At 69.8% G+C, this 115,343-nt stretch carries 95 protein-coding genes (1 of these 95 cut by a window edge); 44 read left to right on the forward strand and 51 right to left on the reverse strand.

Annotated elements, in window-relative coordinates; genetic code table 11:
- The 4 genes in view from DBV35_RS07545 to DBV35_RS07560 are tightly spaced (at most 41 nt apart) and all read right to left on the reverse strand, a layout consistent with a single transcriptional unit that may run on beyond the window.
- Window positions 1-237 carry the beginning of an ABC transporter permease gene (locus DBV35_RS07545; RefSeq protein ID WP_108659559.1) on the reverse strand. Its footprint begins 621 nt before the window's first position, so 237 of the gene's 858 nt are visible here — the first part of the coding sequence; its start codon is at window positions 235-237; its stop codon lies off the left edge, out of view.
- Window positions 234-1,352, reverse strand: a complete 1,119-nt coding sequence (locus DBV35_RS07550) for an ABC transporter ATP-binding protein (protein ID WP_108659560.1) — start codon at window positions 1,350-1,352, stop codon at window positions 234-236. Before DBV35_RS07550 ends, DBV35_RS07545 begins: the two co-directional genes overlap by 4 nt.
- A gap of 2 nt (window positions 1,353-1,354) precedes the next feature.
- Entirely contained in the window at window positions 1,355-2,422 is a 1,068-nt protein-coding gene (locus DBV35_RS07555; RefSeq protein ID WP_157961622.1) for an ABC transporter substrate-binding protein, read from the reverse strand.
- A gap of 41 nt (window positions 2,423-2,463) precedes the next feature.
- Window positions 2,464-3,567, reverse strand: coding sequence for a mandelate racemase/muconate lactonizing enzyme family protein (locus tag DBV35_RS07560; RefSeq protein WP_108659562.1), 1,104 nt, complete (start codon window positions 3,565-3,567; stop codon window positions 2,464-2,466).
- A gap of 355 nt (window positions 3,568-3,922) precedes the next feature.
- Here DBV35_RS07560 and DBV35_RS07565 point away from each other — a divergent pair, with 355 nt between their 5' ends.
- The 5 genes from DBV35_RS07565 to hpxZ all read left to right on the forward strand — a co-directional run bounded on the left by DBV35_RS07565 (window position 3,923) and on the right by hpxZ (window position 8,186).
- Window positions 3,923-4,549, forward strand: a complete 627-nt coding sequence (locus DBV35_RS07565; RefSeq protein ID WP_108659563.1) for a MarR family winged helix-turn-helix transcriptional regulator — start codon at window positions 3,923-3,925, stop codon at window positions 4,547-4,549.
- 141 nt (window positions 4,550-4,690) lie between these two features.
- Window positions 4,691-5,719: an amidohydrolase family protein gene (locus tag DBV35_RS07570; protein ID WP_108659564.1), complete on the forward strand. Its 1,029-nt coding sequence runs from the start codon at window positions 4,691-4,693 to the stop codon at window positions 5,717-5,719.
- An 11-nt stretch (window positions 5,720-5,730) separates the two neighbouring features.
- The gene (locus tag DBV35_RS07575; RefSeq protein WP_108659565.1) at window positions 5,731-6,900 is read left to right on the forward strand and encodes an FAD-dependent monooxygenase; all 1,170 of its coding nucleotides are present in this window, start codon (window positions 5,731-5,733) and stop codon (window positions 6,898-6,900) included.
- A gap of 72 nt (window positions 6,901-6,972) precedes the next feature.
- Window positions 6,973-7,788 (forward strand): MBL fold metallo-hydrolase, encoded by an 816-nt coding sequence (locus tag DBV35_RS07580; protein ID WP_108659566.1) that lies wholly within the window; start codon window positions 6,973-6,975, stop codon window positions 7,786-7,788.
- Window positions 7,788-8,186 (forward strand): oxalurate catabolism protein HpxZ, encoded by a 399-nt coding sequence (gene hpxZ, locus DBV35_RS07585; RefSeq protein WP_108659567.1) that lies wholly within the window; start codon window positions 7,788-7,790, stop codon window positions 8,184-8,186. Before DBV35_RS07580 ends, hpxZ begins: the two co-directional genes overlap by 1 nt.
- On the opposite strand, the gene DBV35_RS07590 is transcribed toward hpxZ, so the two are convergent.
- Together DBV35_RS07590 and DBV35_RS07595 are read right to left on the reverse strand one after the other, a co-directional pair.
- A complete protein-coding gene (locus DBV35_RS07590; protein ID WP_108659568.1) occupies window positions 8,177-8,833 on the reverse strand; it encodes a sulfite oxidase-like oxidoreductase in 657 nt (218 codons plus the stop codon). The genes hpxZ and DBV35_RS07590 overlap by 10 nt on opposite strands.
- 18 nt (window positions 8,834-8,851) lie before the next feature.
- On the reverse strand, window positions 8,852-10,519 hold the full coding sequence (locus tag DBV35_RS07595) for an FAD-dependent oxidoreductase (RefSeq protein ID WP_108659569.1): 1,668 nt from the start codon (window positions 10,517-10,519) through the stop codon (window positions 8,852-8,854).
- A gap of 346 nt (window positions 10,520-10,865) precedes the next feature.
- On the opposite strand from DBV35_RS07595, the gene DBV35_RS07600 reads away from it, so the two are divergent.
- Window positions 10,866-11,666, forward strand: a complete 801-nt coding sequence (locus tag DBV35_RS07600; RefSeq protein WP_211099939.1) for an LbetaH domain-containing protein — start codon at window positions 10,866-10,868, stop codon at window positions 11,664-11,666.
- Here DBV35_RS07600 and DBV35_RS07605 read toward each other — a convergent pair.
- The 6 genes from DBV35_RS07605 to DBV35_RS07630 all read right to left on the reverse strand — a co-directional run bounded on the left by DBV35_RS07605 (window position 11,623) and on the right by DBV35_RS07630 (window position 19,987).
- Complete coding sequence (locus DBV35_RS07605; RefSeq protein ID WP_108659570.1) at window positions 11,623-12,873, reverse strand: YbfB/YjiJ family MFS transporter; 1,251 nt, start codon at window positions 12,871-12,873, stop codon at window positions 11,623-11,625. The two genes, DBV35_RS07600 and DBV35_RS07605, sit on opposite strands and share 44 nt — an antisense overlap.
- Window positions 12,874-13,107: 234 nt before the next feature.
- The gene (locus tag DBV35_RS07610) at window positions 13,108-13,938 is read right to left on the reverse strand and encodes an NAD-dependent epimerase/dehydratase family protein (protein WP_108659571.1); all 831 of its coding nucleotides are present in this window, start codon (window positions 13,936-13,938) and stop codon (window positions 13,108-13,110) included.
- Between the two features lie 34 nt (window positions 13,939-13,972).
- Window positions 13,973-15,196, reverse strand: a complete 1,224-nt coding sequence (locus tag DBV35_RS07615) for an NAD(P)/FAD-dependent oxidoreductase (protein ID WP_108659572.1) — start codon at window positions 15,194-15,196, stop codon at window positions 13,973-13,975.
- Window positions 15,196-16,920: a hydantoinase B/oxoprolinase family protein gene (locus tag DBV35_RS07620; RefSeq protein WP_205648501.1), complete on the reverse strand. Its 1,725-nt coding sequence runs from the start codon at window positions 16,918-16,920 to the stop codon at window positions 15,196-15,198. The genes DBV35_RS07615 and DBV35_RS07620 overlap by 1 nt, the downstream gene beginning before the upstream one ends.
- Window position 16,921: 1 nt before the next feature.
- Window positions 16,922-19,003, reverse strand: coding sequence for a hydantoinase/oxoprolinase family protein (locus tag DBV35_RS07625; protein WP_108659573.1), 2,082 nt, complete (start codon window positions 19,001-19,003; stop codon window positions 16,922-16,924).
- A gap of 75 nt (window positions 19,004-19,078) precedes the next feature.
- A complete protein-coding gene (locus DBV35_RS07630; protein ID WP_108659574.1) occupies window positions 19,079-19,987 on the reverse strand; it encodes a LysR family transcriptional regulator in 909 nt (302 codons plus the stop codon).
- Window positions 19,988-20,196: 209 nt separating this feature from the next.
- Here DBV35_RS07630 and DBV35_RS07635 point away from each other — a divergent pair, with 209 nt between their 5' ends.
- Both DBV35_RS07635 and DBV35_RS07640 read left to right on the forward strand, forming a co-directional pair.
- Complete coding sequence (locus DBV35_RS07635) at window positions 20,197-21,960, forward strand: methionine synthase family protein (protein WP_108659575.1); 1,764 nt, start codon at window positions 20,197-20,199, stop codon at window positions 21,958-21,960.
- Window positions 21,957-22,736 (forward strand): pyrroline-5-carboxylate reductase family protein, encoded by a 780-nt coding sequence (locus DBV35_RS07640; protein ID WP_108659576.1) that lies wholly within the window; start codon window positions 21,957-21,959, stop codon window positions 22,734-22,736. Before DBV35_RS07635 ends, DBV35_RS07640 begins: the two co-directional genes overlap by 4 nt.
- A gap of 6 nt (window positions 22,737-22,742) precedes the next feature.
- Here DBV35_RS07640 and DBV35_RS07645 read toward each other — a convergent pair whose 3' ends face one another.
- Together DBV35_RS07645 and DBV35_RS07650 are read right to left on the reverse strand one after the other, a co-directional pair.
- Entirely contained in the window at window positions 22,743-23,822 is a 1,080-nt protein-coding gene (locus DBV35_RS07645; RefSeq protein WP_108659577.1) for a LacI family DNA-binding transcriptional regulator, read from the reverse strand.
- Complete coding sequence (locus DBV35_RS07650) at window positions 23,819-24,694, reverse strand: DMT family transporter (protein ID WP_157961623.1); 876 nt, start codon at window positions 24,692-24,694, stop codon at window positions 23,819-23,821. The genes DBV35_RS07645 and DBV35_RS07650 overlap by 4 nt, the downstream gene beginning before the upstream one ends.
- 170 nt (window positions 24,695-24,864) lie before the next feature.
- Here DBV35_RS07650 and DBV35_RS07655 point away from each other — a divergent pair, with 170 nt between their 5' ends.
- Genes DBV35_RS07655 through DBV35_RS07685 form a run of 7 tightly spaced genes read left to right on the forward strand, consistent with a single transcriptional unit; the run spans window position 24,865 to window position 33,130 of the window.
- Entirely contained in the window at window positions 24,865-25,740 is an 876-nt protein-coding gene (locus tag DBV35_RS07655; protein WP_157961624.1) for an isocitrate lyase/PEP mutase family protein, read from the forward strand.
- Between the two features lie 4 nt (window positions 25,741-25,744).
- Window positions 25,745-26,737, forward strand: a complete 993-nt coding sequence (locus DBV35_RS07660; protein WP_157961625.1) for a TRAP transporter substrate-binding protein — start codon at window positions 25,745-25,747, stop codon at window positions 26,735-26,737.
- Window positions 26,738-26,763: 26 nt separating this feature from the next.
- Window positions 26,764-27,267, forward strand: a complete 504-nt coding sequence (locus DBV35_RS07665) for a TRAP transporter small permease (RefSeq protein WP_108659581.1) — start codon at window positions 26,764-26,766, stop codon at window positions 27,265-27,267.
- Window positions 27,264-28,541, forward strand: coding sequence for a TRAP transporter large permease (locus DBV35_RS07670; protein ID WP_108659582.1), 1,278 nt, complete (start codon window positions 27,264-27,266; stop codon window positions 28,539-28,541). Before DBV35_RS07665 ends, DBV35_RS07670 begins: the two co-directional genes overlap by 4 nt.
- 32 nt (window positions 28,542-28,573) lie before the next feature.
- Complete coding sequence (locus tag DBV35_RS07675; protein WP_170134888.1) at window positions 28,574-30,691, forward strand: hydantoinase/oxoprolinase family protein; 2,118 nt, start codon at window positions 28,574-28,576, stop codon at window positions 30,689-30,691.
- A 14-nt stretch (window positions 30,692-30,705) separates the two neighbouring features.
- Window positions 30,706-32,433, forward strand: a complete 1,728-nt coding sequence (locus tag DBV35_RS07680; RefSeq protein WP_108659584.1) for a hydantoinase B/oxoprolinase family protein — start codon at window positions 30,706-30,708, stop codon at window positions 32,431-32,433.
- A gap of 19 nt (window positions 32,434-32,452) precedes the next feature.
- Complete coding sequence (locus DBV35_RS07685) at window positions 32,453-33,130, forward strand: RraA family protein (protein WP_108659585.1); 678 nt, start codon at window positions 32,453-32,455, stop codon at window positions 33,128-33,130.
- 33 nt (window positions 33,131-33,163) lie between these two features.
- Here the strand turns inward: DBV35_RS07685 and DBV35_RS07690 are convergent, their stop codons facing one another.
- Window positions 33,164-34,144: a bifunctional helix-turn-helix transcriptional regulator/GNAT family N-acetyltransferase gene (locus DBV35_RS07690; protein ID WP_108659586.1), complete on the reverse strand. Its 981-nt coding sequence runs from the start codon at window positions 34,142-34,144 to the stop codon at window positions 33,164-33,166.
- A 151-nt stretch (window positions 34,145-34,295) separates the two neighbouring features.
- Window positions 34,296-35,891 carry an AMP-binding protein gene (locus tag DBV35_RS07695; protein WP_108660613.1) on the reverse strand — a complete coding sequence of 532 codons (1,596 nt, stop codon included), beginning with the start codon at window positions 35,889-35,891 and terminating at the stop codon, window positions 34,296-34,298.
- Window positions 35,892-36,068: 177 nt separating this feature from the next.
- On the opposite strand from DBV35_RS07695, the gene DBV35_RS07700 reads away from it, so the two are divergent.
- The 3 genes from DBV35_RS07700 to DBV35_RS07710 all read left to right on the forward strand — a co-directional run bounded on the left by DBV35_RS07700 (window position 36,069) and on the right by DBV35_RS07710 (window position 39,308).
- Window positions 36,069-36,851 (forward strand): enoyl-CoA hydratase/isomerase family protein, encoded by a 783-nt coding sequence (locus tag DBV35_RS07700; RefSeq protein WP_108659587.1) that lies wholly within the window; start codon window positions 36,069-36,071, stop codon window positions 36,849-36,851.
- 96 nt (window positions 36,852-36,947) lie between these two features.
- Window positions 36,948-38,435, forward strand: a complete 1,488-nt coding sequence (locus tag DBV35_RS07705; RefSeq protein ID WP_108659588.1) for an AMP-binding protein — start codon at window positions 36,948-36,950, stop codon at window positions 38,433-38,435.
- Between the two features lie 48 nt (window positions 38,436-38,483).
- On the forward strand, window positions 38,484-39,308 hold the full coding sequence (locus DBV35_RS07710; protein WP_108659589.1) for an IclR family transcriptional regulator: 825 nt from the start codon (window positions 38,484-38,486) through the stop codon (window positions 39,306-39,308).
- A gap of 15 nt (window positions 39,309-39,323) precedes the next feature.
- Here the strand turns inward: DBV35_RS07710 and DBV35_RS07715 are convergent, their stop codons facing one another.
- From DBV35_RS07715 to DBV35_RS07790, 16 genes are all read right to left on the reverse strand, one after another.
- Window positions 39,324-40,121 carry an IclR family transcriptional regulator gene (locus tag DBV35_RS07715; protein ID WP_108659590.1) on the reverse strand — a complete coding sequence of 266 codons (798 nt, stop codon included), beginning with the start codon at window positions 40,119-40,121 and terminating at the stop codon, window positions 39,324-39,326.
- Window positions 40,118-41,062 carry a serine hydrolase gene (locus DBV35_RS07720; RefSeq protein WP_108659591.1) on the reverse strand — a complete coding sequence of 315 codons (945 nt, stop codon included), beginning with the start codon at window positions 41,060-41,062 and terminating at the stop codon, window positions 40,118-40,120. The genes DBV35_RS07715 and DBV35_RS07720 overlap by 4 nt, the downstream gene beginning before the upstream one ends.
- Entirely contained in the window at window positions 41,052-41,951 is a 900-nt protein-coding gene (locus tag DBV35_RS07725) for a serine hydrolase (protein WP_157961626.1), read from the reverse strand. Before DBV35_RS07725 ends, DBV35_RS07720 begins: the two co-directional genes overlap by 11 nt.
- Before the next feature lie 5 nt (window positions 41,952-41,956).
- Window positions 41,957-43,327: an MmgE/PrpD family protein gene (locus DBV35_RS07730; RefSeq protein WP_157961627.1), complete on the reverse strand. Its 1,371-nt coding sequence runs from the start codon at window positions 43,325-43,327 to the stop codon at window positions 41,957-41,959.
- Window positions 43,324-44,373, reverse strand: a complete 1,050-nt coding sequence (locus DBV35_RS07735; RefSeq protein WP_108659593.1) for an ABC transporter ATP-binding protein — start codon at window positions 44,371-44,373, stop codon at window positions 43,324-43,326. The genes DBV35_RS07730 and DBV35_RS07735 overlap by 4 nt, the downstream gene beginning before the upstream one ends.
- Window positions 44,370-45,362 carry an ABC transporter ATP-binding protein gene (locus DBV35_RS07740; RefSeq protein WP_108659594.1) on the reverse strand — a complete coding sequence of 331 codons (993 nt, stop codon included), beginning with the start codon at window positions 45,360-45,362 and terminating at the stop codon, window positions 44,370-44,372. The genes DBV35_RS07735 and DBV35_RS07740 overlap by 4 nt, the downstream gene beginning before the upstream one ends.
- Window positions 45,359-46,276, reverse strand: a complete 918-nt coding sequence (locus tag DBV35_RS07745; protein WP_425428448.1) for an ABC transporter permease — start codon at window positions 46,274-46,276, stop codon at window positions 45,359-45,361. Before DBV35_RS07745 ends, DBV35_RS07740 begins: the two co-directional genes overlap by 4 nt.
- A 7-nt stretch (window positions 46,277-46,283) precedes the next feature.
- Entirely contained in the window at window positions 46,284-47,258 is a 975-nt protein-coding gene (locus tag DBV35_RS07750; protein ID WP_108659595.1) for an ABC transporter permease, read from the reverse strand.
- 128 nt (window positions 47,259-47,386) lie between these two features.
- Window positions 47,387-48,970 (reverse strand): ABC transporter substrate-binding protein, encoded by a 1,584-nt coding sequence (locus tag DBV35_RS07755; protein WP_108659596.1) that lies wholly within the window; start codon window positions 48,968-48,970, stop codon window positions 47,387-47,389.
- A 327-nt stretch (window positions 48,971-49,297) separates the two neighbouring features.
- On the reverse strand, window positions 49,298-51,199 hold the full coding sequence (locus tag DBV35_RS07760) for a 3-hydroxybutyrate oligomer hydrolase family protein (protein WP_157961628.1): 1,902 nt from the start codon (window positions 51,197-51,199) through the stop codon (window positions 49,298-49,300).
- A 117-nt stretch (window positions 51,200-51,316) separates the two neighbouring features.
- Complete coding sequence (locus DBV35_RS07765) at window positions 51,317-52,267, reverse strand: hypothetical protein (protein ID WP_108659598.1); 951 nt, start codon at window positions 52,265-52,267, stop codon at window positions 51,317-51,319.
- Window positions 52,264-53,538 carry an NAD(P)/FAD-dependent oxidoreductase gene (locus DBV35_RS07770; RefSeq protein WP_108659599.1) on the reverse strand — a complete coding sequence of 425 codons (1,275 nt, stop codon included), beginning with the start codon at window positions 53,536-53,538 and terminating at the stop codon, window positions 52,264-52,266. The genes DBV35_RS07765 and DBV35_RS07770 overlap by 4 nt, the downstream gene beginning before the upstream one ends.
- 17 nt (window positions 53,539-53,555) lie before the next feature.
- Window positions 53,556-54,722, reverse strand: a complete 1,167-nt coding sequence (locus tag DBV35_RS07775) for an NAD(P)/FAD-dependent oxidoreductase (RefSeq protein WP_108659600.1) — start codon at window positions 54,720-54,722, stop codon at window positions 53,556-53,558.
- Complete coding sequence (locus DBV35_RS07780; RefSeq protein ID WP_108659601.1) at window positions 54,719-56,089, reverse strand: FAD/NAD(P)-dependent oxidoreductase; 1,371 nt, start codon at window positions 56,087-56,089, stop codon at window positions 54,719-54,721. Before DBV35_RS07780 ends, DBV35_RS07775 begins: the two co-directional genes overlap by 4 nt.
- Window positions 56,086-56,382 carry a 2Fe-2S iron-sulfur cluster-binding protein gene (locus DBV35_RS07785; RefSeq protein WP_205648502.1) on the reverse strand — a complete coding sequence of 99 codons (297 nt, stop codon included), beginning with the start codon at window positions 56,380-56,382 and terminating at the stop codon, window positions 56,086-56,088. The genes DBV35_RS07780 and DBV35_RS07785 overlap by 4 nt, the downstream gene beginning before the upstream one ends.
- A gap of 130 nt (window positions 56,383-56,512) precedes the next feature.
- The gene (locus DBV35_RS07790; RefSeq protein WP_108659603.1) at window positions 56,513-57,316 is read right to left on the reverse strand and encodes an IclR family transcriptional regulator; all 804 of its coding nucleotides are present in this window, start codon (window positions 57,314-57,316) and stop codon (window positions 56,513-56,515) included.
- A gap of 97 nt (window positions 57,317-57,413) precedes the next feature.
- Between DBV35_RS07790 and DBV35_RS07795 the strand changes: the two genes are divergently transcribed.
- Genes DBV35_RS07795 through DBV35_RS07820 form a run of 6 tightly spaced genes read left to right on the forward strand, consistent with a single transcriptional unit; the run spans window position 57,414 to window position 64,842 of the window.
- Window positions 57,414-58,199, forward strand: coding sequence for an enoyl-CoA hydratase/isomerase family protein (locus DBV35_RS07795; RefSeq protein ID WP_108659604.1), 786 nt, complete (start codon window positions 57,414-57,416; stop codon window positions 58,197-58,199).
- Window positions 58,200-58,237: 38 nt separating this feature from the next.
- Complete coding sequence (locus DBV35_RS07800) at window positions 58,238-59,299, forward strand: ABC transporter substrate-binding protein (RefSeq protein ID WP_108659605.1); 1,062 nt, start codon at window positions 58,238-58,240, stop codon at window positions 59,297-59,299.
- A gap of 42 nt (window positions 59,300-59,341) precedes the next feature.
- The gene (locus DBV35_RS07805; protein WP_108659606.1) at window positions 59,342-60,427 is read left to right on the forward strand and encodes an ABC transporter ATP-binding protein; all 1,086 of its coding nucleotides are present in this window, start codon (window positions 59,342-59,344) and stop codon (window positions 60,425-60,427) included.
- The gene (locus DBV35_RS07810) at window positions 60,424-62,190 is read left to right on the forward strand and encodes an ABC transporter permease subunit (RefSeq protein WP_108659607.1); all 1,767 of its coding nucleotides are present in this window, start codon (window positions 60,424-60,426) and stop codon (window positions 62,188-62,190) included. The genes DBV35_RS07805 and DBV35_RS07810 overlap by 4 nt, the downstream gene beginning before the upstream one ends.
- Window positions 62,191-62,224: 34 nt before the next feature.
- Window positions 62,225-63,766 carry a class I adenylate-forming enzyme family protein gene (locus DBV35_RS07815; RefSeq protein ID WP_108659608.1) on the forward strand — a complete coding sequence of 514 codons (1,542 nt, stop codon included), beginning with the start codon at window positions 62,225-62,227 and terminating at the stop codon, window positions 63,764-63,766.
- A complete protein-coding gene (locus DBV35_RS07820; RefSeq protein ID WP_108659609.1) occupies window positions 63,763-64,842 on the forward strand; it encodes a hypothetical protein in 1,080 nt (359 codons plus the stop codon). The genes DBV35_RS07815 and DBV35_RS07820 overlap by 4 nt, the downstream gene beginning before the upstream one ends.
- Window positions 64,843-64,852: 10 nt before the next feature.
- Here the strand turns inward: DBV35_RS07820 and DBV35_RS07825 are convergent, their stop codons facing one another.
- On the reverse strand, window positions 64,853-65,755 hold the full coding sequence (locus tag DBV35_RS07825; protein ID WP_108659610.1) for a LysR family transcriptional regulator: 903 nt from the start codon (window positions 65,753-65,755) through the stop codon (window positions 64,853-64,855).
- 156 nt (window positions 65,756-65,911) lie between these two features.
- On the opposite strand from DBV35_RS07825, the gene hglS reads away from it, so the two are divergent.
- From hglS to DBV35_RS07840, 3 genes are all read left to right on the forward strand, one after another.
- Window positions 65,912-67,303: a 2-oxoadipate dioxygenase/decarboxylase HglS gene (gene hglS / locus DBV35_RS07830; RefSeq protein WP_108659611.1), complete on the forward strand. Its 1,392-nt coding sequence runs from the start codon at window positions 65,912-65,914 to the stop codon at window positions 67,301-67,303.
- A 99-nt stretch (window positions 67,304-67,402) separates the two neighbouring features.
- Window positions 67,403-68,887 carry an L-piperidine-6-carboxylate dehydrogenase gene (gene amaB / locus DBV35_RS07835; protein WP_108660616.1) on the forward strand — a complete coding sequence of 495 codons (1,485 nt, stop codon included), beginning with the start codon at window positions 67,403-67,405 and terminating at the stop codon, window positions 68,885-68,887.
- A gap of 3 nt (window positions 68,888-68,890) precedes the next feature.
- On the forward strand, window positions 68,891-70,123 hold the full coding sequence (locus DBV35_RS07840) for a pyridoxal phosphate-dependent aminotransferase (RefSeq protein ID WP_108659612.1): 1,233 nt from the start codon (window positions 68,891-68,893) through the stop codon (window positions 70,121-70,123).
- Window positions 70,124-70,135: 12 nt separating this feature from the next.
- Here the strand turns inward: DBV35_RS07840 and DBV35_RS07845 are convergent, their stop codons facing one another.
- The 8 genes from DBV35_RS07845 to DBV35_RS07880 all read right to left on the reverse strand — a co-directional run bounded on the left by DBV35_RS07845 (window position 70,136) and on the right by DBV35_RS07880 (window position 77,626).
- Window positions 70,136-71,410 (reverse strand): NAD(P)/FAD-dependent oxidoreductase, encoded by a 1,275-nt coding sequence (locus DBV35_RS07845; RefSeq protein WP_108659613.1) that lies wholly within the window; start codon window positions 71,408-71,410, stop codon window positions 70,136-70,138.
- A gap of 156 nt (window positions 71,411-71,566) precedes the next feature.
- Complete coding sequence (locus DBV35_RS07850) at window positions 71,567-72,217, reverse strand: RraA family protein (RefSeq protein WP_108659614.1); 651 nt, start codon at window positions 72,215-72,217, stop codon at window positions 71,567-71,569.
- 18 nt (window positions 72,218-72,235) lie between these two features.
- A complete protein-coding gene (locus DBV35_RS07855; protein ID WP_108659615.1) occupies window positions 72,236-73,255 on the reverse strand; it encodes a C-terminal binding protein in 1,020 nt (339 codons plus the stop codon).
- A gap of 30 nt (window positions 73,256-73,285) precedes the next feature.
- Window positions 73,286-74,038 carry an amino acid ABC transporter ATP-binding protein gene (locus DBV35_RS07860; RefSeq protein ID WP_108659616.1) on the reverse strand — a complete coding sequence of 251 codons (753 nt, stop codon included), beginning with the start codon at window positions 74,036-74,038 and terminating at the stop codon, window positions 73,286-73,288.
- Window positions 74,035-74,838 (reverse strand): amino acid ABC transporter permease, encoded by an 804-nt coding sequence (locus DBV35_RS07865; RefSeq protein ID WP_108659617.1) that lies wholly within the window; start codon window positions 74,836-74,838, stop codon window positions 74,035-74,037. The genes DBV35_RS07860 and DBV35_RS07865 overlap by 4 nt, the downstream gene beginning before the upstream one ends.
- Complete coding sequence (locus tag DBV35_RS07870) at window positions 74,835-75,551, reverse strand: amino acid ABC transporter permease (protein ID WP_108659618.1); 717 nt, start codon at window positions 75,549-75,551, stop codon at window positions 74,835-74,837. The genes DBV35_RS07865 and DBV35_RS07870 overlap by 4 nt, the downstream gene beginning before the upstream one ends.
- 10 nt (window positions 75,552-75,561) lie before the next feature.
- On the reverse strand, window positions 75,562-76,752 hold the full coding sequence (locus tag DBV35_RS07875) for an alpha-hydroxy acid oxidase (protein ID WP_108659619.1): 1,191 nt from the start codon (window positions 76,750-76,752) through the stop codon (window positions 75,562-75,564).
- 46 nt (window positions 76,753-76,798) lie between these two features.
- Complete coding sequence (locus DBV35_RS07880) at window positions 76,799-77,626, reverse strand: transporter substrate-binding domain-containing protein (protein ID WP_108660617.1); 828 nt, start codon at window positions 77,624-77,626, stop codon at window positions 76,799-76,801.
- Window positions 77,627-77,834: 208 nt separating this feature from the next.
- Here DBV35_RS07880 and DBV35_RS07885 point away from each other — a divergent pair, with 208 nt between their 5' ends.
- Entirely contained in the window at window positions 77,835-78,737 is a 903-nt protein-coding gene (locus DBV35_RS07885; protein ID WP_108659620.1) for a LysR substrate-binding domain-containing protein, read from the forward strand.
- Window positions 78,738-78,804: 67 nt separating this feature from the next.
- Here DBV35_RS07885 and DBV35_RS07890 read toward each other — a convergent pair whose 3' ends face one another.
- From DBV35_RS07890 to DBV35_RS07900, 3 genes are read right to left on the reverse strand one after another with little or no spacing between them, the layout of a single operon-like run.
- Window positions 78,805-80,001, reverse strand: a complete 1,197-nt coding sequence (locus tag DBV35_RS07890; RefSeq protein WP_108659621.1) for an FAD-dependent oxidoreductase — start codon at window positions 79,999-80,001, stop codon at window positions 78,805-78,807.
- Between the two features lie 10 nt (window positions 80,002-80,011).
- Entirely contained in the window at window positions 80,012-81,739 is a 1,728-nt protein-coding gene (locus tag DBV35_RS07895; protein ID WP_205648503.1) for a hydantoinase B/oxoprolinase family protein, read from the reverse strand.
- Complete coding sequence (locus DBV35_RS07900; RefSeq protein ID WP_205648504.1) at window positions 81,729-83,804, reverse strand: hydantoinase/oxoprolinase family protein; 2,076 nt, start codon at window positions 83,802-83,804, stop codon at window positions 81,729-81,731. The genes DBV35_RS07895 and DBV35_RS07900 overlap by 11 nt, the downstream gene beginning before the upstream one ends.
- Window positions 83,805-84,095: 291 nt before the next feature.
- On the opposite strand from DBV35_RS07900, the gene DBV35_RS07905 reads away from it, so the two are divergent.
- The 4 genes from DBV35_RS07905 to DBV35_RS07920 are packed head-to-tail and all read left to right on the forward strand — an operon-like array spanning window position 84,096 to window position 88,053.
- Complete coding sequence (locus DBV35_RS07905; protein WP_205648505.1) at window positions 84,096-84,857, forward strand: ABC transporter ATP-binding protein; 762 nt, start codon at window positions 84,096-84,098, stop codon at window positions 84,855-84,857.
- Window positions 84,850-85,677, forward strand: coding sequence for an ABC transporter permease (locus DBV35_RS07910; RefSeq protein ID WP_108659625.1), 828 nt, complete (start codon window positions 84,850-84,852; stop codon window positions 85,675-85,677). Before DBV35_RS07905 ends, DBV35_RS07910 begins: the two co-directional genes overlap by 8 nt.
- A 59-nt stretch (window positions 85,678-85,736) precedes the next feature.
- Window positions 85,737-86,936, forward strand: coding sequence for an FAD-dependent oxidoreductase (locus tag DBV35_RS07915; RefSeq protein ID WP_108659626.1), 1,200 nt, complete (start codon window positions 85,737-85,739; stop codon window positions 86,934-86,936).
- A 28-nt stretch (window positions 86,937-86,964) separates the two neighbouring features.
- Complete coding sequence (locus tag DBV35_RS07920; protein WP_108659627.1) at window positions 86,965-88,053, forward strand: ABC transporter substrate-binding protein; 1,089 nt, start codon at window positions 86,965-86,967, stop codon at window positions 88,051-88,053.
- Here the strand turns inward: DBV35_RS07920 and DBV35_RS07925 are convergent.
- Entirely contained in the window at window positions 88,029-89,018 is a 990-nt protein-coding gene (locus DBV35_RS07925) for a LysR family transcriptional regulator (protein ID WP_108659628.1), read from the reverse strand. The genes DBV35_RS07920 and DBV35_RS07925 overlap by 25 nt on opposite strands.
- Window positions 89,019-89,305: 287 nt before the next feature.
- On the opposite strand from DBV35_RS07925, the gene DBV35_RS07930 reads away from it, so the two are divergent.
- Together DBV35_RS07930 and DBV35_RS07935 are read left to right on the forward strand one after the other, a co-directional pair.
- Entirely contained in the window at window positions 89,306-89,584 is a 279-nt protein-coding gene (locus DBV35_RS07930; protein ID WP_108659629.1) for a hypothetical protein, read from the forward strand.
- A gap of 116 nt (window positions 89,585-89,700) precedes the next feature.
- Window positions 89,701-91,719, forward strand: coding sequence for an oxidoreductase (locus DBV35_RS07935; protein ID WP_108659630.1), 2,019 nt, complete (start codon window positions 89,701-89,703; stop codon window positions 91,717-91,719).
- Window positions 91,720-91,873: 154 nt separating this feature from the next.
- Here DBV35_RS07935 and DBV35_RS07940 read toward each other — a convergent pair whose 3' ends face one another.
- Together DBV35_RS07940 and DBV35_RS07945 are read right to left on the reverse strand one after the other, a co-directional pair.
- A complete protein-coding gene (locus DBV35_RS07940) occupies window positions 91,874-92,416 on the reverse strand; it encodes a cytochrome b/b6 domain-containing protein (RefSeq protein WP_108659631.1) in 543 nt (180 codons plus the stop codon).
- A 1-nt stretch (window position 92,417) separates the two neighbouring features.
- The gene (locus tag DBV35_RS07945; protein ID WP_108659632.1) at window positions 92,418-92,687 is read right to left on the reverse strand and encodes a PepSY domain-containing protein; all 270 of its coding nucleotides are present in this window, start codon (window positions 92,685-92,687) and stop codon (window positions 92,418-92,420) included.
- 142 nt (window positions 92,688-92,829) lie between these two features.
- Here DBV35_RS07945 and DBV35_RS07950 point away from each other — a divergent pair, with 142 nt between their 5' ends.
- The 4 genes from DBV35_RS07950 to DBV35_RS07965 all read left to right on the forward strand — a co-directional run bounded on the left by DBV35_RS07950 (window position 92,830) and on the right by DBV35_RS07965 (window position 104,077).
- Window positions 92,830-93,489 carry a response regulator gene (locus DBV35_RS07950; protein WP_108659633.1) on the forward strand — a complete coding sequence of 220 codons (660 nt, stop codon included), beginning with the start codon at window positions 92,830-92,832 and terminating at the stop codon, window positions 93,487-93,489.
- A complete protein-coding gene (locus DBV35_RS07955; protein ID WP_108659634.1) occupies window positions 93,486-94,838 on the forward strand; it encodes an ATP-binding protein in 1,353 nt (450 codons plus the stop codon). Before DBV35_RS07950 ends, DBV35_RS07955 begins: the two co-directional genes overlap by 4 nt.
- Window positions 94,839-94,977: 139 nt before the next feature.
- On the forward strand, window positions 94,978-96,864 hold the full coding sequence (locus DBV35_RS07960) for a heavy metal translocating P-type ATPase (RefSeq protein ID WP_108659635.1): 1,887 nt from the start codon (window positions 94,978-94,980) through the stop codon (window positions 96,862-96,864).
- Window positions 96,865-97,141: 277 nt separating this feature from the next.
- Window positions 97,142-104,077 carry an autotransporter outer membrane beta-barrel domain-containing protein gene (locus tag DBV35_RS07965; protein ID WP_108659636.1) on the forward strand — a complete coding sequence of 2,312 codons (6,936 nt, stop codon included), beginning with the start codon at window positions 97,142-97,144 and terminating at the stop codon, window positions 104,075-104,077.
- Between the two features lie 50 nt (window positions 104,078-104,127).
- On the opposite strand, the gene DBV35_RS07970 is transcribed toward DBV35_RS07965, so the two are convergent.
- Window positions 104,128-105,249, reverse strand: coding sequence for an HPP family protein (locus DBV35_RS07970; RefSeq protein WP_211099941.1), 1,122 nt, complete (start codon window positions 105,247-105,249; stop codon window positions 104,128-104,130).
- Window positions 105,250-105,683: 434 nt separating this feature from the next.
- On the opposite strand from DBV35_RS07970, the gene DBV35_RS07975 reads away from it, so the two are divergent.
- The 4 genes from DBV35_RS07975 to DBV35_RS31020 all read left to right on the forward strand — a co-directional run bounded on the left by DBV35_RS07975 (window position 105,684) and on the right by DBV35_RS31020 (window position 107,123).
- Complete coding sequence (locus DBV35_RS07975; RefSeq protein WP_157961629.1) at window positions 105,684-105,905, forward strand: hypothetical protein; 222 nt, start codon at window positions 105,684-105,686, stop codon at window positions 105,903-105,905.
- A gap of 2 nt (window positions 105,906-105,907) precedes the next feature.
- Entirely contained in the window at window positions 105,908-106,699 is a 792-nt protein-coding gene (locus tag DBV35_RS07980; RefSeq protein ID WP_108659639.1) for a diguanylate cyclase domain-containing protein, read from the forward strand.
- Window positions 106,700-106,792: 93 nt separating this feature from the next.
- A complete protein-coding gene (locus tag DBV35_RS31015; RefSeq protein WP_245943871.1) occupies window positions 106,793-106,948 on the forward strand; it encodes a hypothetical protein in 156 nt (51 codons plus the stop codon).
- A 22-nt stretch (window positions 106,949-106,970) separates the two neighbouring features.
- Complete coding sequence (locus tag DBV35_RS31020) at window positions 106,971-107,123, forward strand: hypothetical protein (protein WP_245943872.1); 153 nt, start codon at window positions 106,971-106,973, stop codon at window positions 107,121-107,123.
- A gap of 482 nt (window positions 107,124-107,605) precedes the next feature.
- On the opposite strand, the gene DBV35_RS07990 is transcribed toward DBV35_RS31020, so the two are convergent.
- Genes DBV35_RS07990 through DBV35_RS08000 form a run of 3 tightly spaced genes read right to left on the reverse strand, consistent with a single transcriptional unit; the run spans window position 107,606 to window position 113,023 of the window.
- Window positions 107,606-110,683, reverse strand: coding sequence for an efflux RND transporter permease subunit (locus DBV35_RS07990; RefSeq protein WP_108659641.1), 3,078 nt, complete (start codon window positions 110,681-110,683; stop codon window positions 107,606-107,608).
- Window positions 110,680-111,873 (reverse strand): efflux RND transporter periplasmic adaptor subunit, encoded by a 1,194-nt coding sequence (locus tag DBV35_RS07995; protein ID WP_157961630.1) that lies wholly within the window; start codon window positions 111,871-111,873, stop codon window positions 110,680-110,682. The genes DBV35_RS07990 and DBV35_RS07995 overlap by 4 nt, the downstream gene beginning before the upstream one ends.
- Complete coding sequence (locus DBV35_RS08000) at window positions 111,863-113,023, reverse strand: DUF3313 domain-containing protein (protein ID WP_205648506.1); 1,161 nt, start codon at window positions 113,021-113,023, stop codon at window positions 111,863-111,865. The genes DBV35_RS07995 and DBV35_RS08000 overlap by 11 nt, the downstream gene beginning before the upstream one ends.
- 261 nt (window positions 113,024-113,284) lie before the next feature.
- Between DBV35_RS08000 and DBV35_RS08005 the strand changes: the two genes are divergently transcribed.
- Window positions 113,285-114,010, forward strand: a complete 726-nt coding sequence (locus tag DBV35_RS08005; RefSeq protein ID WP_108659644.1) for a response regulator — start codon at window positions 113,285-113,287, stop codon at window positions 114,008-114,010.
- The gene (locus DBV35_RS08010) at window positions 114,007-115,248 is read left to right on the forward strand and encodes an ATP-binding protein (RefSeq protein ID WP_108659645.1); all 1,242 of its coding nucleotides are present in this window, start codon (window positions 114,007-114,009) and stop codon (window positions 115,246-115,248) included. Before DBV35_RS08005 ends, DBV35_RS08010 begins: the two co-directional genes overlap by 4 nt.
- The last annotated feature ends 95 nt before the right edge of the window (window positions 115,249-115,343 follow it).

Here is a 115,343-nt window from a genome sequence, read left to right on the forward strand (position 1 = left end):
GATGAGGCACACCACCACCGCCGCGATCAGCGTGTTGGCGAAGACGCCGAGATAATAGGGATCGGTGAGGACGCGCACATAGTTCGCGAACGTGAAGTCGGGGACGAGGTTGCCGTAGGGATCGTCCGTGAAGACGCTGTTGCGCGCCGTCATCAGGATCGGGATCAGGAAGAAGGGGATGAGGAGGGCGCCGGCCGGGAGGAGCCAGAGCCACGGCGCGATCCGTCGGCGCATCATGGGCGCGCGGCCTCGCTCACCCGGCACCGGCCCGGATCGAAGCTGAGATAGATCTCGCTGCCGACATTGACCTCGACCGCGTCGGAGAAGGCGGGGCGCTCGATGACGACCTGCTGCGGTCCGAGTTCGGCAACGATCCGCTCCTGCGAGCCGAGGAAGGTCTGGAGCGAGACGCGGGCGGGGGTGTGGTGGTGCATCGCGGTGGGGTTCGCGGAGATCGCGATGTCCTCGGCGCGCACGTCGACGACGGCGTCGCGATAGTCGCCGCGCTCCAGCGCGTCGGCGGCGACGGTGAAGACGATGCCGGGCTCGGCGACGATGGTGGCCGTGTCGCCGGCGCGCGTGACCGCGCCCGCGAAGCGGTTTGCCGTGCCGAGGAAGCGCAGCACGTAGCTGTTCTCGGGCGCGCGATAGACCTCGCGCGGCGTGCCGATCTGCGAGATGCGCCCGCTCTCCATCACCGCGATCCGATCGGCGAGGGCGAACGCCTCGCGCTGGTCGTGGGTGACGAGGATGGTCGTCACCTCGAGGCGGCGCAGGAGCAGCGACATCTCGAGCTGCATCTCCTCGCGCAGATTGCGGTCGAGCGCGCTGAAGGCCTCGTCGAGAAGGAGCATGTCGGGCCGCACGGCGAGGGCGCGGGCGACGGCGACGCGCTGGCGCTGGCCGCCGCTGAGCTGCGCCGGATAGCGGTGCTGAAGGCCGGTCAGGTGCAGGAGGGCGAGCATCTCGTCGAGACGGGCCGCCATCTCCTCCTTCGCCATGCGGCGCGCGGTGAGGCCGTAGACGATGTTCTGCGCGACCGTCAGGTGCGGGAACATCGCGTAGTGCTGGAACACCATCGCGATGTTGCGCCGGTAGGGCGGCACGTTGTTGAGGAGCCCCCCGCGCAGGGTGATCGTGCCGAAATCCGGCGTCTCGAAGCCGGCGATGAGGTTGAGCAGCGTGGACTTGCCACAGCCGCTCGCACCGAGGAGCGCGAGGATTTCCCCGCGCTTGAGGGACAGGCTGCAGCGGTCCACGGCGAGGTGCCCTTGGAACGCCTTGCGGACATCGTCGAGAACGAGCTCGCTCGGCTCACCCGTTCCGACGGACACCTCCGGGGCCGCTGCCATTGTCAGCTCTGGACCTCGCGGGTGTAGCGGTCGAGCCAGGCGCGCTGCTTGGCGGCCGCCATCTCCTGGTCGAGGAACCACAGAAGGCTCGGATCGGTGGTGACGAGCGGGGCGACCTCCGGAGAGACCTCGACGTCGGCGCGCACGGGCGTCGCGAGAAGCTCCTCCGTCATCGCCTTCTGGACGGGGAGGGTCAGCGTGAAGTTGATGTATTCCTTCGCCGCGTCCGGATTCTTGCCGTTCGCGGGCATGCACAGATCATACGGTGCGGCGAGGACGCCCTCTTTCGGCGAGGCCTTCACGACGTTGGGGGTCGCGCGGCTGGTGTTGGCGATGCGGATGCCGAATTGCGGGCAGATGCCGATATCGCCGCGCTCGATCAGCATGTTGGGCTGGGCGCCGTCCTGATAGTAGGCGCGCACGTCCGGCTTCAGCGCGATGAGGCGCTTGAAGGCCTCGTCGATCGAGGCGTCGTCGACCGTGTCGCCGCTGATCGCGCGGGCGAGGCAGACGAGGAAGTTGAGGGCGCTCGCGCCGTTGACGGCGCTGGGGAGCATGATCTTGCCCTTCATGTCCTCGCGCCACAGGTCCAGCCAGGAGGTGACGGGATCGGTAATCTGGTTGGTGTCGACCATGAGGTCGAAGGTGTCGAGCATCGTCGCGGCGCCCCAGCCCTCGGCCGGGATCGCGCCCTCGACGAGGTTCGGCGCTTCGGAGAAGTCGGCGGCGGAGACGGGCGCGAGGAGGCCGGTCTTCAGCGCCCGCAGGCCCCAGGCGCGCGAGACCATCACGAGGTCGAAGGGCGGGTCGTCCTTCTGCGTCTGGATCTTGGCGAACGCGCTCGGCGAGATCTCGACCTCGTAGCTGACGTCGATGCCGGAGGCCTCCTTGAAGGGCGCGCCGACGATGGTGCCGAGGATCTCGTAGGGGCCGCCAAAATGGGTGACGACGATGCTCGACGTCTGCGCCCGCGCGGCGATGGAGCCGCCGGCGAGGTTGAATGCGGTGAGGCCGATGGCGGCCTTGCCGGCACCCTTGAGAAGGCCTCTGCGTCCGATCGTGTAGGTCATTGCACCCTCCATGATGTCTGGTCGCCGCCCGTCAGCGGGGCCTAGCGAATTGAAAGTTCTGCGAGTGTCGATCGGTCCACCTCGATCCCGAGGCCGGGGCCGGTGGGGACCGGAAGGCGTCCCTGCGCGTCGAGAAGGTCCGGATGGGACACCGGCTCGCGCGTCAGCCTGTCGTGCAGCGCCGTGCGGTGGAGGCTGCACTCCATGATCTCGAAGCCGGGGAGAGCGGCGGCGAGGTGGAGGGATGCGGCCGCCTTGATGGCGCCGCCCGAATGGTGCGGGGCGAAGGGAATCGCGTGGAGCGCGGCCGCGCCGATCGCGTCGCGGAAGCCGGAGATGCCGCAGGTGCGGCCAATATCGGGCTGGAGAAGGTCGACCGCGCCGGCGGCGAGGAGGCCGGCCGCACCCTTGGCGGTGAACTCGTTCTCGCCCGCTGCGATGGGGAGGAGGTCCTTGGCGCGCAGGCGCGCGAGGGCGGCATAGTCCGTCGGGTCGACTGGCTCCTCGAGCCAGAGATAGTCGAGATCGGCGAGCGCCTCGGCGAGGCGGAGCGCGTCGCGATAGGTGAAGGCGGCGTTCGGGTCGGCGCAGAGGCCGATCCCGTCGCCGACCGTCTCGCGCACCCGGCGTGACCGGGCGATGGCCGCCGTGACGGGGCCCTGGAGCTTCACCTTGAGGGCGCGGAAGCCGAGGGCGACGGCGGCCTCCGCCTGGGCCTCAGCCCCCGCATCGTCGACCCATGCGATGAAGGAGGCGTAGGCGGGGAGGGCGTTGCGGCCGTGGCCGGCGAGGAGATCGCGGATCGGGAGGCCCGCCGCCTGTCCGGCGAGGTCCCACAGCGCGATGTCGATCGCGGAGATGGCTTCGGCGATCACGCCGCCGACGGGGGTCGGGAAGGCGGTGCGCATCTTGGCGGCGAGGGTGGCGATGTTCGCCTCGTTCTCGCCGACGAGGCGCGGGGCGAAGACGTCCTCCACGACGGCGGCGGCGGCGCGCGCGGTCGTCGGCGACAGCGCCTCGCCGAAGCCCGAACGGCCGTCCCGCGTCGCCACTTCGACGACGAGGGTCGACACCGAGCCCTGCCGCCCCGAGCCTTTCGGCTGGGGGACGGCGAGTGGATAGGCGGTGACCGACGCAATCGGCATAGAGGTCCTCGACAGGCCGTCAGGTAACGCGGGAACCAGGTCGGTAAATTCGATATCCAATAGTTCGATATCGAACGGTTATGAAATTATGAGGGGGTCATGACCCTGTCAATTCGCCGGACGCGCCAAATTTCAGGCACACTGGAGGATGGGGCGCTGCAATATTGTGCGAGGCGACAAATCGATGATCATTCTGATTAATTCGCTAGCGTATCCGTCGCCTTCCGGATTGCTATCGGGCCGGGTTGGCGGGTAGAAAGAGGGTGGCGGTCGCGCCCGTCGCCGTGGATTGGCGGGGCCGCGATGGGTTGGTTGAGTGCCGATTCACTTCGGGATCGAACGATAAGAGGAAAAAATGATCAGTCGCGATCCGGAAGGTCGTGCCGCAGCGGCGGACGCCAAACCGCGCAAGGCCGGGCGCAAGCCCGCTGTGAAGCGGGCCGCGAAGGGGGAGGCGGCGGACATGCCGATCCCGCACGACGAGAACGCGATCGTCCAGCAATGGCAGCGGGAGCGGCCGGACATCGATCCCGGGCCGATGCGCCTCCTCGGTATCCTCGCGCGCGCCCACTCGATGACGACACCCTTCATCGACCGCCTGGTCGCCGAGCACGGGCTCACCCGGCGCTCCTTCGACGTGCTCTCGGCGCTGCGCCGCGCCGGCCCGCCGTTCAGCCTGACGCCCAAGCAGCTCGCCGATTCCCTTATGCTGAGCGGGGCGGGCATGACGAGCCGGCTCGACCGGCTGGAGGCGCAGAATCTCATCGCCCGGATGCCCGAGCCGACCGACAGGCGCAGCCTCAAGGTCCAGCTCACCCGCAAGGGCGTCACGCTGATCGACAAGATCATCCCCGACATCGTCGCCGCGCAGTGGCAGCTCGTCTCCGAGGTGGGGCTGGAGGAGACGGAGACGCTTGTCGATCTCCTGCGCCGTCTCACCAGGGCGCTGGAGGCGATGGAGGGGAAGGCGGCGGACAAATAGCCGGTTGACCGGCCCCCAGGGTGGGTCGTATCGTCATTTTAGTTCGATATCGAATTATCAGTGACCTTACTATTCCCACCGACCCATGTGGTGCTGAATGCGTTTGCGACCCGCTCGCCCCCTCCGTCAGGTCCGCTCGGCATGACGATGTCGCCCACGATCGATATCCACGCCCATCTCGTCGCCCCCGCGCTGATCGAGGAGCTCGCCCGCAACCCGGCCGCCTACGGTGTGCGCACCGAGCCGGGCGCCGACGGCCATCCCCGCCTCGGCTTCCTCGACCGGCCGCTCTATCCGCGCCCGCTTTTCCCGGCCCTCACCGACCTCACGCTGCGCCTGCCGCAGATGGAGGCGGACGGCATCGCCCTTCAGCTCATCTCCACCTGGACCGACATCGCCGGCGATGACCTCCCCGTGCGCGAGGGGGTGCGCTGGGCGCGCCTCCAGAACGACACGCTGATCGAGGCGGCCAGCGAATATCCGGGCCTCTTCGAGGCGATGGGCACGCTGCCGATGCAGCACGCCCCCTCCGCCATCGCCGAGCTCGAGCGTCTCGCTTCGGTCGGCGTGCGCTCGGTCCAGATCGGCACGCACGCGAACGGGGTCGAGCTCGACCACGAGTCGCTCGACCCGCTCTGGCGCCGCATCGCCGATCTCGGCATCTTCGTCATGCTCCACCCGCCGGCCCATCCCGTGGGGAGCGACCGGACGGGGGACTATTTCCTCAACAATCTCATCGGCTTCACCACCGACACGACGATCGCTGGGGCGCGCCTCATCTTCGGCGGGGTGATGTCGCGCTATCCGAGCCTCAAGGTCTGCCTCGTCCACGGCGGCGGCTTCCTGCCCTACCAGATCGGGCGGATGGATCGCGGCTTCGAAGCCCACCCCGCGTGCAGCGCGAAGCTTCACCGCAAGCCGTCCGACCTTCTGCGCGCCTTCTATTTCGACACGATCACCCACGACGCGGCCGCGCTCGACTATCTCATCGGCCGGGTCGGGGCCGACCGTCTCGTCTACGGCACCGACACGCCCTTCGAGATGCTCGACGCGCACGGGCTCGAGCGGATCGCCGCGAGCGCCGTCCTTTCCGAGAGCGACCGTCAGGCGATCCGCGCCGGCAACGCCGAGGCCGCCCTCGGCATCGCCGCCGACGCGCTCCAGTCCTGAGGAGAGGCTTCATGCGACGCGATATCGAGATCGCCATCATCGGCGCGGGCCTCGGCGGGATGACGGTCGCGGGCCTCCTGCAGCGGGCCGGATTCGCTGTCACGGTCTACGAGCAGGCCGACGCCTTCTCGCGGATCGGGGCGGGCATCCACCTCAGCAGCAACGTCACGAAGATCATGCGCCGCCTCGGGATCGAGGACCGGCTCGTCGAGATCGGCCTCCACCCCGACGCCTTCGTCAGCCGCAAGTGGGACACCGGGGAGGTGCTGTTCGAGCTGCCCTTCGACCCGGCGAGCGAGGCGCACTATGGCGGCCCCTATGTGAACGTCCATCGCGGCGACCTCCACGCCGTCCTCGAATCGGCGCTCGACCACGGGACGATCGCCTTCGGCCACCGCCTCGCCGCGCTTGAGAGCGACGGGGCGGGCGTGCGCCTCACCTTCGAGAACGGCCACACGGCGGAGGCGGACATCGCCATCGGAGCCGACGGGGTGCGCTCGCGCGTGCGCGAGGCGGTCGCGCGGACGGGCGGCCCGCGCTTCAGCGGCCACGTCGCCCATCGGGCGGTCTTCCCGGCGGCGCGCCTTGAGGGCCTGCCGATCCGCGCCTGCACCAAATGGTGGGGGCCCGACCGGCACATCCTCGTCTACTACATGACCCAGGCGCGCGAGGAGGTGTACGTCGTCTCCAGCGTGCCGGCGCCCGAGTGGCCGGAAGGGGCGAGCGTCCTCCCCGGCGACCGCGACGCCTTCATCGCCGATTTTGACGGCTTCCACCCGGAGCTGCGCCAGGTGGTCGCCGCCGCGCCCGACGTGACGCTATGGCCGGTCTTCGACCGCGATCCGCTCCCGCATTGGAGCAAGGGGCCGCTGATCCTCCTCGGCGACGCCTGTCATCCGCTGCTCCCCTACATGGCCTCCGGCGCCGCGATGGCGATCGAGGACGCGGCCGTCCTCGCGCGCTGCTTCGCCGAGATCGACGGGGAGGTCGCGGACGTCACCGCCTGGTACGAGGCGAACCGGATGCCGCGCGTCGGCAAGGTGCGCGAGATCTCGCTCGCCAACACCTGGCTGCGCGGGCCGACCGATCCGGACTGGCTCTTCCAGTACGACGCCTGCACCGTGCCGCTCGTCGCGCCCCAACCGGCGGGCGGGGCGGCGGACACCGTGCATCAGACCTGATATGGGCCGAATGAGGACCGCTCGATCGACGCGCACCGCGCCGAACATGCGCTAGGACGGGGAAATATTGCGATGCCAGCCTTTATCTGCACGACCTGCGGCACCCAGTACGCGCCGACGGAGACGCCGCCCGGCGAATGCATCATCTGCGAGGAGGAGCGCCAGTACCTCCAGCCGACCGGGCAGGCGTGGACGACGCTCGAGCGGCTGAACATCACCCACAAGGCGATCTTCCACCCCGAGTACGAATTCCTGTCGATCGGCAACGCGCCGGCCTTCGGCATCAACCAGCGCGCGCTCCTCGTGAGGACGCCCGAGGGCAACATCCTCTGGGACTGCATCAGCCTCATCAACCCGGCGATGGTGGAGATCATCAACGGGCTCGGCGGCATCCAGGCAATCGCGATCTCCCATCCGCACTACTACACGACCCTCGTCGAATGGAGCCGCGCCTTCGGCGACATTCCGGTCTATCTCCACGCCGCCGACGCCGAATGGGTGATGCGCCCGGACCATTGCATCACCCACTGGATGGGCGAGACGCACGAGATCCTGCCCGGCCTGACGCTGATCCGCGCCGGCGGCCACTATACGGGCGGCACGGTGCTCCACGTCGCCTCGGCGGCCGAGGGGCGCGGCGCGCTCCTCTCCGGCGACATCCTCCAGGTCGTCGCGGACCGGAAGCATCTCGGCTTCATGCGCAGCTATCCGAACTTCATCCCGCTCGGCGAGGCGGCGGTGCGGGCGATCGGCGAGCGCGTCGCGCCCTTCCGCTATGACGCGATCTACGGCGCGTTCTGGGAGCGTTCGATCCCGACCGGCGCCGAGGCGGCGGTAAAAGCCTCGATCGACCGGCACATCCACTGGCTGAACCAGGGCGCCGATTGATGAGCGCGCTCGACGATATCGACCGCGAGACGACCCGCGCCGCGGTGGAGGCCGCCTTCTACGCCTACGAGGCGGCGCTCGTCGCGAACGATCTCCCCGCGATCGACGCGCTGTTCTTCGACAGCCCCCGCACGATCCGCTACGGCGAGAAGGAGAACCTCTACGGCGCCCGCGCGATCGCCGCCTTCCGGGCGGCGCGCCCCTCCGCCCCGCGTCCGCGCACGCTCCTGAAGGTCGAGATCTCGACCTACGGGCCGGATTGCGGGATCGCCAATTGCGAGTATCGCAACGAGGGCGAGGCGCGGCTCGGGCGGCAGAGCCAGACCTGGGTGCGCGGACCGGAGGGCTGGCGCATCGTCTCGGCGCACGTCTCCTACATGAACCCGCCTCAGGAATAGCGCTCCTCGTTCCACGGGTCGCCGCGATTGTGGTAGCCGCGCTGCTCCCAGTAGCCCTCGGCATCGCGCGTGCGGAACTCGATCCGCTGGATCCACTTCGCGCTCTTCCAGAAATAGAGGTGCGGGATCACGAGGCGGGCCGGGCCGCCATGCTCCGGCGCGAGCGGCCGGCCCTCCCAGGCGTGCACGAGAAGGGAGCCCTCGCGCAGGAAATCGGTGAGCGTCACGTTGGTCGTGTAGCCGTCGTGCGCGTGGAAGAGGACGAAGTCCGCGTCCGCCTTCGGCCGCACGAGGTCGGCGATGTGGGCGGTCGCGATCCCGGTCCAACGATTGTCGTAGCGCGACCATGTGGTGACGCAGTGGATGTCGGAGACGTCCTCGGTCTGCGGCGCCTCGAGGAGGTCGGCCCAGCTCCACAGCACAGGGTTCTCGACCGCGCCGCCGATCTCGAGCCGCCAGCGCCCCGGCGCGATCTCCGGGGTGAGGCCGAGATCGAGCACCGGCCAGTTCTGGACGAGGTGCTGGCCGGGCGGCAGCCGCTCCGCTTCGGGCCGCGTGTGGCGGCCGGTCAGGAAGCGCCGCTCGTCGGCCCATTTCTGCTTCGTGCGGGTGAGCTTCGTCTCGGGGATCGGGTCGTCATCGGCCATCGGGAAACGGCTCCTCGGTCATGATGCGCGGGCGAGCGGTTCGGTCTCGGCAAGGCGCAGATGCTCGTGGATCGCGGCGACGACCTGCGCCCCTTCGCCGACCGCCGCCGAGATGCGCTTGATTGAGCCGGCGCGCACGTCGCCGATCGCGAAGACGCCGTCGCGGCTCGTCGCGAGCGCACGCAATCCCGTCTGGCCATTCTGGCCGGTCAGCACGAACCCTTTTGGGTCGAGGTGCACGTCCGCCCCTTCGAGCCAACCGGTGCGCGGCTCGGCGCCGATGAAGAGGAAGAGGTGGTGCGTGTCCGTCCCGCCATCGCCCGCGCCGTGCGTGCGCCAGCGCACCGCCGAGAGCACACCGTCGCTGCCGTCGACCGCGGTGATCTCGGTCCCGGTGAGGACATCGACATTGTCGAGCCCCTCGATCCGGTCGACGAGATAGCGCGACATGCTCGCCCCGAGGTCGGCGCCGCGGGCGATGAGGCGCACGCGCGCCGCCTTGCTCGCGAGATAGACGACGGCCTGTCCGGCGGAATTCCCCGCGCCGACGAGGACGACCTCCTGCGCCTGGCAGAGCTTCGCCTCCAGCGGGGAGGCCCAATAGTGGACGCCCGCCCCCTCGAACTCGCCGATCCGCGCGACGGAGAGGCGGCGATAGTCGACCCCGTTCGCGATGACGACGGTGCGCGCGCGCACCGCGCCCCCGCTCGCAAGGGTCAGGCGCTGGTGTGGGCCGACGCGGTCGAGGCCGACGACCTCCTCGGGGATCGCGAACTCGACGCCGAATTTCTGCGCCTGGTTGAAGGCGCGCGCGGTGAGGGCGAGGCCGCTGATCCCGGTCGGGAAGCCGAGATAATTCTCGATCCGCGCCGACGCGCCGGCCTGACCGCCGAAGGCGCGCCCGTCGAGAACGATCACCGCGAGGCCCTCCGAGCCCGCATAGACGGCGGCGGCGAGCCCGGCCGGCCCCGCCCCGATGATCGCGACGTCATAGACGCGGTCCGCGTCGACGGGGGAGACGAGGCCGATGCAGCGGGCGAGCTCGATCTCGGTCGGGTTGCGCAGGAGCTGGCCGCCCGGACAGAGCACGATCGGGAGTTCGCCGGGCTGGATGTCGAAGCGCGCGAGCATCGTCCCGGCGCAGCTGTCGGATACGGGGTCGAGCTGCTGGTGGGGGTGGCCGTTGCGGCGCAGGAATCCCGCAAGGCGCAGGACGTCGGCACTGTTCGGGTTGCCGACGATGATGGGACCGCCGAGCCCGGTCTCGATGAGGCTCACGCGGCGAAGGATCAGTGCGCGCATGATGCGCTCGCCGATCTCCGCCTCGGCGATCAGGAGCGCGCGCAGGCGGTCGGGCGGGATGACGATCGCGTCGGTCTCCTCCACGGCGCGGGCGTCGAAGAGGGCGGGGCGACCGCTGAGCTGGGCGAGCTCACCCATGAAGTTGCCCTTGCGGTGCGTGATGAGGGGCGCGCCGGAATGCTCGCCGCGCCGCGTCACCTCGACCCCTCCGTCGAGGATGAGGACGAGGCCGTGGCCGGGCTCGCCGGTGCGCACGATGATCTCGTCGGTCGCGAAATGGGCGGGGGTGCCGAAGCGGACGAGGCGCTCGGCCTCCTCCGGCTCCAGTGTCGGGAAACGCTGGGCGAAGCGGGTCTCGGAGGCGGGGTAGAGGGGCTCGGTCATGGCGGGTCTCCTCCGGTTCGGGTGGTGCTGGCGCGGCTCACCGGTGCGCGCCGCCCGGTTGCGCGTGGCGGGCGCGGGCGCGGCGGGGCGCCGGGACAGGGGTCGCGAAGGCGTCGGCAAGTCGATGGGCGAGGATGGGTGCCTTGCGGCGCGGGTTTGCCGAAAGATCGGGCGTTGCCGCCGTCAGCGCAATCCCACGATCCGCCGGCCGTGTAGAGATAGGCGCGGTTGGGGGCGCGGTCGATTGTCCGAGAGGACAGGGGGCGTGGTCCGCCGATTGCAATTAAAGGTTATAGACGCAATTAAAGGTTGATGTTAGGTTTCCGATCCAGCGGAGGGGTCGGTTATGGCGATGTCGACGGTCGAGGGAGATCCGGTGCATCTCGTGGTCTCGGGGGCGGCCCGGCCGCCGCTCGTGATGGACGTCGCGGCCAACAGGCGGGCGGTGAAGTGGTCCCGCCGGGCGCTCGCGGGGCGGGTCCTGTGGGCGCTCGCCGTCCCGCTCTTCCGCCTCTCGCCGCGTCTCATGTGGGGCTTCCGCCGTGGTCTTCTGCGCCTCTTCGGCGCGCGCATCGGGCCGGGGGTGCGGATCCTCCCGTCGGTGCGGGTGATGATCCCCTGGCATGTCGAGATCGGCGCGGAGGCGACGGTCGGGGCGAACGTGATGCTCTACGCGCTCGGCCCCATCCGCATCGGGCCGACGGCGACGATCAGCCAGGGCGCGCACCTTTGCGGCGGCACGCACGACCATCGTGATCCCACCTTCCCGCTGGTGAAGGCGCCCGTCACGGTCGGGAGCGGGGCCTGGATCTGCGCCGACGCCTATCTCGGCCCGGGCGTGCGGGTGGGGCCGATGGCAGTGGTCGGCGCGCGGGCCGTCGTCGTGCGCGACGTCGCGGCTCACACCGTGGTCGCAGGCAACCCCGCACGGCCGATCGGCGAGCGGCGGATGCATGATGCCGAGCGGGCCGATCCCGTGACGCACGCCGTCGCGGGGGAGTGCGGCGTGCCGGCCCATGAGGTGGTCGCAGGAAGCCCGGTCGGGCAAATCGGCGAGCGGTGGAGTCACGCGCCCGCCGGGGGTGTCGAACGCGTCCCCGTCTTCAGCGGCGACGGGCGGGACGGCCCGGCCACACCCATTCCATGAGGATGTAGAGGATCCCGCCGAGGACGAGGGCGCCCGCCGCGATCTCCAGCGACTGGTCGAACCCGGCCCGCTCGGTGGCGCTGAAGCGCTGGATCACCGTGACGAGGGGCGGCCCGACGATCTGCCCGATCCCGAAGAGGGCGGTGAGGAGACCCATATAGCGGGCCGCCTGGTGGGGGCGGAGGCGCCGCACCTCCTGCATCGCGAAATAGTTGATACCGAGGAAGGGAAGGCCGGTGAGGGCGCTGCCGATGATGAAGCCCGGCACCGTCGGCACCAGGACCGTCAGCCCGATGCCCGCCGCCTGGATGAAGTAGCACGCCGTCAGCGCGGTGCGCGGGTCCGACACCATGTGGACCCGCGTCGAGAGGATCGAGCCGATCGCGGCGCAGATGCCGAGGATCGGCCAGAAGAGGTCGACCCACAGGGTCGGCGGCAGCGAGGCGCGGGCGATCACCGGCAGGAAGGTCGCGGTGATGATGTAGCCGAACCCGGCAAGGCCGTAGGCGAAGGCGAAGAGGGTCATCTCGCCGGCATTGTCGCGCGCGGGGGCCGGGCCGGTTGCCGCCCGCGGGACGACGGGTTCCATCGCCGGCGCGCCGCGCAGGGTGCGCCAGATCATGGCGACGAGCCCCGCCCCCATGATCGCGAAGCAGAGCCACCCGTCGCGGGAGGTGAGGCCGAGGCCGATCATCACCCACGTCGCGACGCCGAGGAGGGCGATGCCGACGCCGACGCCCACGAACATCATCGCGCCGAGCGCGGCCTTCCCCTGCTCGGCGACGAGGGTGAGGCACCAGCGCGCCGTGTGCACGAAGGTGATGGCGCTGAAGATCCCGATGACGAAGCGCAGCACGATCCACGCCGTCTGGCTCGGGATCATCATGGCGAGGGTGAGGAGCACGGTCGCGATGAGGCCGCAGCGCACGAGCGTCACGCTCGACCACACCGCCGGCAGCGCCATGCACAGGAGCGCGCCGAGGAGATAGCCGCCATAATTGATGGCCGCGAGGGTGCCCGCGAAATCGAGGTCGAGCGCGCCTTCGCCGATCATCATCGGCATGATCGGTGTGAAGGCGAAGCGGCCGATGCCCATCGCGACTGCCATCGCGATGGAACTCGCGAAGACGATGGCGCCGGCCGACGGGATCGGCGTTGCAACGGCGCGGGCGCGGGCGGCGTCGGCGGGATGATCGATGGCGTTCACGCGGGACGGTCCGCGCGGCGGACGGCGCAGCGCATCGCGGCGCGCCGCGTCTGCGCGCCGGGGCCGGATCGGCCGGTCTTCGTCCTGTCCGCCATCCTCGCCTCCGGGTCTCGCTCGCGCGCCGGGAAGGCGCGCAAGGTCACACTTAGCGAAGTTGGCGTCCCGCTTGTAGGATGCCGCAAGGCAACCCAGCCATCCACCACGCGCCCGGCGCGGCGGGACGGGCGCCTGCGGTCAGCGCTTGCGGTCGTCGACGATGCCCATCGTCGCCGTCCCGCTCTCGCCGAGCGGGACCGAGGCGAACGGGCCGCCCTGGCAGAACTGACCGGCATCGGTCGGGTCGGCGGGCGGGGCGGCGGCGAGGATCTCGGCCGCGAACACCTCCGCATTGTCCTTCGGCTGGAAGCCGAGGAAATGGGCGGCCGTGTTGTCCACCGGGGCGCGGTCGTTGTTCGACACGCCGTAGACGATCGAGAAGCCGGTGACGGGGGTGTCGATCGCGCGCGTCACGAGGAGGACGAGGTCGTCATAGGAGAGCCAGGAGCCGAGCGCGCGCGCGTTCGTGACCTTCGCGCAGGAGAGGATCCGCATGCACACCGCCTCCACCTGCCGTTTCTCCCAATAGAGGCGGGCAAGGTCCTCCGCGAAGCACTTGGCGAGGCCATAGAAGGTGTCCGGCCGGTGCGGCACGTCGATGCCGATCCGCTCGTTCTTCGGATACATGCCGACGGCGTGGATCGAGCTCGCATAGACGACGCGGCGCACGCCGTGCCGGTAGGCGGCCTCCCAGATGTTGTAGCAGCCGATGATGTTGGGGCCGAGGATCGTCTCGAACGGGCGCTCATCGCCGATCGCGCCGAAATGGACCACCATGTCCGCCCCCTCCACGAGGGCGTGGATCGCGTCGGCGTCGGCGAGGTCGGCGCGCACATAGGTCTCGCCCGGATAGAGCGTGCCGATGTCCTCCACGATGTCGGAGGAGACGAGCGTGTCGGCGAGCTTGGCGAGCGGCTCGCGCAGGTAGGAGCCGAGGCGGCCGGCGGCGCCGGTGAGGACGAGTTTCATGCGATCTCCGGGACGGGTTGGACGGTGCGGTCGCTCATATCACCGCGTTCTCGATGAACGGCTCGCCGCGCGCGATCCGCCCGAAACTGAAGCAGGAGAGGTCGAGCGCGCGGAACTCGCCATAGGTGAGCATCTCGGCCATGCCCCGCCCCATCGCCGGCCCGTGCTGGAGGCCGTGGCCGGAGAAGCCGCACTGGAAGTGGAAGTTCGCGATCCGCGTGTGCGGGCCGACGATCGCGTTGTGGTCGAACGCGTTATACTCGTAGTGGCCGGCCCATTCGGAGACGACGCGGATCGATTCGAACTGGGGGATGCGGTCGGCGAGGATCGGCCACACGCGATCCTCCCACACGTCCGGATCCATCGTGAAATCGTCGGGGTCGACGGCGGGGTCGACGACCGGGGTGCAGCCGGCGAGATAGGCCTCGCCCGCCTCCTGGCGCATGTGAATGCCGGTCGGGTCGATGGTGAGGGGGAGCGCGCGGTCGAGCGGCCGCTCTGCGGTGAAGACCCAGCTATAACGCTTGCGCGGCTCCACCGGGACCGCGACGCCGACCATCGCGGCCGTCTTCGCCGCGCGGGTGCCGGAGGCGTTCACCACCTGCCCGCAGGCGACGACCGCGCCGGAGCGCAGTGTCACCGTCTCGACTCGGTCACCGGCCGCGTTGAGGCCGATCGCGACCACCTCGTCGCCGACATATTCGACACCGCGCCTGATCGCCGAGCGGCGGAACCCGTCGAACACCGCGGTGCCGTCAAAATAGCCCTCGTCGACGGTGTTGTGGCTGCCGAGGACGATGTCGTCGACCCGGTAGAAGGGGTAGGCGGCCTTGATCTCGTCCGCCGTCATGAGGCGGGTGTGCGCGCCGGCCTCGACCTGGATGCGGTGGTTGGCGCGCAGCGCGTCGGCGAAGGTCTCGGTCGCGGCGAGGTAAAGGTAGCCGAAGCAGTGGATCGAGAGCTCCGGGAAGAGGTCGCTCCCGCCCATCATCGCGCGGAAATTCTTCACCACCTCCGCGCCGAACTGCGAGCAGCGCACGTTGATGGCGTCGGAATATTGCTGGCGGATGCAGCTGTTGGAGAGGCTCGTCGCCGCCTTCTCGTAGGTCGGGTCGCGCTCCACCACGAGGACGGAGCCGGTGAAGTCCGGGTTCTCGGTGAGGAACCAAGCCGTCGCCGAGCCCTGCATCGCGCCGCCGACGATGACGACATCGTAGCTTGACCGGCTCGGCCGGTCGGAAAAGCCGGGGCGGGCCATCAGAAGATGTCTCCGCGCGCCGCCGCGTCCTGGATCGTCGCGATCTCGGAGTCGGCCATGCCGTAGGTGTCGCGCGCGGTCTCGGCGGAGATGTAGCCGAGCGCGAGGTCGCGCCGCACGAGCGCCGGATCGCGCGCCTTCGGGTCGCCCGAGCCGCCGCCGCCGGGGAAGGCCATCTCGACGCGGCGACCGTGCGGGACGAATTGCTTGCCCTTGCCGCGCAGCGGCGTGCCGTCATCGAGGCCGATGGTGGTGGGCGCGCCGTTGCCGCCGCCGCGCCGTCCGCGCGCGGGATGGTCGAGCCGGTCGAGCATCGCCGAGATGTCGAACTCCTGCCCCTCGCGCGCGCCGACCTCCATGTACTGGCCGAGGCCGCCGCGGAAGGCGCCGGCGCCGCCCGAATCCGGCCGCAGCTCCTTGCGCCAGATGATCACCGGGCCGGCCTGCTCGGTCGCCTCCACCGGCATGGTCATCACGCCGGAGGGGAAGGCGGTGGCGCTCATCCCGTCCTGCGCCATGCGCGCGCCGGAGCCGCCCGAATTGAAGGTCAGCACCTCGGCGCGGATCGCGTCGGGCGGGGCGGGGGCGTCGGTGCGCGGGCGCAGCGAGATCTGGAAGTTGCACAGGCACCCCGCGCCCTCCGCCGGCACCGTCTGCGGCAGGAGCTGGTCGAGCGCGCCAAAGATCGCGTCGGGGATCATGTGGCCGATGATGTGGCGCAACGCGACCGGGGCCGGGTGCTTGGCGTTGACGATCGTGTTCTCCGGGGCCGAGATCTCGAACGGGGCGAGGGAGGCCGCGTTGTTCGGGATTTCGGGCGCGATCACGCACTTCAGCGCGTAGCAGGAATAGGCCTTGGTGTAGACGAGGGGGACGTTGATGCCCTTCTTGTCGACACCCGACGTGCCGGTGAAGTCGCACGTGATGCGGTCGCCCTCGAAGCTCACCTTCACCACGATGTCGATCGGCCGGTCATAGCCGTCGATCTGCATCCGGCCGGTGGCGCTCCCGTGCGGCAGCGCCGCGATCCGCTCCAGGGTCGCGCGGCGGGAGTTCTCCAGGATGAAGGCCGAGATGTCCTCCAGATCCTCGAGCGCGAACTCCTTCAGCGTGTCGACGAGGCGGCGGTGGCCGATCTCGTTGCAGGTGGCGAGCGCGTAGATGTCGCCGACGAGCTGGTCCGGCTCGCGCACATTGCCGCGAATGATCTTGAGAAGCGTCCGGTCGACCTCGCCCCGCTCGGCGAACTTCATGATCGGGAGGTAGAGCCCTTCCTCGTAGACCGAGTTCGCGTCCGCGCCGAAGCCGCGCCCGCCGATATCGACGACGTGCGCTGTGCAGGCGAAGAAGCCGACGAGGCGGCCTTGATAGAAGGAGGGCGTGACGACGGTGATGTCGTGGAGGTGGCCGGTGCCTTCCCACGGGTCGTTGGTGATGTAGACGTCACCCTCGAACATCGCCTGGCGGCCGATGCGGCGGATGAAGTGGGCGACGGCGTCGGCCATCGCGTTGACGTGGCCGGGCGTGCCGGTGACGGCCTGGGCGAGCATGTCGCCGTGGACGTTGTAGATGCCGGCCGACAGGTCCCCCGCCTCGCGCACGGAGGGCGAGAAGGCGGTGCGCACCAGCGCCTGCGCCTGCTCCTCGACGACCGAGATGAGGCGGTTCCAGATCACCTGATTGGCGACCTTCGACACCTTGTTGGAAACCTTGGGTCCGTTCATCTCAGGCCTCCTTGGTGACGATGTCGATCGACCCGTCCGCGAGGGCGACGGCGCGCCGGCTGCCGGGGACGACGACGGTGGTTTCGTTCTCGGTGACGAGGGCGGGCCCGTCGACGAAGGTGCCGGGGGCAAAGGCGTCGCGCGCGCAGACCGCCGCTTCGCCGACGGCCCCGCGCGCCGCGTCGAAGAGGGCGCGGGTGCCGGCGGGTTCGGCCGGGCGGCTCGCGCTCACCGCGCGGCTCGGCTTCACGGTCTGGGACGGGGTCGCCGCGTTGACGGAGAAGACGGTGATCTCGGCCTCAAGCCCCTCGACGGAGCGGCCGAAGATCGTCTCATATTCGCGCTCGAAGAGGGCGAGGATGTGGGCCGCGTCCGGGGCCTTCGCGTCCTGCGGCGAAAGGGGGACCGGGATCTCCCAGCCCTGGCCGCGATAGCGCATATAGACCTTGTGCTCGGCAAGGATCGGCGCGTCCGCGTCGCACGAGCGGACGAAGGCGGTGGCCTCGGCGCCCATCTCGGCGAAGAGGGCGGCGACGGCTGCCGCGTCGAAGCGGGAGAGGCGCGTCAGCATCGTGCGGTTCGCCTCGAAGGCGAAGGGGGCGCGCAGGAACCCGATCGCCGAGCCGACGCCCGCCCCGATCGGGACGAGGCAGCGGTCGATACCGAGCTTCTCGCACAGTCGCGCCGCGTGGAGCGGGGCGGCGCCGCCGAAGGCGATCATCGTGTACTGGGAGAGGTCCTCGCCATTCTCCACCGCGTGGACGCGGGCGGCGTTCGCCATGTTCTCGTCCACCACCTCGGCGAGGCCGTAGGCGGCCTCCATCGTGTCCATGTCGAGGGGGCCGCCGAGCACGTCGGCGAGCGCGGCCTCGGACCGGTCGGGATGGAGGGCGATGGAGCCGCCGGCGAAATTGTCGGGGTCGAGCTTGCCGAGGACGAGGTCGGCGTCGGTGACGGCCGGGCGCGTGCCCCCGCGCCCATAGCAGGCCGGTCCCGGCTCCGACCCCGCGCTCTCCGGCCCGACGCGGATCTGGCGCATCACGTCCACATGGGCGAGCGAGCCGCCGCCCGCCCCGATCTCGACCATGTCGATGACGGGGATCGAGATCGGCATCCCCGACCCCTTCTTGAAGCGGTAGGAGCGGGCGACCTCGAAGACGCGGGCGGTCTTCGGCGTCTGGTTGCGGATGAGGCAGATCTTGGCCGTCGTCCCGCCCATGTCGAAGGAGAGGACCTTGTCGAGCCCGTGGCGCGCGGCGATGTTCGCGGCGAACACCGCGCCCCCGGCCGGGCCCGACTCCACGAGGCGGACCGGGAATTCCGCGGCCGTCTCCAGCGAGATGATGCCGCCGCCCGAATGCATCAGGAAGACCGGGCATGCGACGCCCTCGGCCGCGAAGCGGGCGCGCAGGCGGCCGAGATAGCTCGCCATCAGCGGCTTGATGTAGGCGTTCGCGATCGTCGTGTTGAAGCGCTCATACTCGCGCATCTGCGGCGAGACCTCGCTCGACAGCGACAGCGAGACGCCCGGCAGCGCCCGGCGCAGCACCGCCGCGATCGCCTTCTCGTGCGCGTCGTTGACGTAGGCGTGGAGGAGGCCGATCGCGACGCTCTCATAGGCGCCCGCCCTCAGCGTTTCTGCGAGCGCCTCAACCTCGTCCATGTCGAGCGGGGCGAGCACCGCGCCGGTCGCGTCGACGCGCTCGTCGACGACATAGCGGCGGTTGCGCGGCAGGAGCGGGGCGGGGAGCGTCAGGTCGAGATCGTACTGCTCGAAACGGCTCTCGGTCCGCATCTCGATGACGTCGCGGAAGCCCTTGGTCGTGACGAGCGCCGTCTTCGCGCCGCGCCGCTCAATCAGCGCGTTGGTCGCGAGCGTCGTGCCGTGGATGATCTGGCCGATGGCGGAGGGGGCGAGGCCGGCCTTGGCGCAGACCTGGTGCAGGCCCTCGACGATGGCGTCTTCGGGCGCGGCGTACGTCGTCAGCACCTTCGTCGAATGGGTGCCCGACGGCGTCTCCAGGACGACGTCCGTGAAGGTGCCCCCGATATCGACGCCCAGTCTATTCGCAGCCAACGCCATGAATCGCGCTCCAACCCTCGGAAATTGCCTGTTTAATGCCGGCCGGCCAACCGGGCGAATTGGGAAATTCCATCCTCATGATGGGTTTTCGTTATCCTCGATGCACTGTTGCGATAACGACAAGGCGATGCGTGCGGCCTCGGCGACGGTCGGCTCGGTGGTGTCGGAATTGTAGCGGGCCGCGAAGGTGAGCGCCTCGGGCGCCCAGCCATAGTCGAGCGCGACGAGGTGGCCGGCTTCGATCTCGCCCGCGACCATCGCCTGGGGCATGCAGGCGATGCCGAGCCCGTCCTTCGTCATCTGCAGGCAGGGGCTCATGTTCATCGACGGCATGATCCGCGCGTGGACGCCCGCGCCGTGGAAGTGGGCGGCGATCTCCTGGAAGGGCTTCGTGCCGCGCGCATGGGTGAGGATCGGGTGCGCTGCGATGTCGGCGGCGGTGAGGCTCCCGGCGGGCAGGCCGAGGCCGGGGGCCGCCGTCCACACCATCGGATAGCGGCCGAGATCCACCTCGCCGGAGGTCGCCGTGTCGAACGGGCCGGTCTGGATCGCAAGGTCGATCGAGCGGCTGCGCAGCATCGTGGTGAGCTTCGCCGAAAGGTCCACCGTCAGCTCCACGATGACGTTCGGGTAGCGCGTCTTCAGCGCCGTCAGGTAGGCGGCGAGCCAGGTGTGGACGATCATGTCGGTGACGCCGAGGCGGATCGTCCCCTCGAAGAGCGCGTTGTCGCCGACGGCGGCGAGGAAATCCTGCATCGCGGCGAGGACGCGTCGGGCGTGGGGCAGCAGTGCCTCGCCCCGCGCGGTGAGCCGCACCGAGCCCGCGTCCCGCTCCATCAGCGTGACGCCGAGCCGCTCCTCCAGCGCGGCGACGCGGCTCGAGATGTTCGGCTGCGTCGTGTTGAGCCGTTCGGCTGCGCGGCGGAAGCTCTGGAGCTCTGCCACGTGGACGAAGGCCGCGATCTGTTTCGGGTTGAGGGACAAGCTGGTCCGTTCCGGGTGAGGCGCCGGCGCGGAGCCGGCGGTCCAATCATGGAGACCGCGTCCCGGAGCGCAAGCGCTTGCGTGCCGCCGGCGGGGGCGCGGCGCACGCGATGATGTCGCGGCGCGGGCGCGCGAGTGGCGAGCCGGGATTGAAGGGGCCCCGCGCGATCCATAGGGATGGCAGGCGCGGGGCGCGATGGAGAGGGCCGATGCGGGTGATCGAGGGGACGGACATGGTGCGCCGCACGGTCCTGCCGGAGGCGATCGACGGGCGCGCGTGGCTCGCGGCCGGCCGGCGCTGCGCCGAGACCGTGCGCCTCGGCCCATCGCCATGGCTGAGCGCGGCGGGCGTCGCGTGCGAGCGCGACCTCAAGGAGGCGGCGCGCGCGGCGGGGCGCGTCACCTTCCACGCCCAGATCGGCTATCGCGGCCTCGACATCAGCGCCCGCGCCTGGGCCGAGATCCACGACCGCCTCGCCGAGCACGGCGCCGCGCCCGACCGCTACGGCATCTGCCTCGACTGGAGCATGGGCTATCCGGCCGCCGACCGCGCCGGCCGGCCGCGCGGCACCGGCCTCATCATGGACGATGCGGCCGATTTCCGCCGCCTGACGGGGATGGCGCCGGTCGCGCCCCATTTCGGCGACTTCGTGCTCGGGATGCCGGCCGCGTTGGAGAACACGGCCGCCGCGTTGCAGGCCGGGGCGACGGCGATCGGCAACATGGCCCAATATTTCACCTTCCGCCTGCCGCACTGGGCCGACGATGTCGCCACCACGCGGGCGACGGTGGAGGCGCTCGGCCTCATCGCCGGGCAGAGCGTGCCGATCCTCGTCCACTCCAATCTCGACGACGGGTACGCCGCCTGGTTCGAGAACATGGGCACCACGATCGGCTTCGCGATGATCGAGCGCTGGCTGGTGGAGGAGCTCGTCGGCACGCCGCTCGCCCACTGCTACGGCCACACCTTCACCGACCCGGTGAAGCGGATGGCCTTCCACTTCGCCCTTTCCGAGATCAATCCGACGCCGGGCTCCATGATCTACGGCAACACCACTCTTTACGGGGCAGTCCCCGCCGCAAACTGGGGCGCGCTCGCGAGCTACATGACCGTCGACGCGCTCTCCCTGATGCTGCGCCCGACGGGGCACGCGCTGACGCCGATTCCCGTCACCGAGGCGCAGCGCATCCCGGCGGTGGAGGAGATCGTGGAGGCCCATCTCGCCGCGCGCCGCGTAGTGGAGCGGGCGGCGGCGCTCCGCCCCCTGATCGACACCGGCCGGGTGGAGGCGATGGCGGCGGACATGCTCGCGACCGGCCGCGCCTTCCACGACCGCGTCCGCGAGGGGCTCGACGATCTCGGTTACGATCTCGGCGACCCGGCGGCGGTGATGCTGGCGCTGCGCCGGATCGGCCCGCTCGCCCTCGAAGCGCGCTTCGGCGGCCCGTCGGCGGGCGCGCCGGTGACGAGCCCCTTCGTCTCGGAGATCGACGCGCTCGCGTCGGACATCGTCGCGGGGGTGGCGGATGAGGACCGTCGCCTCCTCGCCGAGGCGGGCGGGCGCGTGGTGATCGCGACGACCGACGTCCATTTCTACGGCAAGCGCCTCCTCGGGATCGTCCTCGCCCGCCTTGGGATCGAGGCGATCGACGCGGGCGTCTCCGTCGATCCCGACGCGCTCGCCGACTTCGCGGTGGCGGCGGGGGGCGACGCCGCGATCGCGATCTCCACCTATAACGGCGTCGCGCTGAGCTTCGCCCGCGCCCTCAAGGGCGAACTTTCGCGCCGGGGCGTCGCGCCGCCGGTCTTCATCGGTGGGCGGCTCAACGAGATCATGGACGACACGCACTCGCCGCTGCCGGTGGCGGTCGACAACGAGATCCGCCAGCTCGGGATCACGCCCTGCGCGAGCGTCGAGGACCTCATCGGCGCGCTCGCGGCAAGGGCGCGCGCGGGGAGGGCGCCGGCATGACCGGCCCGCACGACGCGGACGGGCGGATCGGCATCCTCGGCGTCGGCCATCTCGCCGAGGCGCTGGTGCGCGGCTTCCTGCGCGGCGGGATCGCGGCGGACCGGCTCGTCCTCGCCCCGCGCGGCCACGGCCCGGCCCTGTCGCGCACGCTCGGTCTCCCGCTGGCGGCCGACAATGCGGCCCTCGTCGAGGAGTGCGGGACGATCATCCTCGCGGTCCGTCCCAAGGATGCGGTCGCGGCGGTCTCCGGCCTTCCCTGGGGGGAGGGGCAGCTTCTGATCTCGACCTGCGCCGGGGTGGCGATCGACGCGCTCGCCGAGGCGGCGGCCCCGGCCGGGATCTGCCGCGTGATGCCGCTGACGGCGGCGGCGTTCGGCGCGAGCCCCACCGTCCTCTATCCCGACCACCCGGACGCCCACGCGCTCCTCGCCCATGTCGGCCCGGTCATCCCCCTCGCGGCGGAGGCGGAGTTCGAGGTCGCGACGGTGAGCGCCGCCGCCTATGGCTGGCTCCAGGCGATCGCTGCCGGCTGGATCGACTGGCAGGCCGCGGCCGGGCTCGATCCCGCGACCGCCCGCCGCCTCGCCGCCGCGACGCTCGTCGCCGCCGGCCGCAACATCGAGGGCGAGACCGCGCCCGTCGACGCCCTCCTCGCCGCCCTCACGACCCCCGGCGGGATCACCGAGGCCGGCCTCCAGCGCCTTCAAGCGCACGAGATCGATGCGGCCTGGGTGGAGGCGTGCGAGGCGGTCCGCGCGAAGCTGAAGGGGGCCTGAGCCCCGTCAGTCCGTCACGGTGGAGCCGCCGACGACGAGGTCGACGGGCAGGACGATCTCCGTCTCCTCGAACCGGCCATGCTCCAGCCGGTAGAGGATCGCCTTCGCGGCGACCGCGCCCATCTCGTAGGCGTGGGAGGTGATGGTCGTCAGCAGCGGGTCCGCATACTGGCGGAACTCCATGTTGTTGAAGCCCGTCACCATCACGTCCTGCGGCACGCGCAGCCCTTGCGCCTTCATCAGCTTCACCGTCGCGATGCCCATGTGGTCGTTGAGCGACAGGAACGCGTCGGGGCACGGATTGTCGGCGAGGAAGGCGAGGAGGGCGGCTTGCGTGGAGGCGAAGCTCATGTCGCCGCAGGGGATGATCGCGCACGTCTTCTCCCCCGAATCGCGGCCGAGCCCCTCGCGGATCCCGATGAGGCGCTGCGAGGCGCCGGGCCGCATGATGCCGGGCGTGAGGACGGCGAAGCGCTTCGCGCCGAGGTCGCGAACATGCTGCGCAATGAGCTGGCCGCCTACGAGATCGTGCTGTCGGATCACGCAGACATTGGGCAGGTCGTTGCGCAGGCCCACCTCCTGGAAGGCGATGATCGGCTGGTCGAGCTTGGAGAGACGCTCGATCAGCTTGGCGCGGTAGCCGTCCGACCCTTCGAGGAAGACGCAGACCGCATCGGTGCGGCCGTGCTCGAAGACGAGCGAATCCTCGACATCGAGCGTCGGGGAGGCCTGGAGGAGCATCCCGTAATTGTAGTCGCCGAGCGTGGCGCTGAGGCCGCCCGCGATCTGCGCGATGAACGGCTCGCCGAGGAAGGTGCCCGACTGGTCGATGATGAGAAGGCCGACCGTCATCGCCCGCGAGCGGCGCAGGTTCCGCGCCCCGGCATGAGGGCGGTAGCCGACCTTGGCGATCGCCTCCTCGATCCGCTGGCGCGTGTCGGGCCGCAGGAGGTCGAAGCGGCCGTTCACGACATTGGAGACCGACATCACCGAGACGCCGGCCGCGATCGCGACCTTGCGCATGGTGGGACGCGGGGCGGGCGCGCGCGGCGCCTTCTTGCCGGATTTTGGCGGGGGCCGGGTCATGCGCGCACGCGCCTCAGATCCAGCACAGCCGGGACGACGATCGCGGACAGGACCACGCCTCCTCCGATGAGAACATGAATGGTGGGCACTTCGCCGACGAGGAGGAGGACCCAAATCGGCCCAAGTATCACATGGATCAGAGACAGCAACGCGAGCTCCGACGCTTTCAACTCTTTCGACCCAAGCGTAAAGGCGACGAGACCGAGACCGGTCTGGAAGATTCCGAGCGCGATGCACATGGCGAGGTCGTGCGCGGAGATCGCGAAATCGTCGAGCATGAACCCGGCGACGATGGCCGAGAGGATGCCCGCCACCGCGTTCGCGGGCAGCATGTCGCCCGACCGCCCCCCGCGCATGCACACGATGTAGCTCGCAAAGCAGCATGCCCCGACGATGGCGATGAGGTTGCCACGCAGGAAGGGGCCGGAGAAGTCTGCGCCGACCATGATGGCGATGCCGCACGCCGCCGCGATCGCACCGAGGAAGGTTGCACGGGACGGGGATTCGCGCAGCACGAGGAAGGCGAGGAAGGCCGCGATGAAGGGCACCGCGGCGAGGATGAGGAGCGTGTTCGCGACGTTGGTGTTGATGATGGAGAACACGAACGCGATGAAGGCCGCGGCGAGGAAGAGGCTCGCCGCGCTCCCATAGCGTCCGATCCCGACGATGCGCGACGCGAGCGAGCCGCCCCCGCCGAGCATCTGCATGGCGATGAGGAGGACGACGGTCTGCGTCAGCGAGCGGTAGAAGATGATCTGCCAGCCCGACGCGCCCTCGATGAGGCGGACGAGCACGCCGCCGAGGCTCCAGAACAGCCCGGCGATGAGAACGAGGACAAGGCTGCCGGAGCGGCCAACTTTACTTGGGCTCAAAGGGTAAAGCTCCACCACCGATTGTCCCTGTCGAATAACGAGGGAAGGGGAATTGACTTCACAACAGGAACCTGCATGGATTGTATCGTTAAAGTGACAAATGCCGACGCAGTTTGTAACGTTAAAGTTCGGCTAGAAAAAGGGCATTTATGCTGGGCAGATGCAAGCAAATGCGTCAGCTTCTGGACAGGGACGGTCTGCTCGTCGCCCCCGGCGCGTATGACGGCCTGTCGGCCCGGCTTGTCGAGCGCGCCGGCTTTCCCGCGATCTACCTCACCGGCGGCGGCATCGCCCGCAGCTTCGGCCGGCCCGACAATGGTGCCACCACCATCGCCGAGGTGGTCGACCGTGTCGCCTCCATCGCCGCCGTCACGACGCGCCCCCTCATCGCCGACCTCGACGCCGGTCATGGCGGCGTCGCGATGATCCGCCGGGCGGTGCCCGCGATGGCCGAGGCCGGCGCCGCCGCGATCCACCTCGAGGATCGCGAAGTCCCGCGCCGCTTCCGCAACGACGCCGACAACATCCTTTCCGCCGCCGAGATGACCGGCCGCATCCGCGCCGCGCTCGACAGCCGTCCGGACGGCGATTTCGTCGTCATCGCGCGCACCGACGTCGCGCCGCTTCTCGGCCTCGACGAGGCGATCGACCGGGCGAACCGCTACGCGGACGCCGGGGCCGATGTCATCTATGTCGAGCACATGAAGACGCTCTCGGAGATGGAGGCGGTCGCCCGCCGCGTCGCCGCGCCCAAGCTCGTCAGCCTCAACAAGGGGCTCGGCGACACGCCGCCCGCCGCCGATCTCGCCGCGATGGGCTTCAAGATCCTGACCCTGCCGGCGGACCTCCAACTCGCCGCCATCCACGCCATGCAATCCATCCTCGCGCATCTCGACGCGACCGGGACGACCGTCGGCTTCGATGCCATGGTCGCCTTCGGCGCGCGCGATGAGATCGTCGGCCTTCGCGAGGCGAGGGACATCGAAGGCCGTTACCTGCCCGACGGCCGTGAACCCACTCCGTCACTCCAACAACTGGGGGAATAATCCCGTGCGCATCTCAGCTTCTCTCGCCGGCGCTTTGATCGTCGGCCTCGCAGTCACCACGCAGGCGGACGCTCAGACCGTCCTGCGCTTCGGGCACCAGAACGGGCCCGACCACTCGCTCCACCTCTCGGCGCTGAAATTCGCCGAGCTCGTGGACGAGCGCACCAATGGCGAGGTCAAGGTCGAGGTCTACCCGTCCGCCCAGCTCGGCGGCCTCAACGACCTGTGGGCCGGCGTGAAGATCGGCACCATCGACATCGCGGGCTCCCTCCCGGCGACCGTCGCCGTCGACCTCGTCCCCTCCGTCTCGATCTTCGACGCGCCGTACATGTTCACCGGCGTCGACCATTTCGAGAAGGTGTGGACGGGTGAGATCGGCCAGGAGATCGCCGCCGAGCTCGCCGAGAAGGCCGGCGTGCGGCTCCTGTCGATGGAGACGTTCGGCTCGCGCCAGCTCACCGCCAACAAGCCGATCCTGAAGCCGGAAGACCTCGCGGGCATGAAGATCCGCGCCGTCACGCTGCCGACCTTCATCGCCACCATCGAGGCGATGGGCGGCACGCCGACCCCGATGGACTTCACCGAGGTCTATCAGGGCCTGATGTCCGGCGTGATCGACGGGCAGGAGAACCCGCCGGCCTCGATCTACACCGCGCGCTTCAACGAGGTGCAGTCCCACCTCATGATGACCAGCCACATCTTCGGCGTCGTCACCGTCATGATGAACGAGGGGGCCTTCTCGCGTCTCACGCCCGAACAGCAGGCGATCCTCATCGAGGCCGGCAAGGAAGCCGGCATCTATGGCAACGAGGTCGCGGGCAAGCAGCAGGAGGAGATGCTGGCGGCGCTCGAGGCGAGCGGCATGACGATCGTCGGTCCGGAAGACGGGCTCGATGTAGAGGCGTTCCGCACCCGCGTGCGTGAGAAGGCGCTGCCGAAGATCTCGGCCAACTGGCCCGAAGGCCTGATGGACCGCGTCCAGGCGCTCGCCGACTGATCGATCGCCCACAGGGGAGGGGGTTCATGATGGTCGTGGTCAATCTCATCGCGGCGGCGAGCCGCATCGCGGCGGGGCTCATCCTCGCCGCCATCGTCGCCGTCACGGCCGTGGCCATCTTCTACCGCTATTTCCTCGGCACGCCGATCATCGCGACGGAGGAGTTGAGCCGCGTGCTCCTCATCCTCCTCGCTTATTGCGGCGGCATCGCGCTGCCGCATCTGCGCGAGCACATGGCGGTGGAGTTCACCTACGACCTCCTCCCGCCGCGCGCGCAGCTCGTCCTCGATTTCATCCACTATGCGCTCGGCGCGGCCTTCCTCGGGATCCTCGCCTATAGCGGCTACCAGGTCACCGGCTCGATGGGCGGCATCCGCCTGCCGGCGCTGCAAATCCAGGTCTCCAACATCTTCACCATCGTGGCGGTGGCGTGCGCGCTCCATGCCCTCGTCTATGTGCGGGACCTCGTGGCCCTCATCGTGACGGCGTGGCGTGGCCGCACCCCCTCCGCGTCGCGGGGCGACGCATGAGCGTCTATCTCATCTGCCTTGTTATCCTGATCTTCCTGCTGATCCGCGTCCCGGTCTTCATCGCCATCGGATCAGGCTGCGCGATCTACTTCCTGACGAACAATTACAGCCTCGCCACCGTCGCCGCCCGCTTCTTCTATTCGATCGACATCTTCTCGCTGCTCGCGATCCCGCTCTTCGTGCTCGCCGGCAACCTGATGAACCGCAGCGGCGTGACGGAGCGCATCTTCCGCTTCTGCAACAGCCTCGTCGCCGCGATTCCGGGCGGGCTCGGCCACGTCAACGTGATGTGCAGCCTGATCTTCGCCGGGATGTCCGGCTCGGCGCTCGCCGATCTCGGCTCGCTCGGCCGCATCGAGGTGAAGGCGATGCGCGAGGCCGGCTACCCGCTCCCCTTCTCGATGGGGGTGACGCTCGCCTCGTCGAGCCTCGGCCCGGTGATCCCGCCGAGCATCGCGGCGATCGTCTACGCCATCAACGCGAAGGTCTCGGTCGCGGGCCTCTTCCTCGCCTCGATCGTGCCCGGCCTCTTTCTCGGCCTCATGATGATGCTGTTCGTGTCGATCTGCGCGATCCGCGGCAACTTCCCGCGGCACGAACTGCGCCCGCTGCGGCAGGTCTGGCGCGACTTCCTCTCGGCCCTTCCCGCGATGGTGACGCCCGCGCTCCTCATCGGCGGCATGACGGCTGGCATCTTCAGCCCGACCGAGGCCGCGGCCGTCGCCGTGCTCTATTCGCTCTTCCTCGGCCTCGTCGTCTATCGCGCGCTGCGCATCGGCGAGATCTGGCCGTGCCTCGTGGAATCCTCGCGCGAGGTCGCCTCGCTCCTCCTCGTGGTGGCGGTCGGCATCGTGTTCGGCTGGATCCTCACCGTCGAGCGCGTGCCGCAGGACATCGCCGCCTTCATGGTGAGCGTCTCGGGCGATGCGACGGTGCTCCTTCTCCTGGTGGTGGCGCTCGCGCTCGTCCTCGGGTGCTTCATGGAGGTGACGGTTCTCCTCCTCCTGCTGCCGCCCATCATCCTGCCGCCGCTTCTGGCGGCAGGCGTCGACCCGCTGCAGGTCGGCGTCGTCCTCATCATCACGGTTTCGATCGGGATGTTCACGCCGCCCTTCGGGGTGGGGCTCTTCGCGATGCAGCGCATCGCCGGCGCGCGCTACGCGGACGTCGTGATCGGCTTCCTGCCCTGGCTGGTGCCGCTCCTCCTCAGCGTCGTGATCCTGGTCCTCTTCCCCGGCATCGTCCTGTTCCTCCCGAGAGCGCTCGGCTTCTGAGCGCCTCGCGGACAAGCTTCATGGAGTTATCAATGGACATCCTCGCCTCACCATGTCGCGTCGGCGCCGACATTGGCGGGACCTTCACCGACCTCGTGCTCCTCGCCGAAGACGGCACGATCGTCCGCCGCAAGGTCGCCTCGACGACAGACGACTATTCGCGCGGGATCGTGGAGGGGCTCCGGGACGCGCTCGGCGAGACCGGCGGAGAGGCCAGCATCGTGAAGGAGGTCCTGCACGGCACGACCGTCGCGACCAACGCCATCCTCGAATATAAGGGCGCCCGCTGCGGCCTCATCGCGACGCGCGGCTTCCGCGATATCCTCGAGCTGCGTCGCCTGCGCATGCCCCAGCTCTACCGGCTCGACTGGAACAAGCCGGCTGAGCTGATCGAGCGGCAGATGCGCGCCGAGGTGACGGAGCGGATCGCGGCCGACGGCTCCGTCGTCACCCCGCTCGCACGCGAGGAGGTGCTCGCCGTCACCGCGAGCCTCCTGGAGCGGGGCGCCGAATCCATCGCCGTCGCCTTCATCAACTCCTATGCGAACCCCGCGCACGAGATCGAGGTCGGCAAGATCATCGCCGAGGCCTATCCGGACCTGCCGGTGTCGCTCTCCTCGGCGATCCTGCCGGAGATCCAGGAATATGAGCGCACGAGCACGGCGGCGGTGAACGCCTACGTGCAGCCGACCGTGCGGCGCTATCTCACCAATCTGCGCGCGAGCCTCAACGACGCGGGCGTCGTCTCGCCGCTCCTCATCATGCAGTCGAATGGCGGCCTGATCTCGAGCCGCGGCGCGGGCGCGATGCCGGTGCGCATCATCGAATCCGGCCCCGCGGCGGGGGTGATCGCCTCGCGAGAGATCGCGCGCCTCTGCGGCTACCAGAACCTCATCTGCTTCGACATGGGCGGCACCACCGCCAAGGCCTCGCTGCTGGAAGAGGGGCGGCTCCAGGAGTCCGGCGAATATGAAGTCGGCGGCGGCGTGTCGGTCGGCTCGCGGCTCAATCGCGGCGGCGGCTATGTCATCCGCGTGCCCTCGATCGACATCGCCGAGGTCGGCGCGGGCGGGGGCAGCCTCGTCAGCTTCGACGCGGCGGGCGGCCTCAAGGTCGGCCCCGAGAGCGCCGGCTCCTATCCGGGCCCGGTCTGCTACGGCAACGGCAACACCCAGCCAACCGTCACCGACGCCAACGTCACGCTCGGCTATGTGAGCCCGGGCGGCCTTGCGGGCGGGAGCCTCAAGATCGATGCCGACGCCTCGCGCGAGGCGATCGCCGCGCGGGTCGGCGCGGTGATCGGCGCCGAGCTCGGCGACGCGGCGCTCGGCGTCCACACGATCGCCAACGCCTCGATGATCCGCGCGCTGCGCTCCGTCACCATCGAGCGCGGGCGCGATCCGTCCGACTTCGCCATGTGCGCCTTCGGCGGCAACGGGCCGATCCACGGGCCGCACATCGCGCGTGAGCTCGGCATCAAGCAGGTCATCGTGCCGCCGTGCCCCGGCATCTTCAGCGCCTTCGGCCTGCTGCTTGCCGACGTCGAGCACCACTACATCAAGAGCGTGCGCCAGCCGCTCGAGGCGATGAACGCGGAGGCCTTCGCCGCCCGCTTCGCCGACATGGAGGAGCAGGCCCGCATCGGCGCCTCCGACCCCGAATATCCGCTCGGCGAATACAGCCTCCAGCGCAGCGTCGTCCTGCGCTTCGTCGGCCAGAGCTTCGGCTTCGCGGTCGACCTGCCGGAAGGGCCGATCACCGAGGCCGAGATCGCCCGCCTCCCGGCCCGCCACCTCCAGGAATATAGCCGCACCTACGGCTTCGAATCGCCGGGCGAGAAGCTCGAGGTGGAGAGTCTGAAGCTCGTCGCGCGCGGCGCCGCGGCCGCCTCCGACAAGTGGCTCACCGCCGCCGCCGGGACCGAGATCGACCACGCCGCCCCGCCGACCACCCGCATGGCCTATTTCGGCGGCAAGTGGGGATGGCGCGACACGCCGGTGATGACCCGCTCCGGCCTCACCGACGCCCCGCTCGCGGGCCCCGCCATCATCGAGGGCTACGATTCCACCGCGATCGTCCCGCCGGACTGCACGGCCGAGCTCGACCGCTTCGGCAACATCATCATCAACGTCGCCGTCCTCGACGCATGAGAAGCCAGAAACCCATGTCCGACCCCATCCAGATCGAAATTCTGAAGAACGCGCTGACGTCGGTCGCCGACGAGATGGCGCTCACCATCCTCAGAACCGCCCATTCCCCGATCATCAAGGACGGCGCCGACTTCTCGACGGCGCTGTGCGGGCCGACGGGCGAGCTCCTCATCCAGGGGCTCACCATCCCGCAGCATCTCGGCTCGATCCCGGACGCGCTGCTCGCGGTGCTGCGCCACTATCCCGAAGGGCTGAAGCCGGGCGACATCCTCATCCAGAACAACCCCTTCGACGGGGCGATGCACCTGCAGGACATCTTCGTCTTCAAGCCGGTCTTCCTGCCGTCGGACCAGACGAAGGTCATCGCCTTCGCCTGCGCGATCGCCCACCATACCGATGTCGGCGGGCGCGTGCCGGGCTCCAACGCCAGCGACTCGACCGAGATCTACCAGGAAGGCATCCGCTTTCCCGTCATCAAGCTCTATGACGCGGGCGTGCCGAACCAGGCGGTGCTCGACATCCTCGCCGCCAATGTGCGCGTGCCGGACATGGTTCTCGGGGACCTGCGCGCCACGCTCGCCGCCTGCCACTATGGCGAGCGCGAATATCTGAAGCTCGTCGAGCGCTACACGCCGGACGGCCTCGAGACGCTGCTGACGGACTATCTCGACTACACCGAGCGCCTCACGCGCGAGGAGATCCGCCAGCTTCCGCAGGGCACCTACGAGTTCGAGGACTACCTCGACAATGACGGCATCAGTGAGGACCGCATCACGCTGCGCGTCGCGCTGACGATCAAGGGCGACGAGGTCATCGCCGACTATACCGGCTCCTCGCCGCAGGTGCGGGGGGCCCTCAACGGCACCGAGTCCTTCACCAAGGCGAACACCTATCTGGCGCTGCGCTGCGTCTTCAAGGGTGACCTCCCGAACAATAGCGGCTTCTTCCGGCCGATCCGCGTGATCGCCCCGGCGGGCACCATCTTCAACGTGCGCCACCCCGGCGCGTGCGCGGCGCGCGGCCTCACCGGCTTCCGTCAGACCGACCTCGTCCTCGGCGCGCTCGCGAAGGCCGTGCCGGACCGCGTGATGGCGGCGCCGGAGGGGGGCAACACGTTCGTCTCCATCGGCGGCTACGACGCGGTCGAGGGCTCCTTCGTCCATTGCGACATGATATTCGGCGCCTGGGGCGGCTCGCGCTACCGCTCGCACGGCGACGCGATGCCGATCGTCCCGTCGAACTGCACCAACATCCCGATCGAGATCATCGAGGCGCAATATCCGCTGCGCTGCGAGCAATATGGCTATGTGCCCGACACGGGCGGGGCGGGGCGCTCGCGCGGCGGCCTCTCGATCGTGCGCGACCTCAAGCTCCTGCGCGGCGAGGCGATCCTCCAGGTCCGCTCCGACCGCAACACGATCCGCCCCTGGGGCCTCCTCGGCGGCGAGGAGGGGACGCCGTCGGCGAACTTCATCAATCCGGAGGTGAGCCCCGGCGGCCTGCCCTCCAAGATCACCACCCAGATCAAGGCCGGCGACGTCTACCGTCACCGGACCGGGGGCGGGGGCGGCTACGGCTCCCCGCTGGAGCGGCCGCTCGACGAGATCGAGATCGACCTGCGCAACGAGAAGCTGTCGCCCGCCTATGTGCGCGAGCACTACGCCGCCATCGTCGGCGCGGACGGGGTGACGATCGACAGGGCCGCCACCGAGGCGCTGCGCGCCCGCGAACAGGCCGCCTGAGAGACGAGAAGGATCGATCATGGCCAATGAAATCATCGTCCGCCGCACCCGCCCGCGCGTCTCCGACGAGACGCTCGCGAAGTTCGTAGGCGCGCGCACCGGCTTCGTCGTCGACGCGCGCGGCCGCTCCGGCGCGATGGACCCGCGCATCAAGGCGGTGACGAAGGCGGTCTCTTTCGCCGGGCGCGCCCTCACGGTCCGCGTGCGCCCGTGGGACAACCTCGCGGCCCATTTCGCGCTCGACCTCATCGAGCCCGGCGACGTCCTGATGATGGCCTCGGGCGGCTTCACCCAGGCCTCGGTGATCGGGGAGAAATATCTCGGGATGGCGCGCAACAAGGGCGCCGTCGCGATCGTGGTCGACGGGATGGCGCGCGACGTGCGCAACTACGATTCGATCGGCATCCCGGTCTTCGCCCTGGGCGTGACGCCGAACTCCTCCTTCAAGAACGGCCCCGGCGAGGTCGGCGTCCCGGTCTCGATGGGCGGCGTCCCGGTGATGAGCGGCGACATCATTGTCGGCGACGAGGACGGCGTGGTGGTGATCCCGGACTATCTCGTGGAATCGACCGCCGCCGCCCTCGAGGCCGTCCGCCAGAAGGAGGACGCGATGTTCGCCGCGATCTCCGCCGGCGGCCCCAAGCCCGCCGCGATGGCCCAGATCGCCGTGGACGCCCCGGTCCGCTACGTGGACTGAATAGCGCCCGCCCGGCGCGTGCGTTGAAACGATTTAAGTCCGCCGCTGAGAGGCGGCGGATTGCGGGCCCGCGGTGAGGCGCGCCCGCACGAAGCGCTGTTCGAGCACCTCGGTGCCCCATTGGTCGCCGGGGCGCTCCTCGACGCAGGTGAAGCCGTGTGCCTCGTAGAGGTGGCGGGCGGCAGCGAGGCCGTCGAAGGTCCAAAGGTGCGTCTCGTCGAAGCCTTCTGCGTCGGCGAGGGCGAGGGCGGTCGCAAGCAGCCGTCGCCCGAGCCCCGTGCCGCGGGCACTGTCGTCGACGATGAACCAGCGCAGATGCGCCGTCCCGGCGCCGAGATCCTCCCCGTCGATCGCGATCGAGCCGACCATCTCCCCGCCACGCCACGCGCTCCAGATCGCGTTGCGCGGATGGTCGAGCCGCTCGCAGAACCCCGCGAGCCCCCCGGCGACGACCGCCTCGAAGCGCCGGCCGAACCCCGATGCGCGCGCATAATAAAGCGCATGCATCTCCGTCACCCGCGCGATGAGCCCGGTCCGGTAGCCGTTCACGATCTCGATCTCGGCGTCGGGCGGGCCGCCATCCGCGGCGAGCGCCTCGGCATAGAGGCTGATGCCGTCGAGGACCGTGCCGGCGACACCGGGCGGCAGGCGGTCGAGCGCGCCCGTCACCTGCGCGCGGGCGAAGGCGTGGATCGCCGCGACGCGGCGCCGGCCGTCAGCCGTCAGCGCCAGCATCTTGATCCGTCCGTCCCCGGCGTCCGCGCTCTCGGCGACATCGCCCGAGACGACGAGCTTTCGCAGCATCCGGCTGACGCTCGACTTGTCGAGCCGCAGCCGCCCCGCAAGCGCCCGCGCCGTAAGCCCACCCCCCTCGATCTCGATCAGCGCATGGACGGCGGACGGGGACAGGTCCGTCCCCGCAAACCGCCCACCCATGAAACCAAGCTCACGCACGAGCCGCCGCGAGGCGGACCGGATCGCGTCGACCCCGTCGGGCGGGAGGGGAGTGGTCATGGGGTGGGGGTCCAGGTTGTTGTATGGTGCAACTATATCATGGGTCCCGCGCGGCGGTGCAATGCGGAGATAAAACCGGGTCGCAGGATGATTTCGGTGGGCCGGGCGTCGCCGGCGGGCGAGCGGCGATACCGCCCGCCCGGTGCGCGGCCTACCCCTTCGCGAGGCGGCCGATCTCGCGCTCGTAGTCGAAGCAGTCGTCGGTGGCGCGGGAGAGGCCGGCCTTGATGATGCGCTGGGTCGGGGTCTTGTCGAAGTCGGCGATCACGGCGAGGTAGCGGGGGACCTGGAAGTAGGGCAGATCCGCGCTGACGCGCTCGATCAGCGCCGCCGGGTCGATGGTGACGCCCTCGGCCGGCTTGACGAACATCTTGAGGTCGTCGTCCCCGAACGCGCTCTCGACGCCGATGAGCGCGCACTCCTCCACCTCGGGGAGCTGCTGGAAGACGCGCTCCACCTCCCAGGCGGAGATGTTCACCCCGCGCCGGCGCACGCTGTCCTTCAGGCGGCCCGCATAGGTGAGGTTCCCGGCCGCGTCGCGCCGCATCAGGTCGCCCGTTGAGAACCAGCCGTCCGTCACCATCTCCTCGACCGAGTTGGGGCGGCCGTCATAGCCGCGGAAGGCGAGGAGCGGGTGGAGCGGGTGCACGAGGAGCTCGCCGAGATCGGGCGGCTCGGGGGCGTCGTCGGAAACGGGGCGGAGGCGCGTCTCGTAGAAGGGAAGGGGCCGGCCGCACGAGCCGGTCGGCGTCGCGCCGTCGCTCACCGTCACGAAGGTGGTCATCTCGGAAAGGCCGTAGCCCTCCCGCATCGGGACGCCGGTGCGGGCGGTGAATTCCTCCGCGACCGCCTGCGAGCAGCCGCCTCCCCAGGCCATGCGCACCTTGTGGTCCCGCTCGGCCGGGCTCGGCGGGCGCGAGAGCACGATCGGCAGCACGCCGCCCAGATAGTGGATCAGCGTCACGCCATTCTCGCGCACGTCGGACCAGAAGCGGGACGCGCTGAACTGTGGGACCATCGCGAGCGTCAGCGGGCGCATTGCGGCCGCGATCAACACCGCGACGCCCGCGCCATGATAGAGCGGCTCCCAGTGGAGGAGCACGTCGCCGCGGTCGGCGTCCGTCAGAGCGAAGATGCCGAGGGGGCCTGCCCTCAGGCTGAGATCGGTCTTGAGGACGCCCTTCGGCTCGCCCGTGGTGCCCGAGCTCGGCGTGATCGCGATGATGTCGTCGGGCGCGACCTCGACCTCAGGCGCGCTGTCGGGCGCGGCGGCGAGGAGCGCGGCGAAGGGGCAGGCGGCGGTGCCGTCGCGCCAGACGATGTCGACCTCGGGGTGCTCGGCGAGCACCGGGGCGAGCGCCTCGCGATAGGCGATGTCGGCGATCAGTGCGCGCGGCGCGAAGCGGTCGAAGAGGAAAGCGAGCGCCGGTCCGCGCAGATTGACGTTCACAGGGATGCGCACCATCCCCGCCTTGGCGAGGCCGAAGATCGCGCCGACATGGTCGGGGTCGTTCGGCAGCATCAGCGCGACGCGCGTGCCGGGGCCGGCGTCGAGGCGCGCGGCGAGGCCGTTCGCGATCCGGTTCGAGTGGCGGTCCATCGCGTCGATCGTCCACGCGCGCCCGGCGAAGGTGCAGTAGACGTGCGCCGGATCGGTCTCGGCCCGATGGCGCCAGTGCCGCGCGATGGTGCGGGCGACGGACTGCGCGTCGAGGCCCGGAAGGTCCAGCTCGGCGGCGCGTTTCATCTCTGTCTGGGGCATATTCATACGCGATCGGCGATTGGCCGGGGCCGTCGAAACGGCGAGGCCGACGGGTCGCCGGCGAGTTGACACGGCTCTCTCCATATACAATTATCAAAATTGCATTGCAATTAATAATTCGGCCCAAGCCCTTGCGTGCCGGACCGGAACGGCAGTTCGACGATGACGCACATCCACATTTCCCACCCCTCGCCGCGGTGCGCGCAGGTGACGATCGCGCGCCCGGAACGGCGGAACGCGCTCGACGAGGCGGCCTGGCGCGATCTCGGCACGGCGTTCGAGACGCTGGGCGCCGATCCCGAGGTGCGTGCCATCGTGCTGGCGGGAACGGACGGCTCGTTCTGCGCGGGCGACGATATCCGCGCGTTCGCGGCGGTGCGGGACGATCCGCCGGCGCGGCTGCGCTATTGGAACACCATCATGCGCTGCTATGCGGCGGTCAGCGGGACCGGCAAGCCGGTGATCGCGGCGGTGGACGGGCCGTGCTTCGGCGGCGGCTGCACGATCGCGCTGCGCGCCGACTTCCGTATCGCCGGGGCGCGGGCGACGTTCGCGGTCCCGCCCGCCAAGCTCGGCCTCGTCTATCCGGCCGACAGCACCGCGCTCCTCGTCGACGCGGTGGGGACGGGGCTTGCGAAGTACATGCTCTATACCGGGGCGGTGGTCGCGGCCGGCCAGGCGATCGAGACCGGGCTCGCGATGCCTCCGGGTTCCTCCGGCGACCCGCTGGAACGGGCCCTCGCGCTCGCCGATGAATTGTCCCGCAGCGCGCCGATTTCCGTGCGCGCCGCGAAGCTCGCCTGCGACGGGATCGCGGCGGGCCGCCATGCCGAGATAGCCGAGGCCGTCGCCGCCCTGTCCGACCTTGCCGACAACAGCGAGGATTATCGCGAGGGCGTGCGCGCCTTCGTGGAGAAGCGCCCCCCGGTCTTCACCGGCGCCTGAGCCGACCGCCAGCGCCGCCGGGCGTCATCGCCCGGCCGGCATCGACGCGGCCCAGCCATCGGGCCGCCAGTTCCGTTGCAAGCGAGACCAACCGACATGCCGAACGTGTTCGACGCCCTGGCCGGAGCGGTGGAGGATCGGCAGCGCCCGTTCATCCTGCGCGACGACGCACCGGACATCACCTACGCCGCGATGCACGAGATCACGGCGCGGCAGGGCGGGACATTGCGTGCGGCCGGGGTCGGGGTCGGCGACGTCGTCGCGCTCCTGGTGGAGAAATCGGCCGAGGCGCTGATGCTCTATCTCGCGATCTCGCGGATCGGGGCGGTTGCGCTGCCGGTGCATGTGGGCCTTTCGCGCGCGGAGATCGACCTCATCCTGAGCGATGCCGCGCCGTCCCTCATCGTCTGCGATCCCGCCTTCGCTGAGGCGGTGGGCGGTATCGCGCCGGTGCTCACGCTCGATGCGAAGGCCGAGGGCACCTTCCGCGCGGCGTTCGACGGGGCCGAGCCCGTCCGCGACAGCGTCGACCTTCCGGCCGATGCCTGGAATGCGATCGTCTACACCTCGGGCACGACGGGGCGGCCCAAGGGGGCGATCATCGGGGTGGAGCAGGTCGTCTGGAACGTCACCGCGATCAGCACGACGTGGAAGATCGGCCCCGGCGACGTGCTCCTCCACCTCAACCTCATGGCCTACGGCATCTTCGCGACGATGCTGCCGGTCCTGGCGGCGGGCGGGGCCATCCGACTCGTGGCCGACTCCGCGATCGACACCATCCTCGCGAACCTGCCGCGCGTCACGATGATGGCGAGCGTGCCGACCGTCTATCACCGGCTCCTGCGCGAGGCGCGGTTCGACCGGGCGGCCTGCCGGTCGATGCGCCTCTTCATCACCGGCTCCGCGCCGATGCGCGAGGATCTCTTCAACGCCTTCCGCGAGCGGACGGGGCATGAGCTGCTCGACCGATACGGGATGACCGAGGCGCTGCTCATCAGCTCGAACCGGGTCGACGAGGCGCGCGCGCCCGGCAACAGCGGCTACGCGCTGCCCGACAGCCAGATCCGCATCCGCGACGGCGAGGGGCGGACGCTGCCGGCGACGGCCGTGGGCGGGATCGAGGTGCGCCAGCCCGCCCCGTTCATCGGCTATCTGAACCACCCCGAGAAGACGGCCGAGGCGTTCACCGAGGACGGCTGGCTGATCACCGGCGACTTCGGGCACCTCGACGAGCGGGGGCGGCTGACCGTCCTCGGGCGCGGGTTCGAGCTCATCATCACCGGGGGGCTCAACGTCTATCCGAAGGAGGTCGAGCTCGCGATCAACGCGATGCCCGGCGTCCTCGAAAGCGCCGTCATCGGCGTGCCCCATGCCGATTATGGCGAGGCCGTCGTCGCGGTGATCGAGCTCGACGGGCACGGCGCGGGCTTCTCGGCGGAGGCGGCGCGCAACTTGCTCCGCGCTTCGCTCGCTGGGTATAAGGTGCCCAAGCATTGGGAGATCGTGGAGCGACTTCCGCGCAACGCTCTCGGCAAGGTCAAGAAGCGCGAGCTCCAGGAGATGTTGCAGGCCCACTTCGCCTGAGCTCTGGCGGGCCGTCGCGGATGGCCGCGCCGCGCGAAAGGTGGGCACGTGGACCAGACGACGCTGGGCGGCAACGTCCGCAGTGAGCCGGAGCAGGACGATTCGGCCATCGATCCGCGCCTCTTCGTCGGGTCGGTGCAGAAGGCCATGCGCGTGCTGGAGGCGTTCGACCGCGACCATCGCACCATGTCGATCGCCGAGGTCGCGAGCCGCACCGGGCTCGGCCGCAGCGCGGCGCAGCGCTTCGTCTATACGCTCGAGAAGATCGGCTACCTCACCCGCACGCCGCAGACGCGCGAATACATGCTGTCCAATCGCGCCTTCCGCTTCGTCCAGTGCATCGTCGCGACCAACGTCGCCCTGTCCCGCTCGCTCCCGCTGCTCGCGCAGCTCGCCGAGTTCACCGGGGAGACGGTGAGCTGGGTCGAGCTCGACGGGGACGAGGTGGTGGTGATCCACGGCGTGCCGAGCCCGAACAGGACCGCGATCACGCTCCCCGTCGGCTCCCGCTTTCCGGCGCTGACCGCCTCCACCGGCCATCTCTTCCTGGCGGACCTGCCGCGCGAGAGGGTGCGGCGGATGTTCGACGCGGCGGCGCCGAAGACCCGTGCCCGGCTCGGCGGGATGGATTTCGACACCTACTACGCGCACGTCCTCGCGCGGCGGGAGGCCGGCTATTCGCTGACGGAGAAGGAGGTCGATGTCAGCTCGCTCTCCGTCTCCGTGCCGGTGCTCGATCTTCGGGGGCGCGTCACCGCCGGGATCAACGTCTCGGTTCTGAGGGAACGGACGCCCGTGGAGAAGATCCGCAGCGAGGTCCTGCCGCGCCTCACCGCGCTCGGCGAGACGGCGAGCAGCTTCGCGCTCGGCTGACCGGGGGCGTGCGGCTCAGCAGCGGATGAGCGCCGTCGCCTCCAGGAGCTGCCGCGCGAGGTCCTCCGCGCCAGGATCCGGATAGCGCGCCCGCAGCGCCGACACGTTGACCGCCCCAAGCGGCACCCCGCCGGGCCCGAGGATCGGGGCGGACAGCGACACGCTGAAAATGTCCTCGCTCTTCTCGGTCTGCGCGTAGCCGGCCGCGCGGATCCCCGCGAAATGGGCGACCATCTCATCACGCGTGCGCCAGCTCAGCCGCGCGAGGATGCGCGCATCGGCGCGGGCGTGGAGCGCCGTCGCCGTCTCCATCGGCAGGTGCGCGAGGATCGCCTGGCCGGAGGAGGACGGCAGCATCGGGAAGCGCTGGCCGACGCTGAGGGCGACGTGGGTGAAGTGGCGGCTCGGCAGCACCTTGAGGACGATGATCTCGTCGTCGCGGCGCTCGACCCAGGTGACGGTCTCCCCCGTCGCGGCGTTGAGGCATTCGAGCGCGGGCGCCACGCGGTCCGGCAGGCTGTCGCGGCCGAAGAGCTCGCCCGACAGATGGGCGAGCCTGGTGGAGACGCCATAGAGGCGGCCGGTGGCGTCCCGGTCGAGATAGCCGAGATGGTCGAGCGTGTAGACGAGCCGCTGCGCCGCGCTGCGTCCGAGCCCGGTGCGCTTCGCGATGTCGGCGATCGTCAGCCGCTCGCGGCTCCCGCCGAACGCCTCCAGCACGCGCATGACGCGGTCGACCGTGGAGACGAAGAGGCGCGGGTCTGGGCCGTCTTCCGCCGCGTCGTCGGGGAGGACGGGCTGGGGCGCGCTCATGGGCGGGGGGCCTCGGTGATGATGAAATAGTCGACCACCAGGCGTGCGACATCCGCGATCGCCCGGTTGCGCGTCGCCATGTCCCGCCGCGAGCCCATCACGAAGATGGCGAGCGCCAGCGTGCCGCGTCCGGCGGGGAGTTCCACGAAGCCGACATCCACCGCCGTCCCCGCACCGCTGCCGGTCTTCGTGGCGGTCGCGACGCCCTCGGGGAGGCGCGCGCCGATCCGGTCGCGCGTGCCGACCGTGCGCGTCATGGTGTCGGTGAGGACGGATGCGGCGGCCGGGCTCACGCCGTCGCGCGCGTGGAGGCGGCGCAGAAGCTCCAGCATCGCGCGGGGCTCGCACAGGTCCCGCTCGTCGTGGCGGAAGCGGGCGTCGGTCCGATTGCGCGCGTCGATCACCTCGTCCGGCATCTGGGCGAGATAGTCGACCATCGAGACGGTCGGCTCGGGCGGCGGGATGTCGTGCATGATGCACAGCGCCTCGCGCATCGTGAGGGTGCAGGCGAAATCGCCGATGCCCGCGCGCGCGACCCAGTCGGCGACCCCCGCCATCCCGCCCGCGACGCGGATGAGGACGTCGGTCGAGGTGTTGCAGCTGCGGGTGATCATGCCTTCGAGGTGATTGCGCACGGAGAGCGCGATACCGGGCGCGCGAAAAAGCTCGCCGAGCCCGCCCGGCCCCATCGGGTTCATCTCCGCGGGCCTCACCTCCACCAGCGTGTCGAGGGTGATCTCGCCCCGGTCGACGCGCTCGAGCACGCGGAGCGCGATCGGGAGCTTGATCGCGCTGCCGGGCGGAAAATGCCCCGCCTCGTTCATCAGGACGCGGCGGCCCGAGGCGAAGTGGAGGGCGGCGACGGCGAGGTCGCCGGCCGCGCCTTCGCCGAGACGGGCGAGTTCGGCAAGCAAGGACGGGAGGAACGGGTCAGCGGACATCGCGGCCGTCCCCGTCGCGCAGATGGTCCCAGCAGGCGCGTGAGAGTTCGGCGACCGCCCGGTTCGCCATCGCGTGCCCCGGCAGGCCGTCCGGCCTCTCCCAGGGGATGGCGCGGGTGAAGACGGCGAGGGTGTAGAGCGGCCGGCCGCCGTCGAAGACGATGCCGGCGTCCATCACGCCGTAGGTGCCGGTCCCGGTCTTGTTGGCGACGCGTGTGCCGGTGGGGAGGAGGCCGGGGATCCGCTCGCGCAGCCGCTGCCAGCCGAGGATGTCGATCGCGAGGCGGCAGAGCGCCGGGTCGAGGCCGATGCGCGCGGCCGCCGCCTCGCTGTCGCAGCCGTCGAGAAGCGCGGCGAGGAGGTGGACCTGGTCGGCGGCGGTGGTCTCGGCCACGAAGTCGAAGTCGGACCATTCGGGCATGTCGCGCGGCTGGACGATGCCGCGGATCGTGGTCCCCTCCATGCCGATCCGGCGTGCGTAGGCGTTGATCGCGTCGAGCCCGGTCGCCTCGCCGACGAGGCTCGTGCCCACATTGTCGCTGATGACGATCATGAGGACGATCGCATCACGCAGCGGCATCGTGAGGCCCGGCGTGAGGAAGGCGCAGAGGCCGGAGACGGGGCCCCCCTGGTGCTCGGCCGTCATCGTCATGGGCTGCATGAGGTCGAGCCGGCCCTCCTTCACGGCGGCGAGGGCGGCGGCCATGAAGAGGATCTTGCGCGTGCTTGCCGACGGGGTCGGCCGAGTCGCCTCACGCCCGATGCGGGCGCCGGTGGCGTTCTCCAGCATCTCGAAGCTGGTCTCGAAGGGCTGCGCGTCGCAGATCTCGGCGAGGCGGCGGGCGAGCGGGGCGAGGTCGTGCGGCCCCGTCTCGGCGGGTCGATCCATGGCGGTCATCGGGCTCGGGCGGTTTCGAAGAGGTGGCAGAGCGCGCCGGCAGGTTCGCTGCCGAGCGCCGCGACGGCGGCGAGGAGCGCGTCGGCGTCGGGGGTGGCGATCTGGGCGCGCACCTTGGCCGCGATGCCGGCATCGTCCGACGGGGCGCGGCGCTCGGTGGGCCGGGCGGCGGCGGCGTGGTGGACGGCGCCGTCGGCGGTGCGAAGGGTGAGGGCGGCGACGGACCCTCGCGCGCGGTCCTCGGCCGTGAGCGGCGACAGCGTGACCGTGTGGCGCAGGCGCCGGGCGGCGGGGTCGGCCGCCCATTCGGGGGCGAGCCAGGCCGGGCCGGGCGGCACGTCGAGGAGGACGACCGACAGGATGTGCGGCAGGCTGAACTGGCGCGCGACGAAGGTGCGCGGCGCGGGGTTCGCAAAGCGCGGCAGCCGCGTGTTGGCGGGGAGGCGGGCGTCGATGGACACCACGTCGGCGGCGGAGATGGGGTGGTCGGCGCGGATCGCGCCGAGGGCGTTGATCGCCCCGAACAGCATCCCGCAGCACGGCCACGCCTTGTAGAGGACGCGCGGCAGGAACCACTCAGTGCCGAGCCCCTCGCCGAGCCGCGCGGGGTCGCCCTCGGGCCGGCCGAGCATCGTGAAGAGGCCGCGGTCGCGGTCGAGGATGGCGGTGAGGCCGGTCGACCCCGAGGCGGCCATCAGCACGCCGGAGACGCCCGCGAGCGCGGCCCAGCCGGTGTCGCCATACTTGGTGTGGGGCAGGTCGATGGCGTCCGACCATTTGGCGCCGACGGGCACGGGTGTCGACCCGGCGGCGAGGGCGAACCCCTCGGCGGCGACCCGTTCGGGGAGGCGCAGGAGGTTCGCCGCGGCGCCCGCCGCCGCGAACACCACCGGCGCGGTGATGCCCCACACCGGGTCGAACATCTCCTCCCCGTCGACGAGGTGCATGTAGGGGCCGCTTGCGAGGGCGATGCGCGCGCCGGCCTCGAACCCGGCGACGATCGCGGCCAGAAGGTCCTCGCCGCTCGCGTTCACCGATGGCGCGAGCGCGAGGGCGGCCGCGACGGCGCCGCAGCCGAAATGGGCGCCGATGCAGCCATCATCATAGTCCATGACATCGCCGAGGCGGGCATAGAGGTAGGCGCGCGCGGCCGGTCCGTCGCCGAAGAGGGCGGCCGCGGCGGCGATGACGGGCCCAGCCTCGGTGGCGCGTGCAGCGACGATGCAGGCGGCCTGGTCGAGGAGGAGGCGGCGCGCCTCGGCGACGACGCCCGGCGGGATCGCATCGAAGCGCAGGGTCGCGATGTGGTCGATGAAGGCGGCCTCGGCCGGCGGCGGCTCGGTGAACCCGGTGGTGTGCACGTTCACGCGCCCATCCCGTCGTTCAGATGGCAGGCGCTGCGGTGGCCCGGCGCGATCTCCTTGAGGACCGGCACCTCGGTCCGGCACCGCTCGGTCGCGAACGGGCAGCGCGGGTGGAAGTGGCAGCCGGGCGGCGGGGCGAGCGGGCTCGGCAATTCGCCGGCGATGGTCTCGAACTCGCGCCGCTCGGTGTCGATCACAGGCACCTCGCGCAGGAGGCTCTGCGTGTAGGGGTGGTTGGCGCGCGAGAAGATCTCCTCGGTCGCGGCATCCTCCACCACGCGGCCGAGATACATGATCACCACGCGATCCGAGATGTGCCGCACGACGCCGAGATCGTGGCTGATGAAGAGGTAGGTGAGGCCGAGCGCCTCGTGGAGGTCCACGAAGAGGTTGATGACCTGCGCCTGGATGGAGACGTCGAGCGCGGCGATCGCCTCGTCGCAGACGAGGAGGTCCGGCCCGACCGCGAGCGCGCGGGCGATGCCGACGCGCTGGCGCTGGCCGCCGGAGAATTCGTGCGGCAGGCGGTCCTTCATCGCCGGGTCGAGGCCGACGCGCAGCATCTGCGCGTCGACATAGTCGTCGACCGATCCCTCGATAAGCCCGTGGAGGCGCGGCGCCTCGGCGATGATGTCGCGCACGGTGATGCGCGGGTTGAGGGAGGCCATCGGGTTCTGGAAGATCATCTGCACGGCGAGCTTGGCCTTCAGCCGCTCCGCCCCGCGCAGCGCCTGGCTGTCGCGCCCGTTCCACATCATCCGTCCGCGCGTCGGCGGCAGGAGGCCGGAGACGACGCGGCCGAGGGTGGACTTGCCGCAGCCCGATTCCCCGACGAGGCCGACGACCTCGCCCCGCCGGATCGACAGCGACACGTCGTTGACCGCCTGCACAGTCGGCTCCGGCCGCGCGAGGCCGACGCGATGCATCACGCGGGCGGTGATGTCGGGCTTCACGCCGAAGATGCGGGTGACGCCCTGCGCCTCCGCGATCGGCGGCGCGGCCTTGTCCGGCGCCGGGGCGAGGGCGTGGGCGGGACGGCCGGCGCTCATGGGGCGACCTCCAGCGCGGCCTTGGCGGCGATCGGATGGTGGCAGCGGAAGGCGCGATCGCCCTCGATGGTCGCGCCCGGGTCGGCCGCGCACGCCTCGTCCCGGCGCGCGCAGCGCGGGGAGAAGGCGCAGCCTTCGGGAAGGGCGAGCATGTTGGGCGGCGTGCCGGGGATCTGATGGAGGCGCGCGCCGCGGGCATTCTGGCTCGGCACCGAGTCGATCAGCCCGCGCGTGTAGGGGTGGCGCGGGTTGTGGACGACGTCGCGCACCGCGCCCGTCTCCACTATGCGGCCGGCGTACATGATCGCGATCCGGTCGGCGAGGCGCGAGACCACGGAGAGGTCGTGGCTGATCCAGATCATGGCGATATGGCGCTCGCGCATCAGCTTCTGGATCTGCCCGATGATCTGGGTCTGGATCGTGACGTCGAGCGCGGTGGTCGGCTCGTCCGCGATGATCAGCTCGGGGCTGTTGAGGAGGGCGATGGCGATCGCGACGCGCTGGCGCATTCCGCCTGAGAATTCGTGCGGATAGGCCCTCAGTCGCTCGTCCGGCGAGGGGATGCCGACGAGGCCGAGCATGTCGCGGGCGCGCGCCCTCGCCTCGGCCCGGCCGGTCTTGGCGTGGGCGTGGATCGCCTCGGTCATCTGCGTCTCGATGCGCAGGACCGGGTTCAGCGTCATCATCGGGTCCTGGTAGATCATCGCGATCCGCCGGCCCCGGATGTCGCGCATCTGCGCCTGGGTCAGCGTCGTCAGCTCGGTGCCCGCGAGATGGATCGAGCCCGCCTCGATCCGGCCGGGAAAAGGGAGCTGGTTCATGATCGAGAAGCCGAGCATCGATTTGCCGGACCCGCTCTCGCCGACGAGGCCCAGCGTCTGTCCGCGATGGACGTCGACCGAGACGTCGTTGACGGCGACGAGCCGCCCGTGCGCGGTCTCGAAGCTCGTCCTCAGCCGGTCGATCCTGAGGAGCGGGGCGCCGTTCACTTGGCGCCCTTGGGGTTCAGCACCTCGCGCAGGCGATCGCCGACGAGGTTGATGAGGACGACGGTGAGGACGAGCGCGACGCCCGGATAGAACGAGATCCAGTACTGGCCGGACAGCATGTACTGGTAGCCGTTGGCGATGAGGAGGCCGAGGCTCGGCTCCGTCACCGGCACGCCGAGGCCGAGGAAGGAGAGCGTCGCCTCAAGGCTGATCGCCCGCGCCACCTGCAGCGTCGCGATGACGATGAGCGCCGGCACGACGTTCGGCAGCATGTGGCGGAAGATGATGCGCCGGGTCGGCACCGCGAGGCACTCGGCCGCCTCCACATATTCCTTCTTCTTCTCCACGAGCGTCGCCCCCCGCGCCATGCGCGCGTAGGTCGCCCATTCGACGAGGATGATCGCGAGCACGACATTGAAGATCCCCTCGCCGAGGAAGGCGAGGATCATCAGCGCGACCAGGATCGTCGGGAACGAGAGCTGGAGGTCGACGAGGCGCATCACGAGACCCTCGATCCGCCCGCCTTTGTAGGCGACGAAGAGGCCGATCGAGCCGCCGATCGCGGCTGCCGCGAGCGCGGAGAGCACCCCGACGCCGAGCGAGATCTTCAGCCCGTAGATGATGGCCGAGAGCATGTCGCGGCCCTGATTGTCGGTGCCGAGATGGTAGATCATGCCGGTCGCCGACTCCGAGCCCGGCGGCAGCCGTCCGTCGAGGAAGTCGATGGAGGTGAGGTCGTAGGGGTTCTGCGGCGTGATCCAGGGCCCGGCGAGGGTGACGAGGACGAGGAGGGTGAGGCACGCGACGGAGATGCGCGCGGAGGTCTTGGCGAAGAATTGGCGGGCGAAGCGGGAGAGCCTCCGGCTGGAGGCGGGCCTGCGTACCGTGCGCACCGGATCGACGGTCATGCTCATCGCCGGGTCATCCTTGGCTGTTGATGCGGATCCGCGGGTCCAGCACCGTGTAAAGGAGGTCCACGATCAGGTTGACCGTGACGAACATGACGACGACGATCATGAGGTAGGCGACGATCACGGGCCGATCGAGCTTGTCGATGCTTTCGATGATCAGGCGTCCCATGCCGGGCCAGGAGAAGATCGTCTCCGTGACCACGGTGAAAGCGATGAGGGTCGCGAATTCGAGCCCGATCACCGTGACGAGCGTGATCATGATGTTGCGCAGGACGTGGACGAAGATGATCCGCCGCTCGCGCAGCCCCTTCGAGCGGGCGAACTGGACATATTCGAGCGGCAGAACCTCTTCGACGCCCGCGCGCGTGAGGCGCATGATGAACGTCGTCATGTAGATGCTGAGCGTCGCGACCGGCAGAGCGAGATGGGCGAGCCCGTCCGCGGTGAGGAACGACCACTCGATGCCGAAGACCTCCACCGTGTCGCCGCGCCCGGTCGCGGGGAACCAGCCGAGCTCCACCGAGAAGACCATGATGAGGAGGAGCCCGACCCAGAAGGAGGGGAGGGAGAAGCCGAGGATGCTCCCGCTCATCAGCGCCCGCGCGCCGAGGCTCTGCGGGCGAAGGCCGGCATAGAGGCCGAGCGGCACGCCGATCAGGATAGACACGATCATGGTGCAGAAGGCGAGCTCCAGCGTCGCCGGCATCCGCTTCAGGATCACGCTGATGGCGTTCTCGCCGTAGACGAAGCTCCGCCCGAAATCGCCGTTCAGGAGCCCGCCGAGGAAGTTGAAATATTGGATCGGCAGCGACCGATCGAGGCCGAAATCGCGCATGACGCGGAGGCGCTCTTCCTGGTTCGCCTCCTGGCTGACCAGGGTGGCGACCGGGTCGCCGATCACGTTGACGGCGAGGAAGATGATCACCGTCATCGCGAACAGGATGGCGACGGCCTGCACGATGCGGCGCGCGATCCACACGGTCATAGTGAGTGTCCTTTCATTGCGTCAGGCATCGACACCCCGCTCGCCGCGGGGGACGCCGGTGCGGGTGCCCGCCGTCCCCCTCAACGCTGCCGCTCGCGCCGGGCCGGGCCTCGGCCCGTGCGAGGGCTCTACTTCGCCGCGGGCTTCACCAGCCAGGCGAACGTCATCGCGTCCGGGCGCGGCGGATAGGTGAGGTCCGAGCGCATCGCCCACAGGTTCGTCAGGTGATAGAGCGGCAGGATGGCGTAGTCGTCCAGCGCCATGACCGTCGCTTCCTGGAGGAGCTTCTCGCGCGCAGCGCCGTCCATCGTCGCGATGGCTTCGTCGAGCTTGGCGTCGAAGGCGGGGTTCGAGTACTTGCCCCAGTTGTAGGTGCCGAGCGAATGCTCCGGGTCGGAGGTGCGCAGGAGCCCGGTGAGGCTGGTGCCGACCTCCATGGACGAGTTGCCCCAGCTGCCGAGATAGACCGGGATGAGCTGGCCGCCGGCCTCACGCGAATAGACGCTGGTCGGAACGCCGTTCACCGTGGTCTTGATCCCGATGCGGCTCCAGAGCTGGGCGATCGCCTGCGCGACCTCGACATTGTAGGGGACGCGGTCGTTGGCGGCCATCAGCGTCAGCGAGAAGCCGTCGCCGAAGCCGGCCTCCGCCATCAGCGCACGCGCCTTCTCCGGGTCGTATTCGGGGATCTTGTAGCCGGGCACGAAGGAGTAGATCCCCTCGGGCATCATCTGGCCGGTCACCGAGCCGGTGCCCTGCATGATGCGGTCGGCAAGGCCCTCGCGGTTGATGGCGAGCGACATCGCCTGACGCACGCGGATGTCGGTGAGGGGCGTCGGCTCGATCGGCGCGCCGTCCGGCCCGGTGACCTGGATGCCGGCCGGATCGATCGCCTGGATCGGGTTGATGAAGGCGAGGCGCAGCGCCGGGGCGGTGACGACGTTGACCTTCGGATCGTTCTTCAGCCGCTCGAGGTCGGTCGCCGCCGGCATCTCGACCACGTCGACATCGCCCGACAGGAGCGAGGTGGTGCGGGCCGCGACGTTCGAAAGGATGCGGAACTCGACCTCGGACCACGGCACCTCGCCGCCCCACCAATCGGTGTTCGCGGTCAGCTTAATCGATTCACCTGGGGTGAAGCTCACGAACTTGTAAGGACCGGTGCCGATCATGGCCTCGCCGGCATTGTACCTGTCCGGCCCCTTCCCCTCGTTCTCGGAGGGCACCATCGCGATGGCGGTGAAGGAGATCGGCAGGTTCGGGCTCGGCGCGGAGGTGGTGATCTTGACGGTGGTGTCGTCGACCGCGGTCACCTCAGAGACGGCGCTGATGAGGCTCGAGAAGCCGCCGACCGCGCCCGGCACGTTGTCGAGCCGGTTGAGGCTGTAGACGACGTCTTCCGCGCCGAAGGTCGAGCCGTCGTGGAAGGTCACGCCCTCACGCAGCTTCACCGTCCACTCGTTGTCGCCGACCGGCGTCCACGAGGTCGCGAGCCACGGCTCCACCGACCCGTCCGCGCCGAGGAAGGTCAGCGTGTCGAAGACGTGAAACGAGATCTCCTTGTTCGGGGTCGCATTGTAGAAGTGCGGGTCCATCGACGTCACGTCGGCCGACATGCCGATGGTGAGCTCTTCTGCGCTGGCGGGCAGCGCAACCAATAGCGCCGTCGCGGACATCGCAGACAGGAGAGAGTTCCGGCTCCACGGTCTCATGGTCTTTTCCTCGTTGGAACGACGCCCAGCCACGGAATTTTTAGGCCCGGGAAATCTGAGTGGCCAAGGATCGACTGATTGCTATTCAATTGCCGTAATTATTTTTCGACGTTCAGTTTCCCCTGTCAAGCGGCTCGCGACGAGTCTTCTTCGGCGTCGTGCATGGCCCGTGGTGCGTGCGAGCCCTGGCGTGCGGGCAGCCGATCGCGTCTCCCGCCGCGCGCTCCGGCGGCGGAAGATGGCCGCGCCTCGCGGCGCCGCCCTTTGCGGGATCACCGGAGCGGGGAGTTGGCGCTCCGGTGACGGATTTTCGGCCGCGCCGCCTCGCTATTGCGGGATCGTGAGGTGTCCGTTCTCCACGATGATGCGGTCGGCCGGGGCCGGGTCCATCGCGATCGGCGGCAGCACCGCCTCGCCGTTCTCGACGCGGGCGCGCACCACCTGGTGCGGCGGGAGCGGAGCGTCCTCGGTGAGGGTGTTCCACATCAGCTCCAGCGCGCGGATGTGGTAGAGGCCCCAGGGCACCATCGTCTCGCCGAATTTCAGGTACGGGTCCCCGTGCATGGCGTTCGGCAGGTCGATATAGCGAAGCCGGCTCGCCTCACCCTCCACGATGGAATTGAGGCCCACATAGGGGCGGGCGACCATGTCGGCGGGCAGCACCTCGTCGCCCGCGCCCTGGACGATGATGGTCGGCTTGCCGTGGAGGTCGCCGTCCATCAGGAGCCGCGCCACCGTGTTCACCACGCGCGGCGAGCGGGCGGCGTCGAGGAGGCACAGCGCGCCGTCGAGATTGTAGTCCGCGCGCCCGGTGCTCGCCGAGGTGGATCCCCGGCTCGAATGCGGGCCGGACGGGTCGGCATCGTTCAGGAGGTCGACGGCCTTGCGGTCGGGCTTGCCGGAGCGGGCGATGAAGCCGAGCTGCGCGGCGGTTTCCGGCGGGGTCGCGACGGACTTGCCCTCGCTGACGGCGCCGATCGAGTAGTTGCAAAGGTGCTCGGCGAGGGTGAAGCCGCCATATTGGGAGACGAGCCCGTAGGTGTAGAGCTCAAAGAGCGCGGTCGCGCCGAGGAAGGGCTCGATCGCGTCGGAGAAGCCGTATTCCGTGAGCTTCGCGAGTGCGTCGGCGGCCTGCGCCTCGGTCGTCTCGCCGGAGACGAGGCCCTTTTCGGCAAGGCCCGTGCAGCGGTCGGCGACGTTGGCGATCCAGCCGTGGGCCGGGTCGTCCGGCAGCGCGCCGAGGGCGCAGATCCGGTAGAGGTCGGCGACGGCGAAATAGTCCGCGAGGTTGCGCGCGGTGGCGCGTTTCGTCTCGCCGCCGGCGGTGATCGCGATCCGCTCGCTCGGGAAGGTCTGCGTCTGCGGGGCGCGCGCGACGACGCCGTCGATCAGCCCGTCAATGTCGCGCTCGGCCGCCTGGATCGCGCCCCCGCCGCCGCCCGAATGGCCCGTGGCGATCACCACCGTGTTGCCGGGATTGATCGGCGCGTCGTAGAGCCGGTCGAGGGTCTCGAAGCCGAAATGGAGCGCGTTGAGGAGCGCGTCGCCGGCATATTCCTCGTTGCTCCAGCCCGCGTTCGCCCACTTGTAGGCGACGCGATCGCCGAGGCCCGCCTCGCGCGCCGCCGCGATCTCGTCCGCGGCGAGGGTGAATTTCACCGGGGCGTTCCCCGCCGCGTCGACCGATGTCCCGTCGAGCGCGACGGCGCGGCCGGAGGCGAGGTCGAACGCGCCCGAGCCCGCGCCCTTGTCGGACCAGACGACCGCGCATCCGTGCATGAAGCCCCAGAAGCCGTGCCCATTCATCTCGACCAGCGGGTCCGAGGTGCCGGCGGTCGAAATGCCGACCATGCAGGGCGCTGCCGGGTCGAAACTGTCGGGCACCTGAAGGAGCGCGACCGACACGCCGGGGCCGGTACGCACCAGTGCGCGGAACTCGCGGCCCGCCGGCAGGACCGCGTCACGCTCCGCCTCCGTCGCGGGGTCGATGTTGGGGCCGTAGGTGCGCCCATAGCCGACCTCCGCCCGCCCGGAGGATTTCAGAAGCATCGTCTGAAGGTCCTCGGGGTCGGTGGGGTCGAGGTCGGCGTCGGCCGCGAGGCCCGCGATGCCGAGCCCGTTGGTAACGAGGTCGTCGGCCTGGCGCTCCAGAACGGGTCCGACGAAGATGTCGAGCGGATCGGCGAGCGCCGGGCCGGTCGCGATCGGCAGGATTGCCAGAAGTCGCAAGTGTTTCACCAAGTTGCCTTTCATGCTGCCGATCGGGGAGGAGGGTCGGCCCGGCGCGCGGAGGCGGCGCGGGGCGGATGGGCAAGGCGGAGGACGCGGCGTCGGCCGCGCCGGGGCTCAGGCGGGGTCGGCGAGATGGATGCCGGCGCCCTCTGCCGCGGCGCGCTCGCGCACGAGGCTCGCGCCGGCAAGGTCGCCGACGCCGTGGCCGCGGAAGACGAACATGCGGCGTTCGCCGGGCCGGGCGGCCGGGACGCCGTCGGTCACGATCGCGCCGAGATCGGCCGTGACCGTCCACGGGGGCGGGACGATCGGGTGCGCCGCCTCCTGCGCGAGATCGTCCGTGTAGAAGGCGTCGATCGCGCCGAGCGTCGCGGGGATGAAGGCCCGCCCGAGATCGGCTGCGGCGACGAACGCGCCCGCCGGCAGCGCCTCGGCCGACAGGAAGGGCGGCACGCCGGAGGGGACGGTGGTGACGAGGAGCGAGGAGGCCGCCACCACCTCGTCCGGGTCCGCCGTCACCGCGATGTCGACGCCGTGCGTCTCGCGCGCCCATGCCGCGAACGCATCGCGGCTCCCGCCGCGGCTCGTCGCGAGGATGCGCGTCACGTTCGGGAAGAGGGGGAGGAAGGCGGCGAGGTGGTGGCGCGCCTGGAGGCCGCAGCCGACGAAGCCGAGCGTGTGGGGCGCGGTGCGGTCGGCGAGGCGATCGGCCGCCGCCGCCGACATCGCCGCGGTCCGAAGCCCCGTCAGCACGTTGCCGGCCATCAGCGCGAGGGGGCGGCCGCTCGTGAAGTCGTTGACGACGAGGACGGCGTGGATCCCCGCGCCGGTCGATCCCGGCGGGGCGGGCGTCACGCCGACCCATTTGACGACGGCGATCCCGAGCGCCTCCGAGGCCGCGCACATCGACTGGAAGCGGTGCGTCGGCGTGATCTCGAGCGAGGTCTTCGGCTCCGCCACCACCGCGCCCGCGTGCCAGAGGCGGAAGGCCTCGGCCACCGTGCGGCGCATGTCGGCCGGGTCGATCGCGAGGCGCGCGATGGCGGCGTCGTCGAGGTGGATCATCGCGATCTCCTGGGGCCGAAACGGGCGAGGCTGTAGGGGGCGAGATCGTGGTTCGGCGGGCGGTCGCCGAGGAGGCCGGCCACGATCCGCGCGGTGCCGGGCGCGAGGCTGAGCCCGCTGTGCCCGTGGCCGAACGCGTAGAGGACGTCGCCGGAGCGGGTGGAGCGGTCGATGATCGGCAGGCCGTCCGGGGTGGAGGGGCGGTGCCCCATCCAGCGGTCGAGCCGGTCGGGGTCCGGGCGGCGCGGGATCGCGGGGTAGGCGCGGTGGAGATTGTCGAGGAGCACGTCGACCCGCCGCCAGTCGGGCGGGGCGGCGACGCTCGCGAGCTCCACCTGCCCGGCGACGCGAAGGCCCTCCGCGGTCGGCGTCAGTGCCATCTTGCCGTCGCCCGGCATCACCGGATGGCGCGGCATGTATTCCGGATCGCGCACGACGACGTGGTAGCCCCGCTCGCTTTCGAGCGGCACGCGGTCGCCGGCCGCGCGGGCGAGCGCCTTCGAGGCGATGCCGCTCGCGACCACGGCCCGGTCGGCCGCGACGTCGCCGGCGTCGGTCTTCACGGCGGCGAGGCGGTCCCCCTCGAACACGAAGCCTGTGGCGGTCGCCTCGACCCGGCGCGCGCCCCGCGCCTCGGCGAGGTCGCAGAAACGCGCGACGACCGTCCCCGGCTCGCCCGTATAGAGGCCGCCCGGGATGTGGGCGCCGAAGCGGTAGTCGGGGCCGAGCCCCGGCTCGTGCGCGCTGAGCGCCGCGCCGGTGAGCGTCTCGTGCGGGTAGCCATACTCCGCCCGCATCCGCCAGGAGAGAGCGTCGCCACGATAGTCCGCCTCGTCGCGATAGACGTAGGTGTGGCCGACATCGAGGAGGATGTCGCCGACGCCCGCGGGGCCCACCAAGGCCCGGTAGCGGTCGGCCGCGCCGGCGATGAGGACGTGCCGCGCGGCGGCGATGCGGGCGATGCGTTCCTCGGTCGCGCCGGAGGCGACGAACGCGAAGAGCCAGGGGGCGAGGCGCGGCAGGTGACGCCAGCGCACCGTCAGCGCGCCGCGCCGGTCGGCGAGCATGCCGGGAAGCTTCTTCCAGAGCCCCGGCGTCGCGACCGGCAGGAGGCTCGCCTCCAGCACCCAGCCGCCATTGCCGTAGCTCGCCGCCTGCCGCCCGCCCGGCGCGCCGGGGTCGATCAGGACGACGTCGAACCCGGCATCCAGGCATTCCAGCGCGGTCCAGGCGCCGATGATACCGGCGCCGATCACGGCGACTGTGGGCATTCTCTCTCCAGCTTCTGTCAGCCGCCGACCGCCTCGGCGTCGAACTCGCGGCGGAATTTCTCGCTGATCACCCGCTCACCCGCGAAGCGGCCGATCGAGAAGGCGGCGAGCGGCGTCGCCGTGGCGCCGTCGATGACGAGGTCCGCGATGCATGCCGCGACGCCCGGCGCGATCTGGAAGCCGTGGCCGCAGAAGCCGAAGGCGTGGATCAGGCCCGGCTGCGTGAGACTCTCGCCGATGACGGGGATCATGTCGGGGATGTAGGCCTCGATGCCGGACCACACGCGGATGATCTGGGCGTCGGAGAGGATCGGGATGCACCCGGCGAGGGCGGCCATGGTGGCAAGGGTCTTCCACGGCGGCACGGGCGCGCGGTTGGCGACAGGGTCGGCCTGGGTGCGCGGATAACCGGCGACGACCACGTTGCCGCGCGGGATCTGCCGCGCGATCACCGAGCCGTCGATCCGCTGCACGGTCGGGCGGATCGTGTAGGGGAGCGGCTCGGTGACAAACTGTGGCGGCCCGGCGGGGAGGACGGGGACGCTCTCCCCGAAGCGCTCGGCGAAGGCGACGCTCCAGGCCCCGGCTGCGTTGACGACATGGCCGGCGCTCAATGTGCCGGTGTCGAGCCGCACCTCGAAGCCGTCCCCCGCCGGATCGATCGCGCGGACCTCGGTGCGCTCCATCACGGTGACGCCGGCGGCGCGGGCGGCGCGCGCGACGGCGGGCGTCGCGAGGCGCGGGTTGGCGTTGGCGTCGCGCGCCGAATGGCTCGCGACGCGGATCTCGCGCGAGAGCCACGGGAAGCGGGTGAAGAGGGCGTCGCCTTCCAGGATCTCGACCGCGAGACCGTTCTCGCGGGAGATGTCGGCATAGTGGTGGAGGCCCTCGGCCTCCTCCTGCGTGACGGCGCAATAGAGGTGGCCGGAGCGGTCGTACTCGCAGCCCTCGCCGATCAGTTCGTTGAAGCGCTCCCACATCTCCTGCGCGCGCATCGAGAGCGGGTATTGGGCGGGGTAGCGGCCCTGGAGGCGCAGGCTGCCGAAATTCACCCCGCTCGACTGGGCGCCGACGACGCCCTTCTCGATGAGCGCGACGCGGCGCGAGCGGCGGGTGAGCTCCAGCGCGGTCCATGCGCCGATAAGGCCGCCGCCGACGACCACGACGTCGAACGTCCCGCTCACGCGGCGATGTCCGCGCGCGGCGCGGGTGTCGCGGCGCTGAGCGGGATCGGTTTCACCGGCGCCTGGCCGCGCAGCCGCCCGACCGCCGCGATCGGGCACCCGGCGTGAGCCGCGACGACCTCCGCGAAGGCAGGGCCGCAGACGCGGCCCTGGCAGCGCCCCATCCCCGTGCGGGTGATCGCCTTGACGCGGTTGAGGTCGAGCGGGCCGAGCTCGGCGGACATCGCCTCCCGCACCGCGCCGACGGTGACGTTCTCGCAGCGGCAGAGGACCGTGTCGCCGTCGAGCGCGGCGGCCTCGGCCACCGGCCAGGCGAAGGCGCGGCCGAGGCTCTTCTGGAAGCGGCGCAGGCGCGCGACGCGGCGGCGGAGCGGCGCGGCCGCCTCGCCCGTTTCCGTGCCGCGATCGGCGAGGAGGGCGAGAGCGGCGAGCCGGCCGCTCGCCTCCGCCGCGTCCGCGCCGCCGATCGCCGCGCCGTCGCCGGCGAGGTAGAGGCCCGGTCCCGCGCGCCCGTCTTGATCGGTGACGGGGAGGTGGAGGCGCGTCGCCGGGTCGAACGCCAGGTTCGCGCCGAGGAGTTCGGCGAGCTGCGTCTCGGGCTTCAGCCCGTAGCCGAGCGCCACGGCGTCGCATTCGATCCGCTGGACCCGGCCGCCACGCGCGATCTCGATCGCCTCGACATGGCCCGTCCCCGCGACTCGGACGGGCCGGACGCCGAAGGCGAGCGGGACGCCGCGGCGGGAGAGGGCGGAGAGATATTTGAGCCCGCGCCATGTGGTGCGCGGCGAGGCGGCGAACATCCCCGGCCCGGCGGCGAGCTTTGCGGCAAAGGGGGTCGTGTCGAAGATGCCGGCGATCTCTGCCCCGGCCTCGGCATATTGGAGGGCGGCGAGGGTGAGGAGGGGGGAGGAGCCCACGAAGGCGACGCGCCGGCCGATGAGGCACCCCTCTCCCTTCAGCGCGACCTGCGCGCCGCCGAGCGTGTAGACGCCGGGGAGCGTCCAGCCCGGAAGCGGCATCACGCGGTCCATGGCCCCGGTCGCGAGGATGATCGCCTCGGCGTCGAGCGCCACCGCGCGTCCTGCCGACAGGAGATGGAGGCGGCGGCCGTCGGCGGCCCAGACGAGGGTCTCGGGGCGGTAGTCGATCGCCGGGGCGAGGGCGGCGAAATCGGCGTGGAGGCGGGCATAGGCCGCCGCTTCCGTGCCCATGAGGGCGGCGGGGTCGAGGCCCGGCATGATCTCGCGGTGGCCCTGCCCGCCGGGGCGGCGGCTCTCGTCGAGAAGGACCGGGCGCACGCCATGCGCGGCGAGGGTCTCGGCCGCGCGGATCCCGGCGGGGCCGGCCCCGACGACGACGACGCTCATGCCTCGTCCTCTGCGAAGGGGCGGGGAACGGCGAGGGGCGCGTGGCCGTGGAGGGAGGCGGGCGTGCGGCGCACCATGAGCCCGTCGCGCACGAGGGTTGTGCAGGCGCGAAGGCGCGCCCCGTCCTCGGTCGAGACCATGCAGTCGTGGCAGGCGCCCATCAGGCAGAAGCCGGCGCGCGGGGCGCCCCCGAATTCGAGGCGGCGCAGGTCGGGTGCGACGGTCAGCATCGCCGCGAGCAGGCTGTCGCCCTCGCGCGCCTCAACCGGCGACCCGTCGACGGTGATGGTCACGGTCCGCCCAGGGCGCGACGCCACCCGAACAAACTGAGCCAATCCCCGCTCCATGTTTATTGCAATGCAATATTCCTTATTGAAGCGTGCGCTTCTGTCGTCCCGCTGTCAATCGCCTCCGGTGGCGCGATCAGGTCCGCGAGATGGCGCGGGCGGCGTCGAGCAGCATCGTCGCGAACTTCGGGACGATCTGGTCGGGTCGGTATCGCGAGTAGGAGACGGCGATGTTGATCGCCCCTTCCGGCCGCCTCTTCTCGTCGAGGATGGGGACCGCGATCGAGGCGTCGCCGCGGTAAAGCTCCTCGAAGGAGGTCGCGTAGCCTTGCTGGGCGGAGAGGCGGATCTTGTCGATCAGCGCGTCGCGATCGACCGTCGTGTAGGGCGTGTGGGCGACGATGTCGCTGCGGTCGAGGATGTCGACCGCCTCATCCTCCGGCAGGCGCGAAAGCATCGCGATCCCGGGGGCGGAGCAATAGGCCGGCATTCGCGAGCCGACGATCACGTCCGTGCTCAGCACGTTGCGGCTGACGAGGCGGGCGAGGAAGAGGACGTTGGCCCCCTCGAGCATCGTCAGGTTGACGGTTTCTTCCGTCTCCTTGCTGATGTGCATGAGGTAGGGCATCGCCGTTGCCACAATACGTTCCCCGGACAGGAAGTTGTAGCCGAGGCGCATGGCCTTGGAGGTCAGCTTGAAGCGCTTGGTCTTGCCGTCCTTCACGAGGTAGCCGAGGCGCGTCAGCGTGTGGGTGAAGCGCTGGGCGGCGCTCACATCGAGCCCCGTCGCGACCGCCACCTCAGAGAGGCTCATCACCGAATGGGTCCCCTCGAACGCCTCGAGGACGCGGAACGCCTTTTCGACGGACTGCACCGCGAGCGGGTCGCGGGCCGGCGCGCCGCCATCCTTCGCGCCCTTCGTAGATCCCTTGCCCGCCATCTGACCCCTCTGCCGAAAAAACCGGATTGACACGACCTGACGATCGCGTGACCATTTAATAACAACTATCGCATTGCAATAAAAGGCGAGTGACGCAATGGCCGAGTTCATCCTCAAAGAAATCGTCGGCCCGGTCGGGATCATCACCCTCAACCGGCCCGAGGTGCTGAACGCGTGGAACGCGCCGATGCGCACGGACCTCGTCGCGACCCTCCAGGCGATGGACGCCGACGACGCGATCCGCGCCATCGTCCTCACCGGTGCCGGCGACCGCGCATTCGGCGCCGGGCAGGACCTCAACGAGACGAAGACGTTCGACGCCGACCGCGCCGAGGCGTGGATGGCGGAGTGGGACGCGCTCTATTCCACGATTCGCGGCCTCTCGAAGCCGATCGTCGCCGCCCTCAACGGCGTCGCGGCCGGCTCGGCCTTCCAGGTCGCGCTCCTGTGCGACCTGCGCGTCGGCCACGAGGGCACGACCATGGGCCAGCCCGAGCTGAAGTCGGGCATCGCCTCGGTCACCGGCCCCTGGATCATGCGCGAGCATATCGGCCTTGCCCGCACCATCGACCTCACCCTCACCGGGCGGATGATGGACGCACAGGAGTGCATGGCGGTCGGTGTCCTCAGCCGTCTCGTCCCCAAGGACAAGCTGATGGAGGAGACGATCGCGCTCGCGAACGAGCTCGCCAAGATGCCGCCGAACGCAATGCGCCTCACCCGCCAGCGCTTCCGCGAGGTCACCGAGCCGCTCTTCCGCGACACGCTCGCGGCCGGCGTGCGCATCCAGCGCGAAGCCTACGCCACCGGCGAGCCGGGGCGGATGATGGAACAGTTCCTCGCCGAGCGCGCCGCCCGCAAGGCCGCACGCGGGGCGGCGTAACAGAAGAAACCGGACGACCGAACCAGGAAGGAGTGACAATGCAGAAGTTCGCACCTCATCGCCGCCGCGTCCTGCAGCTGACGGCTGGCGCTGCCGCCGTCGGCCTAGCTTCGCCGGCCCTCATCGGCCGCGCGCGCGCCGCCGGCTCGATCACCGTCGCCGATCCCGGCGGCCCGTTCCGTGAAGCCTTCTCGACGGCCTTCTATCGCCCGTTCGAAGAGGCGACGGGGAACACGGTCATCAACGTCGCGCGCGACGCGGAGCCGACCGCCCAGTTCAAGGCTATCGTCGAGACCGGCAGCTACACCTGGGACGTGTGCACGCTGACCATCTCCGCGCGCGACATCCTCGCCGCGCAGGACCTCCTCGATCCGATCGGCTTCAGCCACGACGACGTGCCGGATCTGATGCCGGAGGCCATCAACGAATTCTGGATGGGCACGGACGTCTACTCCACCATCAAGGCCTTCCGCACCGACATCCTCGACAAGGGGCCCTCCACCTGGGCCGAGTTCTGGGACGTCGAGGCGTTCCCGGGCGTGCGCTCGCTGCGTCAGAACCCGATCGACACGCTCGAGCAGGCGCTGATGGCCGACGGCGTCGCCCCGGCCGACCTCTACCCGCTCGACGTCGACCGCGCCTTCGCGAGCCTCGACAAGATCAAGAAGCACATCGCCGTGTGGTGGTCGTCGGGCGCGCAGTCGACGCAGCTCATCCAGAGCGGTGAAGTCGACATGATCCCCGGCTGGAACGCGCGCCTCCAGGCCGCGATCGACGGCGGCGCCCCGGTGGCGCTCGACTGGACCGAGGGCCTCTACAGCATCGAGGGCTGGGGCCTGCCGAAGGGTGGCCCGCGCGCCGATCTCGCCCGCGAGTTCGTCCGCTTCTGCTCCGATCCGGAACGTCAGGCCGCCTATACGAGCGTCCTCTCCTACGGCCCGACCAACCTCAAGGCCTATGAACACATCGACGCGGAGCGGGCGAAGATCCTCCCGACCTCGCCGAACAACCTGTCGAAGATGGTGATCGCCAACTCCGACTGGTGGGCCGAGAACCGGGCCGAGGTGTCCGAGCGCTTCAACACCTGGCTCCTGTCCTGATCCGGATCGCCTGACCAGACTCGCTCAGAAGGACAGCATGACATGACGGAACTCGTCCCCCCGGCTTCGGGCGGAGCCGCGAAGCTCGTGACGCAAGGCCTGGAGATGCGCTTCGGCCTCCTCGTCGCGCTCGAGCCGACCGACATCACCGTGGCCGTCGGCGAGTTCCTGACGCTGCTCGGCCCGTCGGGCTCGGGCAAGTCGACGCTGTTGCAACTCGTCTGCGGGCTCCTGGAGCCCGCGGGCGGCACCGTCCTCATCGACGGTAAGGACCAGACCGGCGTCCCGGTCTATCAGCGCGATATCGGCCTCGTTTTCCAGCACTACGCCCTCTTCCCGCACCTCACGGTGGGCGAGAATGTCGCCTTTCCGCTGAAGATGCGCGGCATCGCGGGGGCCGAGGCGAAGGCCAAGGTGAAGGCGGCGCTCGAGATGGTCCATCTCGGCCATCTCGGGCACCGCTTCCCGCGCGAACTCTCCGGCGGACAGCAGCAGCGCGTCGCGCTCGCCCGCTGCTTCGTCTACGAGCCGTCCATCATCCTGATGGACGAGCCGCTCGGCGCGCTCGACAAGAAGCTGCGCGACGAGATGCAGATCGAGATCAAGCGCCTCCATCGCGAGACGGGGGCGACGATCATCTACGTCACGCACGATCAGGAAGAGGCGCTCGCCATGTCCGACCGGATCTGCGTGATGAACCACGCGAAGGTCGAGCAGATCGGCACGCCCCACGAGATCTACAGCCGGCCGCGGACCGAGTTCGCCGCGAACTTCATCGGCCTCTCCAACATCTTCCGCGGCGAGCGCAGCGACGGCCGCCTCGTCACCCCGCACGGCGCGTTCACGGTGCCGGCGGACGCGCCCGGCACCGGCGCCGCGATCGTCGTGCGCCCGGAGCAGCTCACCCTCGGCGAGGCGTGCGAGAATCGCGTGTGCGGCACCGTGCGCGAGGTCGTCTATGCCGGCTCGGAGACGCGGATCATCACGCGGCTCGACGCCGGCGGCGCGGCAGGGGGCGAGGGGGCGGACGAGTTCATCCTGCGCCTTCTGCCCGGCAGCCCCATCCCGACGCTCGGCGAGCGGATCTCGGCCTCCTGGAATCCCGACATCGCGACGATGGTGCCATGAGCGTGACCGCGCTCGACGACACCGAGGCCGGCGCGCCCCGCCCGCGCTGGCGCTTCGCGAGGCCCTCGGCGCTCTGGCTCGTGCTGCCGGGCGTCCTCTTCCTCGTCTACTTCTTCGCCTGGCCGGTCGCGCGCCTGCTCCTCCTCAGCCTGACCGACCAGACCGGCGCGTTCAGCCTGGAAAATTACGAGCGCATCGCGCAGACCGACCTCTATGTGCGCGTCCTCGGGATCACCTTCCGCATCGCGCTGATGACGGCCGCCGTCTCGCTCCTCGTCGGCTATCCGGTCGCCTACTGGCTGAACCGGCAGCCATCGATCTGGCGCGGCAAGCTCCTCATGTTCGTCATGGTGCCGTTCTGGACGAGCTATCTCGTCAAGACGTTCGCCTGGATGATCCTTCTCGGGCGCACCGGCGTCATCAACGACATCCTCACCGGCAGCGGCCTTGTCGAGCGGCCCGTCTCGCTCATGTACAACCAGCTCGGCATCATGATCGGCATGGTCCACGCGATGGTGCCGCTCGCCGTCATCACCATGCTGCCGATCATGGCGAACATCGACCGCCGCCTCGGCAACGCGGCGATGACGCTCGGCGCGACGCCGGCGCACGCCTTCTGGCTGATCTTCTTCCGCCTCTCGCTGCCGGGCGTCACGGCGGCGGGGCTGCTGGTCTTCATCTTCTCGCTCGGCTTCTTCATCGTGCCGGCCTTCCTCGGCGGCTCGCGCAACCAGATGCTCGCCCAGCTCGTCATCACCCAGATCCAGGAGCTCCTGAACTGGCAGTTCGCGGGCGCGCTCGCGACGCTGATGCTGGTCGCCGCGCTCGTCACCTGCTTCGTCTATGACCGCCTCTTCGGCATCTCCACCGTCACGGGCGGGTCTGGGCGGTCGGGCAGCGGCTGGAGCAGGGCGCTCGCGAACTGGGCCCTCTGCGGCGTCGCGGACGTGTGCGCGTTCATCGGCCGTGGCACGCGCGCGGTGGTCGGCGCCCGCGCCAGCGCCTATTCGCTCGCGAGCGTGTCCTGGTTCGTCATCGCCTTCCTCGTCGTGCCGACGCTCCTCATCTTCCCGCTCAGCTTCACGAGCTCGTCCTTCCTGTCCTTCCCGCCGCCGGGATGGTCGCTCCAATGGTACCAGACCTTCATCGAGTCGCCGCTCTGGACGACGGCGACGATCCGCTCCTTCGGCGTCGGCTTCGCGACCGCCATCGCGGCGACGGCGATCGGCGGGTTCGCCGCTCTCGGCCTCTTCCGGATGCGCTCGCGGTGGAGCCCGGCGCTCTTCGCCTTCTTCCTCGCGCCGATGATCGTGCCGCGCATCGTCATCGCGGTGGGCATCTTCTACCTCTATGCCCAGATCGGCCTCGTCGGGACGGACCTCGGCCTCGTCATCGGCCACACCGTGCTCGCGATCCCGTTCACCCTCATCGCGGTGTCGGCGATCCTGAAGACCTACGACACGCGGCTCGACCAGGCGGCGGCGACGCTCGGCGCGAACCCGTTGAAAACGCTCACCCACGTCACGATCCCGCTGATCAGCGGCGGCCTCGTGGCGGCCTTCCTCCTCGCCTTCATCACCTCGTTCGACGAGCTGACGATCGCCATCTTCGTCTCGGGCGGGATCAAGACCACGCTGCCGAAGCAGATGTGGGACGACATGCTCCTTCAGCTCAATCCGACGCTGGCGGCCGTTTCCGTCGTCGTCTTCGTGATCGTGACCGCACTCCTGCTCATCGCGGAGCGGTTCCGACGGACCGATTGATCCTCAGACGCCCAGAACCCGATAGAGATCCTCAATGACAACTCCGCCAGCGACCCTTGTATCGCGGCTTGCCGACCGGGCGGCCGAGGATCCGGGGCGCCTCTATGCGCGCTTCGACGGAACGCCCCTCACTGTCGGCGAACTCGACCGCGACTCGGCCGCCTTCGCGCAAGGCCTCGTCGATCGCGGCCTGAAGCGCGGCGAGCACGTCGCCGTCATGATGCGCAACTCGGTCGCCGCGCTGAAGGTGATCTTCGCCCTCGCGCGGGCCGGCTTCGTCTGGGTGCCGGTCAACGCGCAGCAGCGCGGAGAGGGCCTCTCCTACCTGTTGCAGCACCCGCGCCCGGTGCTCCTCGTCCATGACGCGGAGTTCGGCGACGTGATCGACGAGGCGGCCGCCCGCGTCGAGCGGATGCCGCCGCGCATCGTCCACGACCCCGCGGCGGGCGGCCTCTCGGCTATGTTCGCGGGCGACCGGCTCTATGCCGGGCCCGCCCCCGAAGCGTCCGACTGGTTCGCGATCATGTACACGTCGGGGACGACGGGGCGGCCGAAGGGGGTGATCGTCACCCACTCGATGCTGAACTATGCCGCCCGCGCCTCCGCGCTCGTCGCCGACATCAGGGACGGCGACGTCCTCTTCCTGTGGGAGCCGCTCTTCCATATCGGCGGCGCGCAGCTCCTGTCGTTGCCGCTGGAGTACGACATCGTGCTCGCGATGGTGCCACGCTTCTCGGCGAGCGGGTTCTGGGACCAGGTGCGCGCCGAGGGGGCGAGCCACATCCACTATCTCGGCGGGATCCTGCAGATCCTCCTCAAACAGCCCGAAACGGCGCGGGACCGCGACCATGGCGTTCGCGTCGCCTGGGGCGGCGGCTGCCCGGCGGCGACGGGCAAGGCCTTCACCGAGCGCTTCGGGATGCCGGTGCGCGAATGCTACGGCATGACCGAGGCCTCCAGCATGACGACGGTGGAGACCGACGGGACGCCCGGCTCGGTCGGCCGGGCGCTCCCCTGGCACGAGGTCGCGATCGTCGACCCCGAGGGCAAGCCCGTGCCGGAAGGCGAGCGCGGCGAGATCGTCGTGTTTCCGCGCATGCCGGGTGCATTGACGCCGGGCTATTATGACAACCCGGAGGCGACGGCGAAGGCGCTGCGCGACGGGCGTTTCTATACCGGCGATGGCGGCTCGTTCGATGCCGACGGGCGCCTCTATTTCCACGGCCGCCTCACCGACAGCGTGCGCTGCCGGGGCGAGAACGTCTCCGCCTTCGAGGTGGAGAATGTCGCCGCCCAGTATCCGGACGTCGAGGATTGCGCGATGATCGGCGTCGCGGCCGAAGTCGGCGAGCAGGACATCAAGCTCTTCGTCCAGCCGAAGGAGGGCCAGACGGTCAGCCCGCCGCTGCTCGTTCAATGGCTCGCCGCGCGCCTCGCCCCCTACCAGATTCCCCGCTACGTCGTCGTCGTCGACGGCTTCGAGCGGACCGCGAGCCAGCGCATCATGAAGCACCGCCTGTCGACCCGTCTCGACGATGGCTGGGATCGGCTCGCCCAAAGGGAGAAGAGCGCATGACGACCGACATCCTCTTGACCGGCACCGGCGGGTTCGCCGGCCGCATCGCCTTCGACATCGCGGCGACGGCGAAGGAGCCGGTGCATGTCACCGTCGCCGGGCGCAATCGTGACCGGCTGCGCTGGCTGGTGACGGCGGGGAACGGCCGCGCGGCCCTCTTCGGCACGCCCGCCCGCTTCGCCGCCTATGAGGCCGACCTTCTCGCCGACGGCGTGCCGGACGCGATGATCGCGGCGCTGGCGCCGAAGATCGTCGCCCAGGCCGCCTCGGTGCAGACCTCGCAGGTGATCGCGAGCCGGGAGAGCCGGTGGGCGCGCCTCGTCGCCGATGGCGGCCTTGCGATCACGGCGCCGAGCCAGGCGCTCCTGTCGATCCGCGTCGCCGAGGCGATCACCCGGTCCGGGCGCGCCATTTCCTTCTTCAATTGCGGCTTCCCCGATGTCGTCAACGGCCTGATCCGCGCGCTCGGGCACGGGATCGTCTCGGGCTTCGGTAACATCGCGATCCTGTCGAACGCCTTCGCGGGGCACGAGGGGATCGCGAGCGACCGGCTCAAGATGCTCGCCCACTATCAGAACCTCGCGACCTTCCGGCAGGCCCCGGCCGAACGCTCGGGGTCGACCCCGCGCGTCTTCGTCGACGGCGCCGAGGTGGCGGACGTCTACGCGCGCTATCGCGACGTCCAGCTGACGCGCGAGCCGGCGATCGAATTGTCCGGCGCGTCCGGCGTGCCGCTCCTCCTGGCGCTCGCGGCGGGGAAGGCCTGGACGGGGCACGTGCCGGGGCCGAACGGGCTGCCGGGCGGCTATCCGGTCCGGCTGGAGGGCGGGGCGCTCGTCCTCGACCTGCCGGACGGCGTGACCGAGGCCGAGGCCGTCGCCTTCAACGCCGCCTACGAGGCGAACGGGGGCATGGTGGTGGAGGGGGACGATGTCATCTTCACCGGCAAGACGCGCGAGGCGCTCGCCCGCTACGACGCCGCGATCTCGGGCGGTTTCGCGGTCGCCGACACGATGGCGGCGATCGACCGGTTCGAGGCGTTGCGCGCCTCGCTCAGCCGCGAGGCGGCGGCCTGAGCGCCGCGTTTCAGCCGGCGAGCGGGCGGAACGAGACTTCGCCGACCAGCCAGTCGCGGAAGTCCGCCGCGTCGCCCGCGCGCCCTTCCGGGACGATGATGTAGTAGGCCATGTCGGTGGAGTAGGGGATGTCGAGGGCGACCTTCAGCTCCCCCGACGCGAGCTCGCGCTCGATCAGATAGCGCGGGAGGAGGGCGCAGCCGAGCCCGCCGCGCACCGCCTCGATGATGAGGGCGAACTGGTCGAACCAGTGACCGGCGCCGATGGGGCCCGGCTCAAGCTCCAGCCGGGCGAACCAGTCGCTCCACAGCCACGGCCGTTCGCTGAGGTGGAGGCGCGGCACGTCGGCGAGCGCCTCCGGGCCGTCGATCGCCCGCTCGCGCAGCGCGCCGCCGACGACGGGCACGATGATCTCGCTGCACAGATAGGTCGCGGTGCCGCCCGGCCAGATCGGCTGGCCGAAATGGATCGCGACATCGCACTGCCGCTCGTCGAGATCGAACACCTCGCCGGAAGTGGTGAGGTCCACGCTGATATCGGGCCGCCGCGCGAGATAGGCGGGCAGGCGCGGCATCAGCCAGCGCGTCGCGAAGGTCGGCAGCGCGTTGACGGCGAGCACCGTCTCTCCCGCCGCACCCGCCGCCGCGTGCCGCATGGTGCTCTCGGCCATGCGCAGGAGCCGCTGCACCTCCGGCAGCAGCTCGCGCCCCGCGCGGTTCGGGACGACGCGGCCCGGCAGCCGCTCGAACAGATCCTTGCCGATCTGCTCCTCCAGCTCGCGCATCTGGCGGCTGACGGCGCTCTGCGTCATCGCGAGCTCCTCCGCCGCCTTGGTGAAGTTGCCGTGCCGCGCGGCGCATTCGAAGGTCATGAGGACGCGCATGTCCGGCAGGAGCCGCCGTCGCATGATCATTCCCGTCCCTTTCCCGTCCGCGCCGCTGCCGTCCCCGGCGCCGCCCCGCCCTCATGCGTATCCGGAATGGGGGCAGCCGAAACACGCGTTGGGCGGGGGCGCGCGCGGCCCTTAGCTTGGCCCGACCCAAAGGCCGATGCGAGGGAATTTCAAGCCGTGCCTGAGACGCTGCTGTCGCCGGACGAGATCCGCACGATGTTCTCCCGCGCGATGTCGCGCATGTATCGCGACGAGGTTCCGGCCTATGGCACGCTCGTCGACCTCGTGCGTGCGGTGAATGCGGGCGTCCTCGCCGAAGATCCTGTCGCGCGCGATCGCCTCGCGGCGGGCGGCGCGCTCGGCCGCATCTCGGAGGAGCGCCACGGCGCGATCCGTCTCGGCACGGCCGCGGAGCTCGCCACGATGCGCCGCCTCTTCGCGGTGATGGGCATGGCGCCGGTCGGCTATTACGACCTCAGCGCCGCCGGTGTGCCGGTGCACGCGACCGCCTTCCGCCCGCTCGGCGAGGCGGCGCTCGCGGCGAACCCGTTCCGCGTCTTCACCTCGCTGCTGCGGCTGGACCTCATCGCCGACCCGGATCTGCGGGACGAGGCGGAGTCGGTGCTGTCGCGCCGGACAATCTTCACCGACGCCTGCCTCGCGCTGATCGCGGCGGCCGAGACCCGCGGCGGCCTCGCGCCCGCCGAGGGGGAGCGGTTCGTTGCCGAGGCGATCGAGACCTTCCGCTGGCATCCGGTGGCGAACGTCTCCCACGCCCTCTATCGCCGCCTTCACGGCGCGCACCGGCTCGTCGCCGACGTCGTCGCGTTCAAGGGGCCGCACATCAACCATTTGACGCCGCGCACGCTCGACATCGAGGCCGTCCAGCGCCAGATGCCGGCGCGCGGCATCGTGCCGAAGGCGGTGATCGAGGGGCCGCCGGCGCGCAAGGTGCCGATCCTCCTGCGCCAGACCTCCTTCAAGGCGCTGGAGGAGCCCGTCACCTACACCGACGGCACGACGACCGTCGCAGGCTCCCACACCGCGCGCTTCGGCGAGATCGAGGAGCGCGGTCTCGCGCTGACGCCGAAGGGCCAGGCGCTCTATGACCGCCTCCTCGCGGCGACCCGCGCCGAGATCCGCCCGGCCGCGGACGGCTCCAACGCCGCCGAGTACATCGCCCGGCTCCGGGAGGTCTTCGCCGCCTTCCCCGACGATCTCGACACGCTGCGCCGCGAAGGGCTCGGCTATTTCCGCTACGCCGCCACCGGCCGCCCTGCGCGCGAGGGGGACATCGCCCTCGACGCGGACGCCCTCGTCGCCGCAGGCCTCCTGACGGCCGAGCCCATCGTCTACGAGGATTTCCTGCCCGTCAGCGCGGCTGGTATCTTCCAGTCCAATCTCGGCGACGACGCCGCGCAGGACTTTCGCGCCAATCCGAGCCGCGCGCGCTTCGAGGCCGATCTCGGCGCGCCGGTGCACGACCTCCACCAGGCCTATGCCGAGATCGAGGCCGCCTCGCTCGCCCGCGCCCGCTTGGCGCTCGCCCGCGACGCGGCCATTGCCTGATTGTCCACGAACTCACGAAGGATCGGACCGATGCAGCAACAGACGTCTTCCCCCACGAACCCGCGCGGCGCCGCCCTTCCCGACGTCACGCGCGCCACGATGGCCGCCGTCGGCGCCGCGGTGGACCTCTCCGTCGCCGGCGGAATGGCGGTCGTCTCCCCGGTGAGCGGCGAGGCCGTCGCAACGCTCCGCACCCACACCCCGGCTGAGGTGGACGCCGCGATCGACGTCGCGGCGGAGGCCTTCCGCGCCTGGCGGATGGTGCCGCCGCCGCGCCGCGGCGAGCTCGTGCGCCTCTTCGCCGAGGAGCTGCGCGCGGCGAAGGAGGATCTCGGGCGGATGGTCTCCATCGAGGCCGGCAAGTCGCCCTCCGAGGGCCTCGGCGAGGTCCAGGAGATGATCGACATCTGCGACTTCGCGGTCGGCCTGTCGCGCCAGCTCTACGGCCTCACCATCGCGAGCGAGCGTCCCGGCCACCGGATGATGGAGACGTGGCATCCGCTCGGCGTCGTCGGGCTCATCACCGCGTTCAACTTCCCCTGCGCGCCGTGGTGCTGGAACGCGGCGCTGGCGCTGGTGTGCGGCGATCCGGTGGTGTGGAAGCCGTCGGAGAAGACGCCGCTGACGGCGCTCGCGTGCCAGGCCGTGCTCGACCGCGCCATCGCCCGCTTCGGCAGCGACGCCCCGGCCGGGCTCTCGCAGGTGCTGGTCGGCGGGCCGGAGGTCGGCGAGGCGCTCGTCGACAGCCCGAAGGTGGCGCTGATCTCGGCGACCGGCTCGACGCGCATGGGCCGGATCGTCGGCCCCCGCGTCGCCGCGCGCTTCGGCAAGTGCATCCTGGAGCTCGGCGGCAACAATGCCGGCATCGTCTGCCCCTCGGCCGACCTCGACATGGCGTTGCGCGCGATCGCGTTCGGCGCGATGGGCACCGCCGGCCAGCGCTGCACCACGATGCGCCGCCTCTTCGTCCACGCCTCGGTCTACGACACGGTCGTCCCGGCGCTGAAGAAGGCCTACGCCTCCGTCACCGTCGGCAACCCGCTGGAGACCGACGCGCTGGTCGGTCCGCTGATCGACGGGCGGGCCTACGAGTCGATGGGCGAGGCGCTCGAGGAGGCGCGGTCGCTGGGCGGCACAGTCCATGGCGGGGCGCGGGCCGAAGTCGGCGGCGCGTCCGCCTATTATGTGCATCCGGCGCTGGTCGAGATGCCGGCGCAGGAAGGGCCGGTCCTGCGCGAGACCTTCGCGCCCATCCTCTACGTGATGAAGTACACCGACCTCGACGCCGCGATCGAGGCGCACAACGCGGTCGGCGGGGGCCTCTCGTCCTCGATCTTCACCACAGACATGCGCGAGATGGAGACCTTCCTCTCCGCCCGCGGCTCCGATTGCGGCATCGCCAACGTCAATATCGGCACCTCGGGGGCCGAGATCGGCGGCGCGTTTGGGGGCGAGAAGGAGACCGGCGGCGGCCGCGAGAGCGGGTCGGACGCATGGCGCGCCTACATGCGGCGGGCGACCAACACGATCAACTATTCGAGCGCGCTGCCCCTCGCCCAGGGCGTCGTCTTCGACATCGGCTGAGCCATGCAGACGAGGACCCACACTCCGTTCCGGCCCGCCGCGCGCATCGCCGCGATCGGCGTGTCGGAGATCCTCGCGATCGGTGCCCGCGCCGCGTCCATGCGCGCCGCGGGGCGGGACATCATCACGCTCGGCGCCGGCGAGCCGGACTTTCCGACGCCCGATCACGTGAAGGCGGCGGCCAAGGCAGCGATCGACCGGGGCGAGACGACCTACACAGCGCTCACCGGCTCGCCCGCCTTGAAGGCCGCGATCGCCGCGAAATTCGCGCGCGAGAACGGCATCGAGTGCGGCGTGGACGAGATCATCGCCTGCACCGGGGCGAAGCAGGTCCTCTACAACGCGATGATGGCGACGCTCGACCCCGGCGACGAGGTCATCATCCCCGCCCCGTCATGGGTCACCTACGCGGACATCGTCGCCCTCGCCGGTGGCGTGCCGGTGCTGGTGCCGTGCGAGGAGGGGGAGGGGTTCCGCCTCTCGCCCTCCCGGCTGCGCGCCGCGATCACGCCGCGCACGCGCTGGCTGATGCTGAACTCGCCGTCGAACCCATCGGGCGCGGCCTATTCGGCGGCCGAGCTCTCGGCCCTCATCGCCGTGCTCCACGAGGCGCCGCACGTCTGGCTCCTCGCCGACGACATCTACGAGCACATCCGCTATGGCGACGCGCCCCACGCGACGCCGGCCGCGCTCGATCCGGCCATCGCGGCGCGCACGCTGACGGTGAACGGCGTCAGCAAGGCCTACGCGATGACGGGCTGGCGGCTCGGCTATGGTTGCGGCCCGGCCGATCTCATCGCGGCGATGAGCGTGATCCAGAGCCAGTCGACCTCGTGCCCGTCCTCGGTGAGCCAGGCCGCCGCCATCGCCGCGCTGGAAGGGCCGCAGGATTTCCTGCCGGAGCGTTGCGAGAGCTTCCGCCGCCGGCGCGACCTCGTCGTCGGCCGCCTCGCCGCGATCCCCGGCCTCACCTGCCGCACCCCGGAAGGGGCCTTCTACGCCTTCGCCGGTTGCGGCGGGCTCATCGGCGCGCGGACGGGGGAGGGGCGGGCGATCGCGGACGACCGGGCGTTCTGCTCGTATCTCCTCGATGCGGCGGGGGTCGCGGTGGTGCCGGGCACGGCGTTCGGGCTGCCGGGCTATTTCCGCGTCTCCTACGCGACCTCCGACGCGGTGCTGGAGACGGCCCTCACGCGCATCGCGGAGGCCTGCGCGGCGCTCGACGTGCGGGGCTGACGGGCCCCGCTTTCAGTGCGCGGAAAGCCCGTGGACGAGGGTGGCGCCGAACTCGTAGTAGGCCGCCTTCGCCCGCGGGAATCGCTCCGAATAGCGCTCCACAGGCGCGATCGGCAGCGCATCCGGCGCGTCGTCGAGGAGCGCGGCGGCGGCCGCCGTGCCGAACACCGTCCCCGGCGAGATGCCGCGGCCGGAATAGCCGAACGAGGCGTAGGCGTTCGGGGCGAAGGCGACGATCTTCGGGATGTGGTCGGCGGTCATCGCGATGCGGCCGCTCCAGCCGTGATCGAAGGGGATGTCGGCGAGGTCGGGGAACAGCTTGCCGAGCTTGCGCCGGGCCCAGCCCTCGTGAAAGCCGCGGCCGGGATCTTCGAGGCTCCCCATGCCGCCGACGATCAGCCGGCCCGCCTTGTCGGTCCGCACCGACGACATCACCGTCGCCGTGTCCCAGCAGCCCTCGCCGCCCGGCAGGATCGTCGACCGGACATCCTCGGGGAGCGGCCTCGTCGCGAACTGGCAGTAGCTGACGCGGGTGTAGGCCGCCTTGAAGGGCGACTCGATCCCGGCCTGATAGGCGTTCGTCGCGATGAGGAGATTGCGGGCGCGCACCGTGTGGCCGTTCGCCTCCGCGTGCCAGATCTCGCCCTCGCGGCGGAGCGCGGTGACGGGGGAGCGTTCGCACACGATCGCGCCCTTCCCGATCGCGGCGCGGGCGAGGCCGCGGCAATAGTCGAGCGGCTGGATGGTGCCGGCCCGCGGGTCGAGGAGCGCGCCGTGGAAGGCGTCGGTGCCGGTCCGGCGTCGGGTCTCGGCGGCGTCGAGCAGACGGAGCGGCGCGCCGTGGCGGTTGCCCTGACGATGCCGGTCCTCCAGATCCTTCAGCCCTTGGGGAGAGTGGGCGAGGTGGAGCGTCCCGTTCCGCGTCGCCTCGCAGCCGATCCCCTCGCGCGCGATGATGGCGAAGACCTCGCCCGGCCCCCGGCCGAGCGCATCGTTGAGCCGCCTGCCCGCCGCCTCGCCGAGCGCGTCGATCACCGCATCCGGCGGCAGCCACAGCCCCGCATTGACGAGGCCGACATTGCGGCCCGAGCCGCCGTGCCCGACGATCTCGGCCTCGAGCACGCACACGCGCGCGCCGCGCCCGGCCGCCTCCAGCGCGGCCGCCGAACCGGTGAAGCCGCCACCGACGACGAGGAGTTCCACCTCCAGATCGCGCGACAGCGGCGGGGCCGCCACGCGCTCCGTGGAACTGTCGCGCCAGAGGATCGAGTTCGGCACTGCGCCCATTGTGCGGCCTTCTGTGGTGTCGATGGAATATCCGGACCCCGCGCGGGGACGGCCGGCGGTCCGGCCGCCAGCATCCCGCGCGGCTGCAATATCCGCGCCTCCTCGCGTGGCGACCCCGCGTCGGAGCGCCGCGCGAGGATGTGCGACGGTGGGCGGCTACGCGGTCTGCATGCCGAAGAGGTCCGGGATCGACGTGCCGCCCCGGATCTCGCGGATCCACGAGGCCTCCTTCAGGAGGTGGGCCTGCGCGGCGGCGAGCACCGCGTCGGCGCGCTCCAGCGGGACGACGACGACGCCGTCTTCGTTCGCGAGCACGATGTCGCCTGAGCGCACCGCGACGCCGCCGACCGAGGCCGGCGCGTCGAGCACGCCGCCAAAACCCTCGTGCGGTCCCTTCGGCGTCGCCGCGGCGCAGTACATCGCAAGGCCCGCCTCGCGCATGTCCGCCACGTCGCGCACCGCGCCGTCGACGATCGCGCCGCCGAGCCTGCAGCGGACCGCGTCCTCCGCCATCACCCCGCCCCAGACGGCGACCTCCGCGACCCCGCCCGCGTCGACGACCACGATCTCGCCCTCACGCGCGCTCGCGATCATCACGCAGATCGGCCAGCAGTCGCCGACCATGGTCGTGACGGTGCGCGCCTGGCCGCAGATCGGCGTGTTGGGGGAGATCGGCTTGATCGAGGACTTCATGACCTGGGTACGGTTCATGCAGTCCGACGCGACGGCGGGCGGGATCATCCGCCATGCCGCCAGTTCTTCCGAGGTCAGGACCCGGTAGTCCGCCACATGTCGTTCGAGTGCCATGGCTCTAATCTTCTGTCCTTATACGGCCTTTGAGTCCCAGCCGGGGTTGACGTTGTTGCGCAGATTTCCGGAGACGAGGTAGTCCATCAGTATTTCCGCCGAGAATGTGCGCATGTCCTCATAGGCGGCGTCCGAATAGAACGCCGCGTGCGGCGTGACGAGAAGACGCCCCGCGAGCCAGTCCGCGTTCGCGTGCCAGGCCTCGATCAGCTTCGGATTGGAGACCGGCGGCTCCTCGGGCAGGACATCGAGACCGGCGGCGGCGACGTGGCCGCTTCGGAGCGCGTCGTGGAGGGCGTCAATGTCGTAGAGGCCGCCACGGGCGATGTTGATGAAGATGGCGCCGGGCTTCATCGCCGCGAACTGCTCGGCGGCCATCATCTTCCGCGTCCGCGCCGACAGCGGGACGTGGAGGCTCACGACATCCGCCTTGCCGAGCAGCGCGTCGAGGCTGCGCACGCGCTCGAAGCCGAGGCCGAGCTCGTGCCCGTCGGGCAGGTACGGATCGAAATAGACGACGTGCATGTCGAACGCCGCCGCCCGGCGCGAGACGGCGGTCCCGATGCGCCCCATGCCGATGGCGCCGAACACGCTCTTGCGCAGGCGCCGCACGACCGGAACATTCTCGGCGACGAAGCCGGCGACTGGATCGCTCTTCAGCCGCGCCTCATAGGTGCCGAGGCCGCGCGTCAGGTGTAGCAGCATCGCGAGCGCGTGGTCGGCGACCTCGGTGGTGCCGTAGTTCGGCACGTTGGCGACCGGAATGCCCCGCGCAGAGCAGGCGAGCGTGTCGACATTGTCGAAGCCGACACCGACGCGCACGATGAAGCGGCACGCCTTCAGCTTGGCCACCACATCCTCGCTTAGGCGCATCCGGTGCCAGATGAGGACGGCATCGCACGCGGCCCAGACCGCGTCGGGGATCGCCGCCGGATCGGTCTCGTCATAGACGAGATACTCGATGGTATCGCCGGAGACGCCCTTCTCGACATCGAGATCGCGCAAATGGGCGTCGGGAACCAGGACTTTGAAGGACATTTTCGTCTTTTCAGCTGTATTGGCAGGGGGTCAGAGGACCTTGTCGAGGAAGTCCTTGAGACGAGGGTCCGACGGAGACTTGAAGAGCTTGGCCGGCGGGCCATGCTCGTAGATGACGCCGTGATCGGTGAAGTAGACCTCGTCGGCGACTTCCTCGGCGAAGCGCATCTCGTGGGTGACGAGCACACAGGTCATGCCTTCGGCGGCGAGGTCGCGCACGACGTTCAGGACCTCGCTGACCATCTCCGGATCGAGCGCGGCGGTGATCTCGTCGAAGAGGATGACGCGCGGCTCCATCGCGAGCGCACGGGCGATCGCGACGCGCTGCTGCTGGCCACCGGACAATTCGCCGGGATAGGCCTTCTCCTTGCCGGTGAGGCGCACCTTGGCGAGGAGCGCGGCGGCCCGCTCGTGCACCTCTCGCGGGTCTTCCTTCAGCACCTGCACCGGCGCCATGGTCAGATTCTGCATGACCGTCCGGTGCGGGAAGAGATTGTACTGCTGGAACACCATCGAGACCTGATGGCGCAGCGGGATCAGCGCCCTGTCCGATTTCAGCGTCTCGACCCTGAAATCGCCGACGCGGATGGTGCCGCTGTCGATCGGCGTCAGCCCGTTGATGCAGCGCAGGATCGTGGACTTTCCCGAGCCCGACGGTCCGATGATGCAGACGACGCCGCCATCCTTCACCGACAGGGAGATGCCCTTCAGAACCTCGAAGGAGCCGAACGATTTGCGCACGTCCCGCATCTCGATCAGCGGTTTGGAGCCGGGCAAAGTCATAGCGCTACCGATCCTATGCGCCTTTCGAGCCAGCGCGTCAGAATTGCGATTGGAAAGGCGAAGAGGAAGAACCAGAACAGGATGTAGATGTAGAACCCCGACGCGGTTTCGCTGCCTGTTGTTGCGATGACTGTCCGCGTCACGAACAGGATGTCGGATGCACCCGTCACGACGACGAGGCTCGTGCCGATGAACAGCATCGCGTAGATCGTCATGAGGTTCGGGATCATCAGCGGAAGCGCCTGCGGCAGTACGATGTGCCGCAGGATCTGGAGCCGCCGGTAGCCGAGCGAGCGGGCCGATTCCCATTGCCCGCTCGGGATCGACTCGATCCCGCCCCGGAAGATTTCCGCGATGTTGGCGAGCACCGGCAGTGACAGGCCGATGATCGATTTGATCACCGGCGAGATCGTCACGTAGGTGCCGAAGATCCGGATCTCGAACGGCAGCAGGTAGAGCATCGCGTAGAGCACCACGAGCCACGGCGAGTTGCGCAGGATGTTCATCACGAAGGTCGAGGCGTACCGGATCGGGGCGAAGTCGGCGATGAGGCCGATGCCGAGAACCACCCCGAGGACGGACGCGATCATCATGGCGACGACGCTCATCATGATGTTCATCGCGAAGCCGCCGTCGATCTTCGACAGGTTCGGCGAGCCGGTGAGCATGGTCGGGGTGCGCTCCGCGAGGAGCGTCAGCATCGCGAGCGTGCCGTCGTCGTAGATGAGGACGAGGAGGCCGAGGAGGCACAGCGGCACCCCGATGATGCCGAGGAGGAAGGTGCGAAGATCCGGGCTCATGACCGTTTCACCCCGTAGCCGGGGACATGCAGGAAGACCGACAGACGCCGGATCAGCCAGACGGCGATGCTCGCGATCAGTACGTAGAGGACCCAGATCAGGATCATCACTTCCATGTTCCGGAAGGTCTCGACCATGATCTGCGTCGCGCCGTACATGATGTCGGCGACGGCGACGAGGGCGGCCTGCGAGGACGTCTTGATCAGGCTGACGACGTTGTTGGTCTGCGCCGGCAGCGACAGCCGCATCCCGAGCGGCAGCTCGACATGCCAGAAGGTCTGCACGCGCGTGTAGCCGAGCGCACGGGCGCCCTCCACCGTCTGCGTCGGCACCGCGAGGAGGCCGGAGCGGATGATCTCCACGGCGATCGCGCCGTTATAGAGCCCCAGTGAGAGGACGGCGCAGGTGAAGCCGGAGAAGATCGGAACGCTGCGGCCGGTTGCCGGATCCGTCAGCGAGAGGCCGACGCTTGACAGCATGAAATAGAGGAAGAAGAGCTGCACCAGCGGCGGCGTGTTGCGGAAGAGCTCCACGACCACCGTGGTGACGCTGTCGAGGACGGGGATGCGGAAATGCAGCACCATCGCCCCGACGATGCCGATGGCGAGCATGAGCACGATCCCGAGCAGGCTCATGAGCAAGGTCGTGCCGATGCCCGTCAGCAGCCATTGCTGATAGAGGGGGTCGGCGAGCCACTCGAAGTCGAGTGTCATTCGCGGCTCCTTATTGGCCTGCGGTCATCTCGACGAGGTCGAGTTCAGCCAGACTGTTGAGACCGAGGAGGGCGAGGTTCATGCTCACTTCCCGGGACAGAAGCTCAATGGCGTGCGCCGCGCCGGCCGGTCCCGCAAGTGCCGCGGCGAGCAGCATCGGACGGCCGACGAAGACGAAGTCCGCCCCGCACTTCAGAGCCTTGAGGACATCCGACCCGCGCCGGATGCCGCCATCATACATGACCGCCAGTCCGAGCCCCTTCGCGGCGACCGCCTTCAGCGAGGTCAGCCCGTCGACCGCGCAATCGATCTGCCGCCCGCCATGGTTGGAGACGATGACCCCGTCGACCCCGGCCTGCTCGGCCGTCGCGGCATCCTCAGCGTTCATCACGCCCTTGATCACGAGCTTTCCGCGCCAGCGCTTGCGCACGAGGTCGACATGGCGCCACGAGAAGGCGTCCCTGCGGCCGATATCGCGCACGAGGGTCGAGGAGAGCGCGGGCGGGCCTGCGACCGCGTCCATGTTCTCGAACCGGTAGCGAAGGGCCGCCATCCGGTTGCGCAGGAAGACGTTCCAGAGCCAGGCCGGGTGCGTGATCCCCTGCCACAGGAGCGTGAGGTCGCCCTTGCGCACGGGCGAGACGAAGCCGTGGCGCGCGGCCCGCTCGTGGAGCGGATGGACGGCGGTGTCGGCGGTGAGGACGAGGGTGCCGAAGCCCGCCGCCTCCGCCCGGTCGACGAGACCGTTGATGCGCGCGTCCTCGCCGGGGAGGTAGGCCTGGAACCAGCTCGACGGCGCGGCCCGAGCCACCTCTTCCATCGGGGTCAGCGACGCGCCGCTGAGGATGAAGGGGATGCCGGCATTCCTGGCCGCCTCGGCCAGGACGATGTCGCCGTCGCGGGCGATCATCCGGCTGAAGCCCATCGGGGCGATGCCGAAGGGCACTGGGTATCGGCGCCCCATCAGCGTCGCCTCGCTGGAGCGGTTCGAGACGTCGACGAGGACCCTCGGGTGGAAGGCCTCCCGCCGGAGCGCCGCAAGGTTCCGCTGGTGAACCACTTCGTCTTCGGAGGCGCCCGCGACGTAGTGATAGAGCGCCGGGGGCAGGACACGGCTCGCCTTCTGTTCAAACTCGGCGAGGTTGGCGACCCTGCGCGCCAGATCCTTGCGCGCAGGGGGCTTGATCGTCTGGGTGTACATCGATTTATCCGGCGGGCTTCGTGCGACGAGGCCCCGCCAACCGCTCTTATTGGCCGAGCTTCTCCCGCGCCTCTTCCGCCCGCTTGGCGACGTACTCGCTCTTGCCGAGGCTGTACTTCTCCTCGCCTTCGACGAGGAGGTCCGCGGCCTCGGCCTTCTCGATCCCCTTGTTCACAGCGGCGAGGAATTCCGGCTCGTTCTTGCGCACGCCGCCGGCGATCGGCACGTAGTCGATGGTGTCGAGCGCGATCTTGTACTTGTCCTTCCAGCCGGGCTCGGTGACCTTCATGTTGAGGTTCGGCCCATCGTAGGCGATGGCATCGCAACGGCCGGTCTCGAAGGCGTTGTAGATCTCGGCCGTGCCGGTGAAGAGCACGAGATCGGCCTCGAACTTCTCGGTCAGCATGCGGTTGTAGAGGTTGCCCTGGCTGCCGCAGATCTTCTTGCCGCGGATGTCCTCCCAGCTCGAATATTCCGCATCCTTCGGCGCGAGCAGGACCATGCCGGCCATCATGTAATAATAGTCGGTGAAGTCGATCACCTTGCCGCGCTCCTCCGTCACGCCGAGCGTGGCGAAGATGACGTCGATGCGGCCGGCATTGAGGAACTCGATACGGTTGGAGGCGACGACCGGCACATACTCGATCGCGTCTTCCGAGCCGAGCATCTCCTTCGCCACGGCCTTGGCGATGTCGACCTCGAAGCCGACATTCGCGCCCGCGTCGTCGATGTAGCCGAACGGCACGTAGTCGTTGCGGATGCCGACGATCAGCCGGCCGCGATCCTTGACGCGCTCGAGCTGGTCGGCGTGGGCGGCGGGCGCCGCGAACGTGAAGGCGGCCCCGGCGACCGCCGCCAGCGCAACCGTGCTCATCGCCTTCGCGACGGACGCTTTGAATGCCGATCTCACCCGCGCGAAATTCTTGTGGGTCTGCAAAGACATCTTGGTCCCCTTGTCTGGATTGCCGTTTGCAACTGCGGGCTTGTTCGGCCGCAACGTCTGAGCAGCATGACCCCTACAATATAATTTTCAAATAGATTATCCTCGGTTCAAGATAAGCAGATCTTATGAGGATCGCGCGTTGAACGTTCGGCAGATCGAAGCATTCCAGGCCGTCATGTCGACGGGCAGCGTCACGCGCGCCGGGGAGCGTCTCAGCATCTCCCAGCCTGCGGTCAGCCAGCTCATCGCGCAGTTTGAACGCCATTGCGGTTTCAAGCTCTTCGAGCGCCAGGGCAGCAAGATCGCACCGACGCGGGAGGCCGAGGCGCTCTACACTGAGGTCCAGCGGATGGTGGTAGGGGTCGCGCAGATCGACCGGGTCGCGACCGCGCTGCGCGAGCAGAGCTGGGGGGCGCTCTGCGTCGCGGGCTTCCCGGCGATCACGCGGCGGATGATCCCGGAGATCGTCTACGGCTTCATGGACGCGCGGCCCGACGCCCATTTCCGGGTCGAGAGCATGCGCTCGCGCGCCCTCATCGACGCCGTCGCCGCCCAGCACGCGGACATCGGCTTCAGCGTCATTCCGGGCGACCGGAGCGAGGTGGAGAGCGTGCTCCTCCACGCGCTGCGCGCCCAGTGCATCCTCCACGAAAGCCACCCGTTGGCGCAGAAAGAGACCATCGCGGCGGCGGACCTTGCCGGGCTCCCCTTCGTGTCGCTGGGGCCGCAGGACCTCTCGCGCAACAGGATCGACAGGGTGTTCGACGACCTCAAGATCCCGCGTCACCTGCGCGTGGAGGCGGGCGAGTCGGAGACGACCTTCTCCTTCGTCGCGGCGAACAAGGGCGTCGCGGTGGTCGACCCGATCAGCGCCGCGAACAACCAGTTCACGCAAGTCGTCATCCGCGAGTTCGAGCCCTGCGTGAAGTTCGACCTCTGGCTCATCCGCCCCAAGGCCCGGCGGCCGCTGAACCTGACGGAAGCCTTCGTGGAGTATGCGCTGGACTATATGGCGGAGTTCGCGAGCCGCCATTCGGCGTGAGCTGCGGGGCGTCGTTCCTTGCGCGGCGCGCCGTCATTGATGGAATGACGGGCAGCCCCGCGCGCCCTCAAGAGACGGCGGCCGCTTTGCGCAGGCTCGTGATCATCGAGCTTGCCAGCAGGTGCTCCTTCGCGCGCACGGGGTCCGCCGCGAGCGCCTGAAGCTCGGCGAGGAGGGCGAGGCGTCGGTCCGTGTCGCGCTCGCGCATACGCCGCCGCGCCGCATCGGCCTGGACCATGATCTCGTCGCGCGCGATCGGACGGCGGCGGCGATCGTACCGCGCGAGGAGCGCGTCGTGGTCGCCACCGCCGAGCGCCGCATGGAGCGCTTCGACCAGCTCGTGGGCATCGTGGAGCCCGCCATTCAGCCCCATTCCGCCAACCGGGCTGTGGATGTGGGCCGCATCGCCGGCAAGCGCCACGCGACCGTCCACATATCGCGGCGCCATTCGCATGTGGACCTTGTAGGGGCGAGGCTCCATTCCGAGCGCGAACGGGCCGTCGATGTCGAGAATGCGATGCATCGAGGCCTGCACCGCCTCGGGCGTCAGTTGCGCCTCGAGCGGGATGGCGTCGTCGGCGTAGATCGAGACGCGCCAGACGTCGGCCATCCGCAACAGGCTGAAATTGCCGCCGTCGCGCCACCAGCAATAGGCGACGCTGGTGAGGTCCCGGATGTGGTCCTGGAAGGGAAAGGCGGTCGTGGTGAGGTAGGTCGTTTCCGGATAGGTCAGACCCTCGAAGCCGAGCCCCATCGCCTTGCGCACGGTGCTCTTCGCGCCGTCGCAGCCGACGAGGAAGCGCGCGCGGAACGCGACCGGCCCCGACGGGCCTTCGGCGGCGACGGTGACGCCCGCCTCGGCCTGGGTGAAGCCGGTCACGCATGTCGAGAGGTGCGCTTCGCAGCTTCCGGCGAGGTGCTGGCGGAAGATCTCCTGCAGCTCCCATTGCTCGCACTGGAGGCGATAGGGATGGTTCGTCTCCCCGGCGATCAGCGACATGTCGAACACGGCGCGCTCGCCGGTCGGATGCATCCGCACCTCCCACTCGCGGCAGATCCGCCCCCGCGCGACGAGGGGCGCGCCGACGCCAACCTCGTCGAGCATGTCGAGCGTCGGCGCATGGAAGGTGGAGGCGCGGTAGTCGACGACCGGCTCCGCCTCCGCTTCGACGAGGGCGACGTCGTAGCCGAGACGCGCAAGGCGCAACGCGGTGAACTGGCCGACCGGGCCCGCGCCCGCGACAATCACATCGAACGGTCTCACGTCTCGTCCTTCATTCATCTGGCCGGTGTGATGGGGCGTCGGGGCGCCCGTCCGCGCGAAGGCGCGCGGTCGCGTCCGGGTCGACCGCGCCTTCGGGGGTGAGCGCGACGCGGTAGACATCGCGGGCGGTGACGATATCGATCCGTTCGTCGGCGACATCCGCCGCGACGCGCGCGGCGGGTCGCTCGTGCGGCGGGCCGAAGCCAGCGCCGCCCGGCAGGCGCAGGCACAGCCGGTCGCCGGCCGGGATCTCCTGCCGGCCGAGCCCCGCGATCGGCGCACCGGATGCCAGAAAGGCGGCGCCCGCCGCGCCATCGCGGCCGCCATCGCGCCCCTTCGCGGCGTGTCGGATCCTGTCATAGAGGGCGAAGACGGTGAACGGCTCGCCGCTCAGCGTGGCGACCTCCACCTGCTGGGCGAGGCCGCCGCGCTGGCGTCCGTCTCCGGCCGAGCCGCACACCAGCTCCTTGCGCCAGATCACCACCGGGGCGATCGCCTCGATCACCTCGCTCGCCGTGGCGCGGATGCCGCTCGGGAAGGCGGTCGCGCTCATCCCGTCGAGCGTCGCGCGCGCACCGGAGCCGCCGGCATTGAAGAAGACCGCGTCGAAGCGCGGGTCGTGCGGGCCGGCCCCGCCGCCGCGCAGCTGCGCCGTCCACACGCAGGAGGCGCCGTCGGCGGGGACGCGGCCCGGCAGGGCCTGCGCCAGGCAGTTCATCACGAGTTCCGGGATGAATTGCCCGATAATGTGCCGCGCGGCGACCGGCCATGGCCGCTCCACATTGAGGACGCTGCCGCGCGGCGCGCTGACGCCGATCGGCGCGAGCGCCCCGTGATTGTTGGGCAGATCGGGCGCGATGACCGCCTTGATGCCGAATGTGGCGTAGGCGGCGGTGTAGTTCATGACGAGGTTGACGCCGAACGGCAGCGCATCCGCGGAACCCGCGAAGTCGCAGTGGACCCCGTCCCCCGCGATGGTGAGGCGGCCGCGCAGAATGATCGGCGCGCCGAACCCGTCGAGCGTGAGTGACGACGTCCACGCCCCGTCCGGGCATTTGGCGATGGCGGCGCGGGTTGCCGCCTCGGTGCGGCCGACGATCGCCTCCGCGAGATCGTCGAAATCGTCGAGCGCGAACTCGGCGAGGAGCGCGGACAATTCCACCCCGGCCCGCTCGCCCGCCGTGACCATCGACAGGATGTCGCCCTCGACCTCGTCCGGATGACGGACATTCTCGCGGATGATGGCGCGGATGTCCTCGTTGAACCGGCCCTCGGCGAAGATCCGCATGATCGGGAGCGCGAGACCCTCTTCGTAGACGGAGCGGCCGTCGGCGGTCTGGCCGAGCCCGCCGATGTCGACCTGATGGCAGGTGCTCGCCACGAGGGCGACCACCTTGCCCCGGTGGAAGGCCGGGCTCACGAGGGTGAGGTCATGGCGATGCCCGGAGGCGAGCCATGGGTCGTTCGTGACGAAGTGGTCGCCGGGCCGCATCGTCTCGACGGGGAAACGGTCGATGAAGTGGACGACGGTGGCGGCCATCGCGTTGACGTGGCCGGGCGTGCCGGTGGCGGCCTGGGCCACCATGCGCCCGGTGCGGTCGAAGAGGCCGAAGGAGAGGTCCTCGGCCTCGCGGACGGTCGAGCAGAAGGCCGTGCGAACGAGAACGCGCGCTTCCTCCTCGGCGAGCGCGAGGAGCCGGTCCCACAGGATCTGGAAGGCGAGCGGGTCAATCGGCATGGGGCGGGACATCGCGTGTGAGGTGGAGGGTGCCGTCCGACGCGACCGTCATCGACCAGCCCGGCGGCACGGCCGTCGTCGTCGCGTCCTCCCGGACCAGGCAGGGTCCGCCGACCGTGTCGCCGGGAGAGAGGCGGCGCCGGGCGAAGATCGCATGGGGGATCACCGGGTGCCGCGCACCGCCCACCGTGAGGCGGCCGTCCGCCTTCTCGTCGGCGGGGCGACGTTGCGCCGGCGTGGCCGGCTCCGGCGGCGGGGCGGTCGTCGAGCCGACGCGGCACGTCCAGCTCACGACCTCGACGTCGATGGCGTCCAGCGTGCGGCCATAGAGGCGCGCATAGGCCGCCTCGAACGCATCGCGGAGGTCTGCCGCCGCCGCGGTGGGTGCAGGGATGGGCACTTCCAGTTCGTGCCCCTGGCCGCGATAGCGCATCGTCGCCCGCCAGCCGATGGTCGGCGCGTCCCCGGCCATCGAGGGGGCGAGGAGGGCGCGCGTCTCGCATTCCATCCGTTCGCGCAGGGTTGCGAGGGCTGGTTTCGTGTCGCCGCCGCCGAGGACGTGCGGGTGCGTGCGCGTCACCTCAAAGGCGAAATCGGCGGCGAGCAAGCCGACCGCCGAGCCGACACCGGCGTCGGGCGGGACGAGAACGGTCGAGATGCCGATCGCCTCCGCGAGGCTCGCGGCGTGGAGCGGGCCGCCGCCCCCGAAGGCGATCAGCACGCGCTGCGCCGGGTTGGCGCCGTTCTCCACGGCATGGAGCCGGGCGGCGAGGGCCATCGCTTCGTCGACGGCGGCGAGGATCGCCGCAGGCCCGTCCGCCATCTCCGCGCCGTCGAGCCTGGCGATCGCCGCCGCGGCCTTCTCGCGGCACAGCGGCACCTGCCCGCCGGCGAAGGTTTCGGGCGTCACGCGGCCGAGGAGGAGGTTCGCGTCCGTCACCGTCGGCTCCGTGCCGCCCTGCGCGTAGCACGCGGGACCTGGATCCGACCCCGTGCCTTCCGGTCCGACGCGCAGGCGACCCAGCGTGTCCCGCCAGGCGACCGATCCGCCCCCGGCGCCGATCTCGAGGAGGTCGACGCTCGGGATCTTGAGCGGGAGGCCGCTGCCTCTGACGAACTTCGCCATCCGCGCCACCTCGAGGCTCGACGTCAGATGCGGCGCGCCATTGTCGATCAGCGTCATCTTGGCCGTCGTGCCGCCGAGATCGAAGGCGAGCGCCGCCGGGACGGAATGTCGTGCGGCGAGCCGCGCGGCGAAGATCGCGCCGCCCGCCGGCCCCGATTCGATCAGCCGGACGGGATAACGTTCGCCGGTTGCAAAGTCGCAGAGCGTACCGCTCGACAACATCAGGAGGCGGGGGCAGGCGTAGCCCCTCGCGTCGAGCGCATCGCCGAGGCGCGCCAGATAGCGCGCGATGAGCGGCTTCACGTAGGCGTTCGCCGCCGCGGTGGTGAAGCGCTCATATTCCCGCATCACCGGCGCGACGTCGCAGGAGAGCGTCAGCGCCACGCCCGGCATCAGCGCGGCGAGGATATCGGCCGCCTCCGCCTCGTGCTCCGGATTGACGTAGCTGTTCATGAAGGCGATCGCGACGCTGTCGACCGCGTCCGCCATCAGCCGGGCGGCGGTTGCGGCGAGTGCGGCGCGGTCGAGGGGCACCAGCACCCGGCCGTCGGCCGCAATCCGCTCCGGCACCGTGAGGCGGCGGCGGCGCGGCACGAGCGGGGCCGGCTTTTCCATGTTGAGGTCGTACTGGGCGTAGCGATCCTCGCGGCCCATCTCGAGGACGTCGCGAAAGCCCTCCGTGGTCACGAGGCCGGTGCGCGCGCCACGCCGCTCGATCACGGCGTTCGTCGCGAGCGTCGTGCCGTGGACGATGGCGGTGACATCGCCGGGCCCGAGGCCGGCCTGCGCGACGAGAGAGTCGAGCGCGCCGAGGATTGCATCTTCCGGCCGGGCCCCGGTGGTGAGGCGTTTGTCGAACAGGGTTCGACCGTCGGACATTTCCATGAATGTGTCGGTGAAGGTCCCACCGACATCGACACCGATTTTGGCTGTGACCACCGCAGAGGGACATCCGGACGATTGAACTCGTCCCATCGAAGCCCGCGGCGGCGGCGATAAAAACCACAATAAATAGAGCCGACCTGTCGAATTTTTTGCGACCGCCGCTCGGGGCGCACGCCACGCGGCAGTCCGGGCCGATCACGCTCAAATTAGCAAACCGGTTGCGAAAATTTGTAATTGCTCGCCGCGTAGGCTCGCCTAACCTCAGGGCAGTGAAGGGTTTGAGGCGGGCTGGAGATGATTGGCGGAAGCGCCGTTGAGGCTGGAGCGCACGTCCGTCTGAGCCGCGTGCGTAAAACGTTTGCGACGGCCAAGGGGCCGATCGAAGCGCTCGCGAACGTGGACCTTGACGTGCGGCCCGGCGAGTTCGTCTCCATTCTCGGCCCGAGCGGTTGCGGCAAGAGCACCTTGCTGATGGCGGTCGCCGGTCTCGAGGCGACCACCGACGGCGTCGTCGAGATCTCGCATCGCCCCATCGATGGACCGCGCCGCGAGACGGCGGTGGTGTTCCAGGACGCGACCCTGCTCCCCTGGCGTTCGGCGCTTCAGAATGTGCTCTACCCCGCGCAGATCGCGCGCGAGCGGCGCGAGGTCCACGAACCGCGCGCCCGCGCGCTCCTGTCACGTGTCGGCCTCGCGGGCTTCGAGGATCATCGGCCCGGCCAGCTCTCCGGTGGGATGCGCCAGCGCGTCGCCTTGTGCCGCGCCCTCGTCCAGGAGCCGGATCTCCTCCTGATGGACGAACCCTTCTCGGCGCTCGACGCGATCACCCGCGACGAGATGGTCGATCTGATGCTCTCGCTCTGGGACGAGGAGCGCGGCTGCACGGCGATCTTCGTCACCCACTCGATCCACGAAGCGGCGCTCCTGTCGGACAGGGTGGTCGTGATGCGCCGTGCGCCGTGCGAGGTGCTCGCCGACATCACCGTGCCGTTCGCGCGCCCGCGCCGCATGAGTATCGTCGACGAGCCGGAATTCGTCGCCCTCTGTTCCAAGCTGCGGCGCTTGATCGAAGTCTCGATGGGGCGGCGGGACCACAAGGATGTCTGATGCAACCGAGCGCCTCGTCCTTCCCGCGTCGCGCGCCGAGCGTCCCCGCCTCGTGACCACACGCTGGCTGACGATCGCCCGTGCCGTGTTGCTGCCGCTTCTCACGGCGGGGCTGATCCTCTTCGCATGGTGGATGGTCACCACCTTCAGCGGGCTTCCGGCGGTGATCCTGCCGCCGCCCGACGCGGTGTGGCGGCTTCTCTCGACGAACATGTCCGTGCTCGCCCCGCACCTGTGGCAGACGCTGATCGAATCGACGCTCGGCTTCCTGATCGCCTCCGTCTCCGGCGTCGCGATCGCGATCGCCATCACCTATTCGAGCGTTCTGAGAGAAGCGTTCTACCCGCACCTCGTCCTCTTCCAGCTCATCCCGAAAGTGGCGCTGGCGCCGCTCTTCGTCGTGTGGCTCGGCATTGGCGCGCCGGCCCGGCTCGCCTTCGCGACCTTCATCGCCTTCTTCCCGATGGTGATCGCGACGGCTCAGGGGCTGACCGAGGTGCCCTCCGACATGATCCGCCTGTCACGCTCGCTCTCGGCGAGCCGGTGGCAGGTCTTCACGACGATCCGCCTGCCATACGCGATGCCCTACATCTTCGCCGGCATGAAGATCTCCGTCACGATGGCGATGATCGGCATCATCATCGGCGAGTTCATCGCGTCCCAGAAGGGGCTCGGCTACCTCATCCTGTTCGCGTCATCGCAGGCGAACACCACCCTCATCCTGGCCGCCGTCGCGCTCCTGTGCGTGATCGGACTCGCGCAGTTCGGGATCGTCGTCGTCCTGGAGCGCATCGTGCGCCGCCACTACGGCATCCATTGAGACACGCCCGCGCGCGCTCCGCGGATGGCTGGCCGCCGCAAACCACAAGGTAATCGTTGATGTCAAAGGACACCGTGCTCATCGTCGGAGGTGGTCCGGTCGGGATGACGACGGCGCTGGCGCTCGCGCGGAAGGGGATTCCGGTGCGCGTCTTCGAAGGGGCAGCGGATTTTGCCAGCGACCCGCGCGCCTCCTCGATCCATCCGGCGAGCCTCGACATGCTGGAGACGCTCGGGCTCGACGAGGACATCCTGCGCCTCGGCCACCACGTCTTCACCTGGCAATTCTGGGACCGCGTCGAAGGGCCGATCGTGACGCTCCATCTCGGCGAGCTTGAGGGGCTGACGCGCCACCCCTTCCGCATCCAGCTCGAGCAGCACGTCCTCTGCGCCCTCATCGCCGATCGCCTCGCCGCGCTCGGAATGCCGGTCGAGTTCCAGAGCCGGGTGACGGGCCTGTCGCAGGACGAGAACGGCGTCTCCATCACGGTGGAGACCCCGGAGGGCACGACCGAGGCGCGGGGGCGCTTCCTGGTGGCGGCGGACGGCGGCAAGAGCACGGTGCGCAAGGCGCTTGCCATCCCGTTCGAGGGCTACAGCCTCAACGAACTCTTCGTGGTGGTGACCACCGAGCACGACTTCCGCCGGTACGGCTACGAGGACGCCTGCCACTTCGCCGACCCGGACGAGTGGGCGACGCTCTTCCGCGTCCCGAACGGCGGGGGCGACCCCTTCTGGCGCATCTCGATGCCGGTGCTTCCGGGCGTCTCGCGCGAGGAGGCGCCGGACTTCGAGGTGTGCTCCAACCGGCTGAAGATGCTCGTCGGTCCGGACGACAGGGTGGAGGTCTTCCACTCGAACCTCTACGGCGTGCAGCAGCGCGTGGCGCAGCGCTTCCGCGACGGGCGGGCGCTCCTCGCCGGCGACGCCGCCCACGTCAACGGCCCCACCGGCGCGCTCGGCATGAATTTCGGCATCCAGGACGCGGTGTTCCTCGCCGACCAGCTTGCCGCCGTGTTCGAGAGCGGGAGCGACGCACCGCTCGACCGTTATGACCGGATGCGCCGCACCCTCGCCGAGGCGATCCTCCAGGTGCAGCCGAAGCGCATCAAGGCGCGCCTCGAACTGCGCGACCCCGAGGAGCGGCGGCGCCGCAATGCGGACCTGCGCCGCCTCGCCGAGGACGACGCGCGCCGCATCGCCTTCCTCAAGGAGCAGTCGATGCTGAACAGCGTCGAAGAATCGCTCGCGATCCATTGATCCAGGCCCTCATCAGGAGACCTTTGCCATGACCGGAAAGACTGAGATCACCCGGCGCACGATGCTCGCCGGGGCCGCCGCTCTCGGGGTGGGCGCCGCTCTCGCGCGGCCCGCCATCGCCCAGGGGCTGAAGACCATCAAGTTCGCGAATTCCTGGGTGCCCGAGGGCTCCAACCTGCCCGCCTACGTGGCGCTCGGCCAGGGCTACTGGAAGGATCGCGGCTTCAATGTCGAGATCACGCCGCGCGTCGGCGCGCAGCAGATCTTCACCGGCGATTTCGACATCGGCTTCCTGAACGGCTCGACGCTTCCGGTCCACAAGGCGCGCGGCATCGACCTCATCGCCATCGGGCAGCTCGACTACAAGACGACGATGGGGGTCGGCCTCCTCGCGAACTCGCCGATCACCAAGCCGCAGGACCTCGAGGGCAAGCGGCTCGGCTCCTCGACGACCTCGTCGGAATATCCGTTCCTCCCGGCCTACGCCGCGGCGGCGGGGTTCGACCTCGCCAAGGTGGAGCAGGTGCAGCTCGACACCCAGGTGCGTGAGACGGCGCTGCTGCGCGGCGACGTCGACGCCATCACCGGCGTCGGCTCGTCCATCCTGTCGAAGCTCGTCCCCCAGGGCGAGGACGTGAAGTTCATGCTCTACAACGACGCCGGCCTCGATCAGCTGATGGGGCAGACGATGGTCGTCACCCCCGCCATGCTCCAGAGCGATCCCGAGATGTGCGCCGCGATCGTGGACGGCATGATGGAGGCGATCAAGTTCACCGCGCTCAACCCGGAGAAGGCGATCGAGATCTTCCTCGAGCAGGTGCCGGAGATGGCGCTGAACCCGGTCGCCCAGGAGCAGCTCAAGCTTTCGCTCGGCATCACGCAGACAATGAACCTCGTGCCCGAGGTGAAGGAGCACGGTCAGGGCTGGATGAAGGCCGAGAAATATCTCGGAATGTGGGATCTCGCGCAGAAATACGTGATCAAGGAAGATCAGCCGGCGCCGCCCGTCGAGACGCTTCTCAGCAACCAGTTCGTCGGCAAGCACACCTACACCGACGAGGAATGGACCGCGCTGAACGCGCGTCTGGAGCCCTACAAGGCGTTCTTCACGGTCTGATCCGGGCCCTGGCCGCGCGGCGGCGCGTCTCCCTCGTCGAGCCAGTCCTCGAAGCGGGACTTGATGCGCCGCATGCAGTGCGACATCGCGGCCGACGGGGTGCGGCCCCGCCGGACGCAGCAGGCGAGGAGGCCCGCGACGGCCGGCGACTGTTCGAGCGGCACATAGGTGATGCCGGGGCGCAGCGAATCGACCCCGGCACGGCTTCGCGTCTGCATGCCGAAGCCGAGCCCGGCGCGCACCAGGTCGGCCATCAGCTCGAACGAGTTCGTCACCAGCTTGGGTGTCCTCTCGAGGTCCGCGGCGACGAGCATCGTGTCGACGAGGCGGCGCAGCATGATCTCCGGCCCCGGCAGGATGAGCCGCTCCGATGCGAGCGTGTCGAGCGAGATGGCCGCCGCCTGCGCCATAGGATGATCGGCCGGCATCATCGCGTAGAGGTGGATGGGGCTCGCGGCGACGACCTCGATCTCGCGCCGGGCCGCGACGCCGAGCGCGACGACGATGTCGACCTGATCGGCGAGCAGGAGATCGAGCAGCATCGGGGAGTTGCCGCACGTCACCTCGAACGAGACGGCCGGGTGGTCCTTGCAGAAGTCGGCGATGAAGCCGACGGCGAATTCCCGGCCGATGGTCTCGTTGACGCCGAGCGACACGCGCCCGCGCTTCAGACCCTGGAGCGCATCGACCTCGGACCGCGCGAGGGCGAGCTCCTGCATGGCGCGGTTCACGCGGTAGAGGAGGGCTTCCCCGGCGGCGGTGAGGCGGCAGCTGTTGCGCCCGCGGCCGCGATCGAAGAGCTCGGTGCCGAGCTCGGTCTCCAGAAGCTTGATCTGCCGGTTGACGGCGCTCGGCGCAATTCGCAGCACCTCGCCGGCCGCGCTGAAGGAGCCATGCTGCGCGACCTCGTAGAAGTAGCGCAGCGAGGCCGACTGCTGGATCTGCGGGACCAGTCCTACCGGCATCGCAATCGTCCCGGCATCATGGACTGTTCTCCTCGTTCAGGGCGCGGCCGAGGCCACGCGGTCGCGTCGCGTCGGCGAAGCGCGCGGCGGTCCACGACGATCTCTTTGAGGTGATAGCGGATGCGCCCGGATGAGAACAATCCGACACGGCAATCACCGGACGCGTGAACCGGCCTCGGCGGATGAAGCCCCGGCATTGTGTCGTTGTTGTTGCTTCTGCTGGTCGTCGGGCTACTCTGTTCCATGGGTCAAGGGATGGTTCCGTCCATCGGGCCGATCCTGAAAATATGGGCTTCATCATGTCCGATAGTGATGCGCTGAAGGATCGTCTGGATCAGTTCAAGAAGCGTCTCGACGATGCGACCAAGAAGCTGGCCATGAAGGGGCGGCTTCGCAACGCCAACCATCTCACCAGCGGGGAACTCCAGGCGCGCCACGCGTTTCTGCAGTCCGAACTCGACAAGGGGATCGTCGCCCTCGATGCGCAGGGTGACCGCGTCGGGGTCCTCGAAGCGGACTTCATGGACTGGCTGAACCAGATCGATCTCGAGGACGGAAAATATTGAGGGGCGACCCGGTCCTCGGTGAAGGGCCGGATCGGCCCGGCCCTCCGCGACAGCAACCCGCCCCGTCTCCAGCGCCTTCTGGTCGCGCGGAGGGGGCTGGGGCCTACAGCGCCCTGATGTCCCCGTTTCAGCTCCGTCATATGGTTCTGAAGAACCGCGTGATGAGCACGGCCCATGCGCCAGCCTACACCGCCGGCGGCGTCACGAACGAGCGCTACGTCGCCTACCACGAGGAGAAGGCCAAAGGCGGCCTCGCGCTCACGATGTTCGGCGGCTCGTCGAATGTGAGCCGCGACGCCGGCAGCATCTACGGCCAGATCTATGTCGGCTCGGACGAGATCGTCCCGTATTTCCAGGCCTTCGCCAAGCGCATCCATCGCCATGGCGCGGCGCTGATGTGCCAGATCAGCCATATGGGCCGGCGCACCTCCTGGGACGCGGGGGACTGGTTCCCGACCATCGCGCCCTCCGTCGTGCGCGACCCGGCACACCACTCGATGCCGCGAGAGATGAGCACGCGCGATATCCTTCGCATCACCAAGGATTTCGGACGCGCCGCACGACGCTGCCGGGACGGTGACCTCGACGGGTGCGAGCTTCTCGCGACGACCCATCTCCTCGGACAGTTCCTCTCCCCGATTTCGAACCGTCGCACCGACGCCTATGGCGGCTCGCTCGAGAACCGCGCCCGCTTTCTCATGGAAACGATCGAAGAGGCGCGCCTGCAGGCGGGTGAGGATTTCATCATCGGCGTGCGCTTCGCGGCCGACGAGTCCAACGAGGAGGGTCTCACCGCCGAGGAGGGGCTCGAAATCGCGCGCCTGATCGCGCGCACCGGCGCGATCGACTTCCTCAACGTCAACGGCAAGTACGCCGGCACCGGGCTCGGCATGGCCGAGACCTATCCCGGAATGGCGTTTGCGAGCGCCCCCTACATCGCTTTGGCACGGGCGGTGAGGGACGCCTCCGGCCTTCCAGTCTTTCAGGCGGCGCGGATCACAGACCTTCCCACGGCGAACTTCGCGGTGGCGGAGGGCTATCTCGACATGGTGGGCATGACGCGCCCCCACATCGCCGACCCCCACATCGTGGCGAAGGCAGCGAGGGGGGAGGAGGCGCGCATCCGTCCCTGCGTCGGCGCCGGCTATTGCATCGACCGCGGCTATCGCGGTCGCGAATCCCTTTGCCTCTTCAACGCGGCGACCGGCCGCGAGCAGACGATGCCGCACGTGATCGCGCGGGCGGACGAGCCGAAGCGTGTCGTGGTGGTCGGCGGCGGGCCGGCGGGGCTCGAGGCGGCTCGGGTCTCCGCCGAACGCGGCCACGCCGTCACCCTGTTCGAAGCCGGCGCGCAGCTCGGCGGCCAGCTCGTTCTTGCGGCGCGGGCCACCTGGCGGCGGGACATGTCGGGCATCGTCGACTGGTACCGTTCGGAACTCGACCTCCTCGGCGTCGACGTGCGGCTCGGCGTCTACGCGGCTCTTGCCGACGTTGAGGCGTTGTCGCCTGATATCGTGATCATCGCGACCGGCGGCGTCCCCCAGATCATGCTGCCGGAGGGCGGGGACGCGCTGGTGACCACATCGTGGGATCTTCTCGGCGGCCAGACGCCGCTCGGCGCGCGTGTCCTCGTCTACGACGAGACCGGCGACCATTCCGGCCTCTCGACCGCCGAGTTCGCCGCGCAGAGCGCGGAAGAGGTCGAACTCGCCACGCCGAACCGGCAGGTCGGCGATGCGATCGGGGGCCTCAACTACCCCGTGCACCTGCGCGAACTCTACGGAGCCGGCGTCCGGCTCACGACCGACCTGCGTCTTCTCGGGATCGTGCGCTCGGGCAACGCGCTGCGGGTGCGGCTTCGCAACATCTACACGCGCGAGGTGGAAGAGCGGGAGGTGGACAGCGTCGTCACGAATTTCGGCACCGAGCCGGCGGACGCGCTCTTCCATACCCTCGCCCCGCGCTCCCGCAACGGCGGCGAATTCGACATCGACGCGTTGGCGGAAGGATATCTCCATGCCGAGGAGATCAACGCGGACGGGGCCTACCAGCTTTTCCGGGTCGGCGATGCCGTGTCGAGCCGCAACGTCCACGCGGCGATCTACGATGCGCTGCGCATCTGCTGCCGGCTCTGACATGGCCGCACCCCGCATCGGCACGCATGGCGGGCGCGGGACGCTCGGCGGCGAACGAAACGGCCGGGGAGGGGCGTTCCCCATCCCCGGCCGATCGGGAGCCGGTCCAAGGTCGGTCGACCGCTGAGGCGCGCGACGGCCGGCGGGCCGGGTGTCAGGCCACGTCGCCGATGCCGGGCGCACGCTTGCGGCCGACGACCATCGCGCGGGCGAGGTTCTCGCGATGGCGCAAGCTCGCGACGACGACGCCGAGGACATGAAGGGCCACCAGCGCGAGCATCGTGTTGGCGAGGGTCTCGTGCGTCGCCAACACCCAATCGACGCCCCAGAAGGCGTCACGGGTGTACATCCATCCGGTGAGGGCCGTTCCGCCCATGCACAGGATGAGGGCGATGATCATCGCCCCGCCCGCCGGATTGTGCCCGACATAGCGAACCTCGCCGCCGCGCAGCATGGACCCGAGATAGCGCGCGATCGTCCCCGGTGAGCGGACGAACTGGCTGAAGCGCGCATATCTCGGCCCGGCAAAGCCCCACAGGAGGCGGAACGCGATGAGCGCGCCCGCCGCATAGCCCGCCCACTCGTGGAGGTCCCGCCAGTCGTCGGCGGTGAGCCACGCGATGGCGAAGCTCGCGACGAGCGACCAGTGGAAGAGCCGAACGAGCGGGTCCCAGACCTTGATGTCCGGCCCCGCCATCTCAGTCGTCCTCGCCGACCGCCTCGAAGGTCTTCGGATCGAAGTAGACCTCCTTGCGCTTGCCGTCCTTGTCGAAGCCGTAGACCTCGTAGCAGCCCTCGTCGGTCTTGATGTTGCGGATCTTCCAGCCCTCGCCCTCGAGCTTGGCCTGGAGGACTTCGCGCGGCTGCCAGTCGGCGACCGGAACGTTGCAGCGCGCATCTTCGGCGAAGGCGCTGCCCGCGCCGAAGGCGGCGAGGGCGACGGACGACAGGATCAAGGTGCGGATCATCGGGTTCTCCCGTAATTGCGTTTCGATGCCCTGAAGTCGCGTCGCCGCCTGACGGGATCCTGACGGACGCCGCGCGCGCCGTCAGGTTGGCGTAAGGTTCGGCCGGCATCGGCGAGGGCTTTGATTTTTGCGGGGATGATCGGTGCGGATTCTGCTGGTGGAGGACGATGTCGGCCTCGGCGAAGCCGTGCGCGATCAGGTGGCCGCCGACGGGCACGCGGTCGACTGGGTGCAGCGCCTCGGCGACGCCGAGACAGGGCTGAAGGCGGTGCCCTACGACCTCGTCCTCCTCGACCTCGTGCTGCCGGACGGGCGCGGCCTTGACCTTCTGCGGTCGCTGCGCACGCGCGGTGACGTGACGCCGGTCGTGATCCTCACCGCGCGCGACCAGATCTCCGACCGCATCGCCGGCCTCAATGCCGGCGCGGACGACTATCTCGTGAAGCCCTTCGACCTCACCGAATTGTCGGCGCGCGTCGCCGCCGTCTCGCGGCGCTATCACGGCAACCCCAATCCGCTGATCCGGCACGGTGCGCTGGAGGCGGACCTCGCCGGCCGCAGGCTCTCCCGCGAGGGGGCCGTGATCGACCTCACCGCCCGCGAGTGGGTCCTGTTCGAGGCACTCCTGCAGCGGCCCGGCATGATCCTGTCGAAGCGGCAGCTCGAGGACCGCCTCTACGCCTTCGACCAGGCGATCGAGAGCAACACGATCGAGGCGCACGTGAGCCGGCTGCGCAAGAAGCTCGGCCGCGACGCGATCGAGACCATCCGCGGCGTCGGCTACAGGCTCGGGCCCGGATGAGCCGCCCCATCAGCCTCGCGCGCCGCCTCGGGCTCGGCCTCGCTCTGGGCGTCGCGTGTCTGTGGCTCGTCGCGACCCTCGTCGCCGGGATCATCGTGCGGCACGAGCTCGACGAGGCGTTCGACGGCGCGCTCCAGGAGACCGCGCAGCGCCTGCTGCCGTTCGCAGTCGTCGACATCGTCGAGCGGGAGGAGGGGCTCGCCGAGCATCTCGTCTCGCCGCCATCTTCGCACGACGCGTTCCTCACCTACCTCGTCCGCGACGCGGACGGCAGTCTGCTCCTGCGCTCCCACGACGCCGACCCGGCGGACTTTCCCGCGCGCCCCATGACCGGCTTTCGCACGACGCCCACGCACCGGATCTACGGCGACGCGGCGGTCGGCGGCACGATCGTCCTGGAGGTCGCCGAACCGCTGGAGCATCGTCGCGAGGCGATGTTCGAGGCGGCGGCGGCGCTCCTCTTCCCGCTGGTCATCCTCGTGCCGCTCAGCCTTCTCGGGGTGTGGCTCCTCGTCCGCTCGGCCTTGCGGCCACTGCGCGACTTCACCGCCGCCATCGGAGCGCGCGGCGGGGCGGACCTCTCGGCGGTTCCGATCGCGCCCGTGCCGGCGGAGATCGCGCCGGTCGCGGCCGAGGTGAACCGCCTCCTCGACCGCCTGCGCCGCGCCTTCGAAGCCGAGCGCAGCTTCTCGGCCAACAGCGCGCACGAATTGAGGACGCCGATCGCGGCGGGCCTTGCGCAGGCGCAGCGCCTCGTCGCCGAAGCGCCGGACGGCCCGCTCAGGGAGCGTGCGGAGCGGGTGGCGGCCGCATTCAAGCGCCTGTCGCAGCTCGCGGAGAAGCTGATGCAGCTGGCGCGGGCGGAGGGGGGCGGCCTCGTGTCCGAGGCGCCGCAGGACCTTGCTGCGATCCTGCGCCATCTCGTGGCGGAGGTCTCCGCGACGGCCGACGGTGCCGGGCGCATCGCGCTCACCCTGCCGGACGGCGGAACCATGTCCCGCCTCGATCCGGACGCCTTCGCGATCATGGTGCGCAATCTCATCGAGAACGGCCTGCGCCACGGCCGGCCCGGCGCGCCCGTCCGCATCCGGCTGGAGGACGGCATCGTCAGCGTCGCCAGCGAAGGCCCCGCCGTCCCGCCGGAGACTCTCGCCTCGCTGACGCAGCGATTTGAGCGGGGCGCGGCCGTGTCGGAGGGGAGCGGGCTCGGCCTCGCCATCGCCGAGGCGATCGCGGTGGGGGCGGGCGGGACGCTCGATCTCGCGTCCCCGGCGACGGGTCGTGCCGACGGGTTCGAGGTGCGGATCCGCCTGCCTGAGGCCGCCGGTCCGGCGCGAAAGGAAAGCTGATGCCTGCACCGGGCCGATCGAGGCTCGACGCTCCGTTTCTCGTGCGCGACTATGAACGCCGCGCGAGGGGCGTGGGGGTCGGACGCCTGTCTTCCGAAGGGCGCGCTTCAATCGTCCCTGCCGGGAGGAAGTGAGCGGCATGGACCAGGGCATCACCGATCGCCTCAAGACGGCAATCCTGCTGATGGCGCTCGCCGGCCTCGTCACGGGCCTCGTGCTCCATTTCGCCGGCCAGGCCGCGCTCGCCAACCTCGCCTGGACGGCCGGTGTCGTCCCCGCCCTCATCGCCCTCGTCGTGGAGATCCTGCGCAGCATCGGGCGGGGCGAAGTGGGGCTCGACATCGTCGCCGCGCTCTCGATGACGGCGGCGTTGGTGTTCGGCGAAACCCTCGCGGCGGCCGTCGTCGCGGTGATGTATTCGGGCGGAACGTTCCTGGAGAGCTTCGCCGAGGGCCGCGCCCGGCGCGAGATGCACGACCTCCTGTCCCGCGTCCCGCGCACGGCGACCCGCTACCGGAATGGCGGCCTGGAGGACGTGCCCCTCGACGATATCGCGCCCGGAGACCGGCTCCTCATTCGGCAAGGCGATGTGGTGCCGGTGGACGGCACCGTGGCGTCCGACGCGGCCTTCCTCGACACCTCGGCGCTCACCGGCGAGTCGCTGCCCGTGCGCCTCACGCGCGGGGCCGACGCCATGAGCGGCTCGACCAATGCCGGCGAGGTCTTCGACCTCACCGCCGTGCGCCGCGCGAAGGAGAGTACCTATGCCGGGATCGTCCGGCTCGTCGAGGCGGCGCAGCGGTCGAAGGCGCCGATGTCCCGCCTCGCGGACCGCTGGTCGCTGGGCTTCCTCGCCGTCACGGTGATTATCGCGTTCGCGGCCTGGTGGTTCACCAACGATCCGATCCGCGCCGTCGCCGTGCTGGTGGTGGCGACACCGTGCCCGCTGATCCTCGCCGTGCCCGTGGCGCTGGTCGCGGGCCTCTCCCGCGCCGCCCATTTCGGCGTCCTCATCAAGGGGGCGGGTCCGCTCGAGACGATGGCGCGCATCCGCACGCTGATCCTCGACAAGACGGGGACGCTGACCGACGGCCGCCCGCAGATCGTCTCGATCGACAGCCGCAACGGCATGGACGAGAACGATATCCTGCGCTTCGCCGCAGCGCTCGACCAGGCCTCCAAGCACCCGGTGGCACAGGCGAGCGTCGCGGCGGCGAAGGCGCGTGGCCTCGCGCTGCCCGTTCCCTCCGATGTGACGGAAATTCCGGGCGAAGGCGTCATCGGATGCGTCGACGGCCGCCGGATCATCGTCGGCGGCAACGGGTTTGTCGCGGGCCGCGTCGGAACGCCATCCGCCGACGATCTCGCCGTCGCCGCGGGATCCGTGGTCGTCGCGGTGGCGGTCGATGGCCGGATGGCGGGCCGTCTCGTGATGAGCGATCCGCTGCGGGAGGGGGCCGGCGCGATGCTCGACGGGCTGCGCCGCGAGGGCGTCGAGCGCATCCTGCTCGCGACCGGCGACCGCGCGGATGTGGCGGAGCGCGTGACGGAGGGGCTCGGCCTCAACGGTGTGCGCGCCGGCCTGACGCCGGACCAGAAGGTCCTCCTGGTCCTCACCGAGCGCAAGAACGGCCCGGTCATGATGGTGGGCGATGGGGTGAACGACGCCCCCGCGCTCGCCGCGGCCGACGTGGGCGTCGCGATGGGCGCGCGGGGGGCGGCTGCCTCGGCCGAAGCCGCCGATGTCGTGCTCCTCGTCGACCGCGTGGACCGGCTGGTGCCGGGCATCGAGATCGCACGCGCCGCGCGACGGATCGCCGTCGAAAGCGTCGTGGCGGGGATCGGTCTCTCCGTCCTCGGGATGATCGCGGCCGCCTTCGGCTATCTGACGCCGGTGGAGGGCGCGCTCCTCCAGGAGGCGATCGACGTCGCCGTGATCCTCAACGCGCTGCGCGCCCTGCAGATCAAACCCCGCGAGATCGCCGCGCCGAAGACGCAGCCTGGCACGCTCGCAATCGCCGAGTGACCCGTGCCATGAACGCGGCGAGCCAGTAATTCCTACACGCACTATTTTGCAAAAGTTGCGCAAAGAGCGCGGAAAATTGCCGTGGCGCATGCGTTACAGGCACCGTCAGATCCGATATCCGGCAGCGCATCGAGGCCCTGTTTCCGGTTGATAAATGCAGGACACCTCCGCCTAGCTGAGCGTCGGCACATGACCTTCGAAGCATCTGTGCCATCCGGTCGGGCGTAAGGGGCGTTGCCGCATGGGACGAAAGGGCGTGGGGCGGGCGACGGTCCGGATGGGCGATCAAGCCACTCACCGCCATCGCCTGCGCAAGGCGAAGATCGTGACGTCGACGCTCCTGCTGCAATCGACGGCCCTCGTCGGATCGTTGGTTGGGATACCGGGCGCGCTCTATTCGCGAGCCTACGCCCAGGCCAAATGCAGCCCCTCGGTCAGCGCCTATGTGCTGGACGCCGGCGGCAAGCGGCAAGCATCCGACACCACCATCCCCCAGCAGACTTTCACCTGCACGATCACGTCGGACGCAACAGTGACGACGCCGCAATATGTCTATGGCGGCCCGTACATGTTCTACGAAAACCCACCGACGACGCAGGTCTTCGTCGGGAGGGATAGCGAGGGCTACGACGTCTATAGAGGCTATGTCGGCGCGGCATCGCCCCAGCCAGGTCTGAACATCGCGGTCGACAACCAGGCCGAGATCCACGTCTCGACCGCGGCCACGACGGGATCGATCCTCGCCCCCGGAACGTCGACGGGCAGTCTTCCCCTCGCGGCGACGTCCCAAGCGCACGGGATCGGCGTGGTGTCGCGTGGGAGCCGCAATTTCTACCGGAAATATGTCAGCGGTCCGAGCGGCACCATCCCCGGAAATGGCGGCAATGCTGGCGCGATCACGATCACGAACACGGCCGATGTGACGAGCGAGGTCGGAGCCGGGATCTACGCGCTCTCGCGTGGCGGCGACGGCCTCTACGCTTATGCGGGCGGCCATGCCGGTGCGGTGTCCATCACCACAAGCGGCACGGTGCGGGGGGCCAGGGCGGGCGTCGTCGGCATCAGCCAGGGCGGTGTCGCCACGGGCTCGGCCGGGGTGGGTGGCGACGAGACGAAGGCCGGTTCGGGCGGGGCGGTGACCGTGACGGTCTATGCGCCGGTCTATGCCACGCAAAGCGGGCCGGCCGTCCTCGCCGCATCCTATGGCGGCAACCGCACGCGGGCGAAAAGCAGCCTCCGGGAGTTCAAGGACCTTGCCCGTTCCCAGACGATGGAGGCGGGGGCCGGCGGTGATGCCGGGACGACGACGCTCAGGGTGGGCTCGTCTGAGAGCGCCTTTTCCGGGACGATCTCCACCGTCTCGTCCGGCATCGTCACAACGGGTAGCCCGGCGCGGGCTTCCGGTGCCGCGATCGCCGCGACCAGTATCGGCGGCGACGGCATCCCGGTCCTCAAAGATCTCGAATACGAAACCTACTATTCGGGCGGCGATGCGGGGACCGTCACCCTCACCGTGAACGCGACGTCGGACGCGCGGTTCGCCACCAAAGGGGACGATTCGACGGCGGTCATCGCGCAGAGCGCGGGTGGGAGAAGCCGCACGGCTCGATATTATAGCCGGGGCAACACCTATGTCGGCGGTGACGGCGCTGACACGAAGGTCACCCTGACCGGGGGCGGGACCATCGACACCGCCGGCGCGTATTCGAGCGGGCTCGTCGCCCAGTCGCTGGGTGGGGCGGGTCAGTCGACATTTGCCGGCACCTATGGAAAGGCCGGCAAGGCCGCAACGGTAACGGTGACGAACGACTTTTCGATCACCACGCAAGGGGACCGTTCGCACGGGATCGTCGCACAATCCGCCGCGGCCGCATTCGGATACGGGATCTACAATTTCGACGGCACGGACAAGATCGTCTGGGGCGACGCGAACACCAGTTCCACCGGCAGCGACGACGTGACGGTCACCAACCACGGTGCCATCATTGTCTACGGGGTCGATTCCCACGGGATCGTCGCGCAGTCCATCGGCGGCGGCGGCGGTATTCTCACCTCGACCGCCCCGCTCGCCGCCTACGGCAGCAGCGGGTTCGACGCGAACGGCCAGCAACAGGTCGGCGGGGCGTCGAAGAAGGCCGGCGGCGCAACGGTCAACGTCTACAATTATGCCAACGTCGCCACCTATGGCGGCTACAGCAAGGATGCGGCCTCGCGCGATCCCGCCGACGCGGTGAAGCTCGGCGGCGGGATCGCGATCCTCGCCCAGTCGATCGGCGGTGGCGGCGGCATCAACACCGGCGAAGGCGCGTCCGGGCGGATCGGCGGGGCCGGTGGCAGTTCGGCCGGCGGGGACGTCACCGTCCTCAACACGGCGATTTTGACCACCACCGGGTCGGAGGCGCACGGGATCGTGGCGCAATCGATCGGGGGTGGCGGCGGCGTCGGGCGCAACCGGTCGGCGGCTTTCATGGCCGTCGGCGGCAGCGGCGGGCCTGGTGCGGTCGGCGGCTCCGTCGAGGTCGATCACGAGGGCGAGATCCACGTCAGCGGGGATTTCGCCGCGGGCATCGTGGTGCAATCGATCGGCGGCGGGGGTGGGATCGGGGGCAAGGCCTCGTCCATCGGCCTGGTTTTCGACGATGCGATCGGCGGGAGCGGCGGCGCCGGCGGCGGCGGCGGCGACGCGGCGGTCAAAACCGGGTCTGACAGCGAGATCCGGACCAGCGGCCTCAACGCGGTTGGACTACATGTGCAGTCGATCGGCGGCGGAGGAGGCTCCGGCGGTGCCGCCAGCTCGACCGCCTTCAACGTGCCGTTCCCCTTTTCGTTTTCGATCGCGACCGGCGGGAGTGGTGGGAACGGTGGCGACGGCAGCCTCGCGTCCGCCATCCACAATGGCGAACTCGGCACCAGCGGAACCGATTCGACCGGTATTCTGGTCCAGTCCATTGGCGGGGGTGGCGGCACCGGCGGCGGCTCGTCGGCGGATGCGCTCGCGCTCAGCATCCCGTATGACGAAGAGCTCGACGCGTTCAATCTCACCTTCTCCTTCTCCCACGGCGGCACCGGTGGCACCGCCGGCCATGGCGGCGAGGCGGTCGCAAGGCTCTGCAAGGGCGCCATCGTCAAGACGACGGGTGATGGCGCGCTTGGGGTGCACGTGCAGTCGATCGGGGGCGGCGGTGGCGCGGGCGGCGATTCGACGGCGGCATCCACCACCTTTTCCTTCGGCGAGGCGGTGGAGGACTTCAAGAATCTGGTGCTGCCCAAGGGACCACCGAAGTCCGGTTCCGGCGGGGACGATCCCGGCGACGACGACAAAGACAAGGACCCCTCGAACATCTCCCTCAACCTCGATGTCGCGCTGGGTGGCGATGGCGGCGGCGGGGGAAATGGCGCCTACGCGCACGCGCAAATTCGCGGCGACGTCTCGACCGGTGGCGCCTTCGCGACAGGCGTCCTCGTGCAGTCGATCGGCGGCGGCGGCGGTCACGCCGGGTCGGGCGAATCCCAGGCGAAGTCGGACGGCAGCAACTCCTTCACGCTTGGCGTGAGTATCGGCGGCACGGGTGGCGTCGGCGGCGCGGGCGGGAAGGCCGTGTCGGGCGTCTTTGCCGGCGCCTCCATCGTCACCACCGGGACGGGTTCTCGCGGGCTCGTGATCCAGTCGGTCGGTGGCGGCGGCGGCATGAGCGGGGGTGGCGGAGGCGACGTGGATGCCACCACGGCGCTGTCGATCGGGCTCGGCCGCACGGGCGGGGCCGGAGGCGACGGCGGCGCGGCCTTCGGCTGGAATGACGGCACCATTTCGACCTCGGGGGACTTCTCGGACGGTCTCGTCGTCCAGTCGATCGGCGGTGGTGGCGGTGTCGGCGGATCGGGCACGTCCTCGGTCAGCCACGAGTTCGAGTTCAAGCGCAAATTCCCCAAGGACGGCGACGACAATTCGGTCATCGACGACCCGGCCAACCGGTCCATGTCGATGGGCGTGTCGCTGGGGATGACGGCCGCGAGTGGCGGGGGGATCGGCGGCAACGGCGGCGCCGTCGTGGTCGGACAGGCGCCCAACAAGAACAAGTTCACGTCGGGCACGACGACGACCTACGGCGCGTTCTCCCACGGCATCCTGGCCCAATCGATCGGCGGTGGCGGCGGGGTCGCCGGCAGTTCCTCCAATCAGGGCGCCGAGGAGGACGATAACGGCGTCCCGGACCTCTCGAAGCTCTCCGTCAGCTTCGGGACGATCAAGGTCGGCGCCTCGAATGGCGGTGGCGGCGCGGGCGGCAGCGTGACCGTCTACGCGAACACGGTGACGACCCACGGCTACGCGTCCCTTGGCGTCGTGGCCCAGTCGATCGGCGGCGGCGGCGGCTTCGGCGTGTCGTCGGGCTTTGCGCTCAAGTCGATCGACGTCACCCTCGGTTCGTCGTCCACCGGGCCGAGCGCCAGCCTGGCAGGCACGGTCACCGTCATGACGGCCGCGGACCAGGCGATCACCACTTACGGGGATGCGGCGCACGGGATCGTCGCGCAGTCGATCGGCGGCGGCGGCGGGATCGCCGCCTCGGCGCTCGGCACGACGACGCGCGTGAACGACGACAGCATCGCCGACGTCATCACCGTGACGCTCGGAAGTTCGGCGCCCGCCGGGAGCGGGCTACTGGATGGCGGCGACGTTTCGATCACCCACGCGGGGACGATCTCCACCTCAGGCCTCAGGGCGGCCGGCATCATCGCCCAATCGATCGGTGGCGGCGGCGGCCTGATGATCTCGTCGGATGCCAGCTTCAAGAGGGTCAGCGATCAGTCGATCCCGGTCGATGTGGTCGACGATCAATCGGCCGCCTCCAGCGGCGATGTCACGATTGATCTGGTCGATGGCGCGTCGATCGTGACGAGCGGCGACGGGGGCGTCGGCATCATCGCGCAGGCAATCGCCGGCGGCGGTGGCCTGGCCGGTGACCTCAACCAGCGGATCGTCGCCGGCTATACCGACGTGATCTATGAGAGCTACAACGACACGGCGACCAGGCACGGCGTGCAGGGCAACATCACCGTGTCCGTCGCCGAGGGCGCGTCGATCACCACGTCGGGCGACCATGCGCACGGCATCCTCGCCCAGTCCGTCGGCGGCACCGGACGGATCGGCAAGGCGGCCACCACAAGCTCATACCTCGTCGCGACGTCGTCGCGGCGCAACGCGATCTACGCGCCGCCGAGCACCGGGATCGAGGTGACCGTGGACGGATCGGTGACGGTCGGCGCCGACACGGCCTGGGGTGTGTGGGCGCATGTCCAGAAGACCAGCATCAACGTCACCGTCGGCGAGAAGGGCGTGCTCAGCGGGTCGACTTCGTCCGCCTATGCGGGCGGCGCCATCTACACCGCGACCGATGCGATCGGCACCGTGACGATCACCAATCACGGCACGATCATCGGCAATATCGGCGCGTCGCGCGCCGGCGTTCGCGGCAACGACACCAATGGCGGGACGGCGAGCGCGGCCGCAGGGCACCGCGGAAGACCCGTCTTGTCGAGCGAGCCGGGCACGTCGGTGCTGCGCAATGAGGGGACCGGCACCGTCGTCACGGGCGCCGTCGTCGGGCTGTCGAGCGTCCTCAACGCGGGCACGATCGATGTCGGCGGGACCGGGAACACCGTGAGGACGATTTTCGCCGGGGACCTTGTCGGCGTCGGAACCGCCGATCTCGGGTCGGCCTTCGACGTCGGCGATCTCGCCATGGCGCGCGCGTTCACGCCCCTCTCGCACCATAGCGAGCGTGGCGTTCGGAACTGGCGGACCGAAACGGCGAGCCGCGGCGGCCTCATCACCGGCCTCGACATCGACATGCGGGCGGGCACGAACGATCGGCTGGTTGTGCGGGGTGACTTCGCCGGCACCTGGGGCGTCGACATCAACCCCACCTCCCTCCTGCCGAACGTTCGCGCCGACATCATCAAGGTCGGGGGTGCCGACACGTCGAGCGTCACCATCCTGTCCTCGCTCATCTTCTCGTTCGCGGAACCCGCCGCCTCCCGCGCAAGGTGGAAGGGGGTCGAGATCGACACGGCGCGGTTCGATGGCGGCGTCGATCTCGGACGGAGCGCGGCCGAGGTCGCGAGAGGGCTGCAAGGGGCGTGGGAGGGGCTGGAGCGCGGTGCGGTGAGTGCCGTCGCGTTCGCGCGCGAGGAGATCGCGATCGGCGAGGTCTTCGCCGCCTTCCATAGCGCGACCCCCGAAACGCTCGAGGACATGCTGCGCCCCCTCGCTTCGCAGATCACGCTCGCCCCGTCCGCAGCCGCCCCGCAAAAGGCGATCGCCACCGCGAACGGCGTGCTCTCGTGTCCGGCCTTCTCCACAGGCGTGATGCTGGAGGAGGGCGAATGCGTCTGGGGTGGTTTCCTCGGCAGCTACGCCGACCAGGGCGCGCGCTCCGGTGGAGTGGACTATGACGTCTCGACGACCGGGTTCGAGGCCGGTGGGCAGACGATGCTCACCGACGGTTGGTATCTGGGCGGGAGCCTCGGCTACGAGGCGTCGTGGTACCGGAACGGAACGGGGAACGAATCCCTCGACACCCAGGCCGTCTCCGGTGCTGCGGCCCTCAAGCGGGAGGCCGGGCCCTGGCTCTTCGCGCTCGCCGCGGGCGGCGGGTACACGTGGGGGGATTCGAAGCGCCACGTGCGCCTGGGGACCCTGTCGGACATCGCCGAGGCCGAGCCGAAATCGGCGTTCGCCTTCGGCCGTGCGCACGTCTCCTACGAGGTGCCGCTCGATGAGCGCTTCTATATCCGGCCGATGCTCGACCTCGACCTGATCGCGGTGCACCAGGAGGGGTATCGCGAGTCCGGCGCCGGTGCGTTGAACCTCATCGTCGATGACGCGAGCTCGATGATTTTCGCGATCACGCCCGGCCTGGAAGTCGGCGCACGGTCTGACGTGACGGAGGGCTTGCCGCTGCGTGCCTATGCCGGGTTCGGCGTCTCGTTCCTCTCCGAGGATGAGTGGGCGAGCGAGGCCCGCTTCGGCGGCATCTCCGACATGGACGAATTCACGACGACCATGCCGATCAGCGACACCGTGGCCCGCATCAGCGCCGGGCTGGACCTGCAGCAGGTGGAGGGGCTGGAGCTGAAACTCCAGTATGACGGGGTCTTCGCTGACCGCTACCAGTCCCACGGCGGCTCGCTGCGCCTCGGCTATCGCTTCTGAACCCTCGGCCGCGCGGCGCGCGACACCCCCGATCCGATGGGCACATAGTCTTAGGCGGCGACGCGCTCGGCCGACCCTCTCAGGAGCAGGGCGATGACGTCCGAGCGGGTGATGATGCCCGCAAGCTGCTCGCCGCGCATGACCGGCGCGATCTGCACCGCTTGCGTCGCCAGGCGATTGAGGAGGGCGCCGACCGGGGTGTCCTCCGTCACGACCATCGCAGGGGTGCGCATCGCGTCCTCGGCGAGGAGGTCGCGCAGCGGCGCCTTGAGACGCCGGCGGTTCGGCGAGCGCTTCATGCTGTGACCCAGGGTCAGCGCCTCGATGAGGTCGGACTGGAGGAGGATGCCGAGCATCCGGCCGTCCCGATCGACCACCGGGAGGCTTTTGATCGCATGCTTCTGGAAGAGCCACGCGGCCCGCGTGAGCGGGGTGTCCGCGGCGACCGTGATGAGCCGCGTCGTCATGAGGTCGCTGCAGAGCGTCCCGTCGAAGCGATGGGCGGCCGCCTCGTGCTCCGCCGCGGCGAGCAGGCGCGCAAGGTCTGCGACGCCGAGATTGGCCGCCTGGTTGAAGCGGCCGAGAAGGTCGCGCAGCTCCGCCGTGGAGAGGCCGAGCCGCCGCTCCGCCTCCGGCTGCGCCTCGGGCTGGCGGAACGGATAGACGCGCCCGGTGAGGCGATTGTAGGCGACGGCCGAGAGCACCAGGAGCGCTGTCGTCGCCCCCACCGGGACGAGCGCGAAGGCGAGGCCGATCTCGCGCACCGTCTCGGCCTCGATCACGGTGAGGAGCGCGACGGCGCCTCCGGGCGGATGCAGCGAGCGCGTCACCATCATGGCGGCGATCGCGGCGCCCACCGCGACCCCGGCATCCCAGGGGGACGGCACGAGGTGGAGGACACCGATCGCGACGACCGCGGAGATGGTGTTGCCGACGATCGCCGACCACGGCTGCGCGAGGGGACTGTTCGGCACCGCGAACAGGAGCACCGCCGAGGCGCCGAGCGGCGCGACGAGGAACCACCCCTCCCGCATGAAGTGGACGCAGGCGACACAGACGAGAAGGCCAAGGCATGCGCCGATCGCGGCGCGCCGCGCTTCGAAGGGGGAGGGGCCGGGCATCGCCGGCAGCAGGGCTCGACGCACCGTCGAGAGGGGGCGTGGTTCGCTCATCGGGCCAATCGTCCACGGTCAGGTGACCGGCGGCATGCACCCGGCGGCGGTGAAAGGCAAATGCTGACGTGCAACGGTGGGTCCATGCGGCGGGAAGTCTGGCACCATCGGCCGCGGACCGCCGCCGATGGTGGGCGGCGGGGGCCCGCCGCGGCGCTGCCGCCTCGCGTCGAGGCCGGTGCGAACCCTCTCCTCCTGGCGCTTCAATGTGCGCGAGACGGCTTGGCCAACTGCACACCCGAAGACGGCACGGATTCTGCGACGTGGCAGCGGTGGTCGTGTGCATCGGCCGTCGCTCGGCGACCGGTCGCAGACCCGCGTCGTCGGGATGACGCGCTGGGGAGGTTGGACGCCACCTCATCCACCCGTAAAAGTGCCGCCGGGCCGATCCGCACACAATGTCGGGTCGGACAAGGGGGCGGGAGACGCGGGCGATGAGTGAATGCGGGTGCGGCGCGGTCTGGGCGGTTCGCTGCAAGCAGGGCGCCTGTCGGCACTGGTTCTCGACCGGCATCGCTGTCGACGCGGCCGCGCTCGTTCCGCCTGAGACGGTGACGGCGACCTGCCCGGTCTGCGCGGCACAAGGCACTTGGACCGCGGACGAGATCGCCGCGCGCGACCCGTCGGCGCTGTCAGAGGCGCGGGCAGGGCAATAGGGATGGCCGAGCGTCTCGAAGCGGGGCTCCGCCGCCTCCTGCCGAAGCGCGCCGACCTCGGCGCCATCATCGCGCTCGTCCTGGTGCTCGTCGCCCTCGGGCTCGTCTTCGTCGAGTATGACATCCTCACCCAAATCGGGGAGAGCCCGACCGACGCGCTGTGGCTCGAGATCGAGGAGGCCTTCGCGCTGAGCGCGATCCTCGTCATCGGCCTCTTCGTCATCTCGAACCGCCGCGCGCGCCAGGCCCGCCGCGAGTTGGAGCGGCGGCTTGCGGCCGAAGTGGAGGCGCGCAAGGCGCTGGAGCTCGCGATGCTCGACCCGCTCACCGGGCTCGCCAACCGCCGCCACTTCGACGACATCTTCCACGCCGCCGCGCACAACAGCACCGACGACCGCCACGCCCTCCTGCTGCTCGACCTCAACGGGTTCAAGACGGTCAACGACGCCTTCGGCCATCCCGAGGGCGACGCGGTGCTGAAGATCGTCTCCGCCCGGCTCAAGCGCGCGCTGAAAGGCGACGATTTCGTCTCGCGCGTTGGCGGCGACGAGTTCTCGATCGTGGCGTTCGACCTCGGCGACGCGGCCGCGGCGGAGGCCCTTGCCCTGCATTTGATGGAGGTGATCGCGGCGCCGATCGAGATCGGTGACCGGCGGCACGAGATCACGGTCAGCATCGGCTTCACCATGTTCCCCGAGCGGGGCGTGGTGCCGGCGGACATCTATCGCAGGGCCGACGCGGCGCTCTACAGGGCGAAGGCGAACAAGGGAGAAGGCCGCCCCGTCCAAGGGTGAGGATGACCCGCATGATGCGAGCCGTCGCGACGAGCCAAGAACACGTCTTTCAGCATCACCGCCGAGGTCGAGATCAAGGACGGCGCGTCCGGCATGATCTTCACGCCGGGTTGCAACAATGGCGGCTGGGCGTTCTACCTAGAGGGTGTGCTGAAGGCGGCGCACAACTATCTCGACGTCGATGCCGATCCATGTGAAATCGCGGCTTCTGCTCAAAACAAGAAAAGTCATCAGATTGAGATCTTGTGAAACAGCGCAGCCCGCGCCGAGAGTGTCGGCAGCGGTCGTGACGATGGGGATCGTGGTCGTGCCGGCCATCGCCGCCTCGGTGACGATGGTGCCGGGCGTGCGGATAATGTCGACGTCCGCCGCGACGAGCTCGGCGACGAGCGCCGGCAGCCGCTCCGGATGTTCATCGGCGTAAAGGGCAAGTATCTCGAAGTTTTCGCCCTCGAGATAACCGAGGGCAGCAAGACCTTAGATCAGACCCAGACGAGGTGAGTCGTCCGTTCCGCGGCGGCCCTGCCAAAGAAATCCGATCCGGCGGCCGCGCCCGGACTGCGCTTTCGCAGGTGAGGCCAGACCGAGGAGTGCGATCAGCTTCAGGACGTCGCGCCGCAGCAACATGACTATCCGATCCAGCAGAGCCGACCGGCATCATCTCCCTGAGGGTGATTTTTGGCAATCGGTTGCGGAAGACGGGAGGCGGCGCGGCCGTCGGGCCGCTCGGAGATGAAGCCGCGCGATGACCGGGGCCGCGCAACCACGTTCCAGGCCGCCACCGGTCGCCGGCACTGCGCCCGCCCGCAAGGCCAGCCCCAGCTTCAGCGCGTCGCCCCCAGGCCGCTTGTCCCTACGCTTTCGTTCAAGAAGAGACCCCGCCAACGCGCCGGGGCAGCGCACCTTTCAGGCGCAGGGGCGGGCCTCGGCGGTCGTGGCGAAGGTCTGGCGCAGACGGCGGCTGAGATCGTCCATGATGGTGTAGACGGCGGGGACGTAGATCAGGCTGAGGGCAGTCGAGCTGAGGAGGCCGCCGATCACCGCGATCGCCATCGAGGCGCGGAATTCAGCGTCCGCGCCGATACCGAGCGCGAGGGGAAGCATCCCGGCGCCCATCGCCACCGTCGTCATCACGATGGGCCGGGCCCGCTTGCCTGCCGCCTCGATCAGGGCCTCCTCCCGTGCAAGGCCCCGCTCGCGTCGCGCCACGATGGCGTACTCGACGACGAGGATCGAGTTCTTCGCGGCGAGCCCCATCAGCATCAGGATGCCGATGAGGGCCGGCATCGACAGCGCCGTACCGGTCATCGCCATCATCGCGAGGGCACCCGCCAACGCCAGCGGCAGCGCGGTGAGGATCGTGATCGGCTGGATGACGTCGTTGAACAGCAGCGCGACCACGAAATAGAGGAGGACGATGCCCGCTCCGATGGCGAGGATGAAGCCGCCGAAAAGCTCCTCCATGTTCTCCGCGTCCCCCGCGGCTTCACGCGTGATTGCGGGCGGGAGGGCCTTGATTGACGGAAGTTCGGCGACGATCGCCTCCGCCTGACCCGTCGTGAGGCCGGCGAGCTCAGCCGTCACGCTCGCGCTGCGGCGGCGGTCGACGCGGTTGATCTCGTTCGGACCCGCGCCGAGCCTGATCTCGGCGACGGAGGAGAGGGGCACGGGTCCGGCCGATGTCTGGACTTCGAGCCCGCCGATCCGGGAAAGGTCCGACATCGCCGCGTCTTCGAGCATGACGCGGACGGGGATGAGCCTGCCGTCGAGACGGAATTTCGGGAGATCCCGCGCGGCGGCGCCGAACGTCGCGATGCTCACCGTCTCGGCGACGGTCTCGGTCGAGAGGCCCATCGCGGCCGCCTTGTCGGGCCGCAGCCTGATCTGTAGCTCGGGACGGGCGAGGCTCGCCGTCGAGGCGGCGTTCACGAAGCCTGGAATCCCTTGCATCTCGCGTGTCAGTGCCGCGGCAGCGCGCGCCAGTGCGGCCGCGTCGTCGCTGGCGAGCCGCACCTCGACGCCGTCGCCTCCGTAGCCGCCGAACCCGACGCGGGCACCTCCTATCGCGGCGAGTTCGGGGGCAAGGGCGATCTCGAACGCCTGCTGGGAGAACGCGCGATCGTGGCGCGGGGTGAGGTTTACGGTGAGGCTCGCCTTGCGCACCTCGCCCGTGGCGTCGCCGTCGCCGAGGCCGGCCGCGGATATCGGCGTCCCGATCGCCGCGTAGACGGACGCGACCTCCGGGCGGGCCCTCAGGATCGCGCTCGCCCGGCGGACCACGGCATCGGTTGCGGCAAGATTTGCGCCGGGCGCCAGTTCGACCGAAACCGTCGTGCGACCCCGGTCGGTGGCCGGCATGAAGTAGGTGGGCAGGACGAGGGCGAGGCTGGCGGACAGAACGAAAAAGGCGACGCCGGCAAGGACCGTCAGCCAGCGCCATCGCAGCGTGAGGCGCAGGAGCGAGAGGTAGGCGGGCACCCAGAACGCGTGGTCGTGCCGCGCCCCGTGCGCCTTCATCAGGTGGGCGCTGAGGAGGGGGGTGAGGATGCGGGCGACGACCAGCGAGAAGAACACCGATGCGCACACCGCGATCGCGAACGCCCGGAAGATCTGCCCCGCGATGCCCGGCATGAACCCGACCGGCATGAACACCACGATGATGGAGAGCGTCGTCGCGACCACGGCGAGGCCGATCTCGTCGGCGGCCTCCATCGCCGCGTCGTATGCGTTCTTGCCGGACTGGCGCATGTGCCGGACGATGTTTTCGATTTCGACGATGGCGTCGTCGACGAGGATCCCGACCACCAGCGCGATGCCGAGGAGTGTGATGCTGTTCAGCGATTGGCCGAGGAGCATCATCACGGCGAAGGTCGGCAGCAGCGACAGCGGCAGGGCGAGGCTGGAGATCAGCGTCGCCCGCCAGTCTCGGAGAAAGAGCCAGACGACGGCGATCGCGAGGGCCGCGCCGAGCACGAGCGCCTCGATCGCGGCGTCGTAGCCTTCAAGGACGTCCTCGGTCGATGAGCTGACCTCGCGGATCGTGATGTCGGGGTGCGCGGCCGCGAAGGCGGCGAGGCGGGCTCGGACCGCGCGCGCGACCGCGACCTCGCCGGAGCCGGCGGAGCGGAAGACGCTGAAGCCGATCACTTCGGTCCCGTCGAGGCGCGCCCGGCTGCGGGGTTCGGCCCACGACCGCTCGACCGTGCCAAGCTCCGAGAGCGCGACGGATCGGCCGTTCCCGAGGCCGAGGCGCATTCGCGCAAGCGCGGCGACGTCGCCGGCATTCCCGAGGAGCCGGATCGCCTGCTCGGCGCCGGCGAGGGCCGCGCGCCCGCCCGGCGCGTCGACATTGTGCGCCTTGAGCGCGGCCGAAATCTGCGCGGCGGTCACGCCGAGCGCGGCCAGCCGGTCGGGATCGAGCCGCACGCGGATCTCCTCCGCCACGCCTCCCGCGCGCTCGATCCGCGCCACCCCGTCGACCGAGAGCGCCGCCTTGGCGACGTCGTCGTCGACGAACCGGCTCAGAATGTCGGGCGCCATGCCGGGTGCATCGACGACGAACGTCAGGATCGCCGGGCCGGTGGCGTCGACCCGCTGGACGACCGGCTCCAGGACGTCCGCTGGCAGGTCGGCGCGGATCGACGTGACCGCGGCGCGGACATCCTCCGCCGCGCGGTCGGTCGGGGTGCCGACGGCGAACTCGATATCGGTGGTGGAGACGCCCTCGTTGATCGTGGAGCGGATGTGCTTGACGCCTCCGAGCCCGGCGACGCTGTCCTCGATGCGCTCGGTGATCTGCTGCTCCATTTCGGACGGCGTGGCGCCGGGGCGCATCACGGTGACCGTCACCGACGCAATGTCGATGTCCGGCATGTCGTTGAGGCGCAGCTTGGCGAAGCCCAACGCGCCCGCGAGGGAGAGGAACAGGAACAGCGTCGCGACCGGCACCGGATTGCGGATCGCCCATGCGGACATCCGGTTCATGGCGTGGCCGTGACCGGCTCGGTGGCCGCGACGACGGCCCGGACCCGCTCGCCTGCGCTCACGAGCCCGGCGCCGCCGACGACGATGCGCTCGCCTGCGACGACACCATCGATGAGCTCGACCCGCGTGCCGGTGCTGCGACCAACCGTGACGCGCTCGAGGACCGCGACACCGTCGCTGTCCATCGTGAAGACCGCGGGCTCCCCCTCCCGCCATACCAGCGCCTCGAAGGGGACGGTCAGCGCCGGCGACGCGCCGGTCTCGACCTCCACGCGCACGAACATGCCGGGCTTCAATTGCGTCCCTTCGGCGAGCGCGATCCGAACAATGCCGAGCCGCGTCGCCGGATCGACGAGCGGCGTCACCAGGCGGACGGATGCCGCGTGGGCGCGGCCGATCGGGTCGATCACGCGCGCCGCCTGACGTGGGTGGATGGCGAAGAGGTCGGTTTCAGGCACGAAGGCATTGACCTCGATGCGTCCGTCTTCGACGAGGCGGAACAGCTCGGTGCCTGTCGCGACGACCTGGCTGAGGCTCGCGCTGCGGGTGGCGATCAGCCCGTCCGCCGGGGCGACGATCTCCGTCTGCGCGAGCCTCGCCATCGTGCCGGCGAGAACCGCGCGCGCCGCGGCGAGCCTTGCCGCGGCGGTCTTCACCAGCGTCGCCCGCTGCTCGATCGTCTGCTCGCTGACGATGCCGTTGGTGACGGAGCGGGCGCGCTTTTCGTCGGACACGGCGTTCGCAAGGTTCGCTTCGGCCTCGGCGACGGCGGCCTCGTGCTCATCGGTCTGGGCGAGGAGGACTCGGCGATCGAGCCGCGCCAGAATTTCGCCCTTGCGGACCAAATCCCCCTCGTCGACGTGGATCTCGACGATCGCGAGGCCGTCGGCTTCGGCGCTGACCGGCAGCTCGCGCCAGGCGGTGACCGAGCCGGTGACCGCGACGACGTTCTCGACAAGCTCCGCGCGCACCGTGCCGACCGTCACCGCAAGGGCGGTTTGGCGGCCGTCCTGAGGGGCCACCGCGCCCGTCTCGGTCAGTGCGGCCGAGACGGCGAGAGCCAGCAAGGATCCGATGGCGCAGAGTGCCAGCACGACGCGTCCTCGATCGCAGATGCGGGAGAGGGACAGCGCGCGGGGGACGCGCTGGCCATATTCGGTGCCGTCGGGCGAGGGGGCGTTAGCGGCCACCGGGGCTTCCGTCGATGAGGTCCGCGGTGCGGCGCTTCGGGGCGGCGGGATCGGCGAAGCCGTTCGTCCGGCCCTTGTCGATCCACTCCGGCGGCAGGCCCACCTGGTCGGCGACCACGCCGACGAGCCCCGGTGAGCGGCCGAAGCTCTCACACGCCGCATATTTCGCCGGCAGGCCCATCGCCGAGCGGATGCCCTGCCAGGTGGGCAGGTCAATGCCGATCCCGGACCCCTTGAAGGGGCTCTCGCCCTTGATGAGCAGCTGCGCGAAGTCCGCCCCGAATGCCGCCGCGAGGTCATAGGCGTCGCTCGCCTTCGACATCCGCGCGGAGCTGAACATCATGTTCGCGCCCTTGGCCCAGACCATCGCCGCGCGCTGCTTCCCCTTCGGATCGAGGGCCTCGGCCTCGATCGAGATGGCCCCCATGCCGAGCGGAATGCGCGGGGTCGGGATCGGCACTGCGGTTTCGACGAAACTCATCGCGATCGACGTCGCGACCGACGCGCCGGCGGCGATCTCGTTGGTCCCCGACACGCGCGTCACCGCGGCCCTCACCGTCAGGTCCGCCGGCTGGTTCGGACCGACGACGACGAAGCGGCGGCTGAGGCTGACGCACAGGGCGCGGTCGACGGCGTTCGACACCAGGTCGCGCTGCTGGGCGGAGAATTTGGGCGCGACCGTGGCCGGAAACCTCGCCGGGATGATGTTGATCGTCTTCGCGGCCAGCACCTCCGCCTTGTCGACATGCACGTTCGACTTGGTGATGAGGCCGTTCGAGGGCGCCAGCGCGCTGTAGGCGGAGAGCCCGGTGCCTGCGACGAGGGGCGCGTCGGCACAGCCGGGAAGGAGCGCCGTCAGGGCGAGAAAGAGAACGCGCGCCGCCCCGTCCGGCACGCGCGCGGCGGTCTTCTCCAGCAACTCCTCCGCGAGGACGGTCGCGCAATTCACCCACACTTGCGCGGCGCCGAAGACGACGTCCACCGGCACGGGGTGAGCCGCACCCGCCTGGGCGGCGAGCGCCCGCAACACCCCCGTGCCCACCACGGTGGCGGCCGTCAGTCCCGCACCGCGCCAGGGACTGCTGAAGATTTGCCGCCGCAGCGACGTCGCGAGCGGCTTCACGCCGAACCGGCCAGCCTCGGGCCACACACGACCACTCGCGGGTTTCAGGCTGTGGCTAGACCCAGATAAAACGCACATTCGGGACCCCCGATGTTTTACATGGGGGGAGCGATAGATCGCCGTTTTTGCTGGCGATCCCGGCCAACTGGTCCAGACGTCTCGGCAGAACGGATTCTTGTGTCAGAATGTGTCCAGGCGGGCGCCGGACATGTTTCGACGCAAGAAAATTTTTCTGCGGCAAACCGGCTGGGATACATCGTCGCCGAGATGGAGACGCCACCGGTTGTCATGAGCACGCAAACACAGGTCCTCGTCGTCGACGACGATCACGAGATCAATAAACTCGTCACCCGATATCTGCAGGACCAGGGGTTCCGCGTCGTCCGCGCGCAGAAGTGCGCCGAGGTGCGCGAGAAGATCGCGACCAACAAGATCGACATCATCGTTCTCGACGTGATGCTGCCCGACGGGTCGGGGCTGGACCTTTGCCGCGACCTGCGCGCGTCGCGGACGAACATCCCCATCATCCTCCTCACCGCCCTGCGCGATGACGTCGACCGCATCATCGGCCTCGAGATCGGCGCGGACGACTATCTCGGAAAGCCGTTCAACCCGCGCGAGCTCGTCGCGCGGATCCGGGCCGTCCTGCGCCGCACCTCGAGCACCGAAGCCGAGCCCGCCGCCGCCGGCCTCTACCATTTTGGCGGCTTCGTCGCGGATCCGCACATGCGCTCGCTCGTCGATCCCGGCGGTGTGGACGTCGTGCTCACCGGCGCCGAGTTCGATCTCCTCATGACATTCCTCGACCGGCCCGGCCGCGTCCTCTCCCGCGACCAGCTCCTCGACCTCACGCGGGGGCGGGACGTCGACGTGCTCGACCGGTCGATCGACGTTCTCGTCAGCCGATTGCGGCGCAAGATGTCGGATGGCGGGGGAGATCAGGTCTTCAAGACGATCCGCAATGGCGGCTATCAGCTGACGGCCAAGGTGCGCATCGAGGGCAAGTCCGGGTGAAGACGCTCCGCGCCAAGATCGCGCTGCTCCTCGTCGGGTCGATGGTCACGATCGTCGCCCTCATCACGCTGACGATGGTCACCGCCTTCCGGACACCGACCGAAGCCCTCGTCGAGATGCTCGCGCGGCAGCTCATCCAGATGGAACAGCTCGCGCAAACGAATCCGCTCGGCGAAGAGCTGGCGCACCATCCCCATGCCGGCGTGCCGGACGAGCAGCAGACCGAGCTTCTGCGCACCGCGACGGCGCGCCTCGGCACACCGCTCGACCTCGCCGTCACCTATGATGATGCCGACAGCCGCGTCCGCACCGCCTCGCTCCGCGTCGCCCCCGAGCGCTGGCTCCTGATCGATTTCGATCCCCCCGCCGATCCCGAACTCTGGGCCTGGTTCATCCTCATCACGATCGCCGTCGGCTCGATCGCCCTCTTCGCGGCGCATCGGATGAGCCGTCCGCTGGCGCTCCTGGAACGGGCGGCGGAATCGGTGCATCCGGACGGCAGCCTACCGGAGCTCGCCGAGCAGGGGCCGACGGAGGTGCGCGCCACCGCCATCGCCATCAACACACTCTCCCATCGCCTGAAGCGCGCGATCGAGAGCCGGATGCGGCTGCTCGCGGCGGCCGGCCATGACCTGCGAACCCCGCTGACACGGATGCGATTGCGCGCGGAGTTCGTGACCGACGACGAGGATCGGGCGTCGTGGCTGAACGATATCGACGAGCTGGAGCGGATTGCCGAGAGCACGATCCAGTTCGTCCGGGACGAAACGGCGCCGGCCTCGCCCGAGCTGATCCGGGTCGACGAGCTGGTGCGGGCGGTCGTCGCCGAGTTGCGGGAGCAGGATTTCAGGGTGCAGGTGGCGCAGACGGACGAGGTCTCGATCCACGCGAGCCGGCTCGCGCTCACCCGTGCGCTGCGCAATCTCCTCATCAACGCGGCGACCCACGGGATCAGCGCGGTGGCGAGCGTGATGGGAGGGGCGACGGCGCGCGTCACGATCGTCGATGTCGGGCCGGGCATCGACGACGAGGTTCTGGACCAGGTGTTCGAGCCCTTCTTCCGCGCCGACCGCGCCCGGCGGCAGAACATACCGGGCGCCGGGCTTGGCCTCTCGATCTCACGCGAGATCGTGCGCAAGGACGGAGGCGACATTCGGATCTCGAACCGCCCCGGCGGCGGCCTCGTCCAGGTCGTCGAGTTCCCGTCGGCACCACCTCCACGGCGTCCCGGCCGATAATCGACGATCAACGCTCGGGCCGCGTGCGAGCCGGTCGGTCAGTATGGAGCCATTGTCGAAGAGGCCCGCGTGGCCGTTCCTGGTCGTCTCCTCGG

The organism is Acuticoccus kandeliae (assembly GCF_003073115.1).

Bases quoted from the DNA above. Each gene is read 5' to 3' on its own strand.
- DBV35_RS07820 (WP_108659609.1), top strand. From the start codon at position 63,763: ATGACGACCGACATCCTCTTGACCGGCACCGGCGGGTTCGCCGGCCGC.
- DBV35_RS07555 (WP_157961622.1), bottom strand. From the start codon at position 2,422: ATGACCTACACGATCGGACGCAGAGGCCTTCTCAAGGGTGCCGGCAAG.
- hpxZ (WP_108659567.1), top strand. From the start codon at position 7,788: ATGAGCGCGCTCGACGATATCGACCGCGAGACGACCCGCGCCGCGGTG.
- DBV35_RS08005 (WP_108659644.1), top strand. From the start codon at position 113,285: ATGAGCACGCAAACACAGGTCCTCGTCGTCGACGACGATCACGAGATC.
- amaB (WP_108660616.1), top strand. From the start codon at position 67,403: ATGGCCGCCGTCGGCGCCGCGGTGGACCTCTCCGTCGCCGGCGGAATG.
- DBV35_RS07815 (WP_108659608.1), top strand. From the start codon at position 62,225: ATGACAACTCCGCCAGCGACCCTTGTATCGCGGCTTGCCGACCGGGCG.
- DBV35_RS07680 (WP_108659584.1), top strand. From the start codon at position 30,706: ATGTCCGACCCCATCCAGATCGAAATTCTGAAGAACGCGCTGACGTCG.
- DBV35_RS07640 (WP_108659576.1), top strand. From the start codon at position 21,957: ATGACCGGCCCGCACGACGCGGACGGGCGGATCGGCATCCTCGGCGTC.
- DBV35_RS07845 (WP_108659613.1), bottom strand. From the start codon at position 71,410: ATGGGCGCAGTGCCGAACTCGATCCTCTGGCGCGACAGTTCCACGGAG.
- DBV35_RS07975 (WP_157961629.1), top strand. From the start codon at position 105,684: ATGAGTGAATGCGGGTGCGGCGCGGTCTGGGCGGTTCGCTGCAAGCAG.
- DBV35_RS07755 (WP_108659596.1), bottom strand. From the start codon at position 48,970: ATGAGACCGTGGAGCCGGAACTCTCTCCTGTCTGCGATGTCCGCGACG.
- DBV35_RS07790 (WP_108659603.1), bottom strand. From the start codon at position 57,316: ATGGCGGGCAAGGGATCTACGAAGGGCGCGAAGGATGGCGGCGCGCCG.
- DBV35_RS07910 (WP_108659625.1), top strand. From the start codon at position 84,850: ATGTCTGATGCAACCGAGCGCCTCGTCCTTCCCGCGTCGCGCGCCGAG.
- DBV35_RS07550 (WP_108659560.1), bottom strand. From the start codon at position 1,352: ATGGCAGCGGCCCCGGAGGTGTCCGTCGGAACGGGTGAGCCGAGCGAG.
- DBV35_RS07665 (WP_108659581.1), top strand. From the start codon at position 26,764: ATGATGGTCGTGGTCAATCTCATCGCGGCGGCGAGCCGCATCGCGGCG.
- DBV35_RS07865 (WP_108659617.1), bottom strand. From the start codon at position 74,838: ATGAGCCCGGATCTTCGCACCTTCCTCCTCGGCATCATCGGGGTGCCG.
- DBV35_RS07620 (WP_205648501.1), bottom strand. From the start codon at position 16,920: ATGAACGGACCCAAGGTTTCCAACAAGGTGTCGAAGGTCGCCAATCAG.
- DBV35_RS07980 (WP_108659639.1), top strand. From the start codon at position 105,908: ATGGCCGAGCGTCTCGAAGCGGGGCTCCGCCGCCTCCTGCCGAAGCGC.
- DBV35_RS07810 (WP_108659607.1), top strand. From the start codon at position 60,424: ATGAGCGTGACCGCGCTCGACGACACCGAGGCCGGCGCGCCCCGCCCG.
- DBV35_RS07945 (WP_108659632.1), bottom strand. From the start codon at position 92,687: ATGATCCGCACCTTGATCCTGTCGTCCGTCGCCCTCGCCGCCTTCGGC.
- DBV35_RS07615 (WP_108659572.1), bottom strand. From the start codon at position 15,196: ATGGCCCGCCCCGGCTTTTCCGACCGGCCGAGCCGGTCAAGCTACGAT.
- DBV35_RS07715 (WP_108659590.1), bottom strand. From the start codon at position 40,121: ATGAGCGCGCCCCAGCCCGTCCTCCCCGACGACGCGGCGGAAGACGGC.
- DBV35_RS07595 (WP_108659569.1), bottom strand. From the start codon at position 10,519: ATGACCGAGCCCCTCTACCCCGCCTCCGAGACCCGCTTCGCCCAGCGT.
- DBV35_RS07805 (WP_108659606.1), top strand. From the start codon at position 59,342: ATGACGGAACTCGTCCCCCCGGCTTCGGGCGGAGCCGCGAAGCTCGTG.
- DBV35_RS07925 (WP_108659628.1), bottom strand. From the start codon at position 89,018: ATGCCGGTAGGACTGGTCCCGCAGATCCAGCAGTCGGCCTCGCTGCGC.
- DBV35_RS07670 (WP_108659582.1), top strand. From the start codon at position 27,264: ATGAGCGTCTATCTCATCTGCCTTGTTATCCTGATCTTCCTGCTGATC.
- DBV35_RS07765 (WP_108659598.1), bottom strand. From the start codon at position 52,267: ATGATCCACCTCGACGACGCCGCCATCGCGCGCCTCGCGATCGACCCG.
- DBV35_RS07675 (WP_170134888.1), top strand. From the start codon at position 28,574: ATGGACATCCTCGCCTCACCATGTCGCGTCGGCGCCGACATTGGCGGG.
- DBV35_RS07895 (WP_205648503.1), bottom strand. From the start codon at position 81,739: ATGCCGATTGACCCGCTCGCCTTCCAGATCCTGTGGGACCGGCTCCTC.
- DBV35_RS07635 (WP_108659575.1), top strand. From the start codon at position 20,197: ATGCGGGTGATCGAGGGGACGGACATGGTGCGCCGCACGGTCCTGCCG.
- DBV35_RS07840 (WP_108659612.1), top strand. From the start codon at position 68,891: ATGCAGACGAGGACCCACACTCCGTTCCGGCCCGCCGCGCGCATCGCC.
- DBV35_RS07695 (WP_108660613.1), bottom strand. From the start codon at position 35,891: ATGAAACGCGCCGCCGAGCTGGACCTTCCGGGCCTCGACGCGCAGTCC.
- DBV35_RS07590 (WP_108659568.1), bottom strand. From the start codon at position 8,833: ATGGCCGATGACGACCCGATCCCCGAGACGAAGCTCACCCGCACGAAG.
- DBV35_RS07745 (WP_425428448.1), bottom strand. From the start codon at position 46,276: ATGAGCATGACCGTCGATCCGGTGCGCACGGTACGCAGGCCCGCCTCC.
- DBV35_RS07870 (WP_108659618.1), bottom strand. From the start codon at position 75,551: ATGACACTCGACTTCGAGTGGCTCGCCGACCCCCTCTATCAGCAATGG.
- DBV35_RS07855 (WP_108659615.1), bottom strand. From the start codon at position 73,255: ATGTCCTTCAAAGTCCTGGTTCCCGACGCCCATTTGCGCGATCTCGAT.
- DBV35_RS07705 (WP_108659588.1), top strand. From the start codon at position 36,948: ATGCCGAACGTGTTCGACGCCCTGGCCGGAGCGGTGGAGGATCGGCAG.
- DBV35_RS07800 (WP_108659605.1), top strand. From the start codon at position 58,238: ATGCAGAAGTTCGCACCTCATCGCCGCCGCGTCCTGCAGCTGACGGCT.
- DBV35_RS07880 (WP_108660617.1), bottom strand. From the start codon at position 77,626: ATGAGCACGGTTGCGCTGGCGGCGGTCGCCGGGGCCGCCTTCACGTTC.
- DBV35_RS07690 (WP_108659586.1), bottom strand. From the start codon at position 34,144: ATGACCACTCCCCTCCCGCCCGACGGGGTCGACGCGATCCGGTCCGCC.
- DBV35_RS07875 (WP_108659619.1), bottom strand. From the start codon at position 76,752: ATGTACACCCAGACGATCAAGCCCCCTGCGCGCAAGGATCTGGCGCGC.
- DBV35_RS07655 (WP_157961624.1), top strand. From the start codon at position 24,865: ATGCGTCAGCTTCTGGACAGGGACGGTCTGCTCGTCGCCCCCGGCGCG.
- DBV35_RS07860 (WP_108659616.1), bottom strand. From the start codon at position 74,038: ATGACTTTGCCCGGCTCCAAACCGCTGATCGAGATGCGGGACGTGCGC.
- DBV35_RS07960 (WP_108659635.1), top strand. From the start codon at position 94,978: ATGGACCAGGGCATCACCGATCGCCTCAAGACGGCAATCCTGCTGATG.
- DBV35_RS07915 (WP_108659626.1), top strand. From the start codon at position 85,737: ATGTCAAAGGACACCGTGCTCATCGTCGGAGGTGGTCCGGTCGGGATG.
- DBV35_RS07600 (WP_211099939.1), top strand. From the start codon at position 10,866: ATGGCGATGTCGACGGTCGAGGGAGATCCGGTGCATCTCGTGGTCTCG.
- DBV35_RS07795 (WP_108659604.1), top strand. From the start codon at position 57,414: ATGGCCGAGTTCATCCTCAAAGAAATCGTCGGCCCGGTCGGGATCATC.
- DBV35_RS07575 (WP_108659565.1), top strand. From the start codon at position 5,731: ATGCGACGCGATATCGAGATCGCCATCATCGGCGCGGGCCTCGGCGGG.
- DBV35_RS07990 (WP_108659641.1), bottom strand. From the start codon at position 110,683: ATGAACCGGATGTCCGCATGGGCGATCCGCAATCCGGTGCCGGTCGCG.
- DBV35_RS07565 (WP_108659563.1), top strand. From the start codon at position 3,923: ATGATCAGTCGCGATCCGGAAGGTCGTGCCGCAGCGGCGGACGCCAAA.
- DBV35_RS07735 (WP_108659593.1), bottom strand. From the start codon at position 44,373: ATGAGCGCCGGCCGTCCCGCCCACGCCCTCGCCCCGGCGCCGGACAAG.
- DBV35_RS07935 (WP_108659630.1), top strand. From the start codon at position 89,701: ATGTCCCCGTTTCAGCTCCGTCATATGGTTCTGAAGAACCGCGTGATG.
- DBV35_RS07645 (WP_108659577.1), bottom strand. From the start codon at position 23,822: ATGACCCGGCCCCCGCCAAAATCCGGCAAGAAGGCGCCGCGCGCGCCC.
- DBV35_RS07850 (WP_108659614.1), bottom strand. From the start codon at position 72,217: ATGGCACTCGAACGACATGTGGCGGACTACCGGGTCCTGACCTCGGAA.
- DBV35_RS07720 (WP_108659591.1), bottom strand. From the start codon at position 41,062: ATGTCCGCTGACCCGTTCCTCCCGTCCTTGCTTGCCGAACTCGCCCGT.
- DBV35_RS07780 (WP_108659601.1), bottom strand. From the start codon at position 56,089: ATGAGCGTCGTCGTCGTCGGGGCCGGCCCCGCCGGGATCCGCGCGGCC.
- DBV35_RS07610 (WP_108659571.1), bottom strand. From the start codon at position 13,938: ATGAAACTCGTCCTCACCGGCGCCGCCGGCCGCCTCGGCTCCTACCTG.
- DBV35_RS07770 (WP_108659599.1), bottom strand. From the start codon at position 53,538: ATGCCCACAGTCGCCGTGATCGGCGCCGGTATCATCGGCGCCTGGACC.
- DBV35_RS07965 (WP_108659636.1), top strand. From the start codon at position 97,142: ATGGGCGATCAAGCCACTCACCGCCATCGCCTGCGCAAGGCGAAGATC.
- DBV35_RS07685 (WP_108659585.1), top strand. From the start codon at position 32,453: ATGGCCAATGAAATCATCGTCCGCCGCACCCGCCCGCGCGTCTCCGAC.
- DBV35_RS07955 (WP_108659634.1), top strand. From the start codon at position 93,486: ATGAGCCGCCCCATCAGCCTCGCGCGCCGCCTCGGGCTCGGCCTCGCT.
- DBV35_RS07580 (WP_108659566.1), top strand. From the start codon at position 6,973: ATGCCAGCCTTTATCTGCACGACCTGCGGCACCCAGTACGCGCCGACG.
- DBV35_RS07625 (WP_108659573.1), bottom strand. From the start codon at position 19,003: ATGGCGTTGGCTGCGAATAGACTGGGCGTCGATATCGGGGGCACCTTC.
- DBV35_RS07920 (WP_108659627.1), top strand. From the start codon at position 86,965: ATGACCGGAAAGACTGAGATCACCCGGCGCACGATGCTCGCCGGGGCC.
- DBV35_RS07700 (WP_108659587.1), top strand. From the start codon at position 36,069: ATGACGCACATCCACATTTCCCACCCCTCGCCGCGGTGCGCGCAGGTG.
- DBV35_RS07970 (WP_211099941.1), bottom strand. From the start codon at position 105,249: ATGAGCGAACCACGCCCCCTCTCGACGGTGCGTCGAGCCCTGCTGCCG.
- DBV35_RS07725 (WP_157961626.1), bottom strand. From the start codon at position 41,951: ATGGATCGACCCGCCGAGACGGGGCCGCACGACCTCGCCCCGCTCGCC.
- DBV35_RS07560 (WP_108659562.1), bottom strand. From the start codon at position 3,567: ATGCCGATTGCGTCGGTCACCGCCTATCCACTCGCCGTCCCCCAGCCG.
- DBV35_RS07750 (WP_108659595.1), bottom strand. From the start codon at position 47,258: ATGACCGTGTGGATCGCGCGCCGCATCGTGCAGGCCGTCGCCATCCTG.
- DBV35_RS07825 (WP_108659610.1), bottom strand. From the start codon at position 65,755: ATGATCATGCGACGGCGGCTCCTGCCGGACATGCGCGTCCTCATGACC.
- DBV35_RS07570 (WP_108659564.1), top strand. From the start codon at position 4,691: ATGACGATGTCGCCCACGATCGATATCCACGCCCATCTCGTCGCCCCC.
- DBV35_RS07930 (WP_108659629.1), top strand. From the start codon at position 89,306: ATGGGCTTCATCATGTCCGATAGTGATGCGCTGAAGGATCGTCTGGAT.
- DBV35_RS07940 (WP_108659631.1), bottom strand. From the start codon at position 92,416: ATGGCGGGGCCGGACATCAAGGTCTGGGACCCGCTCGTTCGGCTCTTC.
- DBV35_RS31015 (WP_245943871.1), top strand. From the start codon at position 106,793: ATGATCTTCACGCCGGGTTGCAACAATGGCGGCTGGGCGTTCTACCTA.